106 protein-coding genes, 1 tRNA gene and 2 pseudogenes (1 of these 109 running past the window's edge) are annotated in these 114,967 nt (G+C 49.3%); 51 read left to right on the forward strand and 58 right to left on the reverse strand.

Going from position 1 to position 114,967, the window contains the following annotated elements:
* Both ACYQ0C_RS02995 and ACYQ0C_RS03000 read left to right on the forward strand, forming a co-directional pair.
* A protein-coding gene (locus ACYQ0C_RS02995; protein ID WP_016278206.1) for an outer membrane protein assembly factor BamB family protein crosses the window boundary here: on the forward strand, positions 1 to 1,281 show its 3' portion. The gene continues 1,176 nt to the left of window position 1, outside the view; only the last 1,281 of its 2,457 coding nucleotides appear in the window; its start codon lies off the left edge, out of view; it ends in the stop codon at positions 1,279 to 1,281.
* A gap of 128 nt (positions 1,282 to 1,409) precedes the next feature.
* Positions 1,410 to 2,714 (forward strand): DEAD/DEAH box helicase, encoded by a 1,305-nt coding sequence (locus ACYQ0C_RS03000; protein WP_016278205.1) that lies wholly within the window; start codon positions 1,410 to 1,412, stop codon positions 2,712 to 2,714.
* Positions 2,715 to 2,813: 99 nt separating this feature from the next.
* Here ACYQ0C_RS03000 and ACYQ0C_RS03005 read toward each other — a convergent pair whose 3' ends face one another.
* From ACYQ0C_RS03005 to ACYQ0C_RS03015, 3 genes are all read right to left on the reverse strand, one after another.
* Positions 2,814 to 4,364 (reverse strand): Lcl domain-containing protein, encoded by a 1,551-nt coding sequence (locus ACYQ0C_RS03005; RefSeq protein WP_016278204.1) that lies wholly within the window; start codon positions 4,362 to 4,364, stop codon positions 2,814 to 2,816.
* A gap of 259 nt (positions 4,365 to 4,623) precedes the next feature.
* The gene (locus tag ACYQ0C_RS03010) at positions 4,624 to 7,302 is read right to left on the reverse strand and encodes a glycoside hydrolase family 2 protein (protein ID WP_016278203.1); all 2,679 of its coding nucleotides are present in this window, start codon (positions 7,300 to 7,302) and stop codon (positions 4,624 to 4,626) included.
* A 99-nt stretch (positions 7,303 to 7,401) separates the two neighbouring features.
* Positions 7,402 to 7,474 (reverse strand) — tRNA-Met (locus ACYQ0C_RS03015).
* Between the two features lie 231 nt (positions 7,475 to 7,705).
* On the opposite strand from ACYQ0C_RS03015, the gene ACYQ0C_RS03020 reads away from it, so the two are divergent.
* Genes ACYQ0C_RS03020 through ACYQ0C_RS03030 form a run of 3 tightly spaced genes read left to right on the forward strand, consistent with a single transcriptional unit; the run spans position 7,706 to position 9,756 of the window.
* Positions 7,706 to 8,305, forward strand: a complete 600-nt coding sequence (locus ACYQ0C_RS03020) for a TetR/AcrR family transcriptional regulator (RefSeq protein WP_016278202.1) — start codon at positions 7,706 to 7,708, stop codon at positions 8,303 to 8,305.
* 31 nt (positions 8,306 to 8,336) lie between these two features.
* Positions 8,337 to 9,083, forward strand: a complete 747-nt coding sequence (gene fabG, locus ACYQ0C_RS03025; protein WP_016278201.1) for a 3-oxoacyl-[acyl-carrier-protein] reductase — start codon at positions 8,337 to 8,339, stop codon at positions 9,081 to 9,083.
* 1 nt (position 9,084) lies between these two features.
* A complete protein-coding gene (locus ACYQ0C_RS03030) occupies positions 9,085 to 9,756 on the forward strand; it encodes an RluA family pseudouridine synthase (protein WP_016278200.1) in 672 nt (223 codons plus the stop codon).
* Between the two features lie 64 nt (positions 9,757 to 9,820).
* Here the strand turns inward: ACYQ0C_RS03030 and ACYQ0C_RS03035 are convergent, their stop codons facing one another.
* The 6 genes from ACYQ0C_RS03035 to ACYQ0C_RS03060 all read right to left on the reverse strand — a co-directional run bounded on the left by ACYQ0C_RS03035 (position 9,821) and on the right by ACYQ0C_RS03060 (position 17,947).
* Positions 9,821 to 10,129, reverse strand: coding sequence for a hypothetical protein (locus ACYQ0C_RS03035; RefSeq protein ID WP_016278199.1), 309 nt, complete (start codon positions 10,127 to 10,129; stop codon positions 9,821 to 9,823).
* Between the two features lie 288 nt (positions 10,130 to 10,417).
* On the reverse strand, positions 10,418 to 11,806 hold the full coding sequence (locus ACYQ0C_RS03040; RefSeq protein WP_016278198.1) for a sigma-54-dependent transcriptional regulator: 1,389 nt from the start codon (positions 11,804 to 11,806) through the stop codon (positions 10,418 to 10,420).
* An 84-nt stretch (positions 11,807 to 11,890) separates the two neighbouring features.
* Positions 11,891 to 14,479 (reverse strand): hybrid sensor histidine kinase/response regulator, encoded by a 2,589-nt coding sequence (locus ACYQ0C_RS03045; RefSeq protein ID WP_016278197.1) that lies wholly within the window; start codon positions 14,477 to 14,479, stop codon positions 11,891 to 11,893.
* 7 nt (positions 14,480 to 14,486) lie between these two features.
* A complete protein-coding gene (locus ACYQ0C_RS03050; protein WP_016278196.1) occupies positions 14,487 to 15,803 on the reverse strand; it encodes an MATE family efflux transporter in 1,317 nt (438 codons plus the stop codon).
* Between the two features lie 41 nt (positions 15,804 to 15,844).
* Positions 15,845 to 17,092 carry a M16 family metallopeptidase gene (locus ACYQ0C_RS03055; RefSeq protein ID WP_016278195.1) on the reverse strand — a complete coding sequence of 416 codons (1,248 nt, stop codon included), beginning with the start codon at positions 17,090 to 17,092 and terminating at the stop codon, positions 15,845 to 15,847.
* A gap of 12 nt (positions 17,093 to 17,104) precedes the next feature.
* Positions 17,105 to 17,947 carry a peptidylprolyl isomerase gene (locus tag ACYQ0C_RS03060; RefSeq protein ID WP_016278194.1) on the reverse strand — a complete coding sequence of 281 codons (843 nt, stop codon included), beginning with the start codon at positions 17,945 to 17,947 and terminating at the stop codon, positions 17,105 to 17,107.
* Positions 17,948 to 18,362: 415 nt separating this feature from the next.
* Between ACYQ0C_RS03060 and ACYQ0C_RS03065 the strand changes: the two genes are divergently transcribed.
* From ACYQ0C_RS03065 to ACYQ0C_RS03075, 3 genes are read left to right on the forward strand one after another with little or no spacing between them, the layout of a single operon-like run.
* Complete coding sequence (locus ACYQ0C_RS03065; protein ID WP_016278193.1) at positions 18,363 to 19,586, forward strand: site-specific integrase; 1,224 nt, start codon at positions 18,363 to 18,365, stop codon at positions 19,584 to 19,586.
* A gap of 31 nt (positions 19,587 to 19,617) precedes the next feature.
* Positions 19,618 to 20,907, forward strand: a complete 1,290-nt coding sequence (locus ACYQ0C_RS03070; protein ID WP_016278192.1) for a site-specific integrase — start codon at positions 19,618 to 19,620, stop codon at positions 20,905 to 20,907.
* Between the two features lie 28 nt (positions 20,908 to 20,935).
* Complete coding sequence (locus tag ACYQ0C_RS03075; protein ID WP_032941485.1) at positions 20,936 to 21,301, forward strand: virulence RhuM family protein; 366 nt, start codon at positions 20,936 to 20,938, stop codon at positions 21,299 to 21,301.
* Positions 21,302 to 21,338: 37 nt separating this feature from the next.
* Here ACYQ0C_RS03075 and ACYQ0C_RS03080 read toward each other — a convergent pair whose 3' ends face one another.
* Positions 21,339 to 21,650, reverse strand: coding sequence for a helix-turn-helix domain-containing protein (locus tag ACYQ0C_RS03080; RefSeq protein ID WP_007662685.1), 312 nt, complete (start codon positions 21,648 to 21,650; stop codon positions 21,339 to 21,341).
* Complete coding sequence (locus ACYQ0C_RS03085; RefSeq protein WP_004319131.1) at positions 21,647 to 21,940, reverse strand: helix-turn-helix domain-containing protein; 294 nt, start codon at positions 21,938 to 21,940, stop codon at positions 21,647 to 21,649. Before ACYQ0C_RS03085 ends, ACYQ0C_RS03080 begins: the two co-directional genes overlap by 4 nt.
* A 542-nt stretch (positions 21,941 to 22,482) precedes the next feature.
* Here ACYQ0C_RS03085 and ACYQ0C_RS03090 point away from each other — a divergent pair.
* Genes ACYQ0C_RS03090 through ACYQ0C_RS03125 form a run of 8 tightly spaced genes read left to right on the forward strand, consistent with a single transcriptional unit; the run spans position 22,483 to position 26,523 of the window.
* Complete coding sequence (locus tag ACYQ0C_RS03090) at positions 22,483 to 22,734, forward strand: hypothetical protein (protein ID WP_004303766.1); 252 nt, start codon at positions 22,483 to 22,485, stop codon at positions 22,732 to 22,734.
* Positions 22,735 to 22,746: 12 nt separating this feature from the next.
* Entirely contained in the window at positions 22,747 to 23,739 is a 993-nt protein-coding gene (locus ACYQ0C_RS03095; RefSeq protein WP_016278190.1) for a hypothetical protein, read from the forward strand.
* A gap of 45 nt (positions 23,740 to 23,784) precedes the next feature.
* Entirely contained in the window at positions 23,785 to 24,195 is a 411-nt protein-coding gene (locus ACYQ0C_RS03100) for a PcfK-like family protein (protein ID WP_016278189.1), read from the forward strand.
* A gap of 2 nt (positions 24,196 to 24,197) precedes the next feature.
* A complete protein-coding gene (locus ACYQ0C_RS03105; RefSeq protein ID WP_016278188.1) occupies positions 24,198 to 25,481 on the forward strand; it encodes a PcfJ domain-containing protein in 1,284 nt (427 codons plus the stop codon).
* A gap of 41 nt (positions 25,482 to 25,522) precedes the next feature.
* Entirely contained in the window at positions 25,523 to 25,840 is a 318-nt protein-coding gene (locus ACYQ0C_RS03110) for a hypothetical protein (protein WP_032941484.1), read from the forward strand.
* 45 nt (positions 25,841 to 25,885) lie between these two features.
* On the forward strand, positions 25,886 to 26,152 hold the full coding sequence (locus tag ACYQ0C_RS03115) for a DUF6956 domain-containing protein (RefSeq protein WP_016278186.1): 267 nt from the start codon (positions 25,886 to 25,888) through the stop codon (positions 26,150 to 26,152).
* A 4-nt stretch (positions 26,153 to 26,156) separates the two neighbouring features.
* Positions 26,157 to 26,336, forward strand: coding sequence for a hypothetical protein (locus ACYQ0C_RS03120; protein ID WP_016278185.1), 180 nt, complete (start codon positions 26,157 to 26,159; stop codon positions 26,334 to 26,336).
* Positions 26,320 to 26,523 carry a hypothetical protein gene (locus ACYQ0C_RS03125; protein ID WP_016278184.1) on the forward strand — a complete coding sequence of 68 codons (204 nt, stop codon included), beginning with the start codon at positions 26,320 to 26,322 and terminating at the stop codon, positions 26,521 to 26,523. Before ACYQ0C_RS03120 ends, ACYQ0C_RS03125 begins: the two co-directional genes overlap by 17 nt.
* A gap of 56 nt (positions 26,524 to 26,579) precedes the next feature.
* On the opposite strand, the gene ACYQ0C_RS03130 is transcribed toward ACYQ0C_RS03125, so the two are convergent.
* From ACYQ0C_RS03130 to ACYQ0C_RS03215, 18 genes are all read right to left on the reverse strand, one after another.
* Complete coding sequence (locus ACYQ0C_RS03130; protein WP_016278183.1) at positions 26,580 to 26,966, reverse strand: hypothetical protein; 387 nt, start codon at positions 26,964 to 26,966, stop codon at positions 26,580 to 26,582.
* Positions 26,967 to 27,328: 362 nt separating this feature from the next.
* Positions 27,329 to 29,281: a DUF4116 domain-containing protein gene (locus tag ACYQ0C_RS03135; protein ID WP_257464377.1), complete on the reverse strand. Its 1,953-nt coding sequence runs from the start codon at positions 29,279 to 29,281 to the stop codon at positions 27,329 to 27,331.
* Between the two features lie 59 nt (positions 29,282 to 29,340).
* On the reverse strand, positions 29,341 to 29,787 hold the full coding sequence (locus ACYQ0C_RS03140; RefSeq protein WP_016278181.1) for a DUF3872 domain-containing protein: 447 nt from the start codon (positions 29,785 to 29,787) through the stop codon (positions 29,341 to 29,343).
* 13 nt (positions 29,788 to 29,800) lie between these two features.
* Positions 29,801 to 30,385 carry a conjugal transfer protein TraO gene (locus tag ACYQ0C_RS03145; RefSeq protein WP_016278180.1) on the reverse strand — a complete coding sequence of 195 codons (585 nt, stop codon included), beginning with the start codon at positions 30,383 to 30,385 and terminating at the stop codon, positions 29,801 to 29,803.
* A gap of 1 nt (position 30,386) precedes the next feature.
* A complete protein-coding gene (gene traN / locus ACYQ0C_RS03150; protein WP_016278179.1) occupies positions 30,387 to 31,307 on the reverse strand; it encodes a conjugative transposon protein TraN in 921 nt (306 codons plus the stop codon).
* Positions 31,308 to 31,380: 73 nt separating this feature from the next.
* Entirely contained in the window at positions 31,381 to 32,661 is a 1,281-nt protein-coding gene (gene traM / locus ACYQ0C_RS03155; protein ID WP_016278178.1) for a conjugative transposon protein TraM, read from the reverse strand.
* Complete coding sequence (locus ACYQ0C_RS03160; RefSeq protein ID WP_016278177.1) at positions 32,636 to 32,935, reverse strand: TraL conjugative transposon family protein; 300 nt, start codon at positions 32,933 to 32,935, stop codon at positions 32,636 to 32,638. Before ACYQ0C_RS03160 ends, traM begins: the two co-directional genes overlap by 26 nt.
* A 4-nt stretch (positions 32,936 to 32,939) precedes the next feature.
* Positions 32,940 to 33,563 (reverse strand): conjugative transposon protein TraK, encoded by a 624-nt coding sequence (traK, locus tag ACYQ0C_RS03165; protein ID WP_016278176.1) that lies wholly within the window; start codon positions 33,561 to 33,563, stop codon positions 32,940 to 32,942.
* 11 nt (positions 33,564 to 33,574) lie between these two features.
* Entirely contained in the window at positions 33,575 to 34,657 is a 1,083-nt protein-coding gene (traJ, locus tag ACYQ0C_RS03170; protein ID WP_016278175.1) for a conjugative transposon protein TraJ, read from the reverse strand.
* A gap of 19 nt (positions 34,658 to 34,676) precedes the next feature.
* Entirely contained in the window at positions 34,677 to 35,297 is a 621-nt protein-coding gene (locus ACYQ0C_RS03175) for a DUF4141 domain-containing protein (protein ID WP_016278174.1), read from the reverse strand.
* Between the two features lie 35 nt (positions 35,298 to 35,332).
* Positions 35,333 to 35,647: a DUF3876 domain-containing protein gene (locus ACYQ0C_RS03180; protein ID WP_016278173.1), complete on the reverse strand. Its 315-nt coding sequence runs from the start codon at positions 35,645 to 35,647 to the stop codon at positions 35,333 to 35,335.
* Between the two features lie 14 nt (positions 35,648 to 35,661).
* The gene (locus ACYQ0C_RS03185; RefSeq protein ID WP_016278172.1) at positions 35,662 to 38,157 is read right to left on the reverse strand and encodes a TraG family conjugative transposon ATPase; all 2,496 of its coding nucleotides are present in this window, start codon (positions 38,155 to 38,157) and stop codon (positions 35,662 to 35,664) included.
* Positions 38,154 to 38,480 carry a DUF4133 domain-containing protein gene (locus ACYQ0C_RS03190; RefSeq protein WP_025076816.1) on the reverse strand — a complete coding sequence of 109 codons (327 nt, stop codon included), beginning with the start codon at positions 38,478 to 38,480 and terminating at the stop codon, positions 38,154 to 38,156. The genes ACYQ0C_RS03185 and ACYQ0C_RS03190 overlap by 4 nt, the downstream gene beginning before the upstream one ends.
* A 20-nt stretch (positions 38,481 to 38,500) precedes the next feature.
* Positions 38,501 to 38,803, reverse strand: coding sequence for a DUF4134 domain-containing protein (locus ACYQ0C_RS03195; protein WP_004319158.1), 303 nt, complete (start codon positions 38,801 to 38,803; stop codon positions 38,501 to 38,503).
* A 145-nt stretch (positions 38,804 to 38,948) separates the two neighbouring features.
* Positions 38,949 to 39,689 (reverse strand): hypothetical protein, encoded by a 741-nt coding sequence (locus ACYQ0C_RS03200; RefSeq protein WP_016278170.1) that lies wholly within the window; start codon positions 39,687 to 39,689, stop codon positions 38,949 to 38,951.
* Positions 39,686 to 40,105, reverse strand: a complete 420-nt coding sequence (locus ACYQ0C_RS03205; protein ID WP_016278169.1) for a DUF3408 domain-containing protein — start codon at positions 40,103 to 40,105, stop codon at positions 39,686 to 39,688. The genes ACYQ0C_RS03200 and ACYQ0C_RS03205 overlap by 4 nt, the downstream gene beginning before the upstream one ends.
* 41 nt (positions 40,106 to 40,146) lie before the next feature.
* On the reverse strand, positions 40,147 to 40,569 hold the full coding sequence (locus ACYQ0C_RS03210; protein WP_004319163.1) for a DUF3408 domain-containing protein: 423 nt from the start codon (positions 40,567 to 40,569) through the stop codon (positions 40,147 to 40,149).
* A gap of 6 nt (positions 40,570 to 40,575) precedes the next feature.
* Entirely contained in the window at positions 40,576 to 41,328 is a 753-nt protein-coding gene (locus ACYQ0C_RS03215; protein WP_016278168.1) for a ParA family protein, read from the reverse strand.
* Between the two features lie 70 nt (positions 41,329 to 41,398).
* On the opposite strand from ACYQ0C_RS03215, the gene ACYQ0C_RS03220 reads away from it, so the two are divergent.
* The 4 genes from ACYQ0C_RS03220 to mobC all read left to right on the forward strand — a co-directional run bounded on the left by ACYQ0C_RS03220 (position 41,399) and on the right by mobC (position 45,640).
* The gene (locus tag ACYQ0C_RS03220) at positions 41,399 to 41,641 is read left to right on the forward strand and encodes a hypothetical protein (RefSeq protein WP_081642376.1); all 243 of its coding nucleotides are present in this window, start codon (positions 41,399 to 41,401) and stop codon (positions 41,639 to 41,641) included.
* Between the two features lie 390 nt (positions 41,642 to 42,031).
* Positions 42,032 to 42,454: a conjugal transfer protein MobA gene (mobA, locus tag ACYQ0C_RS03225; RefSeq protein ID WP_016278167.1), complete on the forward strand. Its 423-nt coding sequence runs from the start codon at positions 42,032 to 42,034 to the stop codon at positions 42,452 to 42,454.
* Positions 42,448 to 43,593 (forward strand): conjugal transfer protein MobB, encoded by a 1,146-nt coding sequence (mobB, locus tag ACYQ0C_RS03230; RefSeq protein ID WP_016278166.1) that lies wholly within the window; start codon positions 42,448 to 42,450, stop codon positions 43,591 to 43,593. The genes mobA and mobB overlap by 7 nt, the downstream gene beginning before the upstream one ends.
* A 37-nt stretch (positions 43,594 to 43,630) precedes the next feature.
* Positions 43,631 to 45,640: a conjugal transfer protein MobC gene (mobC, locus tag ACYQ0C_RS03235; protein WP_016278165.1), complete on the forward strand. Its 2,010-nt coding sequence runs from the start codon at positions 43,631 to 43,633 to the stop codon at positions 45,638 to 45,640.
* Positions 45,641 to 45,742: 102 nt separating this feature from the next.
* Here the strand turns inward: mobC and ACYQ0C_RS03240 are convergent, their stop codons facing one another.
* The gene (locus ACYQ0C_RS03240; protein ID WP_016278164.1) at positions 45,743 to 46,078 is read right to left on the reverse strand and encodes a WG repeat-containing protein; all 336 of its coding nucleotides are present in this window, start codon (positions 46,076 to 46,078) and stop codon (positions 45,743 to 45,745) included.
* Between the two features lie 159 nt (positions 46,079 to 46,237).
* Here ACYQ0C_RS03240 and ACYQ0C_RS03245 point away from each other — a divergent pair, with 159 nt between their 5' ends.
* The 3 genes from ACYQ0C_RS03245 to ACYQ0C_RS03255 are packed head-to-tail and all read left to right on the forward strand — an operon-like array spanning position 46,238 to position 47,305.
* Positions 46,238 to 46,519, forward strand: coding sequence for an Imm17 family immunity protein (locus ACYQ0C_RS03245; RefSeq protein WP_016278163.1), 282 nt, complete (start codon positions 46,238 to 46,240; stop codon positions 46,517 to 46,519).
* A gap of 4 nt (positions 46,520 to 46,523) precedes the next feature.
* Positions 46,524 to 46,919 (forward strand): hypothetical protein, encoded by a 396-nt coding sequence (locus ACYQ0C_RS03250; protein ID WP_081642375.1) that lies wholly within the window; start codon positions 46,524 to 46,526, stop codon positions 46,917 to 46,919.
* Positions 46,916 to 47,305, forward strand: coding sequence for a hypothetical protein (locus ACYQ0C_RS03255; protein WP_016278162.1), 390 nt, complete (start codon positions 46,916 to 46,918; stop codon positions 47,303 to 47,305). The genes ACYQ0C_RS03250 and ACYQ0C_RS03255 overlap by 4 nt, the downstream gene beginning before the upstream one ends.
* Before the next feature lie 28 nt (positions 47,306 to 47,333).
* Here ACYQ0C_RS03255 and ACYQ0C_RS03260 read toward each other — a convergent pair whose 3' ends face one another.
* The 15 genes from ACYQ0C_RS03260 to ACYQ0C_RS03330 form a co-directional block, all read right to left on the reverse strand.
* Entirely contained in the window at positions 47,334 to 47,921 is a 588-nt protein-coding gene (locus ACYQ0C_RS03260) for a DUF4948 family protein (protein ID WP_016278161.1), read from the reverse strand.
* 26 nt (positions 47,922 to 47,947) lie between these two features.
* A complete protein-coding gene (locus ACYQ0C_RS03265; RefSeq protein WP_016278160.1) occupies positions 47,948 to 48,781 on the reverse strand; it encodes a hypothetical protein in 834 nt (277 codons plus the stop codon).
* Positions 48,782 to 48,874: 93 nt separating this feature from the next.
* Complete coding sequence (locus tag ACYQ0C_RS03270; RefSeq protein ID WP_016278159.1) at positions 48,875 to 49,381, reverse strand: hypothetical protein; 507 nt, start codon at positions 49,379 to 49,381, stop codon at positions 48,875 to 48,877.
* Positions 49,382 to 49,460: 79 nt separating this feature from the next.
* Positions 49,461 to 49,934 (reverse strand): DUF4304 domain-containing protein, encoded by a 474-nt coding sequence (locus tag ACYQ0C_RS03275; protein ID WP_016278157.1) that lies wholly within the window; start codon positions 49,932 to 49,934, stop codon positions 49,461 to 49,463.
* A 75-nt stretch (positions 49,935 to 50,009) separates the two neighbouring features.
* Positions 50,010 to 51,092: a leucine-rich repeat domain-containing protein gene (locus tag ACYQ0C_RS03280; protein ID WP_016278156.1), complete on the reverse strand. Its 1,083-nt coding sequence runs from the start codon at positions 51,090 to 51,092 to the stop codon at positions 50,010 to 50,012.
* A gap of 79 nt (positions 51,093 to 51,171) precedes the next feature.
* On the reverse strand, positions 51,172 to 51,789 hold the full coding sequence (locus ACYQ0C_RS03285) for a hypothetical protein (protein WP_016278155.1): 618 nt from the start codon (positions 51,787 to 51,789) through the stop codon (positions 51,172 to 51,174).
* 76 nt (positions 51,790 to 51,865) lie between these two features.
* The gene (locus ACYQ0C_RS03290; protein ID WP_016278154.1) at positions 51,866 to 52,117 is read right to left on the reverse strand and encodes a hypothetical protein; all 252 of its coding nucleotides are present in this window, start codon (positions 52,115 to 52,117) and stop codon (positions 51,866 to 51,868) included.
* Positions 52,118 to 52,185: 68 nt separating this feature from the next.
* Complete coding sequence (locus ACYQ0C_RS03295) at positions 52,186 to 52,650, reverse strand: hypothetical protein (protein WP_016278153.1); 465 nt, start codon at positions 52,648 to 52,650, stop codon at positions 52,186 to 52,188.
* Between the two features lie 83 nt (positions 52,651 to 52,733).
* Positions 52,734 to 53,081: a hypothetical protein gene (locus ACYQ0C_RS03300; RefSeq protein WP_016278152.1), complete on the reverse strand. Its 348-nt coding sequence runs from the start codon at positions 53,079 to 53,081 to the stop codon at positions 52,734 to 52,736.
* Positions 53,082 to 53,176: 95 nt separating this feature from the next.
* Complete coding sequence (locus ACYQ0C_RS03305) at positions 53,177 to 54,058, reverse strand: hypothetical protein (RefSeq protein WP_025076819.1); 882 nt, start codon at positions 54,056 to 54,058, stop codon at positions 53,177 to 53,179.
* 77 nt (positions 54,059 to 54,135) lie between these two features.
* Positions 54,136 to 54,630 carry an SMI1/KNR4 family protein gene (locus ACYQ0C_RS03310; protein WP_016278150.1) on the reverse strand — a complete coding sequence of 165 codons (495 nt, stop codon included), beginning with the start codon at positions 54,628 to 54,630 and terminating at the stop codon, positions 54,136 to 54,138.
* A gap of 39 nt (positions 54,631 to 54,669) precedes the next feature.
* A complete protein-coding gene (locus tag ACYQ0C_RS03315; RefSeq protein WP_016278149.1) occupies positions 54,670 to 55,530 on the reverse strand; it encodes a leucine-rich repeat domain-containing protein in 861 nt (286 codons plus the stop codon).
* A gap of 291 nt (positions 55,531 to 55,821) precedes the next feature.
* Positions 55,822 to 57,042, reverse strand: a complete 1,221-nt coding sequence (locus ACYQ0C_RS03320) for an IS91 family transposase (protein ID WP_025076820.1) — start codon at positions 57,040 to 57,042, stop codon at positions 55,822 to 55,824.
* A 117-nt stretch (positions 57,043 to 57,159) separates the two neighbouring features.
* Positions 57,160 to 58,278: a tyrosine-type recombinase/integrase gene (locus tag ACYQ0C_RS03325; protein WP_016278632.1), complete on the reverse strand. Its 1,119-nt coding sequence runs from the start codon at positions 58,276 to 58,278 to the stop codon at positions 57,160 to 57,162.
* Between the two features lie 58 nt (positions 58,279 to 58,336).
* Complete coding sequence (locus ACYQ0C_RS03330) at positions 58,337 to 58,504, reverse strand: hypothetical protein (protein WP_016278633.1); 168 nt, start codon at positions 58,502 to 58,504, stop codon at positions 58,337 to 58,339.
* 87 nt (positions 58,505 to 58,591) lie between these two features.
* Here ACYQ0C_RS03330 and ACYQ0C_RS03335 point away from each other — a divergent pair, with 87 nt between their 5' ends.
* From ACYQ0C_RS03335 to ACYQ0C_RS03355, 5 genes are all read left to right on the forward strand, one after another.
* Complete coding sequence (locus ACYQ0C_RS03335) at positions 58,592 to 60,046, forward strand: DUF3945 domain-containing protein (protein WP_016278634.1); 1,455 nt, start codon at positions 58,592 to 58,594, stop codon at positions 60,044 to 60,046.
* A gap of 3 nt (positions 60,047 to 60,049) precedes the next feature.
* Positions 60,050 to 60,259 (forward strand): hypothetical protein, encoded by a 210-nt coding sequence (locus tag ACYQ0C_RS03340; protein ID WP_016278635.1) that lies wholly within the window; start codon positions 60,050 to 60,052, stop codon positions 60,257 to 60,259.
* Between the two features lie 16 nt (positions 60,260 to 60,275).
* On the forward strand, positions 60,276 to 62,381 hold the full coding sequence (locus ACYQ0C_RS03345) for a type IA DNA topoisomerase (protein WP_016278636.1): 2,106 nt from the start codon (positions 60,276 to 60,278) through the stop codon (positions 62,379 to 62,381).
* Between the two features lie 143 nt (positions 62,382 to 62,524).
* Positions 62,525 to 62,974, forward strand: a complete 450-nt coding sequence (locus ACYQ0C_RS03350; RefSeq protein ID WP_016278637.1) for a DUF1896 family protein — start codon at positions 62,525 to 62,527, stop codon at positions 62,972 to 62,974.
* Entirely contained in the window at positions 62,961 to 69,083 is a 6,123-nt protein-coding gene (locus tag ACYQ0C_RS03355; protein ID WP_025076821.1) for a helicase-related protein, read from the forward strand. Before ACYQ0C_RS03350 ends, ACYQ0C_RS03355 begins: the two co-directional genes overlap by 14 nt.
* A 60-nt stretch (positions 69,084 to 69,143) precedes the next feature.
* Here ACYQ0C_RS03355 and ACYQ0C_RS03360 read toward each other — a convergent pair.
* The 9 genes and pseudogenes from ACYQ0C_RS03360 to ACYQ0C_RS03400 form a co-directional block, all read right to left on the reverse strand.
* A pseudogene (locus tag ACYQ0C_RS03360) lies at positions 69,144 to 69,506 on the reverse strand (PDDEXK nuclease domain-containing protein); the annotation flags it as partial.
* Between the two features lie 101 nt (positions 69,507 to 69,607).
* On the reverse strand, positions 69,608 to 70,624 hold the full coding sequence (locus ACYQ0C_RS03365; protein ID WP_008024684.1) for a site-specific integrase: 1,017 nt from the start codon (positions 70,622 to 70,624) through the stop codon (positions 69,608 to 69,610).
* A 5-nt stretch (positions 70,625 to 70,629) separates the two neighbouring features.
* Positions 70,630 to 71,583, reverse strand: a complete 954-nt coding sequence (locus tag ACYQ0C_RS03370; protein WP_229091420.1) for a tyrosine-type recombinase/integrase — start codon at positions 71,581 to 71,583, stop codon at positions 70,630 to 70,632.
* A complete protein-coding gene (locus tag ACYQ0C_RS03375; protein WP_008024682.1) occupies positions 71,576 to 72,829 on the reverse strand; it encodes a site-specific integrase in 1,254 nt (417 codons plus the stop codon). The genes ACYQ0C_RS03370 and ACYQ0C_RS03375 overlap by 8 nt, the downstream gene beginning before the upstream one ends.
* A gap of 172 nt (positions 72,830 to 73,001) precedes the next feature.
* Positions 73,002 to 73,658: pseudogene (locus ACYQ0C_RS03380) on the reverse strand (PDDEXK nuclease domain-containing protein); the annotation flags it as partial.
* Between the two features lie 136 nt (positions 73,659 to 73,794).
* A complete protein-coding gene (locus ACYQ0C_RS03385; RefSeq protein ID WP_004295487.1) occupies positions 73,795 to 74,121 on the reverse strand; it encodes a helix-turn-helix domain-containing protein in 327 nt (108 codons plus the stop codon).
* Positions 74,122 to 74,123: 2 nt separating this feature from the next.
* Positions 74,124 to 74,435, reverse strand: a complete 312-nt coding sequence (locus tag ACYQ0C_RS03390) for a helix-turn-helix domain-containing protein (RefSeq protein WP_016278260.1) — start codon at positions 74,433 to 74,435, stop codon at positions 74,124 to 74,126.
* 397 nt (positions 74,436 to 74,832) lie between these two features.
* Positions 74,833 to 75,693: an RteC domain-containing protein gene (locus tag ACYQ0C_RS03395; RefSeq protein WP_016278262.1), complete on the reverse strand. Its 861-nt coding sequence runs from the start codon at positions 75,691 to 75,693 to the stop codon at positions 74,833 to 74,835.
* A gap of 105 nt (positions 75,694 to 75,798) precedes the next feature.
* Positions 75,799 to 76,656 (reverse strand): helix-turn-helix transcriptional regulator, encoded by an 858-nt coding sequence (locus tag ACYQ0C_RS03400; protein ID WP_016278263.1) that lies wholly within the window; start codon positions 76,654 to 76,656, stop codon positions 75,799 to 75,801.
* A gap of 452 nt (positions 76,657 to 77,108) precedes the next feature.
* On the opposite strand from ACYQ0C_RS03400, the gene ACYQ0C_RS03405 reads away from it, so the two are divergent.
* Positions 77,109 to 78,017: a tyrosine-type recombinase/integrase gene (locus ACYQ0C_RS03405; protein ID WP_016278264.1), complete on the forward strand. Its 909-nt coding sequence runs from the start codon at positions 77,109 to 77,111 to the stop codon at positions 78,015 to 78,017.
* Between the two features lie 23 nt (positions 78,018 to 78,040).
* Here ACYQ0C_RS03405 and ACYQ0C_RS03410 read toward each other — a convergent pair whose 3' ends face one another.
* Together ACYQ0C_RS03410 and ACYQ0C_RS03415 are read right to left on the reverse strand one after the other, a co-directional pair.
* Complete coding sequence (locus tag ACYQ0C_RS03410; RefSeq protein ID WP_025076929.1) at positions 78,041 to 78,343, reverse strand: hypothetical protein; 303 nt, start codon at positions 78,341 to 78,343, stop codon at positions 78,041 to 78,043.
* Between the two features lie 259 nt (positions 78,344 to 78,602).
* A complete protein-coding gene (locus tag ACYQ0C_RS03415; protein WP_016278265.1) occupies positions 78,603 to 78,956 on the reverse strand; it encodes a hypothetical protein in 354 nt (117 codons plus the stop codon).
* 163 nt (positions 78,957 to 79,119) lie between these two features.
* On the opposite strand from ACYQ0C_RS03415, the gene ACYQ0C_RS03420 reads away from it, so the two are divergent.
* The 10 genes from ACYQ0C_RS03420 (at position 79,120) to ACYQ0C_RS03465 (ending at position 94,894) form a co-directional block, all read left to right on the forward strand.
* Positions 79,120 to 79,437, forward strand: a complete 318-nt coding sequence (locus tag ACYQ0C_RS03420; RefSeq protein WP_016278266.1) for a type II toxin-antitoxin system RelE/ParE family toxin — start codon at positions 79,120 to 79,122, stop codon at positions 79,435 to 79,437.
* A 7-nt stretch (positions 79,438 to 79,444) separates the two neighbouring features.
* The gene (locus tag ACYQ0C_RS03425) at positions 79,445 to 79,783 is read left to right on the forward strand and encodes a HigA family addiction module antitoxin (RefSeq protein ID WP_016278267.1); all 339 of its coding nucleotides are present in this window, start codon (positions 79,445 to 79,447) and stop codon (positions 79,781 to 79,783) included.
* Positions 79,784 to 80,515: 732 nt separating this feature from the next.
* Positions 80,516 to 81,103 carry a DUF3575 domain-containing protein gene (locus tag ACYQ0C_RS03430; RefSeq protein ID WP_016278268.1) on the forward strand — a complete coding sequence of 196 codons (588 nt, stop codon included), beginning with the start codon at positions 80,516 to 80,518 and terminating at the stop codon, positions 81,101 to 81,103.
* A 13-nt stretch (positions 81,104 to 81,116) separates the two neighbouring features.
* The gene (locus tag ACYQ0C_RS03435) at positions 81,117 to 82,166 is read left to right on the forward strand and encodes a DUF3868 domain-containing protein (protein WP_016278269.1); all 1,050 of its coding nucleotides are present in this window, start codon (positions 81,117 to 81,119) and stop codon (positions 82,164 to 82,166) included.
* The gene (locus ACYQ0C_RS03440) at positions 82,133 to 83,281 is read left to right on the forward strand and encodes a FimB/Mfa2 family fimbrial subunit (protein WP_081642382.1); all 1,149 of its coding nucleotides are present in this window, start codon (positions 82,133 to 82,135) and stop codon (positions 83,279 to 83,281) included. Before ACYQ0C_RS03435 ends, ACYQ0C_RS03440 begins: the two co-directional genes overlap by 34 nt.
* Before the next feature lie 66 nt (positions 83,282 to 83,347).
* Entirely contained in the window at positions 83,348 to 85,348 is a 2,001-nt protein-coding gene (locus ACYQ0C_RS03445; RefSeq protein ID WP_016278271.1) for an Mfa1 family fimbria major subunit, read from the forward strand.
* Positions 85,349 to 85,526: 178 nt separating this feature from the next.
* Positions 85,527 to 86,663 (forward strand): fimbrial protein, encoded by a 1,137-nt coding sequence (locus tag ACYQ0C_RS03450; RefSeq protein ID WP_016278272.1) that lies wholly within the window; start codon positions 85,527 to 85,529, stop codon positions 86,661 to 86,663.
* Positions 86,664 to 86,836: 173 nt separating this feature from the next.
* Positions 86,837 to 91,495 carry a translocation/assembly module TamB domain-containing protein gene (locus ACYQ0C_RS03455; RefSeq protein ID WP_016278273.1) on the forward strand — a complete coding sequence of 1,553 codons (4,659 nt, stop codon included), beginning with the start codon at positions 86,837 to 86,839 and terminating at the stop codon, positions 91,493 to 91,495.
* Positions 91,496 to 91,506: 11 nt separating this feature from the next.
* Complete coding sequence (tamL, locus tag ACYQ0C_RS03460) at positions 91,507 to 93,849, forward strand: translocation and assembly module lipoprotein TamL (protein ID WP_440137399.1); 2,343 nt, start codon at positions 91,507 to 91,509, stop codon at positions 93,847 to 93,849.
* Between the two features lie 133 nt (positions 93,850 to 93,982).
* Entirely contained in the window at positions 93,983 to 94,894 is a 912-nt protein-coding gene (locus tag ACYQ0C_RS03465) for a nucleotidyltransferase family protein (protein WP_016278275.1), read from the forward strand.
* 122 nt (positions 94,895 to 95,016) lie between these two features.
* Here the strand turns inward: ACYQ0C_RS03465 and ACYQ0C_RS03470 are convergent, their stop codons facing one another.
* Positions 95,017 to 95,922: an AraC family transcriptional regulator gene (locus ACYQ0C_RS03470; protein ID WP_016278276.1), complete on the reverse strand. Its 906-nt coding sequence runs from the start codon at positions 95,920 to 95,922 to the stop codon at positions 95,017 to 95,019.
* 211 nt (positions 95,923 to 96,133) lie between these two features.
* Here ACYQ0C_RS03470 and ACYQ0C_RS03475 point away from each other — a divergent pair, with 211 nt between their 5' ends.
* From ACYQ0C_RS03475 to ACYQ0C_RS03530, 12 genes are all read left to right on the forward strand, one after another.
* On the forward strand, positions 96,134 to 96,814 hold the full coding sequence (locus ACYQ0C_RS03475) for a zinc metallopeptidase (protein WP_005842367.1): 681 nt from the start codon (positions 96,134 to 96,136) through the stop codon (positions 96,812 to 96,814).
* Positions 96,815 to 96,973: 159 nt separating this feature from the next.
* The gene (locus ACYQ0C_RS03480; protein ID WP_016278277.1) at positions 96,974 to 98,356 is read left to right on the forward strand and encodes an MGH1-like glycoside hydrolase domain-containing protein; all 1,383 of its coding nucleotides are present in this window, start codon (positions 96,974 to 96,976) and stop codon (positions 98,354 to 98,356) included.
* 43 nt (positions 98,357 to 98,399) lie between these two features.
* Positions 98,400 to 102,722: a hybrid sensor histidine kinase/response regulator transcription factor gene (locus ACYQ0C_RS03485; RefSeq protein WP_016278278.1), complete on the forward strand. Its 4,323-nt coding sequence runs from the start codon at positions 98,400 to 98,402 to the stop codon at positions 102,720 to 102,722.
* 166 nt (positions 102,723 to 102,888) lie between these two features.
* Positions 102,889 to 104,493: a DUF5060 domain-containing protein gene (locus tag ACYQ0C_RS03490; protein WP_016278279.1), complete on the forward strand. Its 1,605-nt coding sequence runs from the start codon at positions 102,889 to 102,891 to the stop codon at positions 104,491 to 104,493.
* Positions 104,494 to 104,614: 121 nt separating this feature from the next.
* Complete coding sequence (gene ribB, locus ACYQ0C_RS03495; RefSeq protein ID WP_016278280.1) at positions 104,615 to 105,229, forward strand: 3,4-dihydroxy-2-butanone-4-phosphate synthase; 615 nt, start codon at positions 104,615 to 104,617, stop codon at positions 105,227 to 105,229.
* 11 nt (positions 105,230 to 105,240) lie between these two features.
* Positions 105,241 to 105,996, forward strand: a complete 756-nt coding sequence (locus ACYQ0C_RS03500; protein WP_016278281.1) for a DeoR/GlpR family DNA-binding transcription regulator — start codon at positions 105,241 to 105,243, stop codon at positions 105,994 to 105,996.
* A 337-nt stretch (positions 105,997 to 106,333) separates the two neighbouring features.
* On the forward strand, positions 106,334 to 107,179 hold the full coding sequence (locus tag ACYQ0C_RS03505; protein WP_016278282.1) for a transketolase: 846 nt from the start codon (positions 106,334 to 106,336) through the stop codon (positions 107,177 to 107,179).
* Entirely contained in the window at positions 107,169 to 108,107 is a 939-nt protein-coding gene (locus ACYQ0C_RS03510; protein ID WP_025076920.1) for a transketolase family protein, read from the forward strand. The genes ACYQ0C_RS03505 and ACYQ0C_RS03510 overlap by 11 nt, the downstream gene beginning before the upstream one ends.
* A 24-nt stretch (positions 108,108 to 108,131) precedes the next feature.
* Positions 108,132 to 109,628, forward strand: a complete 1,497-nt coding sequence (locus tag ACYQ0C_RS03515; protein WP_016278284.1) for an FGGY-family carbohydrate kinase — start codon at positions 108,132 to 108,134, stop codon at positions 109,626 to 109,628.
* 33 nt (positions 109,629 to 109,661) lie between these two features.
* On the forward strand, positions 109,662 to 111,086 hold the full coding sequence (locus ACYQ0C_RS03520; protein ID WP_016278285.1) for an L-fucose/L-arabinose isomerase family protein: 1,425 nt from the start codon (positions 109,662 to 109,664) through the stop codon (positions 111,084 to 111,086).
* Between the two features lie 12 nt (positions 111,087 to 111,098).
* Positions 111,099 to 112,115 carry a GRP family sugar transporter gene (locus tag ACYQ0C_RS03525; protein ID WP_016278286.1) on the forward strand — a complete coding sequence of 339 codons (1,017 nt, stop codon included), beginning with the start codon at positions 111,099 to 111,101 and terminating at the stop codon, positions 112,113 to 112,115.
* Between the two features lie 8 nt (positions 112,116 to 112,123).
* On the forward strand, positions 112,124 to 112,972 hold the full coding sequence (locus tag ACYQ0C_RS03530; RefSeq protein WP_081642383.1) for a substrate-binding domain-containing protein: 849 nt from the start codon (positions 112,124 to 112,126) through the stop codon (positions 112,970 to 112,972).
* Positions 112,973 to 113,069: 97 nt separating this feature from the next.
* Here the strand turns inward: ACYQ0C_RS03530 and ACYQ0C_RS03535 are convergent, their stop codons facing one another.
* Positions 113,070 to 114,641, reverse strand: coding sequence for an ATP-binding protein (locus ACYQ0C_RS03535; RefSeq protein ID WP_016278288.1), 1,572 nt, complete (start codon positions 114,639 to 114,641; stop codon positions 113,070 to 113,072).
* Between the last annotated feature and the right edge of the window lie 326 nt (positions 114,642 to 114,967).

The raw sequence follows: 114,967 nt of genomic DNA on the forward strand, positions 1-114,967 counted from the left end.
ACCCAACATACGGATTGGTCATGGAACGGAGAGCTTCCTTTGCCGGATAAATACGTAGGTAAAGAACTTACTTTGCAGGTAAAAGCCCGTTTTAATAACGGAGAGACAGCCGAAGCAGAAAGTAACTTTATCTGCCGGACTGAAAAGGTAGTCCCTCTGTTCTCTGCTGATTGGGATAATCTGTTAGGCAATGCAAGGCATTCCGCTCCTGCTTCCGCTCCATTGAATCTGCCTTTACAGCTGGCATGGAGCAGCAATGTAGGAGCTAATCTTTATATGACTTCCCCGCTGATACACAAAGGAAAGATAATTGTAGCTTCTGTGGACGAGGACTTGAAAGGTGCGGGTCATGTATATGCTTTGGATGGAAAGGACGGTACACTCCTTTGGAGCTATCCTGTCCGTAATTCTATTAAAAATTCCATTGCGGTTGATAGTGATATCGTGTTTGCTCAGGATGCTCAAGGTTTTTTGTATGCCATTGATACCGAGACTGGCAAATTGCACTGGGAAAAGCAGTTGCCTGTAAATGGTTTGCCGGCCCTCATTGACGGATTGGTGGCCGCTGAAGGAGTGGTCTATGCGGGAACTGGAAAGGGACTTTGTGCTTTTGAAGCCCGGACAGGTAAACAGCTCTGGAAAAATGAGGGGTGGGGACAAGGAGAAGGAACCACGAGTACGCTGACTTTAGGTAACAACTTGTTGGTTGCCGGTTCACAATGGAATGCTCTTTATTGTAATGATGCCCGGACGGGTAAAAAACTTTGGGCGGCTAGTGACAACGGCTTGCGTAACCGGGGGGCGTCTCCAGCCATGCATGGTGCTTTGTTGTATCTAATTTCGGATAAATCCTTTTTTATATTGGAGGCGGCTACCGGAAAAGTGATTGTCCGTAAGCCTTTGCCTTATAATGTGGATGTTACTTCTACACCGTTACTCACCGACAAGGAGATTATTTTTGGTTCCGCACAGAAAGGGATGATCGCCTTGGATCGTGAAACGTTGGAAGAAAAATGGACGTGCCCTGTTGGCGATGCTTTGATCTATACCTGTCCCTATAGCCGTAAACCTTCCGCTACCATTGAAACCAGTGCGGTATGGGCGGGAGATACGGTTTATGTAGCTGCTTCGGACGGTACTGTGTACGGAATTGATAAAGAGAATGGGAAAGTAGTATGGAAATATGCTGTGGGAGCTCCTGTTTTCGGGTCGGTAGCCTTGTCGGGCAATGCGTTGGTCGTTACTGATTTCGGGGGAAATGTTTACTTGTTCTGTAAGTAGAGGTCAGCTGCTGGCTAGTTAAATAACCATAAAGTCTGCCCGGAAATGCTTCCGGGCAGAATCATTCCTGTACCTTTGCTCCCGATAAAATAGATTACAGGCCGTGAGGCCCAATTTAATAATTTCACATGACATTTAAAGAACTAGATCTTATAGAGCCTATTTTGAGGGCTTTACAACAAACCGGCTATACAACGCCGACCCCCATTCAGGAACAAGCAATTCCTGTATTATTAAAAGGTAAAGATTTGCTGGGATGCGCCCAGACAGGAACAGGAAAAACAGCAGCTTTTGCTATCCCCCTCATACAACGACTTTATCAATCAGACCATAAGAAAGGTATCAAGGCATTGATACTCACTCCGACACGGGAACTAGACATACAGATAGGCGAGAACTTTGATCAGTATGCTAAATATACCGGAGTGAAACATGCCGTTATTTTCGGCGGAGTGCCCCAAAAGGCACAAGTTGATGCGTTGAAACGAGGTATACAGGTATTGATCGCCACTCCCGGACGTTTGCTCGACTTGCAGGCACAAGGCTTCATTTCATTAAAGGGGCTGGACTACTTTGTGCTGGATGAGGCCGACCGTATGCTCGATATGGGCTTCATACATGATATCAGGAAAGTATTGAAACTGATACCCGCCCGGCGGCAGACTTTGTTTTTCTCGGCTACCATGCCTGCTGAAATAGAGAAGCTGGCAGATTCCATGCTGACCCATCCGGAAAAGGTGGAGGTGACTCCTGTCTCATCTACCGTTGATACCATTCAGCAAAGTGTTTATTTCGTGGAAAAGAAAGAGAAGAAAGATCTGCTGCTGCATTTGCTGAAGAATCCCGAGATAGAATCTGTGCTGATTTTCACCCGTACCAAGCATGGTGCGGATAAATTGGCGAAGATCTTGAATAAGAGTGAGATCGGGGCGGAGGCCATTCATGGAAACAAATCGCAGAACGCACGTCAAAGGGCGTTGACAAACTTTAAAGATCACACCACAAGAGTGCTGATTGCTACAGATATTGCAGCCCGGGGAATTGATGTGAACCAGCTCTCTCATGTTATCAACTATGAGTTGCCCAATATATCGGAAACTTATGTGCATCGCATCGGTCGTACCGGACGTGCCGGACACGACGGAGTGGCCATTTCATTTTGTGAGTCGGAAGAGTTGCCTTATTTAAAGGATATCCAGAAACTGATCGGATTACAGATTCCGGTTGTGAGAGACCATCCCTGGGTGACCGTAGAAGGGACGCAGGCGCATAAGGAGAAGACGGAAGAACTGAAAGAAAAAGCGAAAGCCAATAAGGTATACCGGGGCAGCAAAAGCAATGGTGATTATTGGCGCAGGAAGAAGCAGGCTCAAGGCAAGCAAGGACAGCGCAGACAGACTTCGGACAGACAGTCTTCCGGTAAACAAGGATAGGGAAGGTAGACAATAAAGCCCGGTTCATTTTGTGATAGATGAACCGGGCTTTATTGTCAATTTGTCATTCGTTTGTAGATGATCCGCTTTGTCGGAACTTTAGAATTGTGCGACTGGGCGTGTGGAATAGCTGCTGGCCTTGCTGTTGGCAACTATCGTACCGCTCACGAAATTCAGATACCAGGCCGACTCTATAGAGTGTTCAGAGGATGACCAATATCCGGCACGTGAGAAATCACTGAAACAATCTTGTTTGTCGTTGCAAATGATGCCTGTTTTGTGAAGTTCCCATAATAAAGTCAACTCACCAGCCGAGGGTAAATACCATTCACCGGCCGATTTACCGCTGGTACTGTATTGGTAGCAGTAGCCTCCTGCCGGATAGTTGGAAGCGTTTTTACCGAGCTGGGAGGTGTGGGCTTTCCCATGGAAGTCGCTGATGGCTCCTTCTGATACCCAGGTGGCAGGTTGTCCGGTTTCAACGTTGATGGTTGCCCCCTTGATGCGTTCCTCATTCTTATCGGAGAAGAAAGAATCGGCTGTTCCGTTATAATAAGGAAGAACACCGGTGGTTAATGTACCGTCGGCGGTGGTGTAGTTTTCAATACCTTCTAAATCTTCCGCTTTGCTGATCCATTTGGTTCTGGACTGGTTGTCGCTTAGCGCTACGATGCGTCCGAATGGAGAGGCGGTCAGTGCGGCTGAGAGATTGCCGTCCGCATCATCCAGGGCGTAAACAATACCGATACAAGTCTTGTTCTCATCTTTGTCGGTAGAATAGGTAGCGTCGCTATAGTAGTAGTCACCGACCTTGGCTGAAGGTAAGGGGGTGCAATCTAGTGCCGGAGCCTTGTACACTTTGCCTTTTTCCAATTGGATGGTTGTTGGTGTAGCTGTCTCGTACACATCACCGGTGGCGGTAACGAGGGTGAAATGCAGTTGCGCTTCGGAAGGGAAGAAGGAAATATAAGTGGTTCCGGAAAGGCCGGTTTTGTTTTTAATCGTGATATTTCCTGTTTGGGCGCTGCTGAGCTCTCCGTCTTTTAGTTTCACTATGGCGCTGGAGTAAAGGTTTCCGGTGGTGGCGGTTACGGTAATTCTTGTAATGTCGTTCAAAGGATTGCCGCCGTTGACGGTGAACTGGAATTTACCGATGGTGACCAGACTGGTCATTTCGCAGGCGGAAGAACCTGCTGTCTCGCTCATGCCGGCTTTACACAGTGCCCACGAGTAATCATAGTTCGTTACACCTGCCAGCGTTCCGTCCTGTCCGTTCAGGTTGAGAGTCTGGTTCAGGGTGTCGCTACTGGTGGCGGTGATAGCTGCTGCCGGATAAAATACGGCAATTTCATTATCATTCTTGACCAGTGCCGGAAGATTGCCCTTGAATGTGTCAGAAGAGTTGTCTTCTTTTGTGAGAATACTCTTGGGGACACCGCTGGAGCCGGTTTTCATTACGGCCAGCTGGCTGCCGGTGTTCCAGTTGCCTTGCAGGATGCCTGTATCCTCTGCATCGGAAGAACGGGGGGGCAGTGATGCCGTAAGAGAAAAAGGAACGGTAGAGATTGTCGTAACTTGATCGTCATCATCGCTACACCCCAACATGCATAGAGCGATGCCTAAACAGAGAATAGTTGTTGTCTTTTTCATCATCGTTTTTGTTTTGTTGTTTTATGATTAAAACTTTAATGGTTTTATTATTTTAATATTAGGTGACAAAGGTAAATGTTCTCGGTCGATTTTTCTAATCTATTCGGTGAAAGCTGTTTTTTTTTCGATAAATTAGGGGAATAAGAGGATCATTGGGCTGAAATACAAGAAAGAGAGTGAGAGTGCCCGGTCTCAGAGTGAAAGTCCTTTTCCTCTAAAACCGGGTTCTGACGCCCTCGTGATATCAGGCAGACGGTGGCTACTTCTTTTCACCGAAGTCGGCCTGCTGTTTTTCCACTTCCTTCAGCTTTTGTGCATTCCGTTCTTTCAGCAGACGTTCCTGCTCCAGTTCAGAAGCCGATTTGGCAGCTGATTGTCCGAACGGTGAGCCGCTGCTCATGGGGATCAGCGCAGCTTCGTTTTCGGCATAGATGAGAGGATGCGCCGCCGGCTTGCTTTCTAATTCTAGAACTGCGCTGGCGGGCATTTGCGAGCCTTCGAACAATACGCTGGCAGTGAGTTTGATTTTACCCGGTTTCAGGGTGGATTGTATCAGCACGGGGGCTGTTCCCCATTTTACCGGAGCCGGATTGGCCAGTATATCCGCTCCGCCCAGAATGCGTCCTTCTCCTTCTATATGGAATTTCACATAATAGTTGTTCAGGCGTTTGATATTCCCGTTTTTATCGGCTATGGCGGCTACCACGGTTACAAAGTCGGAACCGTCGGCTTTCAAGTCGGTATTTTCGTTGTCAATCCATAGCAATAGTTTTTCGGGGCGCCGGGCCGGTCGTACTTCGTGCGTGGCGACTACTTTTCCGTCTATGATGCCTTCGGCCAGCAGGAACACCTCGTCCTGTTTCTTTTCTCTCATAGACATGTTCTTGTCTATCATAAAGTCGTATGTATCTTTGAAGGTAATGACAGGCGAGGGCATTCCTTCTTTGGTTGCCGGTTTGGTGTAAGTCCATGTCTTTCCATCTTTATTATAGGTAAGCCGCACCTCGTCGCAATTGGAGTAAACAGTGATGGCTTTGGGCGAGAAGGGAGTCATTTCATGGGCGATGTACACCATCGGCCCTGTTTCGAAAAGGCGGTCTTGCTTTTCGGGCGAACGCTGGGCTTTGAACATGTAATAAGCATATTTGGGCTGACGGAATACATCCATCACACCACCATAGAAGGGGTCGGGATGATAGCCGCGCTGATGGTCGAACGAGTGCCACAGACAGCCACCGACGTGCTGGCGCGGGGCGCGGCAGAGTACATCATAACTGGTGAAAGGATAATGGGGTGCGGCATAGTGCTGTGCCTGGATGAGCATGGCCTGTTCGCCCCAGTTGCGTGCCACACGGCTGGGGGAGTTGTGCGAGTTCCAGTCGTCTACATTGTCTCCCCACTCACGGGTGAAATAGGTTATTTCAGGATCAAGGCTTTTGATGGCCTCGTCCTTTTCCGCATTGGCCGGATGAGTGAAGAGTACCGGATATACCTCATGTCCCCGCGCCCTGCTGTCGCAACCGGAGTAGCAATAGGGATAAGGATATTCTTGACTGACAATATCGAGGGTGTTCTTGGCGAAGTCCGCCGGATACCAGGTCTCATTCAGAATAGGTTCCCATAACCATACACAGGGGTGGTTGCGGTCACGCCTTACCAGGTTGCGGATATCGTTATAGACCCGTTGTGCAAATTCGGGAGCGTCATTCCAGAATTGCCATCCCGGCGTATTCACAATGACGAATAGGCCCAGTTCGTCACACGCATCCATAAAGGCGGGGTCTTGGGGGCAGTGGGCGTTGCGGATGATTTTCAGGCCCGCATCGCGCAGTTTCTTGGCATCGCGCCAATGGATGCTGTTGGCTACGGCATTGCCTACCACGGCGAAATCCTGATGGCGGTTGGCGCCGATCAGCGGAGCGGGATAGGGCTTGCCGTTCAGCCAGAATCCGTCCTTGCCTTTGAACTCTACGCTGCGGATGCCGATGCGGCGGCGGTAGCCGTCCACCACATTTCCCTCGTTGTTGCGGATGCGGACAATCAGGTTGTATAGGGTAGGCGTTTCGGGGCTCCAAAGCAGGGGGGACTTCAATGTAATTTTATCTTTGGAAGTGACCGCTTTGCCTGGGCGCACCTGAATGACATCGTTCAGAAATGCGGCTTGTGTGCCGTCGGGTTGCTGAAGTTCATATTCTACTACGCCTTTGAAATTCTTTTTGCTGTCGTTACGTATATGGGCTTTCAAGATGATTTCTGCGGAAGTGTCGGATACTTTGTCGTATGCCACAAAAAGCCCGCCGCCTGCTGTTTCGTTTTCGAAATTGGGGTCGGTGATGAAGACCGGGTTATGGGCTATCAGCCAACAGTCACGGTAGATGCCGCCGAAGTAAGTATAGTCCAGCACATCCTGTGCCTTGCCGGGAGGGTAGCTGGGGTCGTTGCTGTTGTCTGTCCATACGGCTATCACATTGTCCGTCCCCCAGTTCAGTGCATCGGTGACCTCAACGACTACAGGCAGATAGCCGCCAAAGTGTTCGGTCAATAAATTACCGTTTACGAAGATTTTACTTTTCCCCATGATGGCCTCGAAATGCAGGAAAAGCTTTTTGCCTTTCAGCGTGTCCGCCGGAGTGAAATGCTTGCGGTACCACGCCTCGCCTTGATAGTTGATACATCCGCTGGCCTCGGTCGGCACATATTCAATGCCGTCGGGCAGGGAGACCACTCTCCAGTCCCGGTCGTTAAAGTCTGGAGCTTCCGCACCGGTTGCGGCTCCTTTATGGAAACGCCATGCCGGATTCATGGAATATACTTCACGCCCGGAGTTTGCCAGTTCATAGAATCCGGCAGTGGAGAATTCGGGCTGGTGGGCTGCCTGTATCTCGTACAGAGGGAGGAATAGTAAAGCGATGAGATAAGAAAAGATGTTTTGTTTCATGGTCGTATGTGTCTTGAAAATTAAATAAAAATCAAAGATAAGAAATAAAAAGAATACTGGGAAATAAAAAAAGAGAAGCAATTCTGCTTCTCTTTGATGTTGCGGAGATCCGACTCGAACGAATGACCTTTGGGTTATGAGCCCAACGAGCTACCAACTGCTCCACTCCGCGATGTTGTGTTTTGATTACGGGTGCAAAGGTACGGCTTTTTTTCTAATCTCCAAATTATTCCTGCCCTTTTTTCTTGAATAAAATAAGTTTTTTATCTAACTCGCTGATATATAGGAAAAACACGATATGTTAATTAACGTTTCCTTTAAGATTATACTTTATTTGTTTGTGTGGTACAAAGAAAAAATGTAATTTTGCTCACATATATATGTAATGTGCAATTGAACTTATATGGCAGTATCAAAGACTAGGGCTAAATTAGTAGACGTCGCCCGTCAGCTTTTTGCGAAGAACGGGGTGGATGATACTACGATGAACGATATAGCGGTGGCCTCCAAGAAAGGAAGGCGCACGCTCTATACGTATTTCAAGAGCAAGGAAGACATCTACATGGCAGTGGTGGAGTCGGAACTGGAGATGTTGTCGGGTGCCATGGAGAAAGTGGCTGCTGAGGATCTTGCTCCTGATACGAAGATACTGCGGCTGATAGAAACACATCTGGACTCGATCAAGATGGTGGTGTTCAGGAACGGGACTTTGCGTGCCGGCTTTTTCCGTGATATATGGAGAGTGGAGGCGGTGCGGAAGAATTTTGACCGGACGGAAACCAAGTTGTTCCGGCAGGTGTTGACGGAAGGAAAGGAAAAGGGAATCTTTGATATAGACAATGTGAATATTGTGGCAGACATTGTGCACTATTGTGTGAAGGGCATCGAGGCGCCTTATATACGGGGCCAGATAGGTGAGGAGCTGGACGATGAGACAGGATGGGCATACGTGGCAAAAATCGTGTTTGGCGCATTGGGACGTAAGGAACAGAACAAGGAATAAAATTAACTTTATAATTATAAAATCAAAAATTATGGGATTATTAACAGGAAAGACCGCGATTGTGACAGGTGCCGCTCGTGGTATTGGTAAGGCGATTGCATTGAAGTTTGCTGCGGAAGGAGCAAATATCGCTTTTACAGACTTGGTAATTGATGAAAACGGCCAGAATACAGAAAAAGAAATCGCTGCATTGGGTGTAAAGGTGAAAGGTTACGCTTCTAACGCTGCGAATTTTGAGGATACGGAGAAAGTGGTCAATCAGATTAAGGATGATTTCGGCTCTATTGATATTCTGGTGAACAATGCCGGTATCACCAAAGATGGTTTGATGATGCGCATGAGCGAGGCGCAGTGGGATGCAGTAATCGCTGTGAACTTGAAGTCTGCCTTCAACTTTATCCACGCATGTACTCCGATCATGATGCGCCAGAAGGGTGGAAGCATTATCAATATGGCTTCTGTAGTAGGTGTTCACGGAAATGCCGGTCAGTGTAACTATTCTGCTTCAAAAGCCGGTATGATCGGTCTGGCTAAATCTATTGCTCAGGAACTGGGTTCCCGTGGTATCCGTGCCAACGCTATCGCTCCGGGATTCATTATTACGGATATGACAGCCAAATTGTCTGACGAAGTAAAGGCTGAGTGGGCCAAGAAGATTCCTTTGCGTCGTGGAGGTACTCCTGAAGATGTGGCGGATGTGGCTACTTTCCTGGCTTCTGATATGTCTTCGTATGTGTCAGGACAGGTGATTCAGGTTGACGGCGGCATGAACATGTAATATGACAGTCGTTTACGAGGATAATCATATTATTGTAGTCAATAAGACTTCTTCTGAAATCGTTCAGGGAGACAAGACCGGTGACACTCCTCTGTCGGAGATGGTGAAACAATACCTGAAAGAGAAATATCATAAGCCGGGTAACGTTTTCATTGGGGTGACCCACCGCTTGGATCGTCCTGTCAGCGGGCTGGTGGTATTTGCCAAAACGAGCAAGGCATTGCCCAGACTGAATGAGATGTTCCGTAACGGAGAGGTGAAAAAGACCTATTGGGCCATCGTGAAAGAGTGCCCCAAGGAAACGGAGGGGGAGCTGGTCCACTACCTGGTGCGTAACGAGAAACAGAACAAGTCTTATGCATACGATAAGGAAGTAAAGAATTCCAAGAAAGCTGTACTTCATTATAAGCTGATCGGCCATTCTCAGAATTACTATTTATTGGAGGTGGATCTGAAAACCGGAAGGCATCATCAGATCCGTTGCCAGCTGGCCAAGATGGGATGCCCCATTAAAGGCGATTTGAAATATGGCTCTCCGCGTTCCAATCCGGACGGCAGCATCTGTCTGCATGCCCGGACAGTGCAGTTCGTCCATCCTGTGTCGAAGGAGGAGATCCGGCTGACGGCACCGGTGCCCGAAGGTAACTTGTGGAACGGCTTTGAGATGGACTGAAGATAAAAAACAAAAAGGGAGTGCTTCACAGCATTCCCTTTTCTTACTTTCAGGCATCTTTCATTTACTTCAAAACTTCTCCGCTTTCGCTGAAAAGTACAGTGCTTTCAGTTCCCTCTTTATCGGTTAAAACAACCTTGTAAGTTTTAGTTCCGTCCTCTTTAGCTTCTACGGCAGCTTCTTTGATAGTAGATTCTGCATAGTTTTTGGTGATAGCCTCCTGCACGGCGGCCGGAAGGTCTTTCACTTCAATAGGGGTGAAATCATTAGTCATAGTTACGGTCTCAGAGGCCACTACCATAAAGTTGTCGGCGAATGCTACGGATGTTCCTAATCCCATTACCAATGCTACTGCAACAAATAATTTTTTCATAATTGTAGGTTTTTACTGTTGATACTATGTTGTTTCGTTTTCTCTGGTAACAAAAGGACAATATCCGTGCCAGAAAGCTTGTTAATGATCTAATCTATTGGTAATTAATTGATTAATTGCTGCGTCGGATGGAAAGGATATGGGGATAAGTGTGGAAAGTGGGGAATGTCTTGTGGAATAATTCCACATAGCCGGCAGGATAAAACGAGTTTGCAGACTGTGGGGCTGTGTCCGTACCGGAAGGGTAGGGGCACAGTCTGATGATGCCGTGGCTTGGGGTTGGAAAAATTATTGGATATCGTACAGTTTCAACTTATTATATAAGGTCTTCCGGTCTATGCCTAATAAGACAGCGGCCTTACTTTTATTGTTTCCTGTCTGTTTCAAAGCTTCAAGGATGCGTTTCTTTTCCGCCGCTTCATCATGCAGGCTGAACGTCTGCGTGCCGGCGGACCTGACAGGTTCCTGTAATTCATAGCCTAATTCGGCAAGGGTGATGAAGTTGCTTTGCGCCAGCAGGGTGGCACGTTTTACGATATTTTTTAATTGCCGGAGGTTTCCGGGCCATGAATATGTTTGTAAAGCTTGGCTGGCAGCAGCGTCAAACCCTGTCAGCCGGCGGTCCAGTTCCCTGTTCGCCTGGTCCAGGAAGAAATTGGCGAATAGCAGAATGTCCTCCTGCCGTTCTTTCAATGCCGGCATACGAAGGGTGAATTCATTGATGCGGTGGTAAAGATCTTCGCGGAAGTTTCCTTTTTCAATGGCCTGTTGCAGGTTTTCGTTGGTAGCGCTGATCAGTCGCACGTCCACTTCTATCTCTTTGCTGGAGCCGACCGGACGGATGCGTCTTTCCTGCAATGCACGGAGCAACTGTATCTGTACCTCATAGCTCAAGTTGCCTATTTCATCCAGAAACAAAGTACCTCCGTTTGCTTCCACGAACGCTCCTGTTTTGTCGTTTAACGCTCCGGTGAAGGAGCCTTTTACATGACCGAAGAATTCGGAAGCCGCCAGTTCTTTGGGAATGGAGCCGCAGTCTATGGCGATAAACGGTTTGTCGGCCCGTTTGCTTAGCTGATGGATACGGTGCGCCACATACTCCTTGCCTGTTCCGCTGGCACCGTTTATCAGCACGGACATGGGGGTGGGGGCTACCAGGCCTACATAATTGTAAAGCTGGCGTGCCGCCTCGCTTTCCCCCTCCAGAAAATTAGAGGGGAGAACGGTTGTGCTGTGGGGGACGATTTTGCGTCCGGATGCTTTGGGAGCGGATGGTGTTTTTCCTGTTCCCGCTTGAGGTGCCGTGGGTAACGCTTTGCCTTGCAATGCCTCGTCAATCTTTTTTAGCAACTCATCCGGTTGTACCGGTTTCGAGATGTAATCGCTGGCTCCATGTTTTATGGCTTGTACGGCGCTTTGGATGTCGGCATAGCCTGTCATGATGATGAGCGGGATGTCGTATCCCTGTTCTTTCATCCATGAAAGCAAGAAGATACCATCCTGATCGGGCAGACGCAGGTCGGACAAGATCAGATCGTATGATTGTGCGTCCAGTTGTTTGCGTGCGCGTGCATTGCTGCTTGCTGTGTCAACTGAAAATCCCTTTTTACCCAGCCAGGTTTTCAACATGGTGGAAAAAGTCAGGTCGTCTTCTACTATCAGAATGGAATGTGACATCGTTATGTGTTTTTTTATTCGTACAAAAATAAGTTTTTTTCATGGTGTGCCGAAAAACGGACTTTATTTCTAATACCTTTTAACTTAACAGGGTTTAATTTTTCCTCCCTCCTCCGGACTCCCGGCCTGCTTTTGTGCCTCGTCAATCACTTTACCTGTTTCGTTTATTATAAAGATTGTTTTCTCCACCGCTTCTTCGCTGACTTCGGTCGTTCCCCGTCTTTGTTCCATCCATGTCAGTGCGGGAATGCAACGGGTGGCACCCAGCATGGTGAACAGTGGCAACAGTTTATGAGCCATTGCCGTGATGCCTTCCATATTCCTTTCCGCCAACGCTTTTTTCATGTTCTCGCAGTTCTTTTTTGTTTCGCTGATGAAGGTGCGGAGTATTTCTGCGGCTGCTTCCGGATCATCTTCCGAGAAAGCAGTCAGGGCGGAGAAGTTCAACGCTTCTTGCCGGCTCTCCTCGGCCGGTGCTTCATGGGTGGAGGAATTTTCCACGGCAGGGATGTCTTTTCCGGTGGCTTGGGAGATGGCGGTGAACAGTTCGTTTATGGTGAAAGGTTTGTGCAGGCAACCGGCAAAACCATGCGAACGGAAATACGCCTCGTCCATATCACTACGGGCGGTCAGTGCGATTACCGGCAGGGTTTGCACCCATGATGTGCCCAGCGTGCGGAGGGTTTTCAATAAATCGAATCCGTTCATGGCAGGCATCTGTATGTCAGTGAGCAGGGCGTCGAAGCGCTCTTCCTTCAATTTGTTGAGAAGTTCTTCGGGATGATGGCAGCAGGTCACAGTCACTCCGGGGCGTTCCAGCATGGCGGTGGTAAGCTGTAATTGTATGCGGTCATCGTCAATTAAAATCAGGTGGAGCGGCTCGCTGTCTTCGTGGGGGGCGGCCGGAGTGTCTGTGGACCGGATTCCGGCTGCATCAGGAGAGGTGGGTGCGTGTTCCGCTTCCGCTCCGGAGAGGTTCTCATCCGGAACGGAAGGGCCTTCGGGCAAAGGCAGATATACATGGAAGCGGCTGCCTTTTCCTGGTTCGCTCTCTATCTTGATGTCTCCTTCGAGCAGGAGCACCAGTTTGCGGGTGATGGCCAGTCCCAAGCCGAATCCTTCTTGTCCTTGTGCGTTATGGAGCCGGGTGAATTCCTGGAAGATACGTTGTTGCTCTTCCCGGCTGATGCCGCATCCCGTGTCACTGATACTGAAATGCAATTGGCCGTTTTCCAGTGCCGCCTGCAGGGTGATGCTTCCTTCCCGGGTGAATTTCAGCGCGTTGGAGAGCAGATTCTCTGCTATCTGGCGGATGCGGAACGGGTCTCCTGTATACACGCGGTTCAGTGACTCGTTGCAGTGATAGTTCAGTTCCAGCTGTTTGGAGTCCGCCATCGGTTTGAAGCTGATATAAATGGTGTCGAACAGTTGGCGGGGGTTGAATGATACTAGGTTGATGTCCATTTTATGCGCGTCCAGCCGGTGATAATCCAGCAGGGACTTGACCAGGCCGAGCAGGTGGTTGGCAGAACTCTGCATGTTGTTCAAATAGAAGCGCTGGCGTTCTTCGGTTGTGATCCGTTCCAGCAGATCGGTATATCCCAGAATGGAACCCACGGGGGCTTTGATATCGTGCGTGATGGTCAGCATCAGTTTTTCACGTGCCGCCAGCAAGTCCTCGGCACGGCGTTTGGCTTTTTCCAGTTCCCGGCGGTAATGGTTGCTACGGGTGATGTCCCGCCATATCAGAACCAGAAAGAGGATGGCCAGTACCACAGCGGCAATGGCGATTCCTGCCATTGTGCGGATGGAGCTTTGTCGGATGTATTCCTCTTGTATATGTTTTTTTTGTGCCAGAGCCTGCTCTTCTTCCTCTATGGTGCTTAACAGCTGGTTGACTTTCTGGCTCAGTTTCAAGCCGCTGAGGCGTAGGGACTGGGTGCGGCGGTTCACCATTTCCATCCGTTCCTGATGGGTGTCGGTCACCCGGCTCTGTATGTCTTTCAGCAGGATGGCCACCGTGTCTGCCGGGCTGTATGCCTCGGTCAGCGTGTCGGTATATTCTTCCTGAATCACGTTGCTGACTTGGGTGGAATCGGCCTTTCCGGGTGCGAACACTTCTCCCAGCCGTTTGAAGAAGCTTTTGGGCTTCTTGCGGATGACGTATGAGTTGGTGTGTGTGATTACTTTTTTGCGTACGTGGGGAAGGCTGAGCAAAGAGTCCTGCTCGGCAATCAGTTCGTCGATATGCTGTTTGTAAATCTTGTCCGTCCCGCCTTCCTGAATCGCTCTCAGCAGGTTGCGCATGTTCCGTTCCTTCTCCATGAAGAGCATTTCCACCGTGTCCAGTCGTGCCAGTTGTATGCTGTCGGCCAGCAGCGTGCGTAGGGAGTCGAGTACAGTGTTGGCTTGTTTCATGGTACGTTTGTATCGGTGGTATTGTCCCAGTTGTCCCGTACTGAGCGATTGCCCGATGACTTCCGCCTGATAGAGCTGGCCGATGATCTGATTGGTGACATGTCGTCGTTGGCTCAGGATGGCTTCATCATCGCCGGTTCCGGTCAGTGACCTCATCTCTTGATAGATATATCCGATGGATAGGAAGAGCAGTGCGGTCAGCAGGATATAACCGGATGCAACTTTCAGCTTGGTGGAACGGTTGGGCAGGCTCATGGTGGCTTTATTTTAATTTCGTATCACGGTTAAAGCGCAGGTAATAGAGTATTCCCGCTGTAGTCAGCCCGAAGGGGAATGCCATCCATATTCCTATGATCCCCCAGTCCATGACGAAGCCGAAGAAATAGCCGGCCGGCAGGGAGATAAGGAAATAAGCGATGAATGCGATATACATCATGGGTTTCACATCTGCGATTCCGCGGAGGGCATTGGCGAAATTTATCTGTAATCCGTCACCAAACTGGTAGATGATGAACGGAATGATAAGTTGTGCTACCATCACGCTGACCGCCGGACTATCGCTGAACCATCCGCCCAGTTCGTTACGCAGCAGGAAGATGGGCAAGGCTCCTATCAGTGCGATGAGCAGCATGATATGGAATCCGGCGTATGCCGAGCGTCTGACGTTCATCCGGTCGTTTTGTCCGTGGAAATTACTAACCCGCACGGCAACGGCGGCTCCCATGCCATAATACATCATAAAGCAGATTTGGGAGATGGCGAGCATCACCTGGTGTGCCGCCAGGGCGGTAGTCCCGATCCATCCCACCATGATGGCGCTGAGGCTGAACGAAGCGGTCTCCATTCCCATCTGCATGGCAATGGGCCATCCCAGTTTGTTCAAGTGGAGGAAGTCCGCCCGGTTGAGCGCATGGTGCAGGAATCCTTCTTTATAAATATGATAACGCCGGGTACCGAAAAAGATGGCGGCGAATACGATCACCATCATGATGCGGGAGGCCAGTGTGGAGATTCCCGCTCCCAGCAGTCCCATTTCGGGCATTCCCAGTTTGCCGTAGATCAGAATGTAATTGCCGATGATGTTCATCACATTTCCCGCCAATAAGATCCACATGGAGACGCGGGTATCGGTTATGCCGTCGGCAAATTGCTTGAAGCCGTTGAAAAGCAACACAAACAACAGGGAGATCAACAAAACGATGAAGTAGGGACGCATCAGGGGCAGCAGTTCCTCGGGCTGTCCCAGCCGGTGGATATTCAGGTAGAGTATCCACATGATGAGCGTGAGCAATACCGCCAGCAGTGTATTGGCAAACAGGCTGTTCTTCAGCATCCGTCCCACGACATTGGTTTCCCCCCGTCCGAACAGGCTTCCTACGACAGGGGTCAGCCCGTACGAGAATCCGGTAGCGAAAATAATGGCCAGGGTAAACATGTTGTTGACAAAACTGGCGGCGGCCAGCTCGTTCGTACTGTGATGGCCTATCATCAATGTATCGGCAAAACCCAGAATGATGACGCCTATCTGGCCGATTACGATGGGGAGGCCTAAAGAGAAAAGTGTTTTATAATGTTGCATGGTTCATAATTTGCTGATGTGCTAATTGGCATATTGGCAAATTAGCATACGGATAAATTACTTTTATAGTAAAGTGTGGAACAATTTTCCCGCACAAATGTTTTTTGTGCCGCTTTTTTTATCTGCTCCGCAGTGACCGAGCGATACTTGCTTACTTCCTGATTGATATCCTCCGCTTTGCCGGTCAGTTCAAAATAAGCCAGATTAGTAGCTACATTCAGGTAATTCAAGTTATTGAATATCTGTTCGCTTTCATAGCGGTTCTTCACTTTTTCCAGTTCGTTCTCATCCACACTTTCTTCCGTCAATGCTTTCAGTTCCTGCCATACGGCCGCTTCGGCCGCTTCCAGCGTGACACCCGGGGCGGGTTTGCCGGTGATATGGAACAATCCTTGGTCAATGCTGCCCGAGATATAGGCGTCGATGCTGTTGAATACCTGTCTCTCTTGCACCAGATGCTGCACCAGGCGGCAGGAACGTCCGCTGCTCAGCAAGTCGCTCAGCATATCAAAAGCATAGTAGTCGGGATGGCGCCGTTCACAGATATGGAATGCCATGAAGAGCGCGTCTACAGGCACGTTACGCTCCACTGTCAGCCGGCGTTCCTCCGTTTGCTGGGGCTCCGCCGGCAGTGAGCGGGGCACTACGTTGCGGCGCGGGATGGGGCCGAACCATTTTTCGGCCAGTGCCACTGTCTCTTCAAAAGTGATATGCCCCGTTACCGCCAGAATGGCGTTGTCCGGCGCATAATATTTAAAGAAAAAAGCTTTCACCTCTTCCAGGGTGGCATGGGCTATGTGGCTGATTTCTTTGCCGATGGTAGGCCACTGGTACGGATGTACCTTATAAGCCAGGGCGCGTAGCAGATGCGAGGCGTCGCCGTATGGCTGGTTCAGGTTCCGTTGTTTGAATTCTTCGATCACCACTTGCCGTTGCACTTCCAGGCTGCGCGGGTTGAAGTCGAGGGACAACATACGGTCACTCTCCAGCCAGAATCCGGTTTCCACATTCTGGCGGGGGAGGGTGATGTAATAATTGGTCATGTCATTATTCGTCCATGCGTTGTTCTCGCCTCCGGCGTTTTGCACCGGAGTGTCATAGTCGGGCACATGAACAGAGCCTCCGAACATCAGGTGCTCGAACAGATGGGCGAATCCGGTATGATCAGGGTCCTCGTCGCGTGCGCCCACATCGTACAGCAGGTTCAGTGCCACCATCTGAGTCGTGTTGTCCTCGTTGTGTATCACACGCAGTCCGTTGGACAAGGTGTATCGGTTTATGTTAATCATTCGGCTTGTAAATTACTCAATGCTTGCCTTGAGAATCCGGATATTCTCTACAGGGCGGTCTGCACGGTTTGTTTTTGCTATTTCAATGTTGTTTACTACCTCCATTCCTTCGGTCACTTCACCGAATATGGTGTAAGAGCCGTCCAGGTGGGGGGCGCCTCCTATGGTGCTGTATGCCTGGATTTGTTCGGGGGTGAAGCGGAATTTCTCTTCTTTGTCCGCCAGTTCACGGGCTTGTGCCTCCAGTGAGTCTTGCAATTCCAGTAATCCGGCATTGTCTCCCGCCTTGCGCATCTTGTATATTTCCTTCATGTGCTGGCGTGCCAGGCTGTCGAATATAGCCTCTTCGCGCTGTTCGTTCATTTTGTTCTCCATGCCCAGCAGTTGCGGCTCGGTGAACTTGCGTCCGGTAACAATATAGAACTGGCAACCCGATGAAGCCTTTTCGGGGTTCACATCATCTCCTTGGCGTGCTGCTGCCAAGACCCCTCTTTTGTGGAAGAACTTCGGATTGAACTCGGCGGGGATGGTGTAGCCCACATCACCGCTGCCCAGCATGGCGGTATCCGATGCGCTTTTGCTGTCCGGATCGCCGGCTTGGATCATGAATTGTTTGATCACCCGGTGGAACAATGTACTGTCATAGACTCCCTCTTTTACCAGTTTGATAAAGTTATCACGATGTTTCGGCGTTTCATTATACAGGGCCACTGTGATATTTCCCATAGTGGTTTCCAGTTTCACCAAGGTGCGGTTTTCATTTTCCATACGATTCGTTTGTTTTTTTGAGCCGGCGCTACAGGCTGTCAGTGCGATGAAGGCCAGGCATATTAGTAAACTTTTGTTTGTTTTCATGGATATAGCTTTTATTCAGTTGACAAAGATAGGAAGAACTCGCAAAAAAACGGCAAAATTTGGATAAATAAAGTAAGTGTTTGGTATTGAGGAGAGTTAAGCCAAATTCTTCTATACCTTTCCAAATCGCTAAAATGCAGGATAATGAAAGGTTAAGAGAAAGATTTGCTACTTATCCGTTGCCCTTTTTAGCCCCGGATAATCCGGCAAAATAACGCTTGACCACCTGCGGTTTTACCGTTCACCATGCAAAGAACCCTATATTTTGCCCGTAAAGATAACCGTTTTTTTCCGTTTTTCATGGAAATACAGGTTATGTTACCGGCATCCGGGGTTTTATTCTTTGTTCCGCTATAATTTTCACAACTGTAAATAACTCTATATCAAGTAATTTTGCAACATAAAAAATAGAGTTATGAAACAGACGGATGTAACGGTTACGTTCTACCTCAAAAAGAGCGAAATGAATGACGAGGGACATTGCCCGGTCATGGCGAAACTTACTGTCGGCAAATTTTCAGAAGCGGCTTTTAGCGCGAAAATGTCCGTACCCGCTGCCCTGTGGGCATCCGGACGTGCCACGGGTAAAAGTAACGCCGCGCGGGAAATCAACCGGCAACTGGACGATTTGCGAGCTTCAGCCATTTCCATTTATGATGAGCTGTCAGCCACCCGTGAGAATGTAACGGCTGAAGAAATAAGGAATCTGTTGTTGGGGACGGCTTTCGGGCAGGAAACCCTGTTGGGTTATTTCCGGACGTTCATCGAACATTTCGAAAAACGTGTCGGCGTGAACCGGGAAAAGGGAACAGCGCAATCTTACCGCTATGCTTGTAACTGTGTGGCTGCTTTCATCCAGGAGAAATACAAGTTGTCGGATGTCTCTTTCACGGCTCTGAACCGTTCATTCATCGACAACTATGACCTCTACCTACGCACGGAGCGCCGCTTTGCCCCGGGAACTATCGTGTTGCTTGTCACACGGTTGAACACGATTGTCGGGGAAGCCATCGCGGAAGGGATTATCACTGCCGACCCGTTCGCGGGGTATGAAGCCGAACGCCCCGAGAGGGAGCAGAAATACCTTACCGCCGCGGAGTTACAACGGCTGATGACCACACCCCTGCACGACCCGAAACTCTACCATATCCGCGACCTGTTCCTCTTCTCCTGCTACACGGGTATCCCTTACGGGGACATGTGCCGTCTGACGGTGAAGGATCTGGAAGTGGCAGAGGATGGTGAGGTATGGATCAAGACCGCCCGTAAGAAGACGAAAATCGACTATGAAGTGCCGTTGCTCGACATACCGTTGCTCATCCTCGACAAATACCGGGATATGGCTCCGGAAGGAAAACTGCTGCCGATGTACAGCAACAACGAACTCAACCGGACACTGAAACGTATTGCCGCCATTTGCGGAATTGAACGGAAACTCGTCTTTCACTGCGGACGCCATACCTACGCCACCGAGATCACGCTTTCGCATGGTGTCCCGCTTGAAACCGTCAGTAAAATGCTGGGGCATAGCCGCATTTCCACGACGCAGATTTACGCCAAAGTGACCGATGACAAGATCGACATGGATACCCGGTCTTTAGAGGAAAAGATTGCCGGCCGCTTCTCGGTAGCTATTTAATCTATCATTGACAATCAAATTCACAACGACTATGGAACCGAATAATAAAGAGATAAAACGCCGCAGCACGTTCTCCCTGCTGTTCTACATCAACCGCACGAAAGTCCGCAAGGACGGAACATGTAAATTGTTATGCAAGGTAAGCATCGACGCCAAATCGGCCCCGATCAACATCAACGCGTTTGTCGATCCATCGCTCTGGAATCCGGAAAGCAAAAGGGCGAACGGACGAAGCGAGAACGCCCGAACGGTAAACCTGGCAATAGAGAAACTGACCGAAAAAATCACCGGACATTACCGCCATATTCGTAAAAGCCTCGGTTTCGTGACGGCCGAGCTGGTCAAAAACGCCGTGGAAGGAATCGGGCAGAAACCGTTCACTCTCCTTGCCTTGTTCCGCGAGCATAACGAGGAGTTCCGCAAGCGTGTCGGCGTGGATCGCAAGGAAGAAACCTATGAAAGTTACGAGAACTCCTATAATATTTTAGCCTCCTTCGTGAAAAAAAGGAAGGAAAAGGAGGATGTAGCGTTGCGGAGTCTTGACCGGGAGTTCTACGATGATTTTGAAATATTCCTGCGTACAGATCGTGGAATGAAACCCAAGACAGTACACGAGCATCTCTACCGGTTGAAGAAAATGACCAAGCGGGCTGTCAGTCAGGGCACACTCCGGCGCGACCCTTACGGGAAGCTGCACCCGGAACTGCCCCGGCGCAAGAGCCGCCATTTGAAGCTCGAAGACCTCAAAAAGCTGATGGAAACTCCCGTCGATAAACCCAATCTTCAGCGGGTGCGGGACTGGTTTCTCTTCGCCACCTTCACGGGGTTGTCCTACGCCGACCTGAAACGCTTGTCCGAAAAAGACATCACGCAATCGGACGACGGAACGTACTGGATACACATCCGGCGCCAGAAGACCGAAACGCCCTCGGCCATCCGCCTGCTGAACGTGCCGTTGCAGATCATCGAGAAATACCGCCACGAGCGTAGAAGCGACAGGATTTTCAACCTCTATTGCCGGAGGTATCTCATTAAGCTCACCAGAGAACTGGGACGGACATACGGCTTCGACATGACATTTCACCAGGCGAGGCACAATTTCGGGACACATATCACGCTCTCGCTGGGTGTGCCTATCGAAACCGTCAGCCGCATGATGGGACACAAGAGTATTTCCACCACGCAAATTTACGCCAAAGTGACCGACCGCAAGGTGGACGAGGATATGAAACGGCTGAAAGAACAGAGCAAAGGCCGGAAAATAAATCTCTACGAGGAGGACGAACCGGGAACGGAAAATATTATAACGGTAAACGGTTGAACAGTATAATAAAAATCGATAAATTTGTATGACTATGACGACAAGAGAACCTATCTGCATTGAAAACGGGCGGGTGGAAATCCACATGCCGGAGAACCGTGTATGGCTCACGCGCCACCAGATTGCCGACCTGTTCGGTGTTTTCGTTCCTGCCGTGGGGAGCAACATCCGCTCCATACTCAAAAGCGGCATACTCCGTGAGGAGCGGGTTTACCGCCGGGAGCGCAACCGTGACGGCGGTATTGTCGAGCTGTATTCGCTCGAAATGATCGCCGCGCTGGCTTTCCGCTTAAAATCCGGGAATGCCGAAGCCTTCCGCCGGTGGCTTGTCCGAAAGGCCACGACGACCGCCGTCGTCTGGCAGCTTCCCGGCATGAACACGATATTGAACTGAAAAAAGAAGAACGGCCAAAATAAAGGCCGTTCTTCTTTTATACCCATTCCTGTCCCCCGATACATTTCTTCCGGGAATCTTCCAGGAGCTTCTGTATCTCGGATTCCATGTATAGTACCTTGCCCTGAATCAAATAATAGGGAATGATCCGCGCCGTGCGGTATTCCTGCAATGTACGCCTGCTGATTTTCAGCAGCCGGGACAATTCCTCGTCGGTGACGAACCGCTCTCCCTTGAGTGTCCGGCCTCCGGAAGATTCCAGTTTATCCAGTGCCTTGCCGGCCTTTTCCAAGCGCCGGAAGAGATCCGCCACACGCGGATCGTGCTTGTCGATGAAATAATGGCTCATAACGCGGCGGTATTAGGATAGTGCGACGATTGCAGCAGTTTCCCGACATCTTCCGGTTTGTAGAAGATTTTGTGACGGATGCGGCTGAAAGGCAGCAACCCTTTCTCCCGGTAGGTTTGCAGGGTACGTTTCGATATACCCAGCACGTCACAGACATCCTGGTTGTCCAGCCATTTTTTCAAACTCACGTCCTCCTGCCTGCGGCATAACGCCTCGGCTTTTCTTTCAATGGCTTCCACGTGCCCTGCCAGCGCGTCGAAAGCCTTCACGTCCATACTTATTATTTCCATGTTCTGTTTCATTTTTTGTTTCCCGGATGCCCAAAAGTACACAAATGGACAGTATCTTGTTAGCAGCCAGTGGCATATGGACGTATCCGTCTTAAAAGTGGCAGCGAGTGGCGCCACGTCCGGCGGAAACGATCCTCCGCCGATACGGGATCGGCACGTTCCGATACGCCAATCGCCCGTGAAAGGAAATGTTCGCGGGCGATTTATCATTCCATGCAGGGTGAGCCGTGAACCGACTTTCGCGAGCGTTCACGGCATATCGTTTTCTCCCCGTTTCTCTCCCATAACCTTTTCCTCTCTTTTTTTTATGCCGCGGAGCGCGGTATGGAAATCTGTTGTCTGTAGCAAAGGTAGTTACGGGGCTCACGCTGCTGCAAGATCGGGCCGCGGGGCGGTTTGCCGCAAAATCTTCCTCTTTCCCTGCGGGCGAGCGTATTTTCCGACAAAATCTTGCAGCAGCTATCCCCGACACCTTTTGATGCTACCGAAACAGATTCCATCCATACCGGCTCCGCTACGGCATAAAAAAAAAGTCAAAGGTTATGAGAAACGAAGAGAAAAATAAATGGAAACAGAAATCCTCCAACCTTCCACTTGGCATAAAGGCAAAGGTCGGGTTGGCGGTAAAGGTCGGGGCGGTGGCTTTGGGCTTCCACGTGTGGGGCATCGACTTTATTTGGGTCGTTTTGGGCTTCACGTTCTGTTATGACATCCTGCGGGGTATTTTCTCCTGCCTTGTTTCTCTCGTGGCTCTAACCGGCTTTTTCTATTTCCTATTCACTCACATCTTCTAAATTATTACAGGTATGACAAAGTACATTTCATTATTCGGAGCGACTACCACGGACACGCAGGTGCAGGTAGTCAAGGAAAACCAGGTTATCATCGGTATCGGTGCGGGTGCGAGCAGAAAGCGTTACGTCGTTTACAAGGTGGAACACACCGCCCGTGGCTATGTGTACCACATGGTCGATACCGAAACAAAGGAAATCAGCCGCACGGACATTTTGCGCCCCCTCTCGCAGACATTCGGTATCGGCAGGTATTACGACGACGTGAACCCCGAGTTCATGGACGCTTTCGAGGTGGCCTTGCTCGTGGGGCAGGCGGAGGAGCAAGCCACGGCGCAGGCCATCGCCGCCGCCAAAGAGAAAGCCGAGCATGACCGCATAGCGGAAATAGGGGCGCAGAGGTTACGCCGCATCATGCCCGAAGGGGTGCAGGGCGTAATCATCGCCGAACTCAACGAAACGGAATACACAGACCCCTCTTACGAGTGTTCGACCACCCGAAGCGTGCGTACCGTCATTCTCGGTTTTTCGGCCACCTCCCGCAACGGCTTCGGGGAGTTGAGAAAGGCGGCGGCCAATTTTCCGCAAACGGCGCACCTCTCCGAATACGACCCCAAGAATGAACACCGCTATCCCGTTTTCACGCTCGGCAAAAGTCCGAAATACGGGTGGAGTGTCTGCAAACTGACCCACTACACCCGTGAAGGTTACATCGACAGACTGGCATATATCGCAGGAAACGAGGAGAATATATGTCTGCCCGAGCCGAAAGACGAAAAACGGACAGAACGCACTGAAACGAGCGTGCAAGGCGGGTTTATCATCGTGGACTATTCCGAAAAAGCGATAGCCGTATTCGGGGACACCAAGCCCGTCAAGGACGCCCTTCACGCACTCGGGGGACGCTTCAACGCACGGCTGACGCATGACGGGCAGAAGAGAGCGGGATGGATTTTCCAAAAGACCAAAGAGGACGAGGTGCGGCGGCTTCTCGGAAAGGACGAATAAATGTTGAACACGGGGCGGCTCGCCGCCCCACAATACCCAAAAATCATGGCACAAGGAACAGATTATTTCAAACTGACGATACAGAACTATCTCGACGCACGGGCTCGGGAGGACGAACTTTTCGCACCCCGATACGCCAACCCGAAAAAGAACATTGACGATTGCTGCACTTTCATCATCAACCAAGTACGGCAGAGCGGTTGCAACGGGTTTGCCGACGAGGAAATATACTCTATGGCACTCCACTATTACGACGAGGAGGACATCGACATCGGCAAACCCGTCAGTTGCAAGGTAGTGGTCAATCACACCGTCGAACTGACCGAGGAGGAAAAAGCCGAGGCACGGCGGAACGCCATACGGAAGGCCGAGAGCGAAGCCTACGCCAAGTTGGCGAAAGTCAAGTCCAAACCCAAGAAAATCGAAGATAACAAACTAATGCCCAGTCTATTTTAGTTATGAAACCGAGAACAAAATTCCAACAGAACGTCGTGGCGGCAAGCAAACACCTGCCGCCGCTTACCCCCGCACAAATCGAATGGGGGTACAAGAACTGCATCGAGCATATCGGACGCCGCACGCCGAAAGGACTTATCACCTGCACCGAGTGCGGCCACACATGGCAGAGCGAAAACGGAGAACTCACGGACAATCTGTCAGGGTGCGAGTGTCCGCACTGCCATACCCCGCTGAAAGTGGAAACCACCCTGCGCCGCAAGTTCAACGATTACGAGTATTTGTGCATCGTAACCCGCTGCAAGGGTTTTCAAGTCCTGCGCTTCGTATATATCGAGTGTTGGGCGAAAGTGGGACAGACGCCCGTTTACACTCATATCGAAGCCGTACAGCGGTGGATTGCCCCCGACGGACGCTCCGCAACCTTCGCACGGCTGCGCCCGATGGGCTTCTTCGTTCACGGGTGGAGTTGGTCGAGCGCATTGGAACTGCGGGCGGAGAACGACGGGAAATACAACATCACGCCCACACGCATCTATCCTCGGCAACGGCTTATCCCCGAACTGCGCAGAAGCGGCTACGGCAAACAACTCCCCGATGTAACCCCTTTCGACCTTATCCACCTGCTGCTCTCGGAGAACAAGGCCGAAACGCTGCTTAAAGCGGGACAAACGGCACTCGTGCAATTTTTCGCCCGTTCCTCCCGCAATATCGCCGACTATTGGCCGGCCATCCGTATCGCCATCCGTAACGGGTACGCTATCGGGAAACCGACGGAATGGTGCGACTACATCGACCTGTTGCGATTTTTCGGGAAAGACCTGCACAACGCCCATTTCGTGTGTCCCGCAGACCTACCCGCAGCGCATGACCTCTACATGGCAAAAAAACGGCGGCACATGCAGGAGGAACGGCGGCAGGAGGAACGGCGCAAGGCGTTGGAGCAGGAAGCCTCGTTTATCGAAGCCAAAGGGCGGTTTTTCGGCGTGGAGTTTTCCGACGGGGAAATTTGCATCAAGGTATTGGACAGTGTTGAAGCCATACGGCAGGAGGGCGAGGCCATGCACCATTGCGTGTTTACCAACGAATACTACCTGAAGGCCGACTCGCTCATATTGTCAGCCACAATCGACGGCAAACGCATCGAAACGATAGAGGTGTCCCTAAAACGCATGGAGGTCGTGCAGAGCAGGGGCGTGTGTAACAAGAACACCCCATACCACGGGCAAATACTGAAACTGATGAAGGGGAACATGTCCCTTATAAGGAAACGAATGACAGCATAAAAATCGGGGCGGCGAAAGCCGCCCTACAAAAAAACAAAACAATGAAAATCATCTATAAAAGCTACATGGCACGCCCGCTCAAACCCTTTGGGGAATGGGATTGGGAAGTTCAGGAAGCAGTCAAGACGGCCCTTGCGCTCGTCGAGGGGAAAAACGGGTTCAGAACCCATTCCGAGATATGGCGAAGGTGCAACCTCGTCATTACCGTGGGACACAACATCTACACCACGAGTATCGAGATACGGCCACCCGAGCAGGACGTGATACGCCGCAGGAGCAACTGGCACAACGGCTACGCCTACTACTGCAACGGCGTGTTCTGGGCGAACATGAGCAGGGTTAAAGTGGAACTTGTCTGATTAAAAATTTCGGGGCGGCAAAAGCCGCCCGTAAAAAGCGAGAACATGAAAACGAATGAAGTAAACAAGGAAATCTCCTATAAAACGCTGGTCGTAACCTTCGGCGAGGGTATCGGGCGGATCGACACCATGTTCGACGACCCGCAGGCGTGGGGCGTTGCCACGCTGAAACAATGGATTGACGGCTATGAAACTACGCGCTTCACCGAAATCGACGACCGAACGGCGGTTATCACATCCGAATACAACATGGACAGCGTGGAGGAATGGCTGCAAAAGAACACACCGATTATCAACCTGGAAAAACGATAAAATCATGCGCAAGTACAAATTATTCATCGGCTACCGGCTGCTGGGCGAGTTTTCCGGTATATGGGAAGCCAAAAATTTCGCCGCTGAAAGCGGCATGAGCAGAATTTTCTCGCTCGTGGGAGAAAATTACCGGGACAGTTGGTACGAACCCAAAAAACAAGACAAGAATGGAAACAAAGATTAAAGACATCACGGGAACGGAAATAACCGTTACCGACTTAAAAGAGGCGGTACGCCAATGCCGGGAGTGCCTCGCAAGTCCCTACCTGATGCCCTCGGGGCATACCGTGGGGGAAAACCATGCCTACATGTTGCGGCAACTGCTCACCCTGCAAAGGCGGAAACGGGAACACGACAGGCAACAGCCGTGAAAATACGACGCGAAAAAAATCGGACGATAACAACCGTCCGATTTTTTTGTTTCCCGTCAATCGACCGCCGTATGGTCGCCCAGCTTCCCGTGCAGTTCACGCCCGATATGTCCGGCAATGCCACGGGGAGAAATTTCAGAGATCGAACCCCACCCGCCATGCGTGTATATGCACGTCTTGAGCGGTTCGGTACGGGAAAGGTAGAACAGATAGCCGTTGCGGAGCAGGATGCCCACGAACACCGAGCCGACCTCGATGTCGGCGATCTCGTCAAAACGTATCTTCCCGTCATTGTATAATACTGCCGTGCCATCCGCATCGGGAATGACGAACAGATCGTCTTCCATGACAATCCCGTGCAACTCGATTAGCGACCCCAGGCATTCACTCGCCGATACCCGGTCGTAACCACCCTTTACCTCATTTGTCGATTTCGTTTCCATATCGCTTTTCTTTAGGTTCGGACAAATACCATACGAAAAAGGCGTGAGAATACGTTAAATACCGGCATTGAGGTACAGCCAAGCACCCATCCACTCGATAGATAATTTCTCCCCACGCCGCTATCGCATACGCTTGACGCATATAGACACGACGATGAAGAAGAGAACTACCCATTATTTTGCGAGCGGATTAAAATTTGGCTGTTTTCAATGCCCCACCATAATGTGTTCCTTCCGTATGTAAATCGCCCGGCGGCATCGCCGCCGGAGGATTCGATTGCAAATATAACGATTTCATCCGGGTATCGGCGACAATACGTGCGATTTTTAACAACCTTCCTGCCAAAGAACTACCTGCCCTCCTACAATTTCGGCCCCCGGGCGGGTTTGCGGGGCGCGACCTTCGGCTGCGCCTTCTTCTCCCCGGGCGGTTCGACGATCCGCAGTTTGAGTTTCTCCGCCTTGCGGTCGTAACGCACCTCGCAGCAGTCGATCTCGCCCGCCACCGACGTCCACACGTTGTTCACACGCACCGCGCCGCCCGAGTAGAGGGTCTTGTATTGTTCGTATTCGAGCGGTTGCAGCAGCTTGGCGTCCACCTGGCGGTGGAACGAGTAGATGTTGCGCCCATTGGCAATCTCGTCGGGAACGTAAACCCGCAATTCGGGGTGCGCGGCCTCGGCATAGAGGCACAGATCCGCCGTGCGAAGCTCCCTCGGAACCCACTGGATCATCCTCGGGTCGCCCCGCACGGCCGTATCGGCCACGAGCGGCGTGATGGCCGTCTGGGGAATGTCGTACAGCACCCCCGCATCCTTGCGAACGGCCTCCAACGCCACCTCCTCCGTTACAAGCCGGCGGTTCAGGTGCAGGACACTCATCAACCGGTGTATCTTCTGCGGGTCGTCCTGCTCGCGGAACACCTGCAAGACCAGGGCGGGGTCGCTCAACGCGCTGATAACCGAGAAATCGGTTTTGTCCTTCCCGTAGGTACGCTCGAAAGCCTCCCGGCTCATCTCCCGCGTCCGCTGCTCGCGGGGGATGCCTTTCAGGTTCTGGGGATTCTCCCGCACCAGGCTCATGTACAGTTCCGGGCTTTTTATATGCTCGGGGAGGTAGGCCACGGCATAGGGGCTGCGCCGTATGGCCTCCATGCACAGCTCCGGCGTTTTCAACCTCTCGGGGACGTATTGCAGGTAGCTCCCGTCGTGCCCGACGGCCCGGCGGCACATCTCCTCGGTCTTGGCATAGTCGGGAAAACGGAAGAACAGCTCCGGCTCCAGGGCGAAGATCTCACGGGCCACCCTCGGCGTGAGGAACCAGGGGGTCATGTTTTCCAAAAAATCGAAGGTCTTATCGTAATTCGTGCAATAGAATCCCAACACTTTCAGGTGTATCTCCTCGAAGGGGATATAGCGGAGGACACGCAGGTCGTCAGTACGGGCCAACGCCCGGTTGCAGACCTCCGGCGTGAGTTGTTCGGGCTTGAAAAAGCGGATGGCCAGGGAATCGCGCTCCAGCGCCATCCCGCACAGACGGTCGGTTTTCAGATGCTCCGGCACGTACTCCAACGCCAGGTAGTTCGAGGACACGGCAGCCTCGCAGACCCGCTCCGTGCGCAGCTCCTCGGGGACTTCATGGAGCAGGATGCCGTCCCCGCCCACGGCACGCAGGCAGACCGCCTCCGTGCGTAGCTCTTTCGGTACGAGCGACAGGCAGGCGGCGTCCATCCCCACGCCGTACAGGGCCAGCTCCTCGGTCATGACCTCGGGGTCGAGAGCGGCAAAGACCTCGAAGTTTTTCGCGGGCGACAGCCCGAACTTTTTCAACCCCTCCAGGCATATATCGGGGTGCGGGATATGCCGCAGCAGCTCGTAGTCGCCACTCTGCACGGCCTTCAACGCCGCACGGCATATCTCCGGCGTCCGCAATTTCCCGGGAACGGCCTCCAGCGCCAGGCCGTTGCGCCTGACGGCCGCCAGGCATAGCCCGGGTGTCTTCAGCCTCTCGGGAACGTAGTGCAGCGCGTAGCTGTTGCTCTCGACGGCCGCACGGCACATCTTCGGGGTTTTCAGATCCTCGGGGACGAATTTCAGCGTTTCGCCCCGGTGACCGGCGGCGGCCGAACACAGCTCCGGCGTTTTCATCGCTTCGGGCACGAACTCGATGTTAAAAGCCGATTTTTTGACGGCGAAACGGCAGACCTCCGCCGTCTTACGCTCCTCGGGCAGCGTCTCGAAAAGGTTCTCACGCCACGGGTTCTCGTACACCCCCGTATCGAGGTAGGCTATATCTTTTCTCTCTTGTTCTGTCATGGTTTTTCATATTACGGGAAACGCCCGTCGAACGGGCGTTTCTCCTGGTTACACTTGTTTTATGATCTCTCGGGCTCTTCCTCCCCGTTCTCGTTCTGGAACGTGAAGGAGGTCTTCACTGTCTGCCCCGTGTTGTCCTCGATATAGACGTCGATCACCTGCTGGTCGTCGCTGCGCGAGGTGTAATAGAGGCGGAATACCTCACGGTCGAGCGGATAGCGGTCGTTGGGTAGGAACACCGTACCGTCGTCCATCCTCAACTCGCCGCGCCCGTCGGGCTGGAAATAGCGGATCGTGTAACGCGCGCCGTCATATCTTCCCTCCCGCACGAGCGTGCAGCGGATTTCGGCGGTTTCACCAATGGAGATTCGCTTCTGGACGGGCATCGTTTCCAGAGAAAACGTGTACGCCTGCTGTATATCCAGCCCGTTGTCGCAGGATGCGCATAAAAGGCCGAGAACGGCGATCCAAACCGCCAGGGCCGATACTGTCTTTATCTTTTTCATGTCGCTTGCAAGTTTAATGGATTATGAATTTCACGCCCAGGCCGAACTGCGCGTGGAAATGTCCCGTTGTAGTTCCCCATAGGATACGCTCGCGCCCCGTCAGCGAGAGGATAATCCTGTCGGTCAGGTACGCATCGACCTCCAGCGTGACGGCCCCGCCGTAGAGGAAGCGGTCACGGTGCAGGAGCGTGGAGCCGTCATAAAGCCGCCTCTCGCCCCAGTTCACGCTCTCGTACCCGGCCAGCGCCGAGCCGCCGAGGTAGAAGAAAAAAGTCTTGGACGGGTCGGAGAGGAACTTGTAATAGTAGCCGCCCTCGGCCGTGAACTGCGCCACCGGGATACGTTCCGACTTGTAGGGGTAATAACGGTTCAGGAACTCCGCGCCGAACACCCACTTGTCGGCATTCTTCGCATAGCGGCTCATGGCCAGCCCGAACCAGTAGCCTGTTTCGTTGCGGCTGTCCCGGGTGTAGAAGCCGTCGGCCATGCCACCCCGTATTTCCAGCCCGCGCATGGCGGGCAGGGCACGCTGGGCGTGCGCCCCGTCCGAAAGGAGGAGGCATAACCCCAGCGTGAGAATGAATATCGCCCGTTTCATATCACTTTACCTTTAACTCGTTGATAACACGTGCGCGCACCAGGTCGGCATTCTCCGCCGTAAAAGTCTGGTGCCGCCCGCCCTGCTGCTCGTGCAGTTCCACGACCAGCTGCTTGTCGTCGGCCAGCGTGAACTTCGGGAGCGTGAAGACCATGCGCTCGGTACGCTTGCCGCCGATGACCTGCACGTTGTTGTATGCCCGCACGGGCCGGATGACCTGCTCCTGGATGGCCGTGCGTTTGGCCACCTTCTTGTCCGTAACCTTGAACGTCAGGTAGTCCACGTTGAAGGGCACGTTGGAGGAGTTTTTCAGCTGGAGGTGGAAATAAAGCAGGTCGTTATGCACGTAGATACCTTTGAGGAGGTATTGTACCCCGAAACGCTTGCAACCGATGTGCCTGATCTCGCGGCGGTCGTTCTTGTAAATGGACTGCATGATCAGCTTGACCAGCAGCGGAGATTCGCAGCCCAGCTCCTGCAAATAGATGTCCAGCGCGTTGTTGGGACGGTTTACCGCCTCCCCGTCATGTATAAAGTCCGCCATCTCGACCGACAGTTTCACCGGTTCGTCGGCATACTTGACATTAAAGCTGTAATAGGCCCCGTCCTCGGTAATGACCGAAAGGTTGCTCTCGCGCGAGAAATCACGCAGGGCCGCCTTTACACGCAGCACGTTTTCCGTGCCGTCGGCTTTCGCCGCCAGAAGATCCGAAGACCCCAGATCGACGTAACGGATGGCCGAGGGGAAAATCACATGGACGGTCTTGCTGAACGTCACCTCCAGCGCGTAGGGCGGGATAACCCGGTTGAAGGTCAGCGGACGGGTAAGACCGTCGTACAAATCGCCCGTGGAGGGCTTTTCCTGCGCGTGGGCAGCGAACATGCACCCGATAAAAGCGAGTGCCAGAAGAATCTTTTTCATACTCGATAAATTTTTGATTGTTGATAAAAATGGATTTTTTCAGTGGTGTACGGAAGTACGTCGTTTGTTACCCTTATTGAAGGGGCGGGAGCAGCAGGACGCTGTAACCGGCCTTGAGCGTGACCTTGACCGAGCGCATCTTCTTACTCACGTATTGCGACACGCCCTGGATGGCACTGCGCCCCAGGTCGGAAAGCAGTTGCGAACCGGCGTCGTCCGTGATCGTGATACTGCTGCCCATGCCCGCGCCCATATTGGCGGCGATCTCCTTCACGGCGTTGAGTTCTTCCGACCCCGGCACGGGAATACCCTCGTTGCCGTTCGTGTCATAGACCGACAGATCGACCGGAACGACCGCCCCGCCGTGTTGGACAGCGCTGACTTTGACCGTCAGCCGTTCGCCGTTGATCCTCGCCGCCCCAGTTACGGGCGTACCCGAGGGGATAAGCAGATCTCCCGCCATCATCGGTTCCAGCAGCCGGAAAGTAACCTCCCCGCCATCGGTGAGCGTCACGGTTTGCTGCACGGCGGCACGGATACTGTTGCGCTCAGGCTCGCGAAGGTCGCTCCCCACCGTGTTGAAACCCCAGTTCCGGGGCTTGACGAACTCACGGGCGAAGACCGAATCGGGCAGCGGGGCGGCGAGCAGCGACACGATATTACGGCGCACCTGGCGCACGGGCTGCACGGAAGCCTTGCCGGAAACGGAGGCTTTCTGACGCGCGGGTTCCGGGGCCTGACCGCCGTTCATGTAGCGGGCGGCGATCTCGTAGGACTTCTCCAGCAGCGCCACCTGCTCCTCCTGGGCCGTTTTCTGCGCCTGCTGTTCTTCCAGACGGCGTTCCAGTTCCTCGATGCGGGCCTGCATCTCGCGCTCTTCCACCGTTTCGCCGGCGGTATCCTCGTAGAAACTGCCCAACTGGCGGTTGATGTCGGCATAGGCGGCACGGGAGGTCCGGAAAGCTCCCGGCGAACCGCCGACAGGGTCGGAGAACTTATCCGGCACGGCAGCGGGCATGACGGGCTCTTCCTCCTCATCCTCCATCCCGAACGCAAAATCCTGCAAGGAGCGCACTTTTTCCCGCTCCCTGCGCCGCATCTCCTCCTGCACGTAGGCATCGCGCTTGTCCGAGAGGATACCCGCCGATTCCGGGGGAGGCAGCTCCGTGTTGAAACCTGCCGAAGGCTCCTCCCGTTCTTTTTCGCCGGGGGAGAAGATCAGCCACATACACCCGGCAAAGGCCAGGAAAAAGAGCGGGAAGACCACCATCTTCTTCCGCATCTGTATCTGCCGGGGCGTGAGTCCCTTTTTCCCCGCCTCCGGCTGTTTATTCTGTTTTTCGTTCGTCGTCATAATTGAAATCTTTTAGATGTTTTACACTGTCGGCCTCCTGCCGTTGTCTTAATTCCAGCTCCAGCCGCTCGATGTGCCGTATCTGCATCCGTTCCCCGGCTCCCTTGCCGAAGCGGTAGATGGAAGACACGGTAAAGTAGAGCGACAAGACGGAAAAGAACAAGAGCAGCGTGAAGATCACGATAATCCGCTTATCGGGCGAGAGCGCCCCGCAAGCGCGGCGCAGGTGGTCTTCGATCCACTCCCCGAAAGCCTTTATTCTCTTCTTTGCCATAGCCTTATCTTTTTAATGTACGCAAATCGCGGTTCTCCAGAATCTCGAATTTCTCCATGATGAAACCCTGCGGGTTATTGTCCGAACGCCCCGAGTTGATCAGCTCGCAGCGTGTGATGAGCGAACGCTCGGTGATGTTGCTCTCGCGGACAATCATTTGCCGGGCATAGGTCATGGCCCGGTAAGGATAGGCGTTGAAGTCGCACACCACGGAGTCCACCTCGATACGCTGGCTGATGTTCCCCGACACCACACGGTTGTAGTAACCTTTCTCCTGCATGTCCTGGTAATAGGCGAAGGCGCTCTTATCGACCAGGAACAGCGCGCGGTTGATGTTGCTCTCGATGGCCGCACGGTCGGGCGAGAGGGTAAAGAACAACTCGTGAAAACGCCGGATATGTTCGCGCGCCTCCACGGGGCGGTTCTGGCTCAAATCCTGCGAGAGCGCCAGCATCAGCGACTTGCCCCCGTCCAGGACGTAGATCTTCTCGCGTTGCTTTTCGGCGAAACGGAAACTCGCGACCACGCTGAACACGGATACCAGCGCGCAAAGGCAGAGGAACACGATACCGAAAAGCCGAATCTGCCTGAAACTTGTTTCGATGTTTTTTAATGACTTGAATTCCATTGTCCAAATTGTTATGAATGATTACTGTTACCTTGTGTTGCCAGGTTGCGCCCATTGGGGGCACTGCCCGAAGCCGGGCCGCCACCTCCTCCGTTACCGGAGGAGGAACCGCCACCGCCGCGACGCCCGAACGTGCGGCCGATCATGTTGCCGGCGATACCGCCCGCGACGCCCGTGGCGAATGCCCCGGCCTTGTTGATACCGCCCATAGCCCCGCCGGCTCCGCCCGACTGGATCACCCACTCGGCAACGGTGGGGATCGTGAAATAGCCTATGATACCTATAATCAAAAAGATAATATAGACACCGCTGCCGCTGTCGGGAATGTAGTTGGGGTCTTGCAGGGCCAGGACGTCCGCCTGGAGCATCAACGTCTGGATCTTGGCCAGCACCGCGGAGAACAGGTCGGCGATGGGAAGCCAAAGGTACACGCTGATATAGCGGGAAATCCAGCTTGCGAGCGTCGAGTGGAAACCGTCGTAAATGGAGAGGGCGAACGACAAGGGCCCCAAAATCGACAGCACGACTAAAAAGAATGTCCGCAGCGTGTCGATGGTAAGCCCCGCGGCGTTGAACAGCAGCTCGAAGAAGTCCCGGACAAGCTGCCGGAAACCGGCCTTGATGTCGTACCACGTGCGTTCGGCCCACATGCTGATAATCTCGCCCAAGTCCGTGATACCCATATCCGCAAGCCGTTGTTCATACACCTCGTCGTCCACTAACCAAGCCTTGCCCTCGCGCCTGCGGGCCTCGGCTTCCAAATCGTCCTTCTGTTGCTGGTATGCCTGCAAATCCAATGTCTGCCCCTCCAGGATGGCGTGCGTGCCTTGCACCACGGGCGACATCACGGCGTTGATCGTCCCCAGAACCACGGTGGGAAAGAACATCACGCACAAGCCGATGGCGAAAGGCCGCAGGAGCGGGAACACGTCGATAGGCTCCGCACTGGCCAGCGCCTTCCATACCCGGTAAGCCACGTAAAAGAGCGCACCCAGGCCGGCGATACCTTTCGCCACCCCGATCATATCGCCGCATAGCGGCATCATCTCCTGATACAGGTTCCGGAGAACCTGGTGTAAATTGTCGAAATCCATGACTGCCTCCGTTTTCAGGTTACCAATATCTGTCGTTCGGGTTCCCGTAAAGTGCCAGCACCCGGTGCGCGTCGCCCTTTTCGCGGCTGCGGATGAAGGACACGGAGATGGTCTTGCGCGTGTAATAGCGCGTGAGGTTGCGGTACTCCAGCATCTTCGTGTAAACCTGATCCACCACGTCCATCCGCTCCTTGTCCGAGAGCGAGAGGCCGTTGCCGCCGGTTATGACCGTCTTGAGTTCCGCCACCAGCGCGCCGCCCTCCTCCAGCAACCGGGCGTAACCTGCCGAGATCGCCGCCAGTTCGTCCACCGTGAAGTTCGGGTCTGAAACCATACGGTTGAATCCCGAGGTGTAGATTTCCGTGATCTCGCTGACCATTTCGAGCGTAAGCTTCACCTTACGGGCGCCCTTGATGATGTTATGCACCGATTTGAGGGCGTCGTAGTAAGCCTTGCTCTGGTTATAAATCTTGATACTCTCTTGCAGCGACTTGACCATGTTGGTCGCCGTGGTCGAGCTTTGAACCGCGCTCTTGATGTTCTGAACGAGGTTCGACGGGTCGATGACCGTCCACTGCGCTTTTGCCTGGTACGTGAAGCAAAGAAGCCCCACGAACAGCGTTAAAATCAATCGTTTCATTCTTTTCATTATTTAATTCGTGAATACTTGGGCGGTCATTCCGACGCCCGGTAATAATCCCCGTAGGCGGAGAGCTGGAGCACCTCGCGCCCCGCATCGTAGGCCAGGGCGACATACCCGTAGAGGTCGAAGTAGCGGATGCCTCCCCAATACTTCCTCACGGGACGGGAAAAGCGTGTCCCGTCCTTGTAGGACACCTCCACGTAAAAACCGCCGCCCCGGCGTCCCGGGTTGCGGTAGATGCGAACCCGGGGAGAACCCGAGCGGCTTTCCCACTCGCCCGCCACCTCGTACAGCGCGAAATCCAAACGCGCCGCCGTGGGGTCTGATCCGATACACCTGCGATACATGGCCTCTCCTCCCGTTAGCGTTTGCCCTCGGCAAGCTGCCTGATCGCCAGTTCCATATCACCGTCCAGCTGCTCCGCAAGCCGCTGTACCTCCACCTTCTCCGTTTCCTCGGTCGTGTAGGCCAGGTACTCCGGGACGCTGACCTCCGTGGCATAGACCGCAGACTGAACACCGCCCAGACCGATCCAGACCTCCTTGTATTTACGGGAAGGGTCGTTGGACTGGTTAATCGAGAGGATCTGCGCCTTCTCCTTGTCGGTCAGTCCCAACAAAGACTGAATCGCGTCGAAACGGTTCATGAACTTGCGCTGGTCGAGCAGGATCTTGCAGTCCGAGTTGTTGATGATCGCCTCCTTGACCACCGGGCTGGAGATGATGTCCTCGACCTCCTGCGTCACCACGATGGCCTCACCGTAGTATTTACGGACGGTCTTGTACATATAGCGCAGATACTCAGCCATGTTAGCCGTCGAGAGCGCCTTCCAGGCTTCCTCCACGATCAACTGTTTGCGCACCCCCTTGAGCCGCCTCATTTTATTGATGAAAGCCTCCATGATGATGATCGTTACCACGGGGAAAAGTTCCTTGTTTTCCTTGATGGAATCCACCTCGAAGACCACGAAGCGCTTCGAGAGCAGGTCGATGTTCGCCCGGGAGTTCAACAGGAAATCGTAACGCCCGCCCTTGTAGTATTGCCGCAGGGTGATGAGCATATTGTCGATGTTGAAATCCTCGCGGCTGACCCGGATCTCCCGCTCCTCCAGCTCGCGGCGGTAGTCGTCCCGCAGGTACTCGTAGAAACTGTCGAAACACGGTACGATATTCCGGTCGGCGCGGATACGCTCGATATAGGCGTTCACGGCACTGCCCAGCTCGCCGCTCTCGGTCTTCGTGATCTTGTCGTCCTCGGTTTTCCAGAGTGTCAGCAGCAGCGTCTTGATACTGTCTTTCTTCTCCACGTCGAAATAGTAGTCGTCGGTGTAGAACGGGTTGAAACTGATGGGATGGTCCTCGGTATAGGTAAAATACACGCCGTCCTCACCTTTGGTCTTACGCCGGATCAGCTCGCAAAGACCCTGGTAGCTGTTACCGGTATCCACCAGCACGACATGCGTGCCCTGCTCCCAGTATTGGCGGACTAAATGATTCATGAAGAATGACTTACCCGACCCGGAGCCGCCTAACACGAATTTATTCCTGTTCGTGATGATCCCTTTTTTCATCGGTTCGTCCGAGATGTCCAGGTGCAGGGGCCTGCCGCTTACGCGGTCGCACAGCTTGATGCCGAAAGGGCTGGACGAGGATTTATAGTTGGTTTCCTCCGTGAAGAAACAGACCGCGGGCTCGATGAACGTGTAGAACGATTCCTCGGCGGGGAAATCCCCCGCGTTGCCCGGCATACCCGCCCAATAGAGCGTGGCGGCGTCCACGGTGTTGTGGCGCGGACGGCACTCCATCAGAGCGAGCTGGCTGCCCACGTCGTTGCGGATATGCCGGAGCTCCTGCACGTCGTCCGACCAGGCCAGCACGTTGAAATGGGCCCGGACGGATTGAAGACCGAACGAGTGCGCCTCGTTGAGATACTGGTCGATCCACTCCTTGTTGATCTGGTTCCCGCGGGAGTAGCGGGAAAGGGACTGCATGTTACGCGCACGTTTCTCGAACATACGCAGGTTTGCGTCGCTGTCTTCCAGGAACACGTACTGGTTGTAAAGGTGGTCGCAGGAAAGCAGAAGACCCACGGGGGCCGCGAACGACAGCAGGCAGTCCGAACGGTCGGTGGAAAGACGCTCGTAACGGGTGTCCGTACCCACGCGCCCCGGCAGGTCTTCCGTGTCCGAGAGCGTGTGCAGGCATACCCGCTTGTTACCCACGCGCAGAACCTCGGCCCCCAGCTCGATGTCCTGGAGCGAAGTCGTCTCCGAGAGCGAGAGGGAAAAATACCGTTCCAGCAGGCCCGGACAATCCGCCGTACCCGTGATCTCGTCCCCCGTGAGGCGGACAAGGGTCAGGAAACCGGAATCGTTCAGAATACGCTCGAACTGTTCCGCCGCCTCCAGGAATTTTGTCGCCGACTCCCGGTTCACCTCTTTGGGAATGAGGTTGCCCCGGCAGAGGGTCGAGAAGTCTGAACGCATGTGCATACGCTCCCTCGTCGTTTTCGTCAGGTAGAGGAAGCAGGCGTGGGTCAGGAACGGACGCTCGTTGAAATGCCGCTCGTAACTGCGGGAGAGGAAACTCATGTCACCCTCGCCCGTGGCCGGGCGGTAACGCTCGCGGATGAACCAGTCCTGCTTGTGTACCACGCTGTATTCGGGCAAGACCTTCAGGGCCTTGCACCAGGCGGCGTGGATCGCCTCGTACTCGGCGGACGTGACGGTGAACAGCTCCGGGAGTTCGACCCGATAGACGACCGTTATGTCCGCGTCCTTGCTGATGATACAACCGCCTTCCACGGCCAGGAGCGGGAACTTGCTTTCCAGCGTGGTGGCTTTCAAGATGTTTCTCATACGCGGCCCCCCTTTCTTTTCAGCAGCCGGCGCAGGGACTTGCGGTTGATCAGGTAGCGGGGATGACGGCGCACGGCGAGCAGCTTCATCAGCCCGTGTTCCCCGTAACGGGCGTTCAGGCGGAAGGTAAGCCAGATCAGCACCGAAGCCGCCGCAACGCCGAAAGCGATACATACCCACTGATCGACCCCTGCCATGTAGAGGACGACGAACACCACGAAGACGGCCAGCAGGCCGCCCGCGAAGATGAAGAGGTACTGCGCCTTCAGGCCCCGGAACTCCACGCTCTTGCCGATTCCCTTGTTGATTCCATATTCCATAATTGTTTGCATGACAGGTTGGACTACAAGAAGAAAGAGCGCAGGATCGTCGCGGCGACAATCAGGAAAATACACGCGCCGAACCAGCTCGCGGCGGTCTTCGACGTGTCGGGGTCACCGCTTGAAAACTTGTTATAGACCTTGATGCCCCCGATAAGGCCGACCACAGCCCCCACAGCGTACACGAGCTTCGTGCCGGGGTCGAAGTAGCTGGTTACCATGTTGGTAGCCTCCGTGATGCCGGCGATGCCGTTGCCCTGCGCGAAAGCGGAGGAGATGGCGGCAAAGAGAAATGCCGCCGGAAGAAGAATCTTGTTCTTTCTCATAACTCGATAATTTTTGAATGGTGGCGCGGGGATGGATAGGCCCCGCACCGGGTTAAACTTCTTGATTCGGATTTTTTCAGTGGTTCACGGGTAACCTCACGCGCTACCCGTAGTCTTTTTCTTTCATCGTGATGTCATTATTGGGTTAAACATACTCACGGACGTCGAAACCCGAGGGAACCGAACCCCGCGGAGATGGGCTTTCCGCAGACCCCTCGGACATACGCCGGTGAAAGGCCGAGAGGTAGGTGTCGATCAGGGATTTTACCCTGTCGTTCCCGTCGGGGCGGCCCGAAACGATGACCTCGAACATGTCGGTCTGCTTCAGGCCCAGGAGGACACGTCCCGTTTCCTCCCTTTGCTCGTCTGTTGAAGGTGGATCATGTACCACGTGGCGGTAGGCTTCGCCCATCTGTTCAAAACTGACCCCCTGGGCAAGCGAGCGGCCCAAAAGGGGCAGCTCTTCGGTGTCGTCTTCATCCTCGTCATAATCCGGCTCCTCCGCGTCCGCATCCGGGAAAGATTCATCGTACAGCGGAAAGTCGATTTCCAGAGGTTCGTTAGGCTCCCCCTCGGGGGCGACACCGAACACTTCATCCAGGTCTTCCGGCGGAATCTGCCGGGGGTATTCGGGTACATTCGTGGGCACAAATATATCGGCTTTTTCCGTAACTTTTTCAGTTTCAGATTCTACGGCAGCTTGTGGCCGGGAGTGGCGCACGTCGAGGACAAAGCGGCTCCTGCCGATGATCTCCTGCCGGCAGGGCGTGTCTTCGGAAACGGTCCCGTCTGCCGGCTCGTTACGTTCCATCCGCCGCAGGCGGAAAAACGCCCACAAGGCATACCCCACGGCAAGGAGGGGCAGCAGCCACAACGACCCGTTCATCGCTCCTCCGATTTGGGTTGCCGGGAGGACACGGCCTCACGCTCCTCGAAAAGCCGCTCGATGGTTTCACGGTTATCGTCCAGGTGTGCCTTGAGAACCTTGTCCACGTAGGCCGTGATCGTCACGTCGCCACGACCGATGACACGGGTGATCTCACGGATACGCTCGTGGTACGACGGACGTATCTTCACGTGCTTGTTTCCGGCGAAAGGCAGCCGCAGCAGGCAGATGTAACGGGCCAGGTACTCGGCCTCGGGGGTGGGGACAGTCCCCACGGTGACCTCCCCCGAAGGGCCGTCCGGGACGATAAGGGTTTTCATCCTGCGCCGGTAACGGCACACGCGAAAGATGAAGGGTACGGCCACGCAAAGGACGGCCGCCAGGATAACAGATAAAATCATTGCTTTGTCTGACATGATGGATTGTTTTTAATGGGTTGTAAATATTGGGTTCATAACTAAAAAATATCGGAGTTCCGTTTCTTGTAGAGTTCCGAAATTTCCTCCTGATAGGTCGCGAAATGCTGCTCCAGCACATTGTCCAGGTAGCTGTACAGCGAGAGTTCATTCTTACCGATAACCTGCACGATCCGGGTTATACGCTCGTGAAACTCCTTGCGGATATACACCGTTTTGCCGCTTCGGGTATTGGAGGGGGCGTTCCGGATAAAAAGACGCTCGTAATCCTGGCCTTTCCCTCTTCGGCGGCGTCCCTCCTCTTTCGTAGCCGGCGAGGCCGCCGCCTCGCCGGACGGTTCCGATAGAGCCGATGCCTCCTCCTCTTTTTCCGGCGTGTAAGGATGCAATGGCCGGTTTCGGCTTTTGGCCTGGCTGATGATGAAGGAAGCGTCCAAACCGTCGTCATGTTCTTTTCCGCTCATGAGATACTACTTTAACAGTTCGATCAATTCATCCACGAGTTTATCCAGGTTGCTGCCCCGGATCAAAGAACGGTCTGCCGGGAAGAGCGTGGAACGGAAGACAGAGCGGCGGCTGGCGCTCTGCTCACGACGGAAACGCTTGGTGTCAGGCAAGAAGGTCTTCAGGACAGGAAGATCCAACTCTTTCATTACCGCCTCGTAAACCTGATATAACTCTGTCTTTTCACGCCCGTCCACCATGTTCCACAACATATACAGCCCTTTCATCCGGGACTTCTCGCGGCCCATGATATGCTCCTTGACCACAACCGCGTAATTCAGGGTGCTTTCCATGACAACCCGGTCGGCACTGATCGGGGCGACGAGATAATCCATTCCGGCCAGGGAATGAATCAGATCCTCGTTATTGATCGTACCGGGAAGGTCGAAGAACACATAATCGAAATCACCTTGCGGCAGGAGGTAGTCGGCATCGGCCAACGCCTCTTTCGTGTTGCTTTCCACGACAGGATAGGCTTTCTTTTGAAGCCGGGTGAATTGTTCGTAAGCCAGCCTCTTGTAATGTTCGTCTTCGAGGGCAAGCTTCAGGTCACGTTCCCGCATCTCCACAATGGAGTGTTGGGGATAATCGCAGTCGATGACCGCGACATTGAAACCCTTTACATAGTGCAGGTAAGAGGCTGCCAGCACCGTGAGGGTGGTTTTGCCCGCTCCGCCTTTCTGGGTGGAGAAGGCCACGAATTTCGTTTTCTCTTTCATTGTTCCATGCGTTTTTAGTTATACAATCGGGTAATCGTTCATCTCTTCACGTATCCGGGCAAGTGACGGCATGAGATTTTATGCAGGTATGCCGGCACGCATATATGCTGGTGCGCTGGCAGGCTGTTACGCCGGTATGCCGGTGCATGGGCGCGTGTCCGATTTTATACTCATGCGCAACCGCATTTGCTTATCCGGACAAAGACCCGCTTTTTCCTCTGCACACGGTGTTTCCTGCATCTGTCCGCACGTGTGCGGACAGGGGGATGTGTCATTGCCCGTATCCGTTCTCACGTGCAAAGTAAACCCTTAAAAACACGGGGTGTATGCTCTTTTTCCGCTATGGCCGCATGTGGCGTCAAAGTGGACTCAAGTGGCATAATCGCTTATAGTACAAGCGATTGAATAGGTCGGTATCTTTGCCTCGTGAACGATCCCGACGCTAATGAAGCCGTCCTTGCCCCGTTTTACGGCGGCTCTTTCAATGTTCTGTCCGCGAGCGGGCAGAAGGTATTTGCAAAGGGCAAATAGCAAGCTGTGTTTTCTGCTGCACGATTCTCGTTTTGCAGCAGAAAACAGCTTGCCCGCAAGGGGGAGAAAGCACCTCCGGAGTCGGTGCTTTTCAGAAAGACGGCAAGCCGCGAAGGGATCGGAATTTTCAGGAACCGGTGGGGCTCTGGCCTCTCCTTAAAATTTCGATGCGATGGAAAAGAACAGGAAGCCCCGAGGGGGCAAAGGGGGACGACCCGCGAAAAACGACCCGGCCGTTTACCGCTTTTCGGTAAACTTTTCAGCCGTGGAACATGCCCGTTTCCTCGACCTTTACGAGCAGTCCGGGCTATTGTCCAAAGCCGCTTTTATCAAAGCGAGAGTGTTCAACGAGGCGTTCCGAGTGGTAAAGACCGACCGGGGAACGCTCGAATACGTGGCGAAGCTGACCGCTTTCCACGCCCAATTCCGTGCCATAGGAACGAATTATAACCAGGTGGTGAAGGAGCTGCACGCGCATTTTTCAGAGAAGAAAACACTCGCGCTGCTCTATAAACTGGAGAAAGCGACACGTGAACTGGCGGCCGTCGGGCAGCAGGTCGTGTCGCTCTCCGAAGAGTTCAGACAGCGATGGTAGCCAATATCACCACCGGAAAAGACGTGTATGGCGCGCTGGCGTACAACCAGGAGAAAGTCGATCGGGGCGACGGGAAGGTGCTGCTGACCCACATCGTGAGGGAGCCGGCGGATGGCCGCTTCAACGTGGCCGCGGCGGCAGAAGACCTCCTGCGCTGGATGCCCTCGCACTACCGGACGGAAAAACCCGTCGTGCACGTGTCGCTCAACCCGGCTCCCGAAGACCGCCTCGACGACGGGCAGCTCGCGGAGATAGCCGGGGCCTACATGGAGCGCATGGGCTGGGGAGGACAACCTTATATCGTATTCAAGCATACCGACATCGGACGGGAGCATATCCATATCGTGTCGGTGCAGGTGGCCCAGGACGGGCGCAAGATAAACGACAGCAGGCGCAACGAACGCAGCGTGGCCGTTACCGAGGAACTGGAAAGGGAGTACGGACTGCATCCCGCCAAAGGGAGAAGGCGGGAGAAAGGGCAAGGGATCGTCCCCGCCGATTACACGAGGGGAGACCTGAAACGGCAGGTGGCGGCGGTAATAAAACCGGCCGTGGCGGCATACCGCTTCCAGACCCTCGGCGAGTTCCGGGCATTGCTGTCCCTATATAATATAGGTATAGAGGAAGTCCGGGGAGAGCGGAACGGAACCCCCTACCGGGGATTGCTCTACACGCTGCTGGACGAGAACGGGGACAAGGCAGTGGCCGCGCCGCTCAAATCCTCACTGTTCGGTAAAGAGGTCGGGTATGACGGGCTGGAACGGCACATGGAGCGCAGCGCCGAACGGTTCGGGAAGGACGGCACGGGGAGGCAAATCCGTGACCGGGTCGATAAAGCGCTTCGGGGAGAACCCACGGAGGAAGAACTGCGGGAACGCCTGCGGGAAGCCCGGGTAGATCTCTACATACGACGCAACGAAAACGGCCGCATCGTGGGAGTGACGTTCATTGACCACGAAACACGGACGGTCGTGAACGGATCACGGCTGGGAAAGGCATACTCGGCCAACGCCTTCGAGATGCGCTTCGGCGGGAAACGGAATCCCGGGGAAAGCACGAGGGGCTTGTCCCCGAAACAAGCGCCTGCCGGACGGAACGGGCAACGGAAGCGGAATACCTCACGACGGAGGAAAGTATAACATCTCAATTATCATTCATTTATTAAATTTTACGGTTATGCAACAGGAAGACGACCTTCGGGGTCTTGCAAAAACAATGGATTTCATGCGGGCATTGAGTATCTTGTTCGTGGTGATCAACATCTACTGGTTCTGCTACGGGCAGATACGGGAGTGGGGAATCAATATCGGCGTGGTCGATAGGATTCTGCTGAACTTCGACCGCACCGCGGGGCTGTTCCGGAATATACTATGGACAAAACTTTTCGCCGTCGTGTTCCTCGCCCTTTCGTGCCTCGGGACGAAAGGCGTGAAAGAGGAGAAAATCACGTGGCGGAAAATCATCGCCTCCCTGGCGACGGGAGGCGTGCTGTTCTTCTTCAACTGGTGGCTGCTGGACTTGCTGCTGCCGGCGGTGGCGAACGCCGCTTTCTACATCCTGTCCCTATCGGCCGGGTATATCTGCCTCTTGATGGGCGGCGTGTGGATGTCCCGCCTGCTGAAGAACAACATGATGGACGACCCCTTCAACAACGAGAACGAATCCTTCCAACAGGAAACCCGCCTGATCGAGAACGAATACTCCATAAATCTGCCGACGAAGTTTTACTATAACAAGCAGTGGAACAGCGGGTTCGTCAATGTCGTAAATCCGCAGAGAGCTTGTATATGTATGGGCAGTCCGGGCAGCGGGAAAAGTTACTGCGTTGTCAATCAATTCATTAAACAGCAAATCGAAAAGGGTTATACCCAATACGTTTACGACTACAAATTTCCCGATCTTTCGGAAATCGCTTACAACCACCTGCTGAATAACCGGCGGGGCTACAAGAAGGTTCCGACGTTCTACGTCATAAACTTCGACGACCCGCGCCGCTCGCACCGTTGCAACCCCATTCACCCGGACTTCATGACCGATATTTCGGACGCCTACGAGAGCGCCTATACCATCATGCTCAACCTGAACCGAACCTGGGTGCAGAAACAGGGCGATTTTTTTGTAGAAAGCCCCATTATCCTTTTCGCGGCCGTGATCTGGTTCCTGCGCATCTACGACAACGGGCGGTATTGTACCTTCCCGCACGCCATCGAGTTCCTGAACAAGCGGTACGAGGATATTTTCCCGATTCTGACATCCTACCCGGAACTCGAAAACTACCTCAGCCCCTTTATGGATGCCTGGATCGGAGGCGCTCAGGATCAGCTCCAGGGCCAGATAGCATCGGCCAAAATTCCGCTTTCCCGCATGATTTCGCCCCAGCTATATTGGGTCATGTCGGGGGATGACTTCACACTCGACATCAACAACCCGGACGATCCCAAAATACTCTGCGTGGGGAACAATCCCAACAGGCAAAACATTTACAATGCGGCGTTGGGACTGTACAATTCCCGCATCGTGAAGCTCATCAACAAGAAAGGCCAGCTCAAATCGGGCATCATCATCGACGAGTTGCCGACGATCTACTTCAAGGGACTCGACAACCTGATCGCCACGGCCAGAAGCAACAAGGTCGCCGTGCTGCTGTGCTTCCAGGATTTTTCACAGTTGAAGAGGGACTACGGGGACAAGGAGGCCGCCGTCGTGATGAACACGGTGGGCAACATCTTCTCCGGGCAGGTCGTTGGCGAAACGGCCAAGACGCTCTCGGAGCGCTTCGGCAAGGTATTGCAGAAGCGGCAGAGCATGACGATCAATCGCAATGAGAAATCGACCTCCATATCCACGCAGTTGGACAGCCTGATCCCGGCCTCGAAGATCTCGACGCTCACCCAGGGGATGTTCGTCGGGGCCGTGGCGGACAACTTCGACGAGCGAATCGAACAAAAGATTTTCCACTGCGAGATTGTCGTGGACAACGAAAAAGTGAAAGCGGAAACGGCCCGGTACGAGAAGATACCCCAGATTACCGACTTCACCGACGAGAACGGGACGGATCACATGAAAGAGGTCGTGCAGGAAAACTACGAACGCATCAAGGCCGAGGCCGGCCGGATCGTCGCCGAGGAGCTGGAACGAATAAAGAACGACCCGGTGCTTTGCAAGCTCCTGCCGGAGCAGAACTAAATGAATACGAGTCCCCGCAAACAGCCTCCGTTATCTTAACGGGGGCTTGTTTTCATTTTCCGCAACGGTACAACGAGCGGAGAAGACGGTATTTTGAACTGCCTATTCCGTTCTGTTTCCGGCCTTGTCTATATAATACCATTCGTCGCTCTCCCAATAGTGGTATTCTCCGCCCGAACCGGGCACTTCTTTCATCGCTCCCTTGTCCGTTACCTTTGCCTTGCCCTCCTTGAAAGGAAAGCCGAAGGCAAAGCGGGGTGTTATGACCGTCCTGCCGTTCTCGTTCGCATACCCTATGCGCCCTCTCTTGTCCACGATGCGGTACAGACCTTCCTGTACGGGGTCGTTGCCGTTGTCATATTGAAACACGTTGTAATGCTTCATGGAACTGCAACCGCATAATAGCATTGCTATAATTATCGTTAGAATTTTGCCCATATAAATTTTCATACATTAGGACTCCCAGCTTGTTTTCACAAAATTACTGTTTTTACGGCAGACGGGGAGCGTTTGATGCAATGTTTCTCGGCATAACGTGGTGATTAAGTGGACGGAAAACATTATTTTTGTATTCGGAATCCTTTTAATCATAAGCCTATGGCGATTACCGATATATACGAGGCGATGAACAGCAAGGTTGAATCTTTTTTCGAGTGGGCGCAGGCTCACCCGAAATACGGGCTGCTGTTTGTTGCCGGACTGCTTGCCCTGTGGCTGGTGGGGCTGTTGCTGCGTTGGGAATGGGCGTGTCGCTGGCAGTTTGGCGGCAAGCTGTGGATGTTCGACGGCTGCAAGCCTGAAACGCACCGACGGATTCAGATGGTACTGGTCGGCGTGGCTCTGACAGCCTGCCTGACGATGTTCTTTATATGGAAGTGACGGTATGGAAAAGGACAAACGCAAATACCGGTTCTGCTTCATCGACTATATGTGGTATGTGGCCGAAGAATGGAGCGAGCGGGAACATAACAATCTCAACGGGAGAATGCTGTTATTCTTTTGCTGGCTCTTTCCCATACTCTTACCGCTTGGAATACCGCTGCTATTTCACCTTTTCAGTTGGATGATTGCTTTTGCCGTAGTAATGATTCTCTGCTTTCTTCCCGGCTTGTTCTGCCAACTCCGCTACACAGCCGGGCGACATAAAGTACTCCGTGAACATTATGGGAAGATGAAACATCCCGGCAGGAAGCTCGCCAAAATAGTCCTTATCGCCGGCGCCCTGACCGTGGCGAATGTCGTGCTGATGTTTCACCTCGGATTTATACATTGGGCATGATGAAACGGCAGGAACATAAACGGCGTTTTTATTTCTGGGACTACCTCTGGTGGGTGGGGGAGAAAAGGAAGCAGGCAAGGCGAACAGGCAGGGTCGATGGCGAAATGATGCTCTCGATTTATATCTTCGCTCTTTTGATATTCCCTATGATGATTGTAACTATCCGGCTTTTTCCGGGTGTGCCGTCATGGTTGCCATGTGTCGTTTTTAGCATTATCACATTTGTCGTGATGTCGCTCGTCGGCAGGATTTACAAATGGCGGGGCAAAGCCGTGATGTCTCACTATGCCAAGTGCGGGTTTAACGAAGCCCTTGCGGCTCTGTTATTTTTCCTTGCGACAGCCATTATCTGTTTTATGATGTATCATTCTCTTGACAAAAAGTGATACATACTTTGATACGACCCCCGGGCCGTCATCTTTCGTGATCTAACTTGATGTACCAGTTCCCCTTGATGGGCTTGTACAGCGTGGTGTCGTTGTATGTCCTGCGGTAGATCTCGTTCAGGTCGCCTTGTTCGGTGATGCGGATGACGGGGTGATTGCTCAATCCGGGGTCATAGACGAAAGACTTGCTTGTCCCGCTGATGGCAAGACCATTGGAGTAATACGGCATTACGAGGCTCAACTTTGCCGAATCTGCCGTTTCCCGCTCCTGACGGTCAACAAGGACGAGACCACATCCTATCTCTGCCAATAAGGAATCGAGCAGTACTCGGTCTGGCTTTAACAGCCCATATACCGGAATGTCTTGTTCGTCATTTGATTCATAGGATATATCACTTTGCTCTATTGAATCAAGTATAATGACCTCTTCCGGAGAAAGCGGCGGATAGTGGAAACTGCCTTCTGAACTCTCCGCCATGATTTCGTACACCTTGCGGAACGCCGCCTCGTGCGTGTTGAAGTGCCGTATCATTTCCTCGTCCGACGGCGGCATGGGCGGCTCGCAACTCACAACGGATACAGCCGCTAAAAACAGTGTTATGATAGATTTCTTCATTCTATTTATTGGGTATGTTTTGATTATTAAAATTCCATATCCTCCGTCCATTCCAGAGAGTCCACCGGGCAAAGTCCGGCGTTATTCACTTCATACCACCCGGTCAGCAGAATCCTTATGCTGTCAGGCGTATATCCCTTGACCCATGTACATTCTATAAACGTGCGTCTGCCGTCTTGGATTTCATCAATCGTGGCATGGTTCAACAACCCAACACGGAACTCTCCGCCCATATCCCCCTTTGTTGCCCGTACCTGCATGATATAGACAGGTTGTCCGTAGCGGGATGTGCGGCTGTTTTGATTTATCAGGCGTTGTAAGATTTCGTGGGGAACTTCCTGACGGGCTCCTACTTTGAAATACAGTGGAAGATAATCCCTCCACCTTTGCGGTACTTCCACCTGCGTTTTCTCTACCTTTGCCTTTTTCCCGCTTATCCGCATCAGTGCGCTTGGCAACAGGTATGCTTCGGCAATAAGCAGAAAACCGAGCGAGAACAGGAAGAAGTAACATCTGAAGGGGCTGAACCTGCGTCCTTCATAGTGCTGCATGACCGCTTTCCTTCGTGTAAACGGGTATATCCGACCTCGCCCGATATAGTGGAGGATTACGAGTAACCCAATTATCATGGCGACTGTAAACCACTCGAATGCCGGGGAGCCGTAAAGGAAATGAGCGGCTGTGAAGAATATCGGCTCATAGATAAATATCATGATGCAAAGCATCAGCATGGATTCCCCATCGGGTCGTCTTGGCTCGCCCTTGTAATGCCACTGCGCCATTTCTCCCAACCAGAACAGGTAGTCGAAGAAATAATAATGCCGTTGTCGTTCTTGCTCCTTATATTCCTGTTTCCTCATTCTAATTATATCACGTGGATAATGTCCGGCAGCGTTCCACTTAAAGCGGTAGTGCTGTTTGTTTTCTAAATCTTCGTGTCTTTATTAGCAAAATCAAGGCACTATTTCGTAAATGGTCCGGTCACTATTTTTGAAAATGGTCTGCTCAATCTGTCTGCCGACCTTTACGATACTATCTATGTCAGCATGAACTTTCAGGCTGATAACAGGTGCATATTTCAGATGTTCGTAATCGACTGGAGTATTGTTATAGGTCGTTTCGACAATAGGATAATTATGTTCCTTTGCAAACTGCTTCAAGGTATCTATGTAGGGAAGCTGCTCTTTACACATAGCTTCAAAATCTATGTAAAACTTTCCGTTCTCCAGCACAAAATAGATGCAGTCCACACCATTAGAACAAATGCCTATAAAATCATAATCTGTTTTTCCTGCCTGCACGTTTCTCAACACATCCGGCAGTTTGTCTATCGTAATCTGGGCAGCAACCGGAATATTAGAGTTTATACCGTCGTTTTGCGTTACTCGTTTATTTCCATGCCCGCAACTCAATAAACTCAAGATAGAAGTAAATATTCCCATAATTTTTAAGTATCTCATAATTTTATGCTTATTGCGGATAATGTTTGGCAGCGTTCCGCTTATTCAGTCGGTTTGCTGTTTGTTAGCAGTTTATTTTCTAAATATCCTTTAACTTGTTATTCATTTCTTTCCTATACAGAATTGAACTAAAAGGATAAATATTATTAAGTTCCGGTTTTTCTCCATATAGTTCAATTATCCCGTCTATTGATTCTAATTTTTGTAAAATGGGCATTGAAATATTTATGATATTTTCAATTAACCGTGAACGCAACTGTTCATCAATAGTCGATTCTAAATCTAATATCATTTGTGTGGAATACCCTTCAATTTCCATTATTGGGAAGCGCATTCTAATATCACATTGATATTCTTTAGGAAACAATAAATCATCTCCTTTACGTAATAAAGCCGCTAAGTTTATATAAAACATCTTTCCATACAAAGAGTGTTGGAGATTGAATACGACTATACATTCGGCAGTAGTCTTATACCACGAATTTCCTTTTCTACGAAAGCTATTCGCTTTCATTAATGGATGAACTATTGATTTGAATTGCTCTTTATCCATAATATTTAATTCTAAACTGCTAATGGGTTGTAGCTTACCGCCGTTAGGCGGAATAGGTGCTTGTTACCCACATATTTATTCTTTGTTTTTTCGATTTATTTGTATATCACTTATTTCTGATTTTCCGCCAAAACAGCGTAATTCTTCTACATTCGGATTATCCAATACTGCATATACAGATTCTTTTGTCATACTTTTAACGCCTAACATAACTACCTTTCTCAACTTTTTAGCATTTACGAGACTTGAAATATCAACCAATCTATTTAAGGTGTCAATATAAACTTCAGCCAATTCATTTAGATTGGCTAAGTTTGGCATCTTAGTGATATTAGCCAACCAAATCAATTCGAGCTTTTTAAGTCCGATAAGAGTACTGACAAATGAAATATCATCCAATTTGGATATTCTAAAAAGTTTCAGTTGGCGCAAACTTCTAAAATCACTCAAAACAGTCAAGTCTATTTTTGAACTATCACACCACAAAATCGACAAGTCTTTAATAGACATCTGTTTTAAGAATGACAAGTCCTTATTCTTGATAGCTCTTAGTTCTAACTTTTCCAACTGGCTTAAACCTACAATAACTTCAAGATTCTTATCTAATTTCCCGAGAAAAAGGGATTGCAGATTTTTGAGGTGTAAAAGCCATTGACAGTCAAACACAGGCTTGCCACTCTTCAAATCAGCATCTATATACAAGTGTTCCAATAGACTTGGCAATGTCTTGACAAAAGTAAAATCCCTTAAATCATAAATTTCCAATTTCAAGGATTTAATGTTAGATAAACTTGAAAGAATGGATAAATCAGTATTCTTATACTCAAAACCGTCTATTACGATATTCTGTACATCCGGAACAAATCGCAGGAAATCCAGATTCCAACCATTGAAATCATTCCCATATCCAAAGGTTTTATCAGCCCCTCCATATACACGAAAAGAAATATCAGGACGTGATATAAATATGCGATTCAACTTTTCGAGAACCGTATTAGGAATATAATCGCTTATTTGAACTCTCTTTATAAGTTTCTCCTCGATTATTTGCTGAATTACGGATTCTGTCACATCTTCTGCCATGTAACCATCTTCGGGACGTCTTGGAATCCTTCCAAAACTGTGAGGAGTAAATATTTCAATTTGTGTTCTAAACATTCTTATATTATTATGTGGGTAATGTTCGGCGGATAATCGACCTTTAAGGGAGATTAATCCGCTTGTTAGCAACCTATTCTTATTTATTTTTCACCTCATTCAACCATTTAGTAATCAATTTTTCAGAAGGTGTCTTTGCTGTCCTATCAGTGTATGAAAAGAATTTAGTTACAAAAGGCATGAAAAATTTTTCTCCATCTGGTGTTAAATCGTTCCGACGAAATTCAAGTTTTATAATTCTACCTTTTGTATCTATTGGACGATTTTTCAAAAAACCATTATCCCAACAAGAAGATAATAAAACAACGAACTCATCATATAATCGTTCAATGTGCTCCATATATAGCCTATTTACCGTAAAAATATATGAAAAATCGCACATTAAATCCTGCCAAGAATGTAATTCATTATAAGTTTCTTTGAATAACTTGGAAAGCAAGCCTTCGTCATCTGTATTTTCTACCAATATGAAATCCTTTTCTCCCGGCAGATTTTTATATGGGCGGCATATTGGGGCGTCTGGTAACAGCTCTTTGGCTTTATTAGTAAGTAAAAGATAACATTGATTCTGATACAAGACACCTATTTTCTTCCCATTCAAATGAATAATAAATTCATCAAAAATAGGTTCGAGCATTACGTTGTATATTGCTCGCGTTTGTTTCTCAATATAATTTGCATATTTTTTTGTTGTCATATCCTTTTCGTTTTATAGGTTGCTAATGTTTGACGGATAATCGCCATTTCAAGGCGATTTAGTCGTATGTTATCGTTTATTTCAATTTAGTAAGTTTTTCATACTGATAAGAAACATCAAGAAGTTTATTTACCAACTCATCTCCAAGCCAACAATCTATTAGATATTTTCCATAGCTTGGTGTAAACGAGTAAATATCTTTATCAATCGCATTGATCATATTTTCCAAGTCTTTTTGTACATTATGTAATGCACCATCAGGAAGAGAAGTCTTCCTACATTCAAAAGGTTGCGCTAATATTCTTTTTACATCATCAAGTATATTCACACAACAACTTTTTACTGTTTCTTTTCTACTTACCATATTAAACGATAATGTTCGGCGGATAATCGACCTTATGGGAGATTTATCCGCTTGTTAGATGCACTTACTTTTTTTGTTTCTGATATTATAAGTTTATTAAATTCAATTTTTAGGGAGTTGCTATCAAAGATAAACTCCATACGAAATAAATCGTTTTTCAAAATCTCAAATTGAAAGGCAATCAAATCAATATTCTTTATAAGAGAATTTTGTTTGCCAAAATCAATTTTTGAAACTCCATGAAATCGGAAACTAAAAATTCTATCTGAATAAGGGCCTTCCAATTTAATGATGGCACATTGACCTTTCTTTGTTAGATTACTCCTAACATCTAAAAGAATACTATCATGTAGTGTTGTGCTATCAGATAGCGAATAGCGAGAATAATCGGTTAGAAATCCACGAATTTCAACCGGTATTTCTTCAAGGTGCTTATTCAAGTAATCAAAATACTCATCAAAACACCAACTGCCATTTTGGAATTTTATTATATTCATTTTTGTTTCGTGCATCTAATGTTTGGCAGCGTTCCGCTTATTCAGTCGGTTTGCTGTTTGTTATCAGAACTAAATAAATGCTTTTATAAAAGCATAAATTCACTTGCTTCTACGTCAATAGCCCTGCAATTCCAATGCGAGCATAATTGTTTCACGAAGTGAAAGACTGTTTCTTCATTTTCACCTCCATGAAAACATAGGTGTATATTTTCAATACTTTCATTATCGTCCCAAGAAATCTCTACGCCACACTCATTGTCTAATTGCAGTATCATTGTGCTATCCGACAAATTATCATCAGAAATAAGAAAGGTGTTCTGCATCCAATCCACAAACGCATTTCTATCTGTTATAGGCAATGTTTCATCTACATCCGACAAATTGGATTCATCGTTCAAGGGCGTTTTTATTAAAATGATAGACCAACTCATATTTTTTATTTGATTAGTTCATGATTTTTTTATGTTCTGATAATGTTTGGCAGCGTTCCGCTTATTCAGTCGGTTTGCTGTTTGTTACTAACGCTTTATTTTTTACTCCAATACTCTTGCATCCAACTTTCATATTCCAAAGGATATATTTCATTGGCAGAATTTAGTTTATCATTGATATTCAATTTTCGTTTGGATTTAGCGGATTCTGTTTTCAGCAGGGAAAATCCTTCTATTAACTTTCTCGCATCATCTTTCAAACGAAACCACCTTTGCCAATCGTTTTTTGTCATTTCCGCTTCTCGTTGCTTCTTATATTCTTTACGTTTAGTCATCTGTTCTAATTGAAGCAAGAGATTTTCATCTGCAACAAACATTGGGACTTCTTGGAAAATAAGCAGATCAGAATAATGTTTAGATAAAACGTCTTTAGCCTTTTCACTAACATAAATTTCAGAGCAGAAGTCGTAAAAAATCCTATCAATGAAAATATCTAATCCTGAAAGGCTTTGTTCTACTAACTTGGCAGAACTACGTTCTTGCTCGCAATAAAGTAGTCCGTCCTTTTGAGGTATCAACGCAAATAAATTTCCTATTTGTTCCGCTACCGCCTCGTTATGCTTGCGCCGTGTAATATATTCTTCCGCATCCATACTTCCAGACGGATATACCAGAGGCTCAGGTGCTTGTAAATCCCAGTTCTCCCAATCCAATTTCACAATCTTTTCCTTGCTCGCTGGTTGAAGAACAAAGCCCGTAAGATTTGCTTCTGTAATATACTGTAAAACATTCTCTTTGACAATTAACACAGGGCTTTCTCTATTATATTGAGAGCGGTAGATAGAGGGACAAAACGCTCCCGTTCTAAAAACCATGTGAGAATTTGTATCTTTATCATAGCCGTAAATGCCTTGCCATAGCATTTCACCATAACTACCCCAAGGCATTATTTTATTTTTTACAGTATAATATTTCATCTTTCTTTATTTTTCTGCGTTAGTAATGTTCAGCGGCTAACCGACCTTTCGGGGAGGTTAAGCCGCTTGTTATAAACCTATTTGAAATTTGTCAGTATATCCTCTTTCTCATTAGAAGACAACATTTCCAACAAATGATTGAAGCTATCACAAACCATTTCTGCCGATTCCTCAAATTCCGGTTCAACTCCGTAATAGATTTTACCATAGTTTTCTGGCGACAAATCTATGCTCAAATATCGGTATCCGTCTTTTACAGACATAAGAATTGGGATATGATTATCCCAGAATTGGCGAATCATATCGCAGGATTCCTCGTCATCTTTCAATGCATCAAGCCCCATTAGCTCAAATTCGTTCCAACGGAATCCGCTATCGCTTTCTCCGTTAAAGTCCTCTATGGAATTAAACCAAACATTATCACTTTCATTCGTGATTGTCTGAAACCGTTGCAAAAACTCCTGATACTCCACAGGAAGTTCGGAATACCGATTCTGTAAATCAGAGCTTAATTCTTTTCTTTCCAATCGTTCTGTAACGACGAATCCTATATTTTTCAGTGCTTCAATCATATTTTTTACTGGTTTATAATGTTTGGTGGCTAACTTACTTTAAGATGTTAAGCCATTTGTTATCCGCATCTTATTTATTTGTTCCAAAGTATGACTGTAATGTCTCTTATTTGGATAAAAATAAATTCGACATGGAATATGAATTAGCGGTTCTAAATTTCCGTCTATACAATTCCAAAAAGAGAATTTTTCAAGATTTGACATAGACGAAATAAATCCAAGATTAGTTATCTTTTCTACAAACAAGTTTCGAATGGTTTGATTTCCTTGTAAAAAAGAAAAATTAGCTAATTGCACACATTTTTCTATGTGCAATTTTTTAAGGTTTGCGAGTTTGCTTATAGAATCCACATCTATAAGTTTACGACAATACAGCAGATCCAGTCGTTCTAAATTTCTAAATGCTTCAATACCTTTCAAACTTGTAATTCTCCCTCCACATATTCGTAGTGTTTCCAAGTTTCGCAAATTTTCAAGATGTGTCAAATCCTGATGTGTTGTAGAAGTCATCAATAAATCTCTTAGATTTATCAATGCCTCTATATTCTTTAATTTATTATCACCAGTGAAATAAAGTGTTTTCAGGTTGCTGAATTGCAACAGATCCAACTTTATTGGTTGGTCGATACTTAAATATTCAAGATTGCGCAAAGTGTATAAAGCATCAACATTAAGAATTTTCTTAATTAAAAAACAATTTCCGATTATTAGTTTTCTAACAAATAGTCTGTCTGCAAAATCAGAAAAATCCAAAATATACCGTTCACCAACATTATGATTTAGACAACGAATCCGTAATGCCGTATATCCATTCTTCTCCGCATACGCCAAACCATCAGATAGTGCTGTTGGGTCTATCTCAAAAAAATCTATTGCACTGTTATAACTATATTTTTCCATACTTTTTATATTACTGCGGATAATGTTTAGAGGATAACCGACCATTTAGGGCGGTTCATCCTTATGTTCGAGACAATTTTTCTTTTTTCTTTCTTTAATTACATATTATATAGAACTTCAATTTTTAACCGCAGTTCCTGACAAGAAGAGGTGTGAAGTTCATGTCTGCACTCCGTTCGTTTTCTTACTGCTCTTATCCGTATTTCACTCATTTTTCGGTTCTCCTTTCTTTCGTTTTATGGGATTTTTCTGTTTCTGTTCACGGCAGGGCATAGCTATCCCATGTTGCTGTCATGCCGCTTTTTTCCGGTGTATGTCGCAATGCTCCAGTACAACCGTGTATGTCATGCCGCCACCCGTTACCGTGGTGTGGCTGTAAACTCTCATTCGTCCGCAACATTCGCAGAAATACGGGTTTTCATACCCGCTTTCTTCCTGATGCAGCCCGGCTTCCTCAATCTCGTTTTCATCCCGTCCGAAGTATTCTTCCGGCAGGTTGCCTTTGTTGGAATAGAAGCCGTAGTACCTCACGATGCGGAAATAGCGCAGGGGGACGTGTTGCAGCAACCGGGGGAAGAACTCACGATAATGCAGCGTCAGTTCCTTTTCCACAGGGTTTCTCCTGTCGGGCGAATTTTTATAATCACGGTAGCGGAATGAAATGTTCTCGCCGTCCATTGCCGTAATCTTGTACTCGCTCAGACACGCCCGTTTGGAATACCTGCCTACATACTGTATCACCTGCTCCGGCATCTGTATAGGTGGCTCCAAATGCACAATCCAGTCCTTTTTGTTCGCCACCTTTTTGATGAAGCCCATAAACTCCATGCGGTCGTGGAAATCATGCTCCAGCCTGCCCGTGTCGAACAGTTCTATCAGCGCATTTTCAAACTTGTAGCGGAACACCCTGCGGATAGAGGGGATATGCACGTAGTCATGTTCAGGAATGACTATCTTGCCGCCGCTGTCGATGCCGCCCCACGACATAATCGTGTGCGTGTGTACATGAAACTGTTTTGTTTCCCCGTAGGTATGCAGCACGGCAATCACCCCGGTTTTCAAGCCGAACTTGTGCATCATCCAGTCTTTCAGGGTGTCTGCCGAAGTACGCATCAGGATGTTCAGCATCTCTTTCTTGTTGCGCTTCACCAAATCCAACAGGATATGCGGCAAGGTCATGACCACGTGGCGGTGTGGAACTCGCAACATCTTTTCTTTCATGCGTGCCGCCCATTTGAGCGTGTCACGCCAGCCGCATGACGGACAGAAACGGTGTTTGCAGCTATGGTAGATTTCCCAGACTTCGCCACATTCGGGGCAGGCATAGGTATCTATCCCCAAAGCGGCGGTACGGCATACACGGATAGCGTTTGCCGCCTTGTATTGTTCGGGGGTGATATACTCTGCCGGATACCGGGCGTACTCGTCCCACCACCGATTGAAAAAATCGGACAAGCGGTACTTTTTTACCTCGCAACCGTCTGTGTATATGTCATTTAACGTCTCTGCCATCACTTGCGCTTAATCTCTTTTTTAGCTCGATTTTAGTGTTTAACTATCTGATTATTAGTTGTTTATTGTCTTGAACATTATACTATCAGCCGATTTGGCTGTTATTTTCTTCGAGTATCAGACCTCGTCTTCCTCCATCAACAGGTCGTCCAACGGGCTTTTGATATTGCTTTTGAAAGTGTCGGCTATGTGAACATACCTTTCCGTTGTCTTGATATTGTTATGTCCCATAAGCTCTTTCACAATCTTGATGTCGGTTCCTTGCTCCAGCAGGTGAGTGGCGAACGAATGGCGTAGCAGGTGTGGATAAATCCGTTTCGTGATTCCCGCTTCCCGAGCCGCAGCCTTCAACCGTTTCGACACGATACTCTCGGTGAAAGGTTCTCCCGGTCTGTGTTCAAAGAGCCACACTTTCGGTTTATATAGCCTGTTATATTCCGTCAGTTTTTTCATCAACGGTTTTGACAGCAGGGTGTAGCGGTCTTTTTTCCATTTACCCTGCCGCACCCGTATCAGGGAGCGGGATTCGTTGATGTCGCCGGGTTTCAGTTCCAGCAGCTCGCTGATGCGGAGTCCTGCGGAATAGAGTATGGAGAACATGCAGAAGAAGCGCAGGTCTGTCACCGTCACGTCGAGTATCTTCTTTATTTCTTCCTTGCTCAACACGTCGGGCAGCGTCTTCTCCCGTTTGGCACGGTTCACCTTGTAACATCGCCGTTCCTGGCCGAGAACTTTCTCGTAATAGAACTTGATGGCGTTGATACGCTGGTTTTGTTGGCAGGAGGATATGTTTTTCTCGTGGATGAGATACAGCAGGTAGGCGTTTATCTCGTCCGGGGTAACCGTCTCAATCTTACACCCCTCGAAATATTGTTGGAAATCGCGGAAATACGAGGTATATACTCTTACGGTGTGATCGCTGTAACGTACCTGCTGGAGTTTTTCCAGATAACCTTTCGGCAGCGATGGCCGCTTGTCTTCCTCTTTTCGTGGAGCGGTTTCTTTTACGGCCGAATAGTCGATAAACGCCATTTCCACATAGCGGTCGAAGAACTCGGCAAGCACGAAATTCTCTGCCGGCAGATAAGCCTTACCACCGACAAGCTCTACATTTTCTTCCTTTGATAATGACAAGCGGATGTCATTGTCATTGCCGAAAGTCACTTCTACAAACTTTCTCCCGTTTCTTATCACCGGAGAAAGTTTGATTTTGTTTTTTGGGGTGTATATTTCCATGCCTCACATTTTGTCGGATATTGAAACCTGTTTTCGCAAATTTATAAAAAAACACGGGTTATCCATGCGCTTTATTGACATTTAACAATAGATCCCGACTACCTGACAAATAAGGTGAGGAGCCACGAAAATACCCTCTGCCAAATCCGTCCTTCCCGGCACTCCGTTTCTCCGATTTCCTCCGCCCTGCGCCACAAGCGGCCACTTCTGTGCCCAATGCTTCCATAGCCTTTCCAACTCTTTTACGTTCAGCCGGTTCCCCTTACTTTCGTTCCCGCATCGCTATTGGTGCTAACTAAAAACACTCGTAATTATGGACGAAAACGTAAAGAACGAAGCCAAACAGGTCATGCTCGTTCAAAATGCCGACGACGGACGACTGCAAGCCGTTACCGGCGCGGATCAGGACGGTACGATCCGCACCGCCGACCCCACGGAACAGAACGTGGCGAGCCTGCTGAACGTGAACACGCAGGATTCGGCCCTCGAAGCCTTCTTCAAGAAATTCATGGAGCAGGCCCAGAACCCGGCCCACACGGGCATCTTCATCATGACGGAGAACGCCCTGAACAAACTTATCCGCATCGACTTCGACCCGGAGATCCTGGAAAACTACCGTATCGACCCCTCCGAGCGGCTCCAGACGCAGGAGCGGAAGTTCGAGCCGCTGGACGTCACGCGGATCGACCTGGGGGATATGGAGAAGAAAGGTATCCGCATGGAGGACATCGAGCCGCACCTGAAGGCCATGTCCTACGGACACAAGTCCAACGGGCTGGTGGAGATGAACCCCGAGCTGGAGAACGGGCTTCGTGTCTCCACCAAAGGGCGCGTGTCGCTCGAAGAGCAGGCGGACGGCTCGCTGCGTGTCGTGCCACACTACTGGCAGGAGCAGCCCGACCTCGACGCCCCCTTCCACGGGGTGCTGCTCGACGAGGAGGCAAAGACGAACCTGATGAACACCCGCCATGCCGGCAAGGTGATCGACCTGGAGCTGGAGCCGGGCAAGCTCACGCCCTGCTACGTGTCGATAGACAAGTGGACGAACACGCTGGAACCCATGCCCGTTTCGCTGCTCGAAAAACGCACCCGCATCAAGGATGCCGACCTCTCGGAGGGTAAGCAGATGGATTTCTACGGCGGCGGCAAGGTGCTGCTCGAAGGCTACACCACCCGCGCGGGCTACAAGCGGGACGCCTACATCCAGATCGACGCGGCCGAACGCAACTACTCCTTTACCTACGACGGACTGGATCGCAACCGCTACGCCCAAGAGAACAAGGAGATCTACCGCCAGAAGGCCGCCGAGAGAAACGGGCAGCAGGAAACGACGGCCGCCGAGCGGCAGTCCACGCTCACGATTCACCGGACAATCCTCAAAGCCCCCGTGCCCAAAGAGGCTTATGAGCAGTGGACGGAGGCGGTGAACGACCCCGCCAAACGGACGGAGGTCAAGGCTTTCTACATCAAGGGCATGGTCAAGGACGGGCAGGGCGAGCCGTTCAACGCCTGGGTCAAGCCCAACTTCGAGCGCAACAAGATGGATTTCTTCCGCTGGAATCCCGACCGGGCCAAACGGCAGGGCGCGGAGGTCAAGCCCGCCGACGAGAGCCGCACGCAGGTCGCCGTCAATTCCGAGGGCAAGACCGTCGAGGCGGTCAAAGACGTGAAAGAGCCCCTGAAGCAGGGACAGCAGCAGCCGACCCCGGCGCAGAAGAAGAACTACCGCAGCAGCAAAAAGAGTACCTCCAAAGGCATCAAGGCGTAGCGTATGAAATGGTTTTACGTGCTGACCGGGGCCTTGCTGCTCCTGAACGCGGCACTGGCCGCCTTGTACCTGCGGGCAGGCAGGCGCCTCCCGCCGGAAGAAGCGGACGACGAACGGCGGTATTACGACGGGAACGGCAACCATGTCTATTACGACCGCCGCCTGATCGCCCGCCTGGAAAAAGAGAAACGAGAACAAGAAAACAACCACTGAAAAAATCCGAATTATCATGCAAGTAATTATCGCAGAGAAGCCCTCGGTGGCGCGTGAGATCGCCGCCATCGTGGGAGCTACGAACCGCAAAGACGGTTTTATCGAGGGAAACGGCTACGCCGTCACCTGGGCCTTCGGCCACCTGGTCGGATTGGCGATGCCCCAACAGTACGGCATCGCGGGTTTCCGCCGGGAGAACCTGCCCATCCTGCCCCCATCGTTCATCCTCCTCCCCCGGCAAGTCCGCGAGGGCAAGGAGTACAAGGACGACCCGGGCGTCGTGAAACAACTCGGTATCCTCCGGGAGCTGTTCGGTATGGCCGAACGCATCATCGTGGCGACCGACGCGGGCCGCGAAGGGGAGCTGATCTTCCGCTACATCTACTCTTACCTGGAGTGCAGCACGCCTTTCGTGCGGTTGTGGATCAGCAGCCTGACCGACCGGGCCATCCGCGAGGGGTTGCAGCAGCTCCGCCCCGGGCAGGAGTACGACAACCTCTACCTCTCGGCCAAAGCCCGCAGCGAGGCCGACTGGATCGTCGGCATCAACGCCTCGCAGGCACTCGCCGTGGCCGCCGGGCGGGGCGTGTGGTCGCTCGGACGGGTGCAGACCCCCACGCTGGCAATCATCTGCTCGCGTTACCTGGAGAACAAGGCGTTCAAGCCCGCCACCTACTTCCGGCTGAAGCTCTCCACGGCAAAGGGAGCCACGGCGTTCGCCGTCCTCTCCTCGGAGAAGTTCGACGGCAGGGACAAGGCGGAGGCAGTCCGCGCCGAAGTCGTCGGCGCCGGAACGGTGCGGGTCGTGAGCGTCGAGCGCAAGGAGGCCAGGGAGCAGCCGCCCCTCTTGTACGACCTGACGACACTCCAGAAGGAGGCCAACAGCCGGCACGGCTTCCCGGCGGAAAAGACGCTCGACATCGCCCAGTCGCTTTACGAGCGGAAGTTCATCACTTATCCCCGTACCGGCTCACGCTATATATCGGAAGATGTGGCCGAGGAAATTCCGGCACTCATCGGGAACATGACACGCTATTCCCGTTTCGCGGAATACGCGGGCAGGATGGATACCGCATCTCTCTCCCGCCGAAGCGTGGACAACGAAAAGATCGCCGACCATCACGCACTGCTTCCCACCGAGAACCTCCCCTCCGAACTGGATGCCGACCACCGCATCGTCTATGAGATGGTCGCGGGGCGGATGCTCGAAACCTTTTCCGGGGTCTGCGTGAAGGAGAACACCTCCCTGACGCTGCAATGCGCGGGGCACGGCTTCACGGCCCGCGGCAGCATCATTGTCGATAAGGGCTGGCGGGCCGTCATGAACGATCCTGCCGAGGAGAAAGAGGAGGAGGACACGACCCTCCTTCCCGACATCGTGCAGGGCGACGAGCTGCCCGTCAGGGGATGCGACACGGAGCAGAAGCAGACCCGCCCGCGCCCCCTTCACACGGAGTCGAGCCTGCTGGCGGCGATGGAAACCGCCGGACGCGAGCTCTCCGACGAGGCCGAGCGCGAGGCGATGAAGGATGCCGGTATCGGTACTCCGGCGACACGTGCAGCCATCATCGAAACGCTCTTTTCCCGCGAGTATATCAGGCGGGAGAAAAAGTCGCTCGTGCCCACGGACAAGGGGCTGGCCGTGTACGCCGTGGTCAAGGACAAGAAGATCGCCGACGTCGCCATGACGGGCGGCTGGGAGCTGGCCCTTTCGAAGATCGCCACCGGGGAGATGGACGCCCCGACGTTCCACCGGGGTATCGAGGTCTTCGCCACGCAGATCGCCAAAGAGCTGCTGGAAGCCGAGATCGAGGGCGCGGAGCGCGGCGGCGTCGCCTGCCCGCGTTGTGGCAGGCCCGTGGTGTTCTATCCCAAGCTGGCCAAGTGCCAGAATCCCGACTGCGGGCTGGCCGTATGGCGTACCGTGGCCCGCAAGGAGCTGACCGACAAGCAGCTCGCAGAACTGCTGACCAAAGGCAAGACCGGCACGATCCGGGGCTTCGCCAAAAGCGGCGGCGGGACATTCGACGCGGCCCTCGCGCTCGACGACCAGTTTAAGACCTCGTTCGTCTTCGAGCCGCACAATACTCCCAAGCAGGGAAAGAGGAACAAACGGAAATAATCGTTACCTTTGCCACTGGAAAAGACCTGTCATAACGAGATATGCTTGTTTGATAAGGATTTTTTCAGTGGTCGGCGCTTCGGGTGGGAACCCGGGGCGCCTTTCTCTTCTCCGATTATCAACGACCACTAAAAATTCTTATCATGCCAGACAAGCAACACCATACCCCCACTGGGGAATTGTCCTACTACGGACTTTCGTTACTGTCCTACCTCAAGGACAGCCACCCGGAACTCATCGCAGAAGGTGAATTCATCGCCGAGCGGGCCGACAGCGCCGCCCAAGCGTACAGCGAGGCGATCCGTTCGGGACGCAACCACATCGAGGCCGAAGAAATTGCCCGCGAGGAACTCTTCCGGGGACTGCATTTCTCACCCTACAACACGCTGGTACACATCCTCTGGAGGGAGTTCGAGGCAGAGATTCCCGAAGAGGCCGCCCGGCAGGTGGCTCTACACCTGCTGCCCCTCTGCCGCGGGGTGCTGGACAAGTATGACCTCCGGGACGACTTCGCCGGCACGCCCGACTACGAATCGCTATACACCGAACTGACGGGAACCGTCCAAATACTCCTCGAAGATGGCCTTCAATAAGAAAAACCACCTCCGCCGGAACATCGATGCGCTGAAGACGGCCTTCACGCTCGAAAGGGAACGGCGTGCGCCGACTCCCGAAGAAGAAAGGACACTCGGCGCATACAGCGGTTTCGGCGCCATAAAAGAGGTGCTGGAAGCCCCGTCCGGGAAGCCGGACAAGGACGGCATGGCAACGCTCGTGGCCGAGTTGCACGAGGTCATCAGGGCGAACACCCCCGACGAACGGGAATACAAGCGCTACATGGACGGGATCAAGAACTCTGTCCTGACAGCTTTTTACACGCCCCTGAAAGTGGCAGACGCCATCGTGGGGGCGATATGGAACACGCAGATCGCCCCCAAACGTATTCTTGACCCCAGCGCGGGAACGGGTGTTTTCGTCAATGCCGTGGATGCCCACGACCCCTACGCGGAGATCACCTGCTTCGAGAAAGACCCCGCCACGGGGTTGATCCTGAAGCAGCTGCACCCCGAAAAACGGGTGCGGGTGCAAGGATTCGAGCGCATCGAACCCAAATACGCCGGTTACTACGACGTGGCCGTGAGCAACATCCCCTTTGGGGACGTGGCGCTCTTCGACCCGTTCTTCTCCACCCATACCGACCCCGTGCGGCGGCAAGGCACACGGGCGTTGCACAACTATTTTTTCATGAAGTCCGTCGATATGGTACGCGAGGGCGGCCTGGTGGCATTCATCACCTCGCAGGGAGTATTGAACGCCGAGCAGGGACGCCCCGTGCGCGAGTGGCTGATGAACCGCTGCGAGCCCGTATCGGCCATCCGGCTGCCGAACAACCTCTTTACAGAATACGCGGGGACGGAGGTCGGCAGCGACCTGGTTATCCTGCAAAAGAAAGCCGCCACGGGGGAACTGTCCGGACGGCAGCGGGATTTCATCGAATCCCGCAAGCTGTCGAACGGCATCCGGATAAACAACCTTTTCCAGTCGTTCGACCGGGTGATCCATACCGAGGCCAAAGTGGGCAAAGACCCCTACGGCAAACCGGCGATGGAGTTCACCCACGCGGAGGGCGTGGACGGCATAGACCGGGAGATGCGGCGTATGCTCTCGGAGGATTTCAACCGGCATTTCAACGAGAGTTATTGCCTGGAACATGCTCCGGAACAGACACCCGGTACACCGGAGCGGGAATTGTCCCGTCCCCGTCAGGAGGAACGCCAGCGTGCCGGAAGACACGAGCCCCGCCTTGCCGGAGAAATCGTCAAGGAGATTATCGCCGACGCCCGTAACCTTCAGCAGCAGCGGGAAGAGGAGGAAAAACGCCGCGTCGTCGCCGAAATGGCGGCGCAGGGCTACCATGTCGATACCGAAACCGGGGAGATTACCCGAATCGAAAACAAACCCGGACAAGTGTTATCGGATTCTGCCGCCACACCCGCCGGAGAACCGACCGGGGAGGATCTGGCCGACTTCGGGGCCTGGTCGAAAGAGCGGGAGAATCGCTTGTGGGAGCAGCACCCGCCAAAACCCGAAGATTTCGGTATGGCGGATACACCCGTGCAGCACATGGGCAGAACAACGGAACCGAAACCGCGGGAGGGCTTCGCCGGGTCGCTTTTCGACACGGTGGAAATGGCGCCTCCCGCACCTGCCACCCGAGCTGCCGAACCGGCAAACGTGCAGCAGGAACCGTTGCTGACGCTCTATGATCTGTTCGGCTTCAGCGCCGAGGAGCGGCGGCAGGCCGAACTCGGTATGTCAAGAAAAAGGAACAATCGTCGGGGAGCAAAGCGGAAGACACCCCGAAAACCCTCGTTATTCGCTTCGGCCTCCTCTCCAGAGGAACAGAAGAGCGAAATGCCGAAAGCGACGCCACCGGAACGTGATCCCGAAGACTTGTATGCCTCCCTGAACTGGGAGGACAACCCGCCGATCAACGGCTTTTACGAGATGATGATGTCGCTTACCCCGGAACGGAGGGCGGAACTGCACCGGCAAAACGCCCGGCAGCAGGAAACCCCGGAACAGCGGGAACGGCAGGCGGTACGCCCCCCGACGGAAGCCCCGAAAGGCAAACGGAAACAAGCCGCCGGTACGCCGAGAACGGGCGGCCTGTTCGACACGCCGGACAATCCGGAGAAGGAAGAACCCGGTAAAGAAACGCCACAGATACGGGAGGCGGATATGAAACCCCGCCCGTTTGAGGGGGAGGTCGCCCCCTATTTCCGCGAGGGGACACTCGTCACGGACGGACAAAACCGGGTCGGTTACCTGCGGGGGATTGAATCCCTGCAACCCATGTTCCACCCGCTGGAACTCACGCCTGCACAACGGACGAAAGCCTCCATGTATATCGAGATACGCGATGCCTATTACCACCTTTATAACAACGAGGCGGAAACGCTGACAGCGAACCCCGCCCTGCGGGAGATGCTCAACCGGCTTTACGACAATTTCACCGAACGCTTCGGACGGCTCAACGACAAACGCAACCTCGACCTGATCAAGATGGACGCGCGGGGGACGGAGATTCTATCGCTGGAGCGTTACACCGACGGCAAGGCACGCAAAGCCGACATCTTCGAGCGTCCCGTGGCCTTCAACCCCGATGAGATCACGCACGCCGACGACGCCTCGGAGGCCCTTGTGGCCAGCCTGAACAAGTACGGCCGGGTGGAACCGCGCTACATGGCCTCGCTCACGGGAACTACCGTGGAGGGAATACTCGGGGAACTGAAAGGACGTATCTATTATAACCCGGAAACGGACGGCTACGAGGTTGCCGACAAGTTTATTGCCGGCAATGTCATCGGGAAAGCCGACCGGATCGAGGCATTCCTGCGGGAGAATCCCGACCACGCCCCGGCCCGGGAATCGCTGGAGGCCCTGCGCGAGGCGACGCCCAAACCCATCGCTTTCGACGACCTGGACTTCAACCTGGGCGAACGCTGGATTCCAAAAGGTGTTTACGAGCGTTTCGCCTCCTCGCTATTCGATACGGAGGTGAAGATCACCTTCGCCTCCAACCTGGACGAGTACGGCGTGAAGGCGAAAGCGACGAACGTGAAGATCACGGAGCAGTATGCCGTCAGCGCGCAGACCCGTAAGTACAACGGCCTGCACCTTTTGAAACACGCCCTGCAAAACACTTCGCCCGACATCACCAAGACCGTCCTCAAATGGGTGGACGGCGAACGGCGGGAGGTCAAAGTGCGTGACGGGGAGGCCATACAGCTCGCCAACAGCAAGATAGACGAGATCCGGGGGGCTTTCCCCGAATGGCTGCGCGAACAGTCGTCCGATTTCAAAGACCGCCTGACAGACCTCTATAACCGCACTTTCAACTGTTACGTGCGCCCGAAGTACGACGGGACGCACCAGGAATTCCCCGGCCTCGACCTCAAGGGGCTGGGGATAGACAAACTGTATGACAGCCAGAAGGACGCGATATGGATGGACAAACTGCTCGGCGGCGGGATAATCGACCACGAGGTGGGCGGCGGAAAGACCCTTATCATGTGCTGCGGGGCCTACGAGAAGAAACGCCTCGGACTGGCCAACAAACCCATGATTATCGGGCTGAAAGCCAACATCCATGAAATAGCCAGGACGTTCTGCACCGCTTACCCGATGGCCAAAGTCCTCTACCCGGGCAAGGAGGATTTCACGCCCCGGAAGCGTGAGCGCATCTTCCGGGAGATACGCAACAACGACTGGGACGCCGTGATCCTCTCGCACGAACAGTTCGGCATGATACCCCAGTCCCCGGAGATACAGCAGGAGATATTGCAGGCCGAACTGGACTGCGTGGAGGAGAACCTCGAAGTGCTCAAAGCACAAGGCGAGGACGTTTCCCGCGCCATGATGAAAGGGTGTCAGAAACGCAAGGCCAACCTGGAAGCCAAGTTGCAGAAGGTGGCGCACGCGCTGGAAACACGCAAGGATGACGCCGTGGACTTCCGCCTCATGGGGATCGACCACCTCTACGTGGACGAGAGCCACAAATTCAAGAACCTGACCTTCACGACCCGCCATGACCGGGTGGCGGGCCTCGGAAATCCCGAGGGGTCGCAGCGGGCGCTCAACATGCTTTTCGCGCTGCGTACCATACAGCAACGCACGGGCCGCGACCTGGGGGCGACGTTCCTCTCGGGAACCACCATCTCCAACTCGCTCACGGAACTGTACCTGCTTTTCAAGTACCTGCGCCCGAAGGAGCTGGAGCGTCAGAATATCCGCACCTTCGATGCCTGGGCGGCCATATTTGCCAAGAAAACCATCGACTACGAGTTTTCCGTGACCAACGAGGTCGTGCAGAAAGAACGGTTCCGATATTTCATCAAGGTTCCCGAACTGGCCATGTTCTACTCCGAGATTACAGACTACCGCTCGGCGGAGGATATAGGGATAGACCGGCCGCAAAAGAACGAGATATTGCACAATATCCCGCCGACACCCCAGCAGACGGAGTTCATAGAACGGCTGGTACAGTTCGCCAAATCGGGCGATGCCACGATCCTGGGCCGCCTGCCGCTCTCGGAGCGGGAGGAAAAGGCGAAAATGCTCATAGCCACAGACTACGCCCGCAAGATGTCGCTCGATATGCGTATGATAGACCCCGAACTATACAGCGACCACGTGGACAACAAGGCGAGCCACTGCGCCCGTATGATTGCCGGTTACTACCGCCGTTTCGAGGCGTACAAAGGTACGCAGTTCGTATTCTCCGACCTGGGAACCTACAAACCCGGAGCGGGGTGGAACGTCTATTCCGAGATACGGCGTAAACTCGCGGAGGATTACGGCATACCCCAAAGCGAGGTGCGGTTCATCCAGGAGGCGACCTCGGAAAAAGCGCGCAAGGAGATGATCGCCGGTATGAACGCCGGGAAAATCCGCGTACTCTTCGGATCGACCGAGATGCTCGGGACGGGAGTGAACGCGCAGAAACGCTGCGTGGCGATACACCACCTGGACTGCCCCTGGCGTCCCAGCGACCTGGAGCAGCGCGACGGGCGGGGAATACGCACCGGGAACGAGATCGCCAAACTCCATGCCGACAACAAGGTGGACGTGATACTATACGCCGTCGAGAAGTCGCTCGACGCCTACAAGTTCGGGCTGTTGCACAACAAGCAACTGTTCATCCGCCAGCTCAAGACCAACAACATGGGAAGCCGTACCATCGACGAGGGGGTCATCGACGAGAAGAGCGGCATGAATTTTTCCGAGTATGTAGCCGTCCTCTCGGGAAATACAGACCTGCTGGACAAGGCCCGCCTGGAGAAGAAGATCGCCACGCTCGAAAGCGAACGCCAGGCATTCGTGCGCGGCAAATCATCGAGCCGCTACAAGCTGGAGCAGATCACGGAGAAGATAGAGAAGAACAACGACCTGATACGGCGTATCGGCAAGGATCTGGAACACTTCAAGGCCCGTGTCGAGCTCAACGAGGACGGCTCGTACCGCAATCCCGTGAAACTGAACGGGCTGGAAACCTCCGACCCCAGGCTCATCGGGAAACAGCTCAACCGTATCGCCGAAACGGCACGCACGCTCGACAGGCTCGAACCCATCGGGAGCCTCTACGGGTTCGAACTGCTCGTCCAGAGCGAAACGACCGAGAAAGACGGGCTCGACCTGGTGCAGAACCGTTTTTATGCCCGGGGTGAAGGGGACTATCTATATCAGTACAACTACGGGAATATCGCCTCCGACCCGCGGCTGGCGGCGATGAACTTCATCCACGCGCTCGCGACCATCGAGCCGACGCTGGAGAAATTCCGGAAAAAGAACGAGGAACTGGAGAAAGATATTCCCGTCCTGCGGGAAGTGGTGGAAAGTTCCTGGCGCAAGGAACCCGAACTGACGGCCCTGAAAGCTGACCTGACGGAAATAGACCGCAGGATACAGCAAAGCCTCAAACCGATAGAGGAGAGCGAGGGAAAGGAGGCGGAGGAAGAGAACGGCGTGTGCCAGGGGCGGCATGACACGGCGAAAGAGCTCCCGGGGGAAGACAACACGGCGACCCGTATCCCTTCCCGGCTGCGGCAGATTGCCGACGCCTCCGGGGGGCGCATCGTGATCGCGGGCGTGGGCAGCCCGCCAGAGAACGGCCCCACGAAGAAAGGGATCAAGATGTAAACGAAAAGCCGACGGAAATATGTACTTCCGTCGGCTTTTTTCATATGCCCGTGAGCGTTGTCACACTTCCTGCAAGAGTGTTTGCAGCTCCTCCTGCGTGGGAAGATAGGTCATGTACTGGGCGGCGAAGACCTGCTTTTCATCTTCGGGCAGCGTGTAACGGACGACCGCGTCGTTTTTCTCCGCGCAGAGGACGATTCCCACCGGAGGGTTATCTCCGGGGTTCATCAACTCACGGGTGTAGTAATTCACATACATCTGCATCTGCCCCAAATCCTGGTGGGTCAGCTCCCCAGATTTAAGGTCTATTAAAACAAAACAGCGGGCCAGGTAGTTGTAAAAGACCAGGTCGATGTAGAAATGCTTGTCGTCGAACGAGATACGTTTCTGTCGCGCGACGAAGGCGAAGCCTTTCCCGAGTTCTTATGCCAACAAATTTATTATGCAAAGTGACTTAAACTAAATCACAGCTACAAAAGTAATTATAAAAAGATTTATCTCCATCACTTTGCATAATATTTTCATCAGAAAGACTTTAAAAAATCCATTAACTTTTCATTTCCTTGCCACATAGGTTTAGTATCCACCTCCTGAACAACTTTAATATAAGCTTTTTCTATAGCCTCCCGTTTCACTTTTGAGTCCGCTCTTGCATAAATTTCTGTAGTTTGCACATTCACGTGCCCCAAAATATCTCTAATATAAACTAAGTTAACCCCAGCTTGTAACAGATGCATTGCCTTACTATGCCTAAGACTATGACAGCTTATTTTCCCCTTCATTAACGTGGGATGAAGTAGCTTTGCCTTTTTGATGTATCTATCCAGTATATTCGCCACCCCTGCTCTTGTCAGCTTTTCGCCCCAACAGTTTGTAAATAGCGGATGTTGTAGACATTCTGATCTCAACAATCCATTCTCTTTCATATATATTTTCAGTATATCCAACTGTTCTTCAAGCATTGGTACAACTCTATTTTTATTCCCTTTTCCCGTGATTATTACAGTATATGGTTCATCTAATCGAACACATTGCGGAGTTAGGCTTATTACTTCTGACACTCTACACGCTGTATCATACATAAGTGACAATAACGCCAGATCCCTACGACCTTTAGGTTTGGTCGTATCTGGTTGTTGCAGAAGAATCTTCATCTCTTCTACCGTTAGATAGTTCATAATAGGCTTGACACTCTTTTTATTATTTATAGCCATTATTTCTTGATATTCGTATAGATGGTCTGAACTCTGATATTGGAGGTACTTAAAAAATGATTGTATGGCAGCAAGGCGAAGATTACGTGTTGATGTACAGCAACTTCTTTTTGTTTCCAACCAATCAAGGAAGGACAAGATATTCTCTTTTGTTATACTTTCCATTGTCAGTTTTTCAGCTTTTACACCTTTACTTTCCATGTATACCAGATATAAGGTAAATGTGTCCCTGTATGAATGGATCGTATTAGTACTTGCTCCTCTTTCATGGGGCAAATACCGGAGAAGGAAGTCTGTTAGATATTTTGAAAAATTTGTAGGTTTCATAAATGTCACATTTTAGGGAAAATATCAAAACCAATGATATCTATTTTTCTAATTAATTCGGGATACATCTCTGACGTAAGCCGAACATAGTTATTCGTCGCCCGCAAAGATTGATGTCCAAGGTAAGTTGATAGGATCGGCAAAGAACAATATAAATCCATACCTTCTTCAGCCATTTTAGCAAGAGAGTGAACGGCAAATGTATGTCTCAAGTCATGCAGACGTATGCGGTCTTTGGGAATGTTTGCTTGAATGAGTATTTTGCAAAATCGACGATATATGCTATCCCTGTCACAAGCCCTTCCTTTAAGTGTGATAAAAAAGGGAGTAGTATCTGATATCTTTACGGGTAATCTGTTTCTATGTACAACATAATCTTTAAGAACCTCTGCTAAAGAAGTGGAAAATGGGACAATCCTGTCTTTGCCGTTTTTTGTATCTCGTAAAATGAAGTATTCTTCCTCAAGATTAATATCTTCATTGAGCAGAGACAAGGCTTCACCTATGCGTATTCCTGTTCCGTATAACATGCGAAGCAGTGAAGGCATTATAAAAAAAGAGGATCTCATATCATTATTTCCACTTTGCATATTATCACATGTCGTAAAAATTCGTTCTATCTCTTTTGATGAAAAGATATGAGGGATAAAGGTATTTCTCAATGACGGGGTTCTTGGTATATATGAGCGGATTCCTTTTTTGTTAAGAAACGAAGAGAAAGCACCTAAAATATAGCACCTACGATAATGGTAACTATTGGATTCATTGTCACGTTCCTTGCACCATGCATCTGACAACTCCTTGGTAATACCTATTGCAGTCTCATTTCTTTCAATAGTAAATCTATCAAATAAAGTCAGGACAAACTCTCCCCCAATATACTTAAATCCCATACTGCGCTTCAAGCTCACAAACTCTCTTATCAATGAGGCGTAAATGCCTTTAAAATTTCTATTCATAAAAATAGCCTCCTTTCTGGGTATAAAAGTTTTCACATACAGGTGATACATCAAGGGAGCATTTTTTCAGTGATTGGATATCTATTCTTAGATAATAACTTGTTGATTCCGTGTTCTCATGCCCTAAAACTTCGCTTATAACAGGGAGCTTTACCTGCTCTTCTAAAAGAAGTGTCGCTAAGGAATGTCGAAGGGCATGTGCGCCATGATGCTTGTTCTTTATATTTACGTTGGCTTTAAGAAAATATTTCTTGGCTATCTGGGATATGACCGGTTGGTTTATGTGAGTATAGGGAGAACGTGCCAAGAGAAATATATATGATGACTGGGACTTTGGACGTCCATACCGTAGATATTCAATAATAGCATTGCCTATTTCCGGTAGAAGTGGCAGTTCTAATTCCTTATTTGTTTTATGCTGGATTAAACGTATGGCATTATCCTCCCACAATATATTTTCAAACTTTAAATTTGCTATATCAGAAGCCCTCAAACCAAGCATTGTGGCTAATAGAATAATTGAGTAATTACGTTTTCCTGTAGTCGTACTTCTATCCACAGAAGACACTATCTTTTTTATTTCTTCAGAAGTGTAAGCTGACGGTAGCTTAGGCTGTTTCTTATAATTATCTTTTGGAATAAATGCCGCTAAATCCATATCTATAATTTTGTGTTCATATAGATATCGGAAAAAGTTACGTAGAATATGGATGGATATACTTGCTACAGATTTATATTTAGTACCAATGGTATTAAGATATTTAATGATGTGGGTAATCTCAACTTGTTCTATGGAGGCTACTTTTGCAGATGTTAGAAAATCAAGGAAACGATGGAATATTTGTTTGTGATTGTAGATAGTGTGTCCGGACAAGCGTTCTTGACTTCGAGATAATATATATTGCATCATCAAACTGCCAATCTCTCCTTTCAATTCTACCGGAACTTTTCTTGGAATAACTTGGCCTGTAATGAGGTAATTTTTCAGGAGTAAGATAGCGGATAAAAATTTCTTGTCACCAGATTTTAATGAAGTTAAATCTTTAGAACCATAAAGAGAAGATAAAAAATCATCGCAGACTTTAGGGGTGAGGGAATGCAAATCATTGTTCTCCATGAACTGCCTTAATTGATTCCATTTCCATGCATAGCCTTCCAATGTACTATCTGTACGAGAAAAATCCTCTTTTAAGATTTTCAGCATAGAGGATGTGACTGCTTCAAAAGTTGTTGAGTGATCATTCATACGTCATTAATTTAAGTTGTGGCAATATCACCGCACTTAAATTAATGAAATTCTTATGTAAAGAAATAAATGATTATATTTTTATAATTACTTTTGTAGCTGCGATTTAGTTTAAGTCACTTTGCATAATAAATTTGTTGGCATAAGAAATGTTATGTAAAGGTTTGCATAACATTTCGAGCATGAAGCGCTGCAAGCGGCTGATGAGCAGTTGCTCCAGATCGGTTTCCAGAAAATGCTCTCCCTGCGGGATACCGAGAAACTCCAGGATATACGGGTCGCGGATGATCTCTTTGGGTTCGACACGCCCGGGTTCGGTACGGGAAATCTCCTCTTTCACGGCTTTCTTGTCTCGGCTGGCCAGCAGGCGGTCATAGAAAAGCGTGTTGATTTGGCGGTCGAGCTGCCGGACACTCCAGTTTTCCCTGACGCACTCGTGCAGGTAAAAATCACGGGCGGCATCGCCCGACACCTTGAGAAGCGTGCGGCAATGCGACCAGCTCAATTTATCACACAGCGTGTGATATTTCGGGTAACACTGGTAAAACTGCCTCATATACCGCAGGTTGGTGGCCGTGAACCCGTTTCCGAACTCCGCCACGAGCCGCCTGGAAAGAGTGTTGATGACAGCCTTGCCATATCCGGCACGGCCGGTTCCCTGCTGCTCGTACTCCACTATATATTTCCCTACCTGCCAGTAAGCCCTCACGAGGGTCGAATTGACATGATGTATCACCTTCGCGCGCGCTTCCTGCAAGATATGGCGCACGTTATGCAGCAGCTCTTCCTCACCTTTGTCGGCAGGATGTATTTTATCTGTTTCTTTCATCGTTTCATTATTATATAGGCTTCCAAGTGCAAACATACTGATTTTACGGCAAATATCGAACGGTTGTACCGTCTTGTCGTGCCTTATTCCATGTATTTCCGCATTTTTCCATGACACCGGACTCTCGGGACAGGGCCTAACCGGAGCCGGCAGGGCGATCCTTTTTCAGCTTGCGGAAATTACTGAAGTTACGCTCGATGAACCGCAGGACGTCCGATTCCCGGTAGAAGGTCTTGTGATAGATCATCTCGTAAGGCAGCTCTCCCGAAGTGCGGTAACGCTGAAGTGTGCGCTTGCTGATATTGAGCATGCGGCACAGGTCGTAATTGTCCAGAAGACGCTCCCCGTCGGGCAGGATGGAAAGCGGTTGCTCCACGTCCCCCGCGCACAGCTTCTCGATACGTTCCAGCCGCTCCGAGAGCCGCTGCATCCATCCGTCGAAATATTCCTTGTCCAGAAACATGGCTACTCCTTTGGTTGGTTTTTGCGCCGCACGGAACGCTCCTTCAGCACACGGCGGATTTCCGTGAGGGAATAATACAGCTTCCGGTTGATGGCCGAATAGGTGATCACGTGATCCGAGCGGAGGCGTTGAAGGGTACGCCCGCTGATGCCCAGGTAACGGCAGACCTGCTCGCCGTCCATCCATTCGTCGTTTATATACTCCTTGTCCCGTACACGCCCCTTTTCAGGGAGAGAGGCGATTGCGGACTCTATTTTCTCTATACGCCCGACAAGCTCGTTATAGGCTCGCGAACCGATCACTATGATTTTCATACTCCTTTGTTTTTTAGTCTGTTACAAAGGTCGGGCTTATATGGACAGCTTAAAACGAGGTCGGTACGACTTTTTTTTGATAATTTGCAGTGAACTGATTCTCAACGGTTCATGCGGCGAAGAAGGCAAAGTTTTTTGCCGAAATCCGCAGCCCGTACTCGGTATTTTTACCTCAAAAAATGCGATAACATACTGCGATTCAATGCTTAACGGTGCTTTAATCCGGACGGGACAACAACGGAACACCCGTATCGGCTCCTTATACGGGTGCAAATACGGGTGTTCGGGAAAGTTCCAAAGAGAGTTACGGGGAAAAACCGACCTCGGTTCTTTTGTTATATACAACGTTGGCTATCAGTATTTCTATAAGGAATAGAATGCTTTACCGGTTCATGTTCTACTCGGGATTGCCGTTTTTCTTGTTTCGCTTCCACGTCTGCATACGTTTAAGCAGGGCCTCTTTCGCCTTGTCAAGCCACGGTGTCGGGTTGTTCCGGATTTTCATGTCGCAGAATGTCCTCGAAAGGTTCATGTCGAGGTGTACGTTGAAAGCGCTGGAAATGTAGCTGGCCAGCTGCGTGAGAGGTACATTGCCGAAACAGCCTTTACTGTCGAGCAGGTAAATAAGTTCCGTCAGATCCGTCTTCGAGTCCTGCCATGTCGGACGCACGTCAGGCAATGGAAGAACCATGTTCCGGTAATTCGTACTCTCCAGTGATTCCAATTCGCCCATAAGATAAACCGACAACATGTCATTGGCCAGGATTTTCGCCACCTTGAAATCCGCATTTGTCGAAAACTGCGGGTCGAGTTCGTAGTAGAAGGTTTCCAGGTATTGCTCCGTGTCGGTCTGCCCGCGCAGGAAATAGAGGCTGTCCAGGTGTGTGGCGCCGCTGCGGAAATAGCGGATAAAGTCGAGGCGTTTCTGCGTGTACGCGTTGATGGCCCGAACATGGGCGTCCAGGTACTCCCGTTGTGCCTCGATACTTCCTACCGGACGGTTCATCTCGATATTATAGAGCTTGCGGTAATAGATCAGACGGCAAAAAAGACGGGGCTTGATTTCCTTGAAGAACGTTATCTCCTCGTCATCGTTTTGAAAACGGTAGCCGATGATATATTGTTTCAAACGGTCGAACGCTTCTCCCAGGACACGTGAAGCTTCAAGCGACTTTTTCAACACGTCGGTATCCCGCGATTCGATGCGTTCGATACTCCGCAGGACTTCACTGTTTAATTTCTCTATAAATGCAATCATAATCCGTCTTGTTACTTTCGCGCATAAAGTTAGCGAATCGAAAAGCCGGCGGATTACGATTTTTATCTTTCTCTTCGTTTTTTTATCACGAGGTCGATTTTAATGTCAGATCCGGCCTTCCTGGCGGATGGAAGTGGGATTGCTCCCCATATTCCGCTTGCAAAAGTCCGTAAAGTGGGATTGGGCGGAGAAACCGCACATGTAGGCTATTTCCTGCAACGTGTAGTGTGTCGTCCGCAGTAATTCCCCGATACGTTCGATACGGCGCTGACGTAACCACGAGGAGGCCGAGCAGCCGAAAACCCGCTGGAAACGCCGGCGGAAAGTAATCGTGCTGGAATACCCGCAAACCCCGGCGAGTTCCGTGACGTTATCCGAGGCAAGATAATTCGATTTGACACGGGAGATGAACTCGTAATCGTCCCCCAGGCGCAACAGCTCCTCGAACTCCCCGACATCGGCGGGAGTGAGATGTTCATAAGAGGCGTCGAGCATTTTCAGCATGACAGTAGCGTTACATTCAACAGGCATACCCAGTGCCTTACGGGCTTCACGCAGGTAGTTCTTGAACCGTAGCCGCAGCGTGTCGTGATGCGGGTAGGAACACTCGGACAGAATGGTGCAGACCGTCCGCAGCTCATCGACACAACAGTAGCCGAAATACCACGTTACAAGACGCTCGACGTAATGGACGGCATGAAATTCCTCTGAAAGCATCAGAAGAAGCAGGAACGGGGTGAAATCCTGGTATTCCCCCGTTATGGGACGGGGTGCTTCGTCAAGCAAGGAGGCGATGTCCCGCATCAGCAGAGAATCTCCCGAGAACGCTTTTATTTGTTCGGAACTGCGGGCATAATCCCGGTAACGCGATATGACCGCCGACAAAGAATTGAACTTCACGGCGTGAACGCCTTCTATAAAGGAAGGACGAAGACTGTTGTAAATGGATAAGTCGGTTTGCATAAGTCGTTTCTATAAAACGGAACCGCATCCCCTTGTTGCCAAAGCTCCGCAAGTCGTTACTTATGAACCGCTTGGAACACGGTACGAATCCTAATTACAAATATATCGCATCCGACAATTCGGAACAAATATCAGCAGGCAAAAATGAAAATAAACCTCGCTATTTTTGATTTTTACCTGCAATAATATTATATTTGCAGACAAATAAGAGTTGTTTGACAGCATGAGAAATATAGTGTATCAAAGCACTTTACCAATTTCTTATCCGTTGCCCATTCTCATGCGAGTTTCTTTTAATCTATTTGTAGTCAATTAAATACCTTCAGACTACATCAAATATTCCAAATAAAAATGAGAATAGGAGCAGGAAGGAAAAAAACAGCTCCTTGGAGCATCATTTCAACCATTTGACGCTTAGCTTTGTTACATGTATCATTTTTAATCATTTTATTATGGGTAAAATAAATCATTTTTTGGTTAGAGAGACGGAACTGATGCGTTTGAACGGGCAGGAGCGTACGGCGGATGCCTATGTCACTACGGTGAGGGAGCTCATGGCGTTTGCTGGGCGGGAAGTCACTTTTGAACAGCTGACCCCTGAATTTTTGAAAGCGTATGAGGCGCGTCTCACCGCCGAGGGGAAGGGGATGAATACCATTTCATTCTATATGCGGATGCTCCGCGCCATCTATAACCGTGCGCACAAGGTGGGGATTATTTCTGACTATCGGAAAGAATTGTTTGCCGATGTCTTTACCGGACAGCACCAGACGGTGAAGAGGGCCGCACCGCCTCTGGTCATCCGCAAACTGATCAATGCCGATCTGCGCAAGCGTGGGCAGATTTTCAGCCGGGATATGTTTCTGCTCAGTTTTTACCTGCGTGGCATTCCGTTTGTCGATTTGTCTTATCTGCGCAAAAAAGACCTGTGCGACAATGAATTGCGCTATTTTCGCCGCAAGACCGGGCAACTGATGGTGGTGGATGTGGAGCCGTGTGCCATGGATATCATTGAGAAATACCTGCCTTGTGTATATCACAGCGACCGGCTGCTGCCCATCCTTGTCCGTGATGACAAGCCCGAGAGAAAGCAGTATGCCTCGGCGCTGCGTCTGCACAACAAACGCTTGAACGAGATCGGAAAGCTGCTGAAACTGGATTTTTCACTTACCTCTTATATAGCGCGGCATTCGTGGGCCTCCATTGCAAAAAACGAAGGGGTTTCTCTGGCTGTTATCAGTGAGGGGATGGGACACCGGTCCGAGCGGACTACCGCCATTTATCTGGCGTCATTCGATAAAAAAATCATGGAATCTGCCAATCAGAAGGTGATAGCTTCTGTGTACGGAGTCAGCGAATGACGTCTCTCTGTCATTGGGAGGAATCAAGAGCATGCCCGCCGGCTTTGTGAACTTATAACCACCGGAAAGACCTTGTTCTTTTTTTCCTTCCCAGAGTTTTGTAAAAGTGCTGCCACTGCTACCACCGTTTCTACTGAAACGGCTATGAACAGGGCGTTCCGGAGGGTGGTGGCAGCACCTTTTTTTATGTGCGGAAAAGGGCTGCTGCCACCACCCTTCTTTGTTCTTTCCGGATGTTCGATGCTTTCCGGCTGTCTTTCCGGAGCTGGAGGCTGCGCCTGTTGATACATACGGATCTCTTCGTTCATCCGTATGAATGCGTACATGGACTAGGAGTTTCAACCGGTTTCATCAGGTTGGAACTTTAGTTCCATCGGGTTGAAACTTTAGTTTCGTCGGGCTGAAACTTCAGTTCCGTCAGGATGGGACTACGGTTTCACTGTAGTTTAACGCTTTAGGTTGCCTACTCCTTCATCTTACTTGTAAGGATGGTTGACGGAGTTAATACTTAGTTATAATATCAGTTGACTCTTTCTGTGTTGTAACTGTAGTTTTGTATGCAACTGTAGTTTTGGCGGGCCCCAATCAGGTTTCCGTCAGGCTGCGGTCAGCGCCTTGTCCGCCGGCAGGTTCCGTTTTGTCCGTCCGGTTTTCGGGTTCTGTGTGTCTGTATTCTCTTCCTTTCCCCGGTGTGTGGTCATTCTCCGCTTCCTGTTTATTCTCCTTTTTCTCTTCGTTTTGGGATAAAAAAGAGGTAAAAGTGGTGGCAGCAGGCCTTTTCCGCACATAAAAAAAGGTGCTGCCACCACCCTCCGGATTGCCCTGTTCATGGTGGTTCCGGTAGAAAGGGTGGTAGCAGTGGCAGCACTTTTGCAAAACTCTGTTGTAGGTTTTGCGTAAATCGTCCGGTGTGCATGGATGCTCCGGATATGATGCCATTCTTAGGGAGGAATTATCATAGAAGGCTCTGCCGGAACGATGAACTGACATTCGATCCGGCGAAATGGCTAAAGTATGGCTATAGATGAAGGATAAAATATTCACTGTTTTTGTGGATGTTTTGCGGAAAAGCATTATCTTTGCAACACAATAAAACGGATATATGTATATTGAGTTCGATAAAGACTATTTGCGTGAACTGTTTGAACAAGGCTGCACAAGTGACAAGAAGCACCGCTACCAGCCGGAAGTGATGAAGGGCTATTATAAGTGTGTGATGTTTCTCAAACGTGCTGAAAATGTAGAACAGCTTTATCGCATACACTCCTTGAACTACGAAGTACTGCAAGGCGACAAGAAAGGTGTTTCATCCGTGCGCATCAATATTCAATACCGCCTTGAATTTACAGTTAGGGAAGTTCTCGGCGAACAGATAATAACCGTATGCCGTTTGTTGGACATCAGTAACCATTATAAATAAGCGCGATATGGAAGCAACAGCAAAAAAAATCTACGCTCCCGACGAGTTGGTTTGTGCGGTGGCTATACATCCGGGAGAAATGCTCAAGGATGAATTGCAGGCACGTGGAATGTCGCAAAGAAAATTTGCCGGGATAATCGGTATGCCTTATACGGCATTCAATGAGATTGTCAACGGAAAACGCTCGATAACCACTGATACGGCGTTAAAAATCGAGGCTGCGACAGGGATTGCCGCAACAATATGGCTCGGTTTGCAGACTGACTATAATATGCAGACTGCCCGACGTGACAACAAACTTTCTGCCATTCTGGAGAACATACGCAAGTCGGTTGCGGTTCTCTGAAAGACGATATGGTTTGCATGTTCATTTGAACTTTTCATCAATACTATTTGAGCCTCACAGCCATTGCGTTGTGGGGCTTTTGTTTTACTTTGTATCCGTAATTAAGTACCATACTTTCTAAAACCATGAAATTTCGTGAGTGTTCAATCCCAATGAAAACATTATAAGATGATGATTGGGGAAAATTCAAACAGGAACGAAGTTTGCAACTGCATGGGTGAATCGGTATGGAGTAAAGCAGCATAAACCTCTTTTTCCCGAAAACTACTTCCTCCTCCGGTTAAAGAAATATCGCAAAGAACCGGGATACATCCGTGTGGCTTCGAACGAAATGTTAAAAGTAAATTCCAGTGCGAACTATTGTTTTGATTTATCGAAAAACAGGAAGGTAAAGTGTTGTATTAGAAATTGTTATGTGGTATGTACGTGGATTTTAACTATTGTGTATGAATGTAAAAAAGCGTTCCGTCACTTTATAGGTGACGGAACGCTTTCGTTAAATCAGGCTCAAATATAGGCATTTTAATTTTTTAAATGCAAATAATTTTAGTGAAAATTTAGGAGATAGGCAATATTTAACTATTGGTCCGATTTTAATTTCACCAAAAAGGTACTAAAGCGTTCCGTCACCTATAAAGTGACGGAATATAGAAAGAGATCCGTTTGTCGGATTTTATATACGTCGTTTGACGATAAGACACTACTTTGTACATATATAATAAAAATAAAAAGATGAAATTAAAAAGTCTTTTTCTAGCGGTTCTTCTCTTGGCACCGCTGGCTTCCGTAGCTCAGGATTCTGCGGCTTCGGGTCTCTCACTCCCTAAGTGGGCGTTGAAGACAAATGTGGCCTACTGGGGGACTGCTACGCCGAACCTCGGAATAGAAGTGGGGCTGAGTCGTAAACTTACTCTTGATGTGGAAAGCGGATACAATATGTTCTCTTTCAGCAAGGGCAAAAAATGGCGCCACTGGATGGTGACTCCGGAACTCAGATGGTGGATGTGCGACCGTTTCAACGGTCATTTCTTCGGTGTTCACGCCATCGGTGGAGAATATAATGTGAACCGTCTCGGGTTCAATGATCATACTAAAAAAAATCGTTATGAGGGCTATATGCTGGGTGGCGGACTTTCCTACGGATACCACTGGGTGTTCCGCAAGCGCTGGGCGGTGGAGGCCGAGCTGGGAGTGGGATACCTGCACCTGGACTATGACCGCTACGATTGCAGGAAATGTGGCAACTATGCCAGCCACGAAATACGTAACCTGTTTACTGTCACCCGTTTGGGAATCAACGTAATCTACTTGTTGAAATAAAAAAAACGCGCTCATGAAATACCTTGTTATACTCCTTTTAATAGGATTGCTGCCGGGCACGCGGCTTGTCGCGCAACCCCGGGATGCACGTTCCGGCATCACCGTCACGCCACGGGACATCACCCGTACGGGAGATTCGCTGCTGGTACGCCTTGATATCCGCTTTCGGGGAACCGTGGTGGAAAGCAACCGTTCCCTCTCTCTGACCTTCTATATGGAGGATGCCGCCGGAAACTTGGCCGCCATGCCCGAAGTGCTGGTGAACGGAAAACAGCGCCAGCGCTATTACGAGCGCCAGTACACCCTGAGCGGAGGAGCTGTGGCCGAGGAATACTATGCGGTGGTGGCTCAGGAAAAGGCGCTGGATTTCACGCTGGACTACCGGTGCGCGCTGCCCTACCGGAACTGGATGGCGGATGCCGTGCTGAACATGAAGCAGGACTTCTGCAACTGTGGCGGACACGAGCGGCAGGTGTATGTGGAACGCCTGCTGGACAAGTTGCCCGTTCCCCCTCCCGCCCCCGTGGTGATAGAGAAAGAACCGGTGGTGCATCACACCAAATGCGACGTGTTCCTGCAATTTGAAGTGGGAGCGGCGGACATACGTCCGGACTTCCGTAACAACCGTGCCGAGCTGTCCCGGCTGCAAAGCTTTATACGCCAGGTACGCAGCGACCGCAACATCAGTGTGGAGGAGATTGTCATTACCGGTTACGCCTCCCCCGAAGGGAACGCCTGGCAGAACGAGGAGCTGGCCGGCCGCCGTGCCGAGGCGTTGAAGACCTATATGGAAGGGTTGGACACCGGTGGCGGATTGCGTTTCCGCACCGGAGCCGGAGGCGAGGACTGGGGAGGACTGGCCGAGCGCCTGGAACTTTCGTCCATCTACCTGAAAGGCGAGGCCATGCAGGTGGTATGCGGTGACATAGAGGATTTCGACCGTCGCGAGGAAGCCCTCCGGGCACTGGACGGAGGCCGTCCCTACCGTGAAATCTTTCACGAAATCTATCCTGACCTGCGCCGTGTGGAATGCAGAATAGACTATACGATCATAGAAAAATAAAGAAAGATATGCGATTAAAGAAATGTAATCAAGCCTTCTGGCTGCTGGCGGCGCTGATGCTGCCCGGCTTGCAGGGATGCGTGAAGGACGACCTGTCCGGATGTCCCGTCACGGGCACGCTGGATTTGACGCTCAGCTATACGTATCACAATAAAGGGGAAGCGGACCTGCTGCCCGAAGAGATAAAGAAAGTGGATTTCTTCGTGTTCGACGAGGCGGGGACGTTTGTCTCCCGGGTGACGGATGCCACAGGACCCTTTGTCAAAGGATATCACAAGTCACTGGAACTGCCGGGTGGAAACTACAAGGTGGTGGTATGGGGGAACTTGGAGAATGAACAGCACCGGCTGTCCGGACTGGAAACGGGGCAGGTGTGCCTGAACAAGGCATGGCTGGGGCTGCATACCTATACCGGCAAGGACGGCAACGAGTATGTGCAGACGCAGCCCACGGATTTGTTCTATACCCTTGCCGCGGGGCGGGTGCGGAACGGCGAGGTGAGCCGTGACACGCTGACCTTCACCAAGAATACGAAGCACATCACGCTGAATATCCGCTGGAGGGATCAGTATGGCTTCTATTGCATCGACCCGAGCCATGCCAAAGAGACCCATTGCTATATCACGGGCCAGAATGGCGACGCGTACTTCAAGGACAACGGGCTGCCCCGCAGCCGCTGGGTGGTGTTCCGTCCGGACTATGTGGTGCAGCGCAGCGCGGGCGATGCCGGGGCTTCTCCCGTCCGGACTCCGAATGTGCAGGGTCGTGTGGTGGTAGACCGTCCGCTTCCTCCGGGAGGTGAGGCATTGGTCAGCGCCCGCATCAACGTGATGCGCCTCATGACTTATCCCAACATAGAGTCCAACGACCGCATCATTGTCACCAAGACGCTGGGCAACGGCGTGGAGCAGGTGGTCTATGAGCGCAGCTTGGTGGAACTGATCAACAAGACCGCCCAATATGGCACGCAGGAGAGTTTGGACCGCGAGGATACGTATGTGGTGGATTTGGATTTCCGCTGCAATGACCCTTGGCACGATACGGGAGACACCTGGTTCACCTGTGGCATCACCATCAACGGATGGACGGTGGTGGAGATGGCTCCGGAGGTGTAGCTTCCGGCAGGTATAAAATAGAGAAACGGAATAGCATAAAATTTATTAATTAAAACTTTTATCATTATGAAATTTAACAAGTATTATTTGATGTCGGCGGTATTCTGCATGGCACTGGCTTCTTGTAGTGATGACATGACCGAAGAACAGGGCGGAAACCCGGATAACACCGAACAGACGGAGGGGGAGGCTACGTATGCCACTTTCAGTTTTGATTTCAATAAAGGGGGACTGGCCAGAGCGTCAGTGGGTGGAGATGGCACTACTGAAGAACAGGCAGTCAAGAACTTCACTTTGCTGATTTTCAAGAACGATCAGGCTCATGAAGAGTTGAGTACACTGGAGGTGGTGAAGACTGTTACAGTTTCCAATTTTGAAACTGATAAGACAATCACTATGCTGGTAACCAGCGGTCCGAAAAAAGTCTACATCCTGGCCAATGCCACTAAGTTGCTGGCACAGATAAATGATCCCGATGCGTTGACCTTGAACAAGACTTTGTTGTCGGAATTTGAGAAACAAGTTTTTGAAATAGCTTATGATGGAACTGAAAACAAGGACGGTGTGCTGGGTGATGCTGGTGTCGGATTGTTGATGACCGGTGTGGCAAGTGCCGATTTGGCATCGGGTATAAAAGTGGAGGAATTTACTTCCAATTCCGGTGGCCCTACTGAGGCTGCAAAACCCAATGTGGTGAATGTGTCCATCGACCGTGCTTCTTCTAAAATCAGTATGGGAGTGGATGCGGTAGAAGGCGGCGGTGATAAGATCTTTACGGTAGTTGCTTCCGGCTCTACGGCTCAAATGGTTTGGCTGGACCATGCGATAAGTGAAAACTTGGGTACTTTGCCTCTGGCTAATGATGCTATGAGATTCGCTATCTACAATCAGAATACGAAAGAAAACGTGATTGCGAATATGGGAGCAGCCAATGATGGAAACAACATTATACAGGATCCGAACTATACGGTGACGGATCATGGTGATTATAGCATGTATTTCAATTGGGCTTATGCTGACCAGACCGATTTCTATACAGAATATTTGAATAATAATGGTGATGCAACCAAGGGTCTTGGAGTAGTAAATGCGAAAAGTAATGATGACTCCGCAAATTCGTTCTATGTTCCGGAAAACACCAACCAATGGGCTACAAAGGGTAACACCACGTATGCCATGATAGAAGGTACTTTTGTGCCGGATCAAACTCGTACAGTGGATGCTTCTAGTGACGCTAATGCTTTCCAAGCTGCCAGCGTTAGTGGAAATTTCTTGTTCAAGGCAAAAAAAGATGCAGCTATCGCTGCCGGTACCGGTTTTATCTATTGCGAGGATTATGACGCTTTCTTCACTGCTGACCTGACTGGTGGTAGTACTGCTTTGACAAGAAAAACAACGGTTACAACTGCCATCACTAATTTGAATGCTATCAAATACATCGCAGCCAAAATGATTAGTGACGCCAACCAAAGTGCAACCGGTGATGCTGATGCCATGCAGGCTAAATTGATTGGTGGAAAGAATAGTAATGTTGAGGGTCATGCATTAACTACTGTTGAAGTAGTTGCTAAAACTCCTACTGCCTCTTTCACAAGTAATCAATGGTATGCCATTGTTACAGCGGACGAAAATCGCAATGTAGGTATTAAGGATGGTGACAAAGATAATGCCCAGTATTTCACTATCGAGGTACAACGTGCTAATGATCAAGGTAATGGTTTGATTGATACTAAGACTAATAATAGCGCTACCGAAGCCGGCTCTACAAAGGCTTATATTCCAACTCAGAAAGTGACTATCGCTGTTTATCCTCAAGGCAAGTGCTACTATCGTGTAAACATAGAAGATCCTGCTTATTCTAATACCGTTACTCCGTTCCGCTATGCGGTAATCCGTAACTACTGGTATCAGATTGATTTAGCCAAGTTCACTGCTCTGGGTTATCCTAATCCGGCTATCGCGGCAGGTGAGGCAGGTGATGCACTGGGCGCTGATACTAATGTGAAGACTACTATCACTGTAAAAGCTTGGTCAGTGAAGAATATGAAACCCGAAGTAGGTTTGTAATAGAAACAAATCCCACTCTGCATCGCAAGTCTTTCGTTTCGCGCTTGCGGTGCAGGGTAATAATCCCAGGATTCCCGTTCGGAGGTCTGTATTAACGAATCAGGTTTTTATCATGCCGGGCCGGCCGTCATCCGCTTCATCAAGGAGCGGACGGGAACTAACAAAAAGAAGAACGATTATGACACTAAGAAAAGTACAGGCATATTGTCTCATAGCTATGGTTATCCTGTTGTCCGGCTCATGTCAGGATAAGGAATATATACAGTTGCCCGAAGGCGAAGTTCCCGTGGAGGTAGTGATGACGGCCCGGGCGGCAGCGATAGGCTCTACAGCAAATACAGGACGGGAGGGCATAAAAAGTATCCGTATCGTTGTGTTCAAACACAATGCGCTGGTTATGCCCGGCATACCCTCGTGGTCATGCGAGTTCAATGGACGTATAGACAATAACGGTAACGGTACTTGGAATGTTCCTGGTAGTGATCCGGGTGATCCGTTGACGTATGAGAACGGAGCGTTTAAATTAGGCAAACTGGTTACCACCGGCGAAAAAAAGATATACGTCATAGCCAATGAGGATTGCTATTATTCTTCGAGGAAGTTCACCACAGTCAGTGATTTGTCTTCTTTTATAAAGACCGCTGAAACGACTACGGCAGATTTACTGGACGCTTCTTATACGGATTCTCCGGTTTTAATGTCCGGAGGCATTTCTACCATCGTCACTGCTCAGAAGTTTGATGGAAGCGAGATCTTTCAATCTACGATAGAACTGGTACGTACCTGTGCCAAGATAGATGCCGACATTATCCGTGCAGAAGGCTATAATGCAGAATGGATTGTAAATAAGGTCACAATGACTTCCTGCGCCAATAAGGTTGCCTTGTTTCAAGGAATGACTGTCGGTCCTTCCTCTTATTTTGAGGATGGTGGGCAACAAAAATCTTACAACCTTTATATGAGAGGTGGAGACGTTCCGGCTCATGACGCCAGCGCACTCTCTCTCTTTTCCGAAAAATATGTCTATGAAAATATAGTGGCTTCACGGGATAATGCCACTCGGATTACTGTTACCTTAACTGGAAAAAACGGTAACGGTGTCTCAAAGACAGTCACGATTTATATAGGTAATGAAGAGGTGTCGGTCTCCGAGGTACCGACTACTATTTCCACTTCCGCTGTCACTGATTATAGTATCTACCGGAACTATCACTATCAGTTGCATATCAAACTGAAAGAGGCAGTGGGTTCACGTGGCCATTCTGTATCCGGTGATGTGGATGTGGACGTGACCATCACCCGTACCGCAGAATGAAAGTCACCCCCTTTCACGGTTTTTTCTTCTGAGAGGCTGCTTTGAGGCCTGTATTCTCTCGTTCCGAGGCTTTTTTATTAATTTATGGGAAACAACAGATAAAAGCGGAACTTTGTCAACCATTATGCCGATAAAATTGTTTAAATTTGCAGGAATACTTGTACAGACACTCAATGAAGAAGAAATATGTTCGTTGGACATTGTGGACGATAGCATCTCCGTTCATTCTGTTCATCATTTTATGTATATTGATTTACCTGCCACCTATTCAGAATTTTCTGGTGGACAAAGCTGCTGTATATGCCTCGGAGGCTACCGGTATGAATATCTCCGTAGGGCGTATCTCTTTGTCATTTCCGCTGAATCTGGTGGTGACCGATGTAGATGCCGCTTCTCCGCATAATGATACGTTGCTCAGCGTACGCCGCCTCCAAGTGAATGTGCAGTTGCTCCCACTGCTGAAAAAGCAGGTGGAAGTGGATGGCATATCCCTGCAGGGAGCCACGGTAAATTCCAATGACCTGATACATGGCATGAAACTGAACGGTACCTTGGGGGAATTGTTCATCTCCAGCCATGGCGTGGCGCTGGATCCCGAAACCGCTATCGTCAACAAAGTCTTGCTGAAAGATACGGATTTGTCCCTCTGCCTGAATGATACCGCTGCCGCCGATACGGCTGCAAGCGACACCACCTATTGGAAAATAATATTGCAGGATATTGATTTGCAGAATGTATCCTTTGCACTGGATATGCCTCTGGACAGCTTGTCATTGGCGGCTTCGCTGGATAATGCCACACTGCGCGACGGCTTGATAGACTTGCATAAATCGGCCTATTCGCTGCAAACGTTCCAACTAAAGAACGGACGTGTGCGCTATGACAGCGGACAACCGGCAGCTGCTGCACCTGCCGACAGTCTGCCCGCCGGGCTGGATCCGTCTCATATCGTGCTGACGGATATCGGTGTGAAACTGGATTCCCTGCACTACGAGGGAAGGAATATGAAAGCCATAATCAGCCGGTTTGTGCTGAAAGAGCGTTCGGGACTGGAAATCATCTCTACCACCGGACGGCTGTTCTCCAAAGACAAGGTGCTGCGCGTGCCTTCATTGAAACTGGAGACCCGGGATTCTTATCTGGAACTGAATGCTGCGATGGACTGGGATGCTTTGGATTTCAAGCACGAAGGCTTGGTGTCCGCACGCCTGATGGCCGATATCGGAAAACCGGATGTGGTGAGATTCATGGGAAGCATGGATGAAAAGTTTGTCCGGCAGTATCCCTCCGAACCCTTGCGCATCCGTACGGGGATCGACGGAGATTTGAACAAGCTGAAACTGACGACTCTGACCGCCGAACTGCCCGGAGCGATGGAATTGTTCGCCCGGGGCGAGCTGACCTATCTGACGGACAGCCTGTTGCGCGGAGGGGATATCACCCTGGAAGCCGAAACCAAGGATTTGAAGTTTGTCTCCACGTTGGCCGAAGGGATAGAGATTCCATACGGAACGCGCTTGGAAGGCAAATTTACGATGGCGGGCACTAAAATGGGCACGGACTTGCTGCTGATGCAGCCCGAAGCCCAGGCGGTGGCTGCGGCCGATACCCTTCCTATGACGGTTTATAATGACAGCATCTCCGTGGCGGATGATTTCAAGATGGAACGGGCGGCCCGTCTGTTTGCCAGATACGATTGGTCGCGTGACAGGTATGAGGCTGACTTGGCTGTCAATCATTTTGACCTGCACCAGTTTATGCCTGCCGATTCTTTGTACACTCTGTCCACCCGTCTGAAAGTGGAAGGAGAAGGCTTTGACTTTTTCTCCCCCCGTACTTATTTCAATGCGGAGGGTAGTATAGACCGTTTCCATTATGGCAGTTATCATTTGACAGGGATTTCACTGGCTGCCGGACTGGAGAAATCGAAGGTTTATGCTTCACTGGCGGCGAAAAACTGGGCCATGGATGTCAAGGCGCATCTGGATGGTATCTTGAAACCTCATGATGTTTCTGGCGACTTGAAAATGGAGGTGGCGCATCTGGATTGGCAGGCACTTCATCTGATGGATACCCGTTTCCAGACCTCCCAGCACCTGGGAATCCGTTTCAGCAGTGATCTCGGAAAGCGGTATGCCGTAGAGGCCGAGATGACGAATGCCACGATTGTCACGGCCAAACGCACTTCTCATTCCAAGGACCTGTTTGCCGGATTCAGCACTTCCAGAGATTCCACTTTGGCATATCTGCGTGCGGGGGATCTGGATTTGAGTCTGGAAGGAGCAGGACACATGGAATACATCTCCGGCAGGGCGGACCTGCTGATGAAAAAACTGGCGGAACAATGGGAAAGCAAACACATTGAACAGGAGGAACTCCGGGAATTCCTTCCGGGACTATGCCTGAAAATATCCTCCGGTCCCGATAATCCGATAGCCAATTATCTGTCTATGATGGGATGGTCATACAGCCGTCTGTTCATGGATATGGATTCATCTCCGGCGGAGGGACTGAACGGGGAGGCTTATTTATATGGATTGCGTACGGACAGTCTGACCTTGGACACCATTTATCTGGATGTACAGCAGGACCTGAATGGCATAACTATGCTGAGCGGAGTGGTGAACGGACCCAAGCCGGGGCAGGAGGCGTTTGATGTGACGCTGGAGGGAAATGTGGGAAACAACAGCGCCCAGTTGCTGGTGCAGTATCTGAATGCCCGTAAGGAACAGGGGGTATATATGGGCGTGATGGCCGACCTGCGCCGCCACGGCATACGCATGAAGGTTTTTCCCGAGCACCCCACGTTGGTGTACCGCCCTTTTACCGTGAATAAAAATAACTATATTTACCTGGCTGACAACGGGCGGATTCATGCCCAGCTGAACTTGCATGACGAGCAGGGGACCGGACTCAGCTTCTATACCAATCGGGAAGATACCATAGCCAAACAGGACATGACGGTGGAACTTTCACGCATCAGCCTGAAAGAGTTCCGGCGTATCCTTCCCTATATGCCCGATATGGAAGGATGGATCGGGGCGGAAGCGCATTATATAGATTCCGGTCCGAATATGATGGTGAGCAGTGACCTGCGTATAAATGACTTCAAGTATGAAGGCAGCGCGCTGGGAAATTGGGAGCTGGGCGGCGTGTATCTGCCCGGTGAGGCAAAGGATCATCATCTGGATGCCTATATACGTCGTGATGGTGAGGAGATAGCCCATCTGGGAGGTATCTATCTGCCTGCGGAGGAAGGAACGGGAAGCCTGAGCGCGGATATAGCTTTCGAACATTTTCCGCTGAATGTAGCCAATCCGTTTGTGCCCGACCGTATGGTGGAACTGGACGGGGACATTGACGGAACGCTGTCCATGAAGGGGGATCCGGCCAAACCTCTGCTGAACGGGGAGCTGGCGTTGGATTCCGTGACTTTCTTCATGCCGGAAATGTCTGCCATGTTCCGTTTTGATAATGAGCCGGTGCAGGTGGTGAACAGCAAGATGATGTTCAAGGACTTCGATATATTCACCAGAGGCAAGACACCTTTTACTATTAACGGTGAGGTGGATTTCTCGGACTTGGAACGGACGGCGGTGAACCTTAAAATGCACGCCGAGAATTATGAATTGTTGAATGCTCCCCGTACCAAGCGGGCTATGATCTACGGCAAGATGTATGTGGACTTTAACGCAACGCTGCGCGGCCCGGTGGAGGAACTGGTGATGCGGGGGAACATGAACATATTGGGAAAGACCAATGTGACTTACGTTCTGAAAGACTCTCCTTTGACGGTGAACGACCGTCTGGGGGATATGGTGACTTTTGTCAATTTCAACGACACGACATCGGTGGAGGACTCTTCCGTCCAGCAAATATCTTTGGGAGGGATGGATGTGGCCATGACCATGCATATAGACCAGGCGGTGCAGGCACGTGTGGATCTGGTGCCAGACGGCTCCAACTATATGTTGCTGGAAGGAGGCGGAGACTTGTCATTCCAATATACTCCTCAGGGGGATATGTTGCTGACCGGACGGTATTCCCTGATGAGCGGGGAGATGAAATACCAGATTCCGATTATTCCGCTGAAGACGTTTAATATCCAGAATGGCAGTTATGTGGAGTGGACGGGGAATATCATGAATCCGCAGCTGAACATTACCGCAACCGAAAGGGTCCGTGCTTCGGTGGGCGAGGATGGGAAGACTTCGCGTATGGTCGGGTTTGATGTCGGGATCGCTTTGAGCCAGCGGTTGGAGAATCTGGGGCTGGCGTTTACCCTTTCGGCTCCCGAGGATGCGTCAGTGCAGGACCAGCTGAATGCCATGTCGGTGGAGGAACGGGGAAAACTGGCGGTCACCATGCTGGTGACCGGAATGTATATGGCGGAAGGAAACTCGACGGGAGGATTTAATGTGAATAATGCCTTGAACTCATTCTTGCAGAGCGAGATCTCGAATATTGCCGGAAAAGCGCTGGATATCAATGTGGGGATGGAAACCGTGGATGACGCCGATAGTGGCGGAAAACGTACGGATTATAATTTCCAGTTCGCCAAACGTTTCTGGAACAACCGCTTCCGTATAGTGGTGGGGGGGAAAGTCTCTACCGGAAGTACGGTACAGCAGGACGAGACATTTATTGATAATGTATCCATAGAATACCGTTTGGACAACAGCGGTACCCGGTATGTCAAGCTCTTCCACGACAAGAACTATGAGAGTGTGCTGGAAGGTGAGATCATAGAGACCGGGGTGGGTATTGTGCTTCGCAAGAAGATGAGCCACTTGGGCGAACTGTTTATTTTCAAGTCTAAGAAGAAAAAATGATCGTTGGAGATATGAAGAGAAAACATAACATAAACCTGCTTCTATTATCGGCATTGCTGCTGGTGACGGCTGCCTGCTCTACTACCAAGAACTTGCCGGAAGACGAAACACTGTATGTCGGTGTGAAGAATATGGAGATTGTGAATGAGGACAAGACCCCTGCCGGTGTCCAGACCTTGGAAGAGGTGGAGGCCGCTTTGTCTTATCCTCCCAATAATGCCATTTTGGGAAGTAACTCTTTGCGTTTTCCCATTCCCTTCGGCTTGTGGATATACAATGACTTTGTGAAATATCAGGATAAAAAGGGAGTGGGACATTGGATCTTCAACAAGCTGGGATCCACTCCGGTGTATTTGTCTACGGTGAATCCGGAGACCCGTGTGAAGGTGGCGACCAACCTGTTGCACGATTATGGCTTTTTCAATGGTGCGGTGACGTATTCTGTGGACTCGTTGAAGAATCCCCGGAAAGCCAAACTGAGTTATAAGATCGATATGGCGAACCCTTACTATCTGGATTCTGTCATGTATCTGAAATACCCTCCTCGCGCCGATAGTCTGATCAGGGCCACTTATGACCAGAGGGTATTGCGTAAAGGGGATAATTTCAGTGTGCTGAAACTGGAGGAGGAACGCCAGCGGCTGAGTACCCTTTTCCGTAACAATGGCTATTATTATTTCCGTCCCGAATTTATCACTTTCCGGGCGGATACCTTGCGCAAACCGGGAATGGTCAGTTTGCAGGTGGTTCCGAAAGCCGGTGTGCCTGCCGACGCGAAAAGACCTTATTATATAGGGAATACCTCTGTTTATCTCACCGGATATAAAGGAGAGGAGCCTACCGATTCCATTGTTTTTCCGGGAATGACCTTACATTATAGCGGTAAGAAACCCGGTATCCGTCCCGGTGTATTGGCCAAGCGCTTCTTTTACCAGAAGGGGCAGCTTTATTCCCAAGCCCGCCAGAATTTCACGCAGGAGGCTCTGGCGCGTCTCGGCATTTTCAAATTTGCCGAGTTCCGTTATGCTCCGCAAGATACATTGCCGGGGTGCGATACGCTGAATGTGCGGATGAATGCTACATTCGATTTGCCGTATGACGGTGAACTGGAATTTAATGTGACTACCAAAAGTACGGATCAGACGGGCCCCGGAGCGATTTTCAGCCTCTCACGGAAGAATTTCATGCGTACAGCCGCCACGCTTTCTTTCCAGTTGAAAGGGTCATACGAATGGCAGACCAATTCCACGGCGGATGGAAACAGTTCTAAATTGAATTCGTACGAGCTGGGAACTTCTTTCTCATTGGAGTATCCTCGTTTGGTGTTGCCGTGGATGAATAAAAAAATCATGCGCTCACGCTTTCCACAGCATACTTCATTCAAATTGTATATAAATCAGCTGAATCGTGCCCGTTTCTTTAAAATGCTTTCTTTCGGTGGAACGGTGTCATACGATTTCCAGCCTTCGCGGGTATGGAAACATACGGTGACTCCTTTCAGACTGGCATTTAATACGTTGCAGCATACTACTACACGTTTTGATACGATAGTGGACAAGAACCGGAGCTTGAAAATCAGTTTGGGAAATCAGTTTATCCCGGCTATGAGTTATACGTTTACGTATGATAATGCCCCGTTGAAGAAACGCAATAATTTATGGTGGGAGACTTCCTTTACTTCGGCAGGTAATCTGACTTCGTTGGTGTATGCTGCTTTTGGGAAAGGATTCAAGGAAACAGAGAAGGAGTTATTGAAAAGTCCTTATGCGCAATTCCTTAAAATGACATCCGAAGTGCGTTGTTTGTTTAAAGTCGGAGAGAAACAGCATATAGCCACTCGTTTGATGGGGGGGATTTTGTATGCATACGGAAACCAGACTGTAGCGCCTTACAGCGAGCAGTTCTATATTGGGGGAGCCAACAGTATCCGTGCGTTTACAGTGCGCTCTATCGGTCCCGGTTCTTATCGTCCCGAAGATAAACAGTATGGTTATCTGGATGAAACCGGAGATGTGAAGCTGGAAGCGAATGTGGAATACCGTTTCCCTATCCTGGGTGATTTGTACGGGGCAGCTTTTCTGGACGCGGGAAATGTGTGGCTGCTGCGTGAACAAAAGAATGAGGAAGGTGAGAATATACGCCCCGGCGGTTTGCTTACTCTTCGTAATTTTGCTAAAAGTGTAGCTTTGGGTACTGGGGTGGGGTTGCGTTATGACCTTACTTTTCTGGTGATCCGCCTGGATCTGGGGATTGCTCTTCATGATCCGTATGACACCGGCAAGAAGGGATATTATAATATTCCAAAGTTTAAGGACGGACTGGGATTACACTTTGCCATCGGCTATCCTTTTTAAAAATAAGGTTTGATTTGCGTCAAAAGGAGGGAAATGATTAATTTGTGTTCGAATTTGAACGGAATGTAGCTTTTTCCTCCGTATTATTTTGTAGCTTTGTGCCATCAAATATTCAATTTTAAATAAATAAACTATGAAACCAACTTTATTTTTATTGGCGGCTGGTATGGGTAGCCGTTACGGAGGATTGAAACAATTGGATGGTCTGGGTCCTAACGGCGAAACTATTATGGATTATTCTATTTATGACGCTATCAACGCCGGCTTTGGAAAACTGGTCTTTGTTATCCGTAAAGATTTTGAGCAAGATTTTCGTGAAAAGATTATCTCTAAATATGAAGGTCATATTCCTTGTGAACTGGTGTTCCAGGCTTTGGACAATCTGCCGGAAGGATTTACTTGTCCTGCAGAACGTACCAAACCATGGGGGACGAACCATGCTGTCATGATGGGAGCTGATGTGATACAGGAACCGTTTGCGGTAATCAACTGCGATGATTTCTATGGACGCGACTCGTTCCAGGTGATGGGCAAGTTCCTTTCCGCATTGCCCGAAGGTGCTAAGAATACCTATTCTATGGTGGGCTTCCGCGTAGGAAATACATTGAGCGAGAGTGGAACAGTATCCCGCGGTATCTGCGGAACCAATGCCGATCATTTGCTGACTTCCGTGGTAGAGCGTACCAAGATTCAGCGCATGGACGGGGAAGTGAAGTATATTGACGATAACGGTGAATGGACAGCTACTCCCGATACAACTCCGGTGAGTATGAACTTCTGGGGTTTTACACCTGATTACTTTGCTTACAGTCAGGAATTCTTTAAAACATTCTTGAGCGATCCCAAAAATATGGAAAACTTGAAGAGTGAATTCTTTATTCCGTTGATGGTGGATAAGTTGATTAATGATGGTACCGCTACGGTTGAGGTACTGGACACTACCAGCAAGTGGTTCGGGGTAACTTATCCAGAAGACCGCCAGAGTGTAGTTGATAAGATCCAGGCATTGGTGGATGCCGGTGAATATCCTGCGAAGTTATTTTAAGATGAGGTAGTGTGGTCTGTGGTCACACCTATTATAATTTACTTTCGGGGGCTGTCTGAAAAATCGGACAGCCCTTTTGGGTCACTGTCACTTTAAAGATTAAATTCTTTGGTCTCCTGCTTTCATTGTTGCATCTTGTATTCGCTGGGAGACAGTCCGGTATGGTGCTTGAAATATTTGCCAAAGAAGGAAGGGTTCGGGAAATTCATAAAGTAGGATACTTCCTGAATGGACATAACGGAGTATTTCAGCAACGCTTTGGCTTCCAGTATCACATATTCGTCAATCCATTCTCCGGCAGTCTTTCCGCTTACTTTCTTTACTACGGTGGAGAAATGCTTGGGACTCAGGAACAATTGTTCCGCATAAAAATCCACGCGTCTTTCTTTACGGTGGTGTTCGGTCAGCAGGTTGATGAACTGATTGAACAATACCTCTTCTCTTTTCAGTGATTTGGGGCTCTCGGAAAGGAATTCCGGTTGTCTCCTATGAAGGATGGAGCCTATCTTGTATAAATAGGCTCCCATTAGTCGGCGTACGATTTCTGTCTTGAAATTGTCGTTCCGGCTTACCGTCTCTTCTATCAGCTGATAGAATGAATTCAGTTCCTGTACCTCTTCTTCCATCAAATGGAATTTAGGATTCTCTTTCAATGAGATGAAAAATGGCATGAAACTGTTCAGGTTGATATACATCTCTTTTAAAAAATCGGATGATATTAAAAACATTTGTGACAAATGAATGCCCGGTGACAAGATGGACTGTAGGATATCGCCAGGAGCACAAATAATCAGATCGTTTTTCTCAATGTCATATTCCCGTAAATTGATATTGACTTTGGCGGAGCCTTTCTCACGGATGGAGATAATGATCCCATCCAGCCGTAGTGGGTATTTAAAGATGGGATTCATATTCTCGGGTATGTAATGCTCGCTTCTATCCATTACGAAATCATTGTTAATCCCTTTTAAACCGGGATTCATCTGTCGGATACGGGCAATGGATATGTTTCCAATTTCATGTTCCATATTTCTTAATTTTGCCTCAAATGTATAAATCAAAAGTCAATAATCCACTCTTTTTTTTTCATAATATAATTTTTTAATTGAAATTGACGGATGTGAATCCGGAGGAGCTTGATGGCAGGAATTCTTAATTCTATTTAAAAGGGGGAGACTGGCAAACTATTTGTACATAATAACATGTATATTTAACAACAGAATTATAAAGAACAAAGCTATGTCAATGTATTGGATTTTATTTATTGGAATTGCGGTAATCAGTTATATTGTGCAGAACAGTCTGCAGAGTAAGTTTAAAAAATACTCAAAAATGCCTTTGGCCAGCGGCATGACAGGAAAGGATGTGGCTGAAAAAATGTTGCATGATAACGGTATCTATGACGTGCGTGTAACCAGCACTCCGGGTATGCTGACCGACCATTATAATCCGGCAAACAAAACGGTGAACCTTAGTGAAGGGGTATATGGAAGTAACAGTGTGGCTGCTGCGGCAGTTGCCGCCCACGAATGCGGACACGCCGTGCAACATGCGCGTGCATACGCTCCGCTAAAGATGCGCTCGGCTTTGGTGCCTGTGGTGCAGTTCTCATCTTCCATTATGACTTGGGTGTTACTGGCAGGTATTTTGATGGTGAATACTTTCCCACAATTATTACTGGCAGGTATTTGTCTTTTTGCCATGACCACTCTTTTCAGCTTTATTACGTTGCCTGTTGAGATCAATGCCAGCCAGCGTGCGTTGGTATGGTTGAGCAAGGCCGGAATTACAAATTCATATAACCATCATGCGGCAGAGGATGCGTTGCGTTCGGCTGCTTATACGTATGTGGTTGCGGCACTTAGTTCGTTGGCTACACTGATTTACTATATAATGATTTATATGGGACGTCGCGACTAAGACCTTGTAAGGGAAATATATTTTTATTATAGAGGGCTGCCTGCGGGCGGCCCTTTCTGGTTATACTTTGATTTGTTTCGAAATAATTTTTGTTTTAATCTCTTTTTCTTTTCGTTTTAATTTGTATTTTTGTCCCGTCAGCAAAATGAAATAATACCTATGAAAAAACAATTACTGGTCTTTTTAACAATATGTTGTTTCCCGTTTATGCTAAATGCACAAATGCCGGAACGTACTCCCGAGAATATTGCAAAATACAAAGCATTGTGCCGTACTCATATTTATAAAGATATGAAAGGTATGTATCGTGAAGCCGGAGGAGCTTTAATCTTTCCGTTCCTTGCTCCGGGAAGTAATCAATATTTGGATATGCTGTGGGATTGGGACTCTTGGTTGAGCAACATCGCTCTGCGTCAAATCTTATTAGAGAACGGCACGGAAAAGGATAAGCAGGAGGCCCTGAAGTATGAACAGGGATGCGTCCTCAATTCCTTGCACTATGGAGGTATGGACGGTTGGATCCCTATCTGGATAGAACGGAATGCCCCTAGCCGCGAAGAAATGTTGAAGACACGAAATCCTTGGAAAAGCAATATGCATAAACCTACATTGGCACAACATGCCGCCTTTATTGTCCGCAATATGAACGGGGATGCGGAGTGGTTGCGCGATGATTTTTATACGTTGCAGGCATTTGTCTGTAAATATTTGAATTTCCATCGTCACAAGGCTACCGGGTTATTCTATTGGGAAACTGATGAGGCTATCGGAGTTGATAATGATCCCAGTACGTTTTATCGTCCTCAGGGCAGTTCGGGATCCATCTTCTTGAACGCGTTGATGTATCGCGAATTACAGGCTATGGCATACTTGGCCGGCTGTCTGAATTTGGATGATATAGCAGTTTCCTTTGAGAAAGAAGCGGCGGTATTGAAAGAAAAGGTACAAGAGCACTGTTGGGACCCGCGTGACCGTTTTTATTATAGTGTGGATTTGAATCTGCTTCCGGTGGAGAAACCGGATATAAAGGGGCTGCACCCGGGACAACTATTTTTACACGTAGGGCAGCCGCGTGATTATGATTGTTTGATCCAGCGTCTTAGTGTGTGGAGTGGATTTATGGCAATGTGGGCTGAAATAGCCACTCCTGAGCAAGCAAAGGAAATAGTGCGGATTCATTTTCATGATACTTGCTCCTTTAACGCTCCGGCGGGAATCCGTACGTTGTCTCCTTTGGAAAAAATGTATAATGTACATGCCAGTGGGAATCCGTCTTCCTGGCAGGGTCCGGTTTGGATTAATGTGAATTATCTGGTCTTTCGTGGATTGGTGAAATATGGATTTACGGAAGAGGCCCGGGAATTGGCGGAAAAGACCATTTTACTTTTGGGACGTGACTATGAACGCTTTGGGGCATTACATGAATATTATCTGCCTGATAATGGTGAGCCGGTATTGAATAAAGGTTTTCAGAACTGGAATTTACTGGTGTTGAATATGGCTGCATGGTTGGATGGGAAACCGTTTGTTTGTGAATTCTAGGCAGAACCGTTTTCGTTGTACCGGCCTTTAGAATAATTTGATGATGGAAAACACAATAAAGTTAAAATATATATGGTGTGCTTTGTTCTTACTTCTTTATTGGGGGGGTGCTAAAGCACAGCCTATTTGTGTCGCACGCCAATATACTGTGAGAGACGGGTTGGTTCAGAGTAATCCGGCACAAATACTTCAAGGGCATAATGGTTTTATATGGGTCAGCACCTGGAATGGGGTGAGCCGGTTTGATGGACGCGATTTCGAAACTTTTCAGTTTGATTCTCTTTTGAACCAGCACATGCAGCGGCTGGAGAATACGGCCGACGGCAATTTATGGATGATTGCATACGATCGTCATAGCCTGTATTTATATGATATTCGTGAGAATAAGCTGATCAATGTGCTGAAACAGTATGAACAACATTTTAATACTCCGTTGCAAATAGAAAATTTGTATCCTTTATCCAAAGGGGTTACTTGGGCTACTTTAAATAATGGAGGGTGTTTCAGAATTTCAGATAAAGAGTGTACTATCCCTTCGGGAATTCAGTATATTACAGCGATTGATGATGTGGAACTGGGGAAAGTCAGCAAGGTCTTTGAAGATAAACAGGGAGAGGAATGGGTGTTTAGTGACAAGGGGGTTAGCATATTGGGCAAGCGGACCATTAGTTCATATCCCTTTTCTATGTTCGAAACTATGGATAACCTTGTTTTTCTTGCTGCACAGAATGGCAGGTTAGCCTATTATGATGTACATACCATGCAATTCAATATTGTTCCTTTTCAAGAGAAGATCCAGCATATAAACGGAATAAAGGCTTTGAAAGACAATAAACTGGCTGTTTTGTCCGATGAAGGCTTGTACGTCTGCCGTTTTCCTGACCTGACGATGGAGAAATATGATTTCTCTCTTCCGGAACATGAGGATGCGGCTGTGAGAAAAGTCTATCAGGATGCTAAAGGCTTTCTATGGATCTTTACCGGATTGCCGGGAATTATCCGGCTTGATCCGGAAACCGGAGTGAAACAATATTTGAATACTCCTTCCGAATACGTGGCTTCTTCTCCGGAAAATGAACTCTTTATTTATGAAGATCCTAATGGAGTGGTCTGGACTATTCCTTATAAAGGTATATTCAGTTATTATGATGAAAAGAGCCGGGAACTGAAAGTTTATTTTACGCCGGGAAGAAATCATATTCCTTATTCTCCTATTATTAAAACAACTTATGTTGACAAACAAAATAATTTGTGGATCAAGTCCCAGCGCTCATTTATAAAAATGTTCTTTCCGCCCAACCCCTATACTTATAAGGAGTTGGACGATTATTTTGATACAAAATCATTTCTGTTTGATAGTGGCGGGCATTTGTGGATTGCAACAAAGAAAGGGACGATACGTATTATGGATTCACAGAAAAACTTACTGGGTTATTTGTCGCCTGATGGGGAACTGATTCAAACGGAAGCAGTTTTTGCAGAAGGTGGAATCTATGTCATGAAGAAGGATCAGGCTCAGACCATTTGGATTGGCAGTAAGGAGAACGGGTTGTTCAAGCTTGTTCCTCGGAGTCGTCCTTATCATTATGAGGTATATCATTATATGAATAATCCGTCGGATCCTTATTCCATCAGTGACAATAAAATATCATGCATTGATGAGGATCATAACGGGCGTATTTGGATTGGCACTTACGGTGGCGGATTGAATTTGGTTGAGGAAAAGGAAGATGGGACGATACGTTTTATTCATGCGGAGAATAAGTTGTCCGGTTTTCCTATTAATCGTACCAACAGTGTTCGTTGCATGGTGGAGGGGCCCGGTCATACGATGCTGGTGGGTACGATAGAAGGCTTGATCACTTTTTCTTCCGATTTTTCGGATTATGAAAACATCCGTTTTTATCTTAACCGTCCTCGTCCGCAGGCGGCTGACGGGTTGTGTAGTGCTGATGTGATGGCTGTTTTACGGACGACAGATGAAACTATCTATTGTTATTGTTATGGAGGTGGCCTTTGTAAGTTGGTTTCATCCAATCTATTATCTGATGAACTTCGGTTCCGGTCGTTCGGCAAAGAGACATCTCCGTTGGCTAGAGCCTTGATTGAAGACAAAAATCATAATATATGGATCGGTTCGGAAACGGATATCACTCTGTTTGATGTGCACAATCATACTTTTGAATCTTTTGGAGAGACTTTTTTCAATCGCTCTTTTAATTATAGTGAATGTCTTCCGGTTACGGACAGGCAAGGAGATATTATAATGGGTACGGAAGGCGGTATGCTTGTCTTTCCTCCGGACAGTGTAGTCAAGCAGACTCATGAATCTCCTATTGTAGTGACAGGCATAAAATATTCGGAGGATAATTTATCTCATGTATTGAATGATGCGGATTATTTGGAGATTCCTACCCGGCGGCGGAGTTTTACAATCTCATTTGCTGCGCTGGATTATACTAATTCTTCGGACATCGAGTATGCTTATAAGTTGGATGATAATCAATGGTATTATATAGGCAAGAAGAACTCGGTTAGTTTTGTAAGCCTTCCGGCTGGAAGATATCAATTTCAGATAAAGGCAACCAATGGGGATGGGATTTGGATGAATGCTGTTAAAACAGTTACTTTACAGGTGTTACCCACCTTTTGGGAAACCGGTTGGGCTAAGGCTTTTTATATAGTTGTTATCTTGGTGATATCTTTGGCTATCGGATATATCTTTTTCTATATTTATTATTTGAAGCATAAGGTAAATATGGAACAAAGATTAGCGGAAATAAAGGTACGTTCCTTTATTGATATCTCACATGAACTGCGTACTCCTTTAACCCTCATAGCCGGTCCGGTATCCGAAGTGTTGTCCCGGGAACCTTTGACCTCCCGTGCCCGGCAGCATCTTCAATTGGTGCAGAAAAACATCAGCCGGATGTTGTTGCTGATTAACCAGGTTCTGGACTTCCGGAAGATACAGAATAAAAAAATGGGCTTGACTGTTGAATATCGGGATATCCTGATCATGCTTCACGATATAATGGATAATTTCCGGTTGTTGGCTACAGAGAAGAATATAAATTTCACTCTTCAGACAACGTTGTCTTCTGTCTTTTTATGGATAGACTGTGATAAGTTCGAAAAAATTATCTTTAACTTGCTTTCCAATGCTTTTAAATACACACCGGATAATAAAGCGATAACGCTGATTGTGACGGAAAGCGGGCAGTTTATTTCAATTGCAGTGAAAGATGAAGGTGTTGGCATTCAAAAAGATAAAGTACCGTCTATATTTGAGCGTTTTACTACCATATCCAAGGAAAATGACATGCAGCCTTCATCGGGTATAGGGCTTTCGCTGGTGAATGAATTGGTTAAAATGCTGCATGGGGAGATTCTGGTAGAGAGTGAAGTCAGGAAAGGAAGTGTGTTCAAGCTGGTTTTGCAAAAGGGAAAAGAAATATATGCCCGGGATACAAATGTTGAATATATATTGAACGACACTTCGGAAGAGCAGGAAACAGCTTTGGTGGAACCGGAACAAAATGATGGAACATCTTTGCCGGATATGGTTTCGGAGGCAAAGGTACCTTTAGTAAAGGTGATGGTAGTGGAGGATAATGCGGAGCTGCGCCAGTTTATGTGTGACATATTGTCGGATGCTTACCATGTTGTCGGAGTTGCGGATGGTTTGATGGCTTTGGAGGAGATGGAAAAAGAAACTCCGGACTTTATTATAACAGATATTATGATGCCGCGTATGGATGGCATTGAATTGATCAGGCACATCAAGGAGAATGTCAACACTTGTGATATCCCTATTGTTATCCTTTCTGCGAAGTCGTCTGTTGAAGACCGTATTCAAGGATTGCAATTAGGAATTGATGATTATATACCTAAGCCCTTCAGCAGCGATTATTTAAAATCAAGAATCGAGAACTTGATCGCGCAAAGAAAAGCACTTCAGTCGGCTTTCTTGTCAAAGTATGATGCTCAGCCGGAAAAAGCACCCATAGAGGCTATTGCTTATCCTGTATCACAAATCGTTCCTTTGGATGAGCAGTTTATGCAGAAACTGGTAGGTTTTATGGAAGAGAATTACAGTAATCCCGGGCTGCGGGTTAATGATTTGGCAGAGTTTATGAATATGAGCCGTTCTGTTTTTAACCGGAAAGTGAATGGTGTCATTGGTGTTTCTCCGATAGAATATATAAAGAATTACAGGCTGAATAAAGCGAAGAGTTTTATACAAAGTGGCATGTCTTTTTCCGAGGTGGCTTTTGCGGTTGGCTTTTCTGATCCCGGTTACTTTGGCAAGGCATTTAAAAAAGCATTTAATCAGACCTTGACTGAGTATAAAAATAACAATTAAGTTTCGTTTATTGTCGTTTGTGAAAGGATATAGCAAAAAAACACCTTATTAATGTAAGATTTTACCTTTGGTTCTCAAGGGTAAAATCTACCTTTGCACTCATTGACGCAACGTGAAAAAGTTCCGGAAGACTTTGAATGAATATAATTTTTAAATACAGGATAGGATGAGTACAAAATTTTATGTAATGGTTGTTTGGGTGCTGTTAAGCTTTGTGGTAAAAGTAAATGCACAAGACAGCGTGGAGTGTTGGGATCGGTTTGAACTGAGTTTTAAACAGGCTGCAAAAGGGAATCCTTTTGATACACGTCTTTCAGCTACTTTCGTTTGTGGAAAGGAAAAGAAAACGGTGGAAGGGTTTTATGATGGTGAGAATACTTATAGGATACGGTTTATGCCCACTGCCGCTGGGGAATGGAAGTATGTCACATCTTCCAGTATAGGGGCCATGAATGGTCGGAAAGGTACCTTTACAGTGATGCCCGCCGGAAAAGATAATCATGGCATGGTGTTGGTGGATGGAGAACATAACTTTAAATATGCGGATGGCACCCGTTATTATCCGATGGGTACGACGGCCTATGCATGGACACACATGAAGGAAACGACTCAGGAAGCTACTTTGAAATCGTTTGGTGAAGCCGGTTTCAATAAGGTAAGGATGTGTGTGTTTCCTAAAAATTATTCATTAGTGAAAGACGAACCCGCGCTTTATCCTTTTGAAATAAAGAAGATTATAAAAGACCAAGAGGGAAATGAAAAGAAAGAATGGGACTTTGACAAGTTTGATCCGGCTTTTTTCCAGCATTTGGAGAAACGGATAGATCAGTTGAACCGCTTGGGGATTGAGGCGGATTTGATTCTTTTCCATCCTTATGATAAGGGAAGATGGGGCTTTGATGCTATGTCGAATGAGGTGAATGTACGTTACATTAAATACATTACCGCACGTTTGGCTTCTTTTAGAAATGTATGGTGGTCTATGGCGAATGAGTGGGATTATGTAAAAGCTAAAACCGTGGACGATTGGAAAATGTTGGCGAAAACCGTGGTTGAGAATGATCCTTATCGCCATTTATGTTCCATTCATGGGGCAACGGCTACTTATTTTGAGTATTGGATGCCTGAATTTACCCATGTCAGCATACAGGATGAGGCACCGGTGCTGAGCTCTACCGCTTCTGCCACTTTAAGAAAAATCTATCGTAAACCGGTTATCTGTGACGAGGTTGGGTATGAAGGGAATCTGCCTTATCGTTGGGGAAGGTTAAGTCCGCAGCAGATGACTTATTTTATTTTGAATGGTTTGCTGGGAGGAATTTATGTCACTCACGGTGAATGTTACCGGCAGGGGGGCGAGCCTATCTTTTGGGCGCAGGGCGGTCCTTTAAAAGGTGAAAGCTGGAAACGGGTGAAATTTTTAAGAACGATCCTTGAGGCTGCTCCCCATCCGTTGGAAATGGCGGATATCAGTCGTGATCTGGTTACTTCTACTGCCGGACCGGGCTATTATCTGGTCAATATGGGAAAGGATGTGAAAGATTTCTGGGCTTTTAATCTTCCGGTAAAAAATGCGGATTATGGCAAATTGCAAAAGAATAAGCGTTTTAAAGTGGAGATTATTGATGTATGGGCCATGACTGTCACGGAATATCCTGTAATATTTGAAACAACGGAAGAATTGGATTATCGTGTTTTTGATATACAGCATCGGGGGGTAAGAATTCCGGATACTCCTTATATTGTTCTTAGAATAACAGAGGTGAAATGATGGGAGAAGCCTTCTGGTGGGCGATGATTGGAATTTTTAATCATAAAAAAGGCTAATAGTTTTCGATTCTTTTTGTTTTAGCTTAAATTTGCGGTATAATTAATTCCCTAGATATACTAAAATGTTAAATACAGTAGAAGAAGGATTGGAAGATATTCGCCAGGGCAAAGTCTTGATCGTTGTTGATGACGAAGATCGTGAAAACGAAGGCGATTTTATTGTTTCAGGAGAAAAGATCACTCCCGAAATTGTAAATTTTATGATTACTCATGGCAGAGGCTTGTTATGTGCTCCTCTGCCACGTTCACGTTGTGAAGAACTTTGTCTGGCTCCGATGGCGGAAGAAAACACTTCGTTGCTAGGTACGCCGTTTACCATGTCAGTAGATTTAAGAGGATATGGCTGTACTACGGGGGTTTCTGCTTTCGACCGTTCGGCGACTATAAAAGCTTTGGTGGCAGGAAATCTGAATCCTTCCGAATTTGCTCGTCCCGGTCATGTTTTCCCTCTGTATGGTGCGGAGGACGGAGTGTTGGAGCGTAACGGACATACTGAGGCCACACTGGATATGACTCGGATGGCAGGCTTGAAACCCGGAGGGGCTCTTGTTGAAATCTTGAATGAAGATGGCACAATGGCGCGCCTTCCCCAACTATGTGAGGTGGCGGCAAGGTTCGGCCTGAAAATTGTCTCGATTAAGGATATTCAGGAATATCGTAAAAAACATAACCTTTAAATCTGATAAACATGGCACTCAATCAAAGAAGAGTAAAGATCTTGCATCTGATTCGTGAAGACGGACATGCAAAAGTTCAGGAACTTAGTAAGATTTTCAATGTGACGGATGTGACGATCCGTCAGGATCTGGAAGCCTTGGAACAAATGGGATATGTCCAAAGAGAGCATGGAGGTGCGTTTCTGAAAGGAGTGGGATCGTTTGCCAAGACCGGACAATTGTTCAATCAGACTCATTTGGAAGAAAAGAAAGAAATCGCTCAGAAAGCTATTCAGTTTATTCAGGAGGGGGACAGTATAATTCTTGATTCCGGTTCTACAACTACAGAGATCGCAAAGCTTTTAATGAATTATAAAGACCTGACAGTCATTACCAATGCATTGAATATAGCTTTGATTTTAGGTGAGAATCATGGTATTAATCTGATTGTTACCGGAGGTGAGTTCAAGGCTCCGACGCTTTCATTGACGGGGAAAATGGCAGCCGATTCATTTAAAGATATACGCGCTAATAAGTTGTTTCTGGCTACAGCCGGTATTTCTTCGGATATGAAACTGACTTATCCCAGTTTAAGTGATTTGGTGGTGAAATCTGCTATGATAGAGTCTGCCGATAAAGTATATCTGGTGGCTGACTGTTCAAAGATAGGAGTCAGCGCTTTTGCTAGTCTGGGTTCGGTCTCATTAGCCAATGCCATTATTACAGATAGCACTATAACCGAAGAAGATTTTGAAAGACTGAAAGAGTTGGAGGTCGAAGTTATCTGATTCTTGCTGAGATAAAGGTAATATGGGGTGATTGAGGATGTGGGTAAAACGTCCTTGATCACTTTTTTTTTATCACTTTTGATTTATACTCCCCTGCTTGTGCCTGTTTTCTTTTTTTATAACTGTTCTGTTGGGTACAAAACAGATGATCGGAAAGTCTTATCTGTATTAGATATAACCTTGTTGACAGAATAAATGAATGATTCCAGTTTACCGGTTGTATGAGAATATACTGTTAATATAATTAAATGTGTTTTTATTTTCTTTCGTTTAGTTTTGGATATTTCCGATTGAATGCCGTTCTTTGCGAAAAAATAAGAAAGTAAACAATAGGAATATGCAAGTTAAAACGTTAGAATTGCAATCGGAGAAGAATCGGAAACGATTGGTCGAGATTGTGTACAAAGCAAAGGCAGGGCACATTGGGGGGGATCTTTCGTGTCTTAATGTGCTTACGGCACTTTATTTTGATATAATGCGTGTTTGGCCGGACAAACCAAAGGAAACGAAAAGAGATCGTTTTGTAATGAGTAAGGGACACTGTGTGGAGGCTTTATATGTCACTCTTGAGGCGAAAGGTTTTATTTCTCATGAGGTGACCGATACTTTAGGAGAATTCGGATCTATATTGTCCGGCCATCCTACCATAGAAGTGCCGGGCATTGAGGTCAATTCCGGAGCTTTGGGGCATGGGTTGTCTATCGGGGTTGGAATGGCGATTGCAGCTAAAATGGATAAAGCTGATTATAAAACCTACGTGTTGATGGGAGATGGTGAGCAAGGAGAAGGTTCTATCTATGAAGCGGCTATGGCAGGAAATCAATATAAATTGGATAATCTGGTAGCCATTATTGACCGTAACCGTCTGCAGATCAGCGGTACGACTGAAGAGGTCATGTCATTGGAGAGTATGCGCGACCGTTGGACGGCTTTCGGCTGGGATGTATTGGAAATGAACGGAGATGAGATGGAAGATATCATCCGGACTTTCCATTCCATTGATTATACAAATAAAAAACCTCATTTGCTTATTTCCCATACCACAAAGGGCAAAGGGATTTCCTATATGGAAGGCATCGCAAAATGGCATCATGGTGTGCCTACAGCCGAGCAATACGAAGAGGCTGTTCGTGAGATATCCGGAAGAATTGAAAAACTAGAAAAAGAAAACAATGGCAAATAATATGATAGCGTGCAGAAAGAGTTTTACGGATACATTGCTGGAGTTGGCTCATCTGGATAAAGATATAGTGGCAGTTACAACAGACGCCAGAGGTTCGGTAACTTTAGGAGATTTTGCGAAAGAACTGCCCGGACAGTTTGTGGAATGTGGAATAGCCGAGCAGGATGCGGTAGGGATATCAGCGGGTTTGGCGCATAGCGGAAAGAAAGTGTTTGTCTGTGGTCCGGCTTGCTTTTACGTGGCACGTAGCTTGGAACAGGTAAAAGTGGACTTGGCTTACAGTCAGAATAATGTGAAAATATTGGGAGTGAGCGGTGGCGTGGCATACGGTGCTTTGGGGGCCACTCATCATAGTTTGCATGATATTGCCGTGTTGAGAACATTTCCGGGAATGAATATTGTTCTGCCTTGTGATGCCCGCCAGACACGCAAGTTGGTCAAATTATTAGTCGATTACCCTGAACCGGTATATGTGCGTGTAGGAAGGGCTGCCGTTCTCGATGTGTATGAGAATGATGATTTTGAATTTGTTCTGGGAAAAGCCAATACGTTGCTGGACGGTACGGACTTGACCATCATTGCAGCAGGTGAAACCGTCTATCATGCTTATCAGGCGGGACTGATGTTGCAGGAAAAAGGCATTTATGCGCGTGTGCTGGATATGTCTTCCATCAAACCCGTGGATACTGAAGCTATCAAGAAAGCGGCTGAAGATACGGGACGGATTATTACTGTAGAAGAACACAGTCAGTTTGGCGGATTGGGTGCTATTGTTGTCGAGACACTTTCTGAAAATCCGGTTCCGGTTCGCATTATCGGTATTCCTGACGAGAATGTAGTGCATGGAAAATCCAATGAGATTTTTGCTCATTACGGACTGGATAAGGAAGGCATCTGCAAGGCTGCTCTTGAATTCGTAAAGAAATAAAAATATCCTCTTAAATCTAATAGTATGACCAGTAGAATTATTACCATAGACCAAAGTACTTCGGCAACAAAAGCGATGTTGTTTTCAGAAAGTTGCGAATTATTGCATCGGGTGAATATAGAGCATCAGCAGTTTTATCCGCAGGCAGGATGGGTGGAGCATGATGCCGAAGAGATTTATAAAAACACGATAGAAGCGATACATTGTTTGCTGGAAAAAGAAGAAGTGAATGGAGGAAATGTTTCTTATTCCCTTGCTATTACCAATCAGCGTGAAACAGTGGTGGTATGGAACAAGCAGACCGGAAAGCCCGTTTATCATGCGGTGGTATGGCAATGCCAGCGAGGTGCAGCCATTTGCCAGGAACTGAAAAACAAGGGATACAGCCAATTGGTGCAGGAGAAAAGCGGTCTGCTTATTGATCCTTACTTTTCGGCCAGTGGTGCCAAATGGATTTTGGATAATGTGGAAGGTACCCGTGAATTGGCCGGAAAAGGTGATTTGCTGATGGGAACCATTGACTCTTGGTTGATTTGGAAACTGACCGGAGGGAGAAATCATCTGACTGATTATACGAATGCGTCACGTACCATGCTTTTTAATATTCATACGTTGGATTGGGACGAAGAGTTGCTGCAACTCTTTACCATTCCCCGTAGCATGATGCCGAAAGCTTTGCCTTGTGACTCTGTTTTTGGGGAGACAACCCTGGAGAACTTATTTGAATCTCCTATACAGATTGCGGGTGTCCTGGGGGATTCCCATGGAGCATTGACCGGTCAGATGTGCTTTGAGGCAGGCATGGGGAAAGTGACTTATGGAACAGGATCTTCCGTCATGGTCAATATAGGTGAAGAAGTGGTTGCTGCTCCCGAAGGACTGGTTACCTCCGTTGGATTCTCGGCTTTAGGCAAGGTATATTATGCTTTCGAGGGAAACATTCATTGTACGGGTGCCACTATCAAGTGGCTGGTAGAAAAACTGGGCTTGGTAGACTCGTTCAGTCAAATAGAAGCATTGGCAACCTCGGTTAAAAACAATGATGGTGTCTATCTGGTTCCCGCCTTTACCGGATTGGGAGCTCCTTGGTGGAAACCGGATGCTAAAGCTGCCATTTGGGGAATGACACTGAATGCCGGGAAGGCGCATGTATTGCGTGCCGGATTGGAATCTATTGCTTATCAGGTAAAAGACCTCATAGACATGATGACCCGGCAGGCTGGTATTGAACTGAAAGCGCTTCGCGTTGACGGAGGTCCCACAAAGAATCAGTTCCTGATGCAATTCCAGGCCGACATGTTGCAGGCCGTCATTAACCGTTCGGAGATAGAGGAAGCTTCTGCGTTGGGGGCTGTTGTCATGAATGGTTTTGCCCGCGGCAAGTGGAACAGTTTTCAGGAGGCGGCTGCCATGCGTACCATTGATAATTGCATCACTCCCTGTATGGATGAAAAAGAACTTCAATCCTTGTATAGCGGATGGCGTGAGGCTGTAAAGAAAGTAATAGGACAGAATAACTAACTGAATATATCGTAACTTTTAATACCATTAAAGATGAAAAACAAGAAAAAAATGTGTTTTGGTGTCATCATTGGAACACGCGCTTATTTTAACTCGGACTTGGCAAAAGATGTCCGTAAACAATTGTTGGAAACACTGACAAAAGAAGGCTATGACTATGTCATTCTCCCTGAAGACGCCACGCCTACAGGCAGCAGCAGTATCGAAACAAGAGAAGATGGCTTGAAATGTGCTAAATTGTTCCGTGAGAACCGTGACCGTATTGATGGAATCATTGTTTCATTACCTAACTTCGGATTTGAAATCGGTATTATCAATGCTATCAGTGTGGCCGAGCTGAATGTGCCTGTTTTGGTTCAGGCATGTGACGATGAGAATGACAAGGTGGATTTGGACAGTCGTCGTGATGCGTTCTGCGGAAAGATTTCCGTATGCAATAACTTGTATCAGTATGGCATTCCTTTTACTGATACTACTCTTCATACTTATTCTATTTATTCTGATTTGCTGGCTGCCGATATTAATAGGTTCGCTGCGATTTGCCGTGTGGTTAATGGCCTTCGTCACGCCCGCATCGGCGCCATCGGTACTCGTCCGGCCGGTTTCCAGACTGTCCGCGCCAGCGAGAAACTGTTGCAGGCATCGGGCATTACAGTTGTTCCGGTAGATCTTTCTGAAATCTTGGCTGCCGCCCGTAAGATTGAAGATGCTGATGAAACGTTACAAGCAAAATTGAAAGAAATCAGACAATATGCTGTTGTTCCCGAACAATACAATGATAAACTGATGTTGCAAGCTAAATTTGGTGTGGCTGTAGAACAATGGATGGAGGCTAACGAAATTGATGCCGTAGCTATTCAGTGTTGGGATTCATTGGAGCAAAACTATGGTTGTGCGGCTTGTGTGACCATGAGTATGTTGAGTGAAAAATTAATCCCTGCTGCTTGTGAAGTAGATATTGCCGGTGCGGTGTCCATGTATGCGTTGACATTGGCTTCCGGTCGCCCGTCGGCATTGCTCGACTGGAACAATAACTTTGCCGAGGATCGTAACAAGTGTGTATGTACACATTGTGGTAACTTCCCTAAATCGTTTGTAATGAATGATTTGAAGTTGGGTACATTGGGAGTGTTAGGCAGAACATTAGGTAAGGTGCATACTTTCGGGGCTGTTTATGGCAAAGTAAAACAGGGTGATTTCACTTTCTTCCGTATTTCTACAGATGATACCAAAGGCTGTATCAAATCTTATTTGGGCAAAGGTGACCTGACTGACGATCCATACGGAATGGATGGCTGTATAGCAGTGACCAAGGTTGATAACCTGCAACCGCTTATGAAATATATCTGCAAGAATGGATTCGAGCATCACGTGGCGATGTGCCGTGGCAATGTGAAAGATATTCTGGCGGAAGCTATTGAAACTTATCTGAACTGGAATATCTATATTCACGAATAATATCGGTGAACTATGATATTGGTAGATAACTATTTTTTGGCAATCCTCTGCTGTGTCATTTGCTGTGCCTGCTGGGGCTCTTGGGCGAATACACAGAAGATGGTTGCCGCCAAGCAATGGAGCTTTGAACTGTTTTATTGGGATTTGACTGTCGGTCTGTTCCTTACAGCTTTATTGGGGGCGGTGACTTTGGGAAGTATGGGAAGTGAAGGCCGTACCTTTTTTCAGGATCTGGCAGTCATGGACTGGTCTAGCATTAAATATGCATTCTTGGGCGGTGTTGTGTGGAACTTCGGCAATATATTCCTTACCGCAGCCATTGCCGTAGCCGGCATGTCAGTAGGTTTTCCTATTGGCGGCGGGTTGGCATGGATTGGCGGCATCGTGTTCAATTATTTGTTGATCTCCCTTGCGGGACAGACTTATCAGGGAAACCAGTTTTTGCTATGGAGCGGAGTGCTGGTTATCATTGCAGCTATTCTGATTTGTGGAAAAGCGTATGGTAAGTTGTCGTCCGGCAAAGCTTCTACACCCAAGAAAGGGGTTCTGCTGGCTGTTATGGCAGGTATTGCTATCATGTTCTTTTACGGACTGGTGGTGAAATCTCTCGATCCGCAGTATGTGGCGGGTGGCACCGGAACGCTGACTCCTTATACGGGTGTGTTCTTCTTTGCGGTAGGTATTCTGGTCAGTACACCGATATTTAACACATTTGCCATGAAACATCCCGTGGAAGGCAAAGTGGTGACGATGAAAGATTATTTTGCCGGTGACGCAAAGACTCATCTCACGGGCATGTTGGGAGGCTTTATCTGGATGGGGGGTATGGTGATTAGTTTTATGGGAGCGGGAGCTGCCAATCCGGCCATCTCATACGCCCTTAGCAATGCGGCGCCTGTGGTGGCGATGATCTGGGGAGTCTTTGTCTGGAAAGAATTTAAAGATGCTCCGCAAGGTACTCATAAACTGATTGCGGCCATGTTCGCCTTGTTCATTATCGGATTAATAAGCATTACTTTGTCAAATTAAAATTTTGAATGAAGAGAAACTATAAAATAGGGCTTGTAATGAAGTCATTGCAAGCCGATTTTTTCCAAGTCATGAAAGAGGGGGCCATTCAGTATGCGGCCCCTCTTCCATTTTTGGATTTGGTTTGTGTGGGAACGGCTACACAGACAGAGGTCATGGAACAGATCGACTTGATGTATTCTTTGATTGACCGGCAGGTCGATGCCATCGTGTTGGTGCCTATCGATTCGAAAGCCTTAGTTCGGCCGGTAGTAGAAGCTGTCAGGAAAGGAATACCGGTAATCAATATTGACATCCGGTTAGATGCTCGGCTATTGGGACAGGCAGGAGTGGAAGTTGCCTTTGTAGGACCGGATAACTTTACAGCCGCATACGGAGTGGGTAAATTATTGAGCAAAAAGCTACAAGTTAGAGATGAGGTTGCTATTATTGAAGGACTGGCAGTAGCCGATAATGCGCAGCAGCGCAAAAAAGGTTTCTTGAGAGCTATAGAAGAGAAGGGATTGCAGTTGGTGGCGTCCGAACCTGCCGATTGGGAAACGTCTAAAGCCGCCGAAGTCTTTCAGACGTTGTGGACGAGGCATCCTGATTTGAAAGCTGTATATTGCAGCAATGATGCGATGGCATTGGGAGTTCTCGGACAGATGCAGCAGAAAGGGTGTTACTTGCCGGTGGTGGGTTTTGATAATGATGCGGTCATGAAAGAATTTCTTTCTACAGGAAAACTGGTTGCCACAGTTGATATTTTCAGTTCGCAGATGGCTGTTCGGGGGATTGAGTTCGCTTTGGATGTCTTGGAAGGAAGAGTAGAGAATAGAGGGGAGCATTCTACTGCCTATTCGATCATAGCCTGTTGATTCATTTTACACTTTGCGTCAGTCCCCTCTGAAAAAAACGGGTGATTATAGCCTGATGGCATTCGGATCGTGTGATGGAATGCCTCCTGCTTGGTAATCATTCGATGAGCCATTCCCCCAGATTCCTTTTTTCGGCGTCGAAGGCTACTCCTACTTTGACCACCTGTCTGCCGTCTGCGGTGTAAGGCAGGAGATAGCCTTTTTCATCAATCTGCTTCAAAGCCTCTTTGGCAGTGCCGTTCAGCTTGAACTCGAAGACATAGATGTAGTCCGCTGTCTTTACTACGGCATCGGCACGTCCCTTGGCGGTACGCACTTCGGCTTGCGTGAATTGCCCCATCAGCTTGAAAACCAAGTAGAACACCACTTGGTAGTGGCGTTCCGTCTTCACGTTCAGTTCATAAGGGAAGTCCGCGAAGAAGCAGGTCAGCCGGTTGAGGAAGGCCTCTATGTCGCCGCTGCGCAGCTCGCGCACAAATTTTCCGATATAAAAAGAGGTGTCGGTAGATGAGACGGGGGTATAAAAAGGTGCGGCGAAGTTGAGAAAACCGTATTTCACCTCTTCATTCGGGAAAGACAGGGTGTATTCCCTGAACTCGTTATCGTATGACTTTATCGTCAGGTATCCGCTCTGGTAAATCATCGGGACGGGATTGGCGAGGTTCGCCCGGTCGTCAGTCAGGGAGGCGGAAGACACCTCGATGCCGTCCAGCTGCCGCAGGTCGAAGTCCGTTCGTTTGAGCATCTCTACCAGGAACGTCGGTGTTCCGCTGGCAAACCAGTAATCATCGAAACGGGACTTGGCAAGGGCGTTCAGTACGCTGAAAGGATTGTACATGGGGGTGAATTCTTTTTCCGGAGTAAAACGGTAACCGTCGTACCTGCGGGTCAGCTGCTCCACGGCTTGTGCGTAAGTGATTCCCGCCTGCGCCGCCAGCGCCTGTAGTTCGGAGGCGAAGGTCGCTTCTATCTCCGCACAGGTCATGCCGCAGAGGGTGTTGTATTCCAGGTCCAGACTGATATCGTTCAGCTGGTTGAGCGTGCTGAATATTCCCATCTGCGCAAATTTGGTCACTCCGGTGATAAAGACAAACTGAAGATAAGGGTCGGCGTCTTTAAGCACCGTATAAAAAGCGGTCAGTGTCTTGCGGAAATCTTCCTGCAGGTCGGGATTATCGAACGTTTGAAGCATGGGCTTGTCATATTCGTCCACGAGCACCACAACGCGGCGCCCGGTCTGTTCGCAGGCACGTCGGATGACAGTGGAGAAGCGCCCGGAGTATGTCATGGTACCTTTGTCTACGCCATACATTTCCTCCCATTTTTCCAACTGCAACTCAAGCATTTTTTCCAGCCGTTCGCGGCTGTCGTATTTCTCGGCGTTAAGACTCAGGTGCAGCACCGGATATTCATACCAATTCTGTTCCAGCTGCTCGATGGCGAGTCCCTTGAATAATTCTTTCTTTCCTTTGAAGTAAGCCTCAAGGGTGGAAAGCAGCAGGCTTTTCCCGAAGCGCCGGGGACGACTGAGGAAATATGGTTTCCCCTTTGTGACAAGACGGTAGATTAAAGCGGTCTTATCTATATATAGATATCCTTCCGAACGGAGAAATTCGAAATTTTGTATCCCTATCGGGAGTTTACGGCGCATATCGGTGGACATACTCATAACGGCTTTCGGTTTTAATATAACAGTATGATGGACAAAGATAGCAAACATATGTATATTATACAATAAACAAAGCCACTAATAATGGACTCCAATACGGCTTTTTCATTTAAGTTTTGAATTGGGGGTACAATATCCTTGCCCCTGCCAGTGCGGCATGGGTGGAGAAAGATAGATAGGCCGGGATAGGAAAAGACAAAACGATATTCCATACGCACGCAAGTGACAGTGGCGTATGGATGTAATTAACCAATAGAAAGTTGGACGCGAAAATGCCCTCATGCCCTCACCTTTACTATAACTTGCTTATAATGAATAGCTTATTA

The sequence above is a fragment of the Phocaeicola sartorii JCM 17136 = DSM 21941 genome (assembly GCF_054653615.1).

What these genes read in the sequence shown, in the direction of transcription:
- ACYQ0C_RS03000 (WP_016278205.1), top strand. Translation starts at nt 1,410, where the DNA reads ATGACATTTAAAGAACTAGATCTTATAGAGCCTATTTTGAGGGCTTTA.
- ACYQ0C_RS03005 (WP_016278204.1), bottom strand. Translation starts at nt 4,364, where the DNA reads ATGAAAAAGACAACAACTATTCTCTGTTTAGGCATCGCTCTATGCATG.
- ACYQ0C_RS03010 (WP_016278203.1), bottom strand. Translation starts at nt 7,302, where the DNA reads ATGAAACAAAACATCTTTTCTTATCTCATCGCTTTACTATTCCTCCCT.
- ACYQ0C_RS03020 (WP_016278202.1), top strand. Translation starts at nt 7,706, where the DNA reads ATGGCAGTATCAAAGACTAGGGCTAAATTAGTAGACGTCGCCCGTCAG.
- fabG (WP_016278201.1), top strand. Translation starts at nt 8,337, where the DNA reads ATGGGATTATTAACAGGAAAGACCGCGATTGTGACAGGTGCCGCTCGT.
- ACYQ0C_RS03030 (WP_016278200.1), top strand. Translation starts at nt 9,085, where the DNA reads ATGACAGTCGTTTACGAGGATAATCATATTATTGTAGTCAATAAGACT.
- ACYQ0C_RS03035 (WP_016278199.1), bottom strand. Translation starts at nt 10,129, where the DNA reads ATGAAAAAATTATTTGTTGCAGTAGCATTGGTAATGGGATTAGGAACA.
- ACYQ0C_RS03040 (WP_016278198.1), bottom strand. Translation starts at nt 11,806, where the DNA reads ATGTCACATTCCATTCTGATAGTAGAAGACGACCTGACTTTTTCCACC.
- ACYQ0C_RS03045 (WP_016278197.1), bottom strand. Translation starts at nt 14,479, where the DNA reads ATGAGCCTGCCCAACCGTTCCACCAAGCTGAAAGTTGCATCCGGTTAT.
- ACYQ0C_RS03050 (WP_016278196.1), bottom strand. Translation starts at nt 15,803, where the DNA reads ATGCAACATTATAAAACACTTTTCTCTTTAGGCCTCCCCATCGTAATC.
- ACYQ0C_RS03055 (WP_016278195.1), bottom strand. Translation starts at nt 17,092, where the DNA reads ATGATTAACATAAACCGATACACCTTGTCCAACGGACTGCGTGTGATA.
- ACYQ0C_RS03060 (WP_016278194.1), bottom strand. Translation starts at nt 17,947, where the DNA reads ATGAAAACAAACAAAAGTTTACTAATATGCCTGGCCTTCATCGCACTG.
- ACYQ0C_RS03065 (WP_016278193.1), top strand. Translation starts at nt 18,363, where the DNA reads ATGAAACAGACGGATGTAACGGTTACGTTCTACCTCAAAAAGAGCGAA.
- ACYQ0C_RS03070 (WP_016278192.1), top strand. Translation starts at nt 19,618, where the DNA reads ATGGAACCGAATAATAAAGAGATAAAACGCCGCAGCACGTTCTCCCTG.
- ACYQ0C_RS03075 (WP_032941485.1), top strand. Translation starts at nt 20,936, where the DNA reads ATGACTATGACGACAAGAGAACCTATCTGCATTGAAAACGGGCGGGTG.
- ACYQ0C_RS03080 (WP_007662685.1), bottom strand. Translation starts at nt 21,650, where the DNA reads ATGAGCCATTATTTCATCGACAAGCACGATCCGCGTGTGGCGGATCTC.
- ACYQ0C_RS03085 (WP_004319131.1), bottom strand. Translation starts at nt 21,940, where the DNA reads ATGGAAATAATAAGTATGGACGTGAAGGCTTTCGACGCGCTGGCAGGG.
- ACYQ0C_RS03090 (WP_004303766.1), top strand. Translation starts at nt 22,483, where the DNA reads ATGAGAAACGAAGAGAAAAATAAATGGAAACAGAAATCCTCCAACCTT.
- ACYQ0C_RS03095 (WP_016278190.1), top strand. Translation starts at nt 22,747, where the DNA reads ATGACAAAGTACATTTCATTATTCGGAGCGACTACCACGGACACGCAG.
- ACYQ0C_RS03100 (WP_016278189.1), top strand. Translation starts at nt 23,785, where the DNA reads ATGGCACAAGGAACAGATTATTTCAAACTGACGATACAGAACTATCTC.
- ACYQ0C_RS03105 (WP_016278188.1), top strand. Translation starts at nt 24,198, where the DNA reads ATGAAACCGAGAACAAAATTCCAACAGAACGTCGTGGCGGCAAGCAAA.
- ACYQ0C_RS03110 (WP_032941484.1), top strand. Translation starts at nt 25,523, where the DNA reads ATGAAAATCATCTATAAAAGCTACATGGCACGCCCGCTCAAACCCTTT.
- ACYQ0C_RS03115 (WP_016278186.1), top strand. Translation starts at nt 25,886, where the DNA reads ATGAAAACGAATGAAGTAAACAAGGAAATCTCCTATAAAACGCTGGTC.
- ACYQ0C_RS03120 (WP_016278185.1), top strand. Translation starts at nt 26,157, where the DNA reads ATGCGCAAGTACAAATTATTCATCGGCTACCGGCTGCTGGGCGAGTTT.
- ACYQ0C_RS03125 (WP_016278184.1), top strand. Translation starts at nt 26,320, where the DNA reads ATGGAAACAAAGATTAAAGACATCACGGGAACGGAAATAACCGTTACC.
- ACYQ0C_RS03130 (WP_016278183.1), bottom strand. Translation starts at nt 26,966, where the DNA reads ATGGAAACGAAATCGACAAATGAGGTAAAGGGTGGTTACGACCGGGTA.
- ACYQ0C_RS03135 (WP_257464377.1), bottom strand. Translation starts at nt 29,281, where the DNA reads ATGACAGAACAAGAGAGAAAAGATATAGCCTACCTCGATACGGGGGTG.
- ACYQ0C_RS03140 (WP_016278181.1), bottom strand. Translation starts at nt 29,787, where the DNA reads ATGAAAAAGATAAAGACAGTATCGGCCCTGGCGGTTTGGATCGCCGTT.
- ACYQ0C_RS03145 (WP_016278180.1), bottom strand. Translation starts at nt 30,385, where the DNA reads ATGAAACGGGCGATATTCATTCTCACGCTGGGGTTATGCCTCCTCCTT.
- traN (WP_016278179.1), bottom strand. Translation starts at nt 31,307, where the DNA reads ATGAAAAAGATTCTTCTGGCACTCGCTTTTATCGGGTGCATGTTCGCT.
- traM (WP_016278178.1), bottom strand. Translation starts at nt 32,661, where the DNA reads ATGACGACGAACGAAAAACAGAATAAACAGCCGGAGGCGGGGAAAAAG.
- ACYQ0C_RS03160 (WP_016278177.1), bottom strand. Translation starts at nt 32,935, where the DNA reads ATGGCAAAGAAGAGAATAAAGGCTTTCGGGGAGTGGATCGAAGACCAC.
- traK (WP_016278176.1), bottom strand. Translation starts at nt 33,563, where the DNA reads ATGGAATTCAAGTCATTAAAAAACATCGAAACAAGTTTCAGGCAGATT.
- traJ (WP_016278175.1), bottom strand. Translation starts at nt 34,657, where the DNA reads ATGGATTTCGACAATTTACACCAGGTTCTCCGGAACCTGTATCAGGAG.
- ACYQ0C_RS03175 (WP_016278174.1), bottom strand. Translation starts at nt 35,297, where the DNA reads ATGAAACGATTGATTTTAACGCTGTTCGTGGGGCTTCTTTGCTTCACG.
- ACYQ0C_RS03180 (WP_016278173.1), bottom strand. Translation starts at nt 35,647, where the DNA reads ATGTATCGCAGGTGTATCGGATCAGACCCCACGGCGGCGCGTTTGGAT.
- ACYQ0C_RS03185 (WP_016278172.1), bottom strand. Translation starts at nt 38,157, where the DNA reads ATGAGAAACATCTTGAAAGCCACCACGCTGGAAAGCAAGTTCCCGCTC.
- ACYQ0C_RS03195 (WP_004319158.1), bottom strand. Translation starts at nt 38,803, where the DNA reads ATGAGAAAGAACAAGATTCTTCTTCCGGCGGCATTTCTCTTTGCCGCC.
- ACYQ0C_RS03200 (WP_016278170.1), bottom strand. Translation starts at nt 39,689, where the DNA reads ATGAACGGGTCGTTGTGGCTGCTGCCCCTCCTTGCCGTGGGGTATGCC.
- ACYQ0C_RS03205 (WP_016278169.1), bottom strand. Translation starts at nt 40,105, where the DNA reads ATGTCAGACAAAGCAATGATTTTATCTGTTATCCTGGCGGCCGTCCTT.
- ACYQ0C_RS03210 (WP_004319163.1), bottom strand. Translation starts at nt 40,569, where the DNA reads ATGAGCGGAAAAGAACATGACGACGGTTTGGACGCTTCCTTCATCATC.
- ACYQ0C_RS03215 (WP_016278168.1), bottom strand. Translation starts at nt 41,328, where the DNA reads ATGAAAGAGAAAACGAAATTCGTGGCCTTCTCCACCCAGAAAGGCGGA.
- ACYQ0C_RS03220 (WP_081642376.1), top strand. Translation starts at nt 41,399, where the DNA reads ATGAGATTTTATGCAGGTATGCCGGCACGCATATATGCTGGTGCGCTG.
- mobA (WP_016278167.1), top strand. Translation starts at nt 42,032, where the DNA reads ATGGAAAAGAACAGGAAGCCCCGAGGGGGCAAAGGGGGACGACCCGCG.
- mobB (WP_016278166.1), top strand. Translation starts at nt 42,448, where the DNA reads ATGGTAGCCAATATCACCACCGGAAAAGACGTGTATGGCGCGCTGGCG.
- mobC (WP_016278165.1), top strand. Translation starts at nt 43,631, where the DNA reads ATGCAACAGGAAGACGACCTTCGGGGTCTTGCAAAAACAATGGATTTC.
- ACYQ0C_RS03240 (WP_016278164.1), bottom strand. Translation starts at nt 46,078, where the DNA reads ATGGGCAAAATTCTAACGATAATTATAGCAATGCTATTATGCGGTTGC.
- ACYQ0C_RS03245 (WP_016278163.1), top strand. Translation starts at nt 46,238, where the DNA reads ATGGCGATTACCGATATATACGAGGCGATGAACAGCAAGGTTGAATCT.
- ACYQ0C_RS03250 (WP_081642375.1), top strand. Translation starts at nt 46,524, where the DNA reads ATGGAAAAGGACAAACGCAAATACCGGTTCTGCTTCATCGACTATATG.
- ACYQ0C_RS03255 (WP_016278162.1), top strand. Translation starts at nt 46,916, where the DNA reads ATGATGAAACGGCAGGAACATAAACGGCGTTTTTATTTCTGGGACTAC.
- ACYQ0C_RS03260 (WP_016278161.1), bottom strand. Translation starts at nt 47,921, where the DNA reads ATGAAGAAATCTATCATAACACTGTTTTTAGCGGCTGTATCCGTTGTG.
- ACYQ0C_RS03265 (WP_016278160.1), bottom strand. Translation starts at nt 48,781, where the DNA reads ATGAGGAAACAGGAATATAAGGAGCAAGAACGACAACGGCATTATTAT.
- ACYQ0C_RS03270 (WP_016278159.1), bottom strand. Translation starts at nt 49,381, where the DNA reads ATGAGATACTTAAAAATTATGGGAATATTTACTTCTATCTTGAGTTTA.
- ACYQ0C_RS03275 (WP_016278157.1), bottom strand. Translation starts at nt 49,934, where the DNA reads ATGGATAAAGAGCAATTCAAATCAATAGTTCATCCATTAATGAAAGCG.
- ACYQ0C_RS03280 (WP_016278156.1), bottom strand. Translation starts at nt 51,092, where the DNA reads ATGTTTAGAACACAAATTGAAATATTTACTCCTCACAGTTTTGGAAGG.
- ACYQ0C_RS03285 (WP_016278155.1), bottom strand. Translation starts at nt 51,789, where the DNA reads ATGACAACAAAAAAATATGCAAATTATATTGAGAAACAAACGCGAGCA.
- ACYQ0C_RS03295 (WP_016278153.1), bottom strand. Translation starts at nt 52,650, where the DNA reads ATGAATATAATAAAATTCCAAAATGGCAGTTGGTGTTTTGATGAGTAT.
- ACYQ0C_RS03300 (WP_016278152.1), bottom strand. Translation starts at nt 53,081, where the DNA reads ATGAGTTGGTCTATCATTTTAATAAAAACGCCCTTGAACGATGAATCC.
- ACYQ0C_RS03305 (WP_025076819.1), bottom strand. Translation starts at nt 54,058, where the DNA reads ATGAAATATTATACTGTAAAAAATAAAATAATGCCTTGGGGTAGTTAT.
- ACYQ0C_RS03310 (WP_016278150.1), bottom strand. Translation starts at nt 54,630, where the DNA reads ATGATTGAAGCACTGAAAAATATAGGATTCGTCGTTACAGAACGATTG.
- ACYQ0C_RS03315 (WP_016278149.1), bottom strand. Translation starts at nt 55,530, where the DNA reads ATGGAAAAATATAGTTATAACAGTGCAATAGATTTTTTTGAGATAGAC.
- ACYQ0C_RS03320 (WP_025076820.1), bottom strand. Translation starts at nt 57,042, where the DNA reads ATGGCAGAGACGTTAAATGACATATACACAGACGGTTGCGAGGTAAAA.
- ACYQ0C_RS03325 (WP_016278632.1), bottom strand. Translation starts at nt 58,278, where the DNA reads ATGGAAATATACACCCCAAAAAACAAAATCAAACTTTCTCCGGTGATA.
- ACYQ0C_RS03330 (WP_016278633.1), bottom strand. Translation starts at nt 58,504, where the DNA reads ATGGAAGCATTGGGCACAGAAGTGGCCGCTTGTGGCGCAGGGCGGAGG.
- ACYQ0C_RS03335 (WP_016278634.1), top strand. Translation starts at nt 58,592, where the DNA reads ATGGACGAAAACGTAAAGAACGAAGCCAAACAGGTCATGCTCGTTCAA.
- ACYQ0C_RS03340 (WP_016278635.1), top strand. Translation starts at nt 60,050, where the DNA reads ATGAAATGGTTTTACGTGCTGACCGGGGCCTTGCTGCTCCTGAACGCG.
- ACYQ0C_RS03345 (WP_016278636.1), top strand. Translation starts at nt 60,276, where the DNA reads ATGCAAGTAATTATCGCAGAGAAGCCCTCGGTGGCGCGTGAGATCGCC.
- ACYQ0C_RS03350 (WP_016278637.1), top strand. Translation starts at nt 62,525, where the DNA reads ATGCCAGACAAGCAACACCATACCCCCACTGGGGAATTGTCCTACTAC.
- ACYQ0C_RS03355 (WP_025076821.1), top strand. Translation starts at nt 62,961, where the DNA reads ATGGCCTTCAATAAGAAAAACCACCTCCGCCGGAACATCGATGCGCTG.
- ACYQ0C_RS03365 (WP_008024684.1), bottom strand. Translation starts at nt 70,624, where the DNA reads ATGAAACCTACAAATTTTTCAAAATATCTAACAGACTTCCTTCTCCGG.
- ACYQ0C_RS03370 (WP_229091420.1), bottom strand. Translation starts at nt 71,583, where the DNA reads ATGAATAGAAATTTTAAAGGCATTTACGCCTCATTGATAAGAGAGTTT.
- ACYQ0C_RS03375 (WP_008024682.1), bottom strand. Translation starts at nt 72,829, where the DNA reads ATGAATGATCACTCAACAACTTTTGAAGCAGTCACATCCTCTATGCTG.
- ACYQ0C_RS03385 (WP_004295487.1), bottom strand. Translation starts at nt 74,121, where the DNA reads ATGTTTCTGGACAAGGAATATTTCGACGGATGGATGCAGCGGCTCTCG.
- ACYQ0C_RS03390 (WP_016278260.1), bottom strand. Translation starts at nt 74,435, where the DNA reads ATGAAAATCATAGTGATCGGTTCGCGAGCCTATAACGAGCTTGTCGGG.
- ACYQ0C_RS03395 (WP_016278262.1), bottom strand. Translation starts at nt 75,693, where the DNA reads ATGATTGCATTTATAGAGAAATTAAACAGTGAAGTCCTGCGGAGTATC.
- ACYQ0C_RS03400 (WP_016278263.1), bottom strand. Translation starts at nt 76,656, where the DNA reads ATGCAAACCGACTTATCCATTTACAACAGTCTTCGTCCTTCCTTTATA.
- ACYQ0C_RS03405 (WP_016278264.1), top strand. Translation starts at nt 77,109, where the DNA reads ATGGGTAAAATAAATCATTTTTTGGTTAGAGAGACGGAACTGATGCGT.
- ACYQ0C_RS03410 (WP_025076929.1), bottom strand. Translation starts at nt 78,343, where the DNA reads ATGTACGCATTCATACGGATGAACGAAGAGATCCGTATGTATCAACAG.
- ACYQ0C_RS03415 (WP_016278265.1), bottom strand. Translation starts at nt 78,956, where the DNA reads ATGGCATCATATCCGGAGCATCCATGCACACCGGACGATTTACGCAAA.
- ACYQ0C_RS03420 (WP_016278266.1), top strand. Translation starts at nt 79,120, where the DNA reads ATGTATATTGAGTTCGATAAAGACTATTTGCGTGAACTGTTTGAACAA.
- ACYQ0C_RS03425 (WP_016278267.1), top strand. Translation starts at nt 79,445, where the DNA reads ATGGAAGCAACAGCAAAAAAAATCTACGCTCCCGACGAGTTGGTTTGT.
- ACYQ0C_RS03430 (WP_016278268.1), top strand. Translation starts at nt 80,516, where the DNA reads ATGAAATTAAAAAGTCTTTTTCTAGCGGTTCTTCTCTTGGCACCGCTG.
- ACYQ0C_RS03435 (WP_016278269.1), top strand. Translation starts at nt 81,117, where the DNA reads ATGAAATACCTTGTTATACTCCTTTTAATAGGATTGCTGCCGGGCACG.
- ACYQ0C_RS03440 (WP_081642382.1), top strand. Translation starts at nt 82,133, where the DNA reads ATGCAGAATAGACTATACGATCATAGAAAAATAAAGAAAGATATGCGA.
- ACYQ0C_RS03445 (WP_016278271.1), top strand. Translation starts at nt 83,348, where the DNA reads ATGAAATTTAACAAGTATTATTTGATGTCGGCGGTATTCTGCATGGCA.
- ACYQ0C_RS03450 (WP_016278272.1), top strand. Translation starts at nt 85,527, where the DNA reads ATGACACTAAGAAAAGTACAGGCATATTGTCTCATAGCTATGGTTATC.
- ACYQ0C_RS03455 (WP_016278273.1), top strand. Translation starts at nt 86,837, where the DNA reads ATGAAGAAGAAATATGTTCGTTGGACATTGTGGACGATAGCATCTCCG.
- tamL (WP_440137399.1), top strand. Translation starts at nt 91,507, where the DNA reads ATGAAGAGAAAACATAACATAAACCTGCTTCTATTATCGGCATTGCTG.
- ACYQ0C_RS03465 (WP_016278275.1), top strand. Translation starts at nt 93,983, where the DNA reads ATGAAACCAACTTTATTTTTATTGGCGGCTGGTATGGGTAGCCGTTAC.
- ACYQ0C_RS03470 (WP_016278276.1), bottom strand. Translation starts at nt 95,922, where the DNA reads ATGGAACATGAAATTGGAAACATATCCATTGCCCGTATCCGACAGATG.
- ACYQ0C_RS03475 (WP_005842367.1), top strand. Translation starts at nt 96,134, where the DNA reads ATGTCAATGTATTGGATTTTATTTATTGGAATTGCGGTAATCAGTTAT.
- ACYQ0C_RS03480 (WP_016278277.1), top strand. Translation starts at nt 96,974, where the DNA reads ATGAAAAAACAATTACTGGTCTTTTTAACAATATGTTGTTTCCCGTTT.
- ACYQ0C_RS03485 (WP_016278278.1), top strand. Translation starts at nt 98,400, where the DNA reads ATGGAAAACACAATAAAGTTAAAATATATATGGTGTGCTTTGTTCTTA.
- ACYQ0C_RS03490 (WP_016278279.1), top strand. Translation starts at nt 102,889, where the DNA reads ATGAGTACAAAATTTTATGTAATGGTTGTTTGGGTGCTGTTAAGCTTT.
- ribB (WP_016278280.1), top strand. Translation starts at nt 104,615, where the DNA reads ATGTTAAATACAGTAGAAGAAGGATTGGAAGATATTCGCCAGGGCAAA.
- ACYQ0C_RS03500 (WP_016278281.1), top strand. Translation starts at nt 105,241, where the DNA reads ATGGCACTCAATCAAAGAAGAGTAAAGATCTTGCATCTGATTCGTGAA.
- ACYQ0C_RS03505 (WP_016278282.1), top strand. Translation starts at nt 106,334, where the DNA reads ATGCAAGTTAAAACGTTAGAATTGCAATCGGAGAAGAATCGGAAACGA.
- ACYQ0C_RS03510 (WP_025076920.1), top strand. Translation starts at nt 107,169, where the DNA reads ATGGCAAATAATATGATAGCGTGCAGAAAGAGTTTTACGGATACATTG.
- ACYQ0C_RS03515 (WP_016278284.1), top strand. Translation starts at nt 108,132, where the DNA reads ATGACCAGTAGAATTATTACCATAGACCAAAGTACTTCGGCAACAAAA.
- ACYQ0C_RS03520 (WP_016278285.1), top strand. Translation starts at nt 109,662, where the DNA reads ATGAAAAACAAGAAAAAAATGTGTTTTGGTGTCATCATTGGAACACGC.
- ACYQ0C_RS03525 (WP_016278286.1), top strand. Translation starts at nt 111,099, where the DNA reads ATGATATTGGTAGATAACTATTTTTTGGCAATCCTCTGCTGTGTCATT.
- ACYQ0C_RS03530 (WP_081642383.1), top strand. Translation starts at nt 112,124, where the DNA reads ATGAAGAGAAACTATAAAATAGGGCTTGTAATGAAGTCATTGCAAGCC.
- ACYQ0C_RS03535 (WP_016278288.1), bottom strand. Translation starts at nt 114,641, where the DNA reads ATGAGTATGTCCACCGATATGCGCCGTAAACTCCCGATAGGGATACAA.